Annotated in this window: 103 protein-coding genes and 5 tRNA genes (1 of these 108 only partly in view); 60 read left to right on the top strand and 48 right to left on the bottom strand. The window is 70.3% G+C overall.

Annotated features, from left to right (window positions below; all coding sequences use genetic code 11):
* Positions 1–288 precede the first annotated feature (288 nt).
* Positions 289–1,719: an MFS transporter gene (locus tag ACFYPA_RS12515; protein ID WP_389131444.1), complete on the top strand. Its 1,431-nt coding sequence runs from the start codon at positions 289–291 to the stop codon at positions 1,717–1,719.
* On the opposite strand, the gene ACFYPA_RS12510 is transcribed toward ACFYPA_RS12515, so the two are convergent.
* Positions 1,652–2,884: an MFS transporter gene (locus ACFYPA_RS12510; RefSeq protein WP_359081429.1), complete on the bottom strand. Its 1,233-nt coding sequence runs from the start codon at positions 2,882–2,884 to the stop codon at positions 1,652–1,654. The two genes, ACFYPA_RS12515 and ACFYPA_RS12510, sit on opposite strands and share 68 nt — an antisense overlap.
* A gap of 284 nt (positions 2,885–3,168) precedes the next feature.
* A complete protein-coding gene (locus tag ACFYPA_RS12505; protein ID WP_359081431.1) occupies positions 3,169–3,534 on the bottom strand; it encodes a signal peptidase I in 366 nt (121 codons plus the stop codon).
* Positions 3,535–3,917: 383 nt separating this feature from the next.
* Between ACFYPA_RS12505 and ACFYPA_RS12500 the strand changes: the two genes are divergently transcribed.
* A tRNA-Trp gene (locus ACFYPA_RS12500) sits at positions 3,918–3,992 on the top strand.
* 214 nt (positions 3,993–4,206) lie between these two features.
* On the opposite strand, the gene ACFYPA_RS12495 is transcribed toward ACFYPA_RS12500, so the two are convergent.
* Positions 4,207–5,163 carry a LysR family transcriptional regulator gene (locus ACFYPA_RS12495; RefSeq protein WP_389131439.1) on the bottom strand — a complete coding sequence of 319 codons (957 nt, stop codon included), beginning with the start codon at positions 5,161–5,163 and terminating at the stop codon, positions 4,207–4,209.
* Between the two features lie 275 nt (positions 5,164–5,438).
* Between ACFYPA_RS12495 and ACFYPA_RS12490 the strand changes: the two genes are divergently transcribed.
* Positions 5,439–6,056: a hypothetical protein gene (locus ACFYPA_RS12490; RefSeq protein WP_389131437.1), complete on the top strand. Its 618-nt coding sequence runs from the start codon at positions 5,439–5,441 to the stop codon at positions 6,054–6,056.
* A 112-nt stretch (positions 6,057–6,168) separates the two neighbouring features.
* Here the strand turns inward: ACFYPA_RS12490 and ACFYPA_RS12485 are convergent.
* Positions 6,169–6,243, bottom strand: a tRNA-Val gene (locus tag ACFYPA_RS12485).
* Between the two features lie 178 nt (positions 6,244–6,421).
* Between ACFYPA_RS12485 and ACFYPA_RS12480 the strand changes: the two genes are divergently transcribed.
* From ACFYPA_RS12480 to ACFYPA_RS12465, 4 genes are all read left to right on the top strand, one after another.
* Positions 6,422–7,210: a DUF4097 family beta strand repeat-containing protein gene (locus ACFYPA_RS12480; protein WP_389131434.1), complete on the top strand. Its 789-nt coding sequence runs from the start codon at positions 6,422–6,424 to the stop codon at positions 7,208–7,210.
* A 71-nt stretch (positions 7,211–7,281) separates the two neighbouring features.
* On the top strand, positions 7,282–8,721 hold the full coding sequence (locus ACFYPA_RS12475; protein ID WP_389131431.1) for a hypothetical protein: 1,440 nt from the start codon (positions 7,282–7,284) through the stop codon (positions 8,719–8,721).
* Positions 8,722–8,881: 160 nt separating this feature from the next.
* On the top strand, positions 8,882–9,481 hold the full coding sequence (locus tag ACFYPA_RS12470) for a DUF4383 domain-containing protein (protein ID WP_359081476.1): 600 nt from the start codon (positions 8,882–8,884) through the stop codon (positions 9,479–9,481).
* 9 nt (positions 9,482–9,490) lie between these two features.
* Entirely contained in the window at positions 9,491–9,709 is a 219-nt protein-coding gene (locus tag ACFYPA_RS12465; protein ID WP_326735985.1) for a zinc ribbon domain-containing protein, read from the top strand.
* 62 nt (positions 9,710–9,771) lie between these two features.
* Here the strand turns inward: ACFYPA_RS12465 and ACFYPA_RS12460 are convergent, their stop codons facing one another.
* The 4 genes from ACFYPA_RS12460 to ACFYPA_RS12445 all read right to left on the bottom strand — a co-directional run bounded on the left by ACFYPA_RS12460 (position 9,772) and on the right by ACFYPA_RS12445 (position 15,304).
* Entirely contained in the window at positions 9,772–10,431 is a 660-nt protein-coding gene (locus ACFYPA_RS12460; RefSeq protein ID WP_359317500.1) for a class I SAM-dependent methyltransferase, read from the bottom strand.
* Positions 10,432–10,566: 135 nt separating this feature from the next.
* Positions 10,567–11,436, bottom strand: a complete 870-nt coding sequence (locus ACFYPA_RS12455) for an HAD family hydrolase (RefSeq protein WP_359317503.1) — start codon at positions 11,434–11,436, stop codon at positions 10,567–10,569.
* Entirely contained in the window at positions 11,433–14,021 is a 2,589-nt protein-coding gene (locus ACFYPA_RS12450) for a phosphoribosyltransferase (RefSeq protein WP_359317505.1), read from the bottom strand. Before ACFYPA_RS12450 ends, ACFYPA_RS12455 begins: the two co-directional genes overlap by 4 nt.
* Positions 14,022–14,140: 119 nt before the next feature.
* On the bottom strand, positions 14,141–15,304 hold the full coding sequence (locus ACFYPA_RS12445) for an HpcH/HpaI aldolase/citrate lyase family protein (protein ID WP_359081484.1): 1,164 nt from the start codon (positions 15,302–15,304) through the stop codon (positions 14,141–14,143).
* A gap of 221 nt (positions 15,305–15,525) precedes the next feature.
* On the opposite strand from ACFYPA_RS12445, the gene ACFYPA_RS12440 reads away from it, so the two are divergent.
* A complete protein-coding gene (locus ACFYPA_RS12440) occupies positions 15,526–16,356 on the top strand; it encodes a TerD family protein (protein ID WP_359081486.1) in 831 nt (276 codons plus the stop codon).
* Positions 16,357–16,401: 45 nt separating this feature from the next.
* Here ACFYPA_RS12440 and ACFYPA_RS12435 read toward each other — a convergent pair whose 3' ends face one another.
* The 6 genes from ACFYPA_RS12435 to ACFYPA_RS12410 all read right to left on the bottom strand — a co-directional run bounded on the left by ACFYPA_RS12435 (position 16,402) and on the right by ACFYPA_RS12410 (position 21,041).
* On the bottom strand, positions 16,402–17,136 hold the full coding sequence (locus ACFYPA_RS12435) for a Tellurium resistance (RefSeq protein ID WP_359081487.1): 735 nt from the start codon (positions 17,134–17,136) through the stop codon (positions 16,402–16,404).
* 153 nt (positions 17,137–17,289) lie between these two features.
* The gene (locus ACFYPA_RS12430) at positions 17,290–18,423 is read right to left on the bottom strand and encodes a DUF475 domain-containing protein (protein ID WP_359081488.1); all 1,134 of its coding nucleotides are present in this window, start codon (positions 18,421–18,423) and stop codon (positions 17,290–17,292) included.
* A gap of 70 nt (positions 18,424–18,493) precedes the next feature.
* Positions 18,494–19,069 (bottom strand): TerD family protein, encoded by a 576-nt coding sequence (locus ACFYPA_RS12425; protein WP_148017459.1) that lies wholly within the window; start codon positions 19,067–19,069, stop codon positions 18,494–18,496.
* Between the two features lie 153 nt (positions 19,070–19,222).
* Entirely contained in the window at positions 19,223–19,798 is a 576-nt protein-coding gene (locus ACFYPA_RS12420) for a TerD family protein (RefSeq protein WP_266930369.1), read from the bottom strand.
* Positions 19,799–19,948: 150 nt separating this feature from the next.
* Positions 19,949–20,407: a peroxiredoxin gene (locus tag ACFYPA_RS12415; RefSeq protein WP_148017458.1), complete on the bottom strand. Its 459-nt coding sequence runs from the start codon at positions 20,405–20,407 to the stop codon at positions 19,949–19,951.
* A gap of 196 nt (positions 20,408–20,603) precedes the next feature.
* The gene (locus tag ACFYPA_RS12410; protein ID WP_359081491.1) at positions 20,604–21,041 is read right to left on the bottom strand and encodes a DUF3052 domain-containing protein; all 438 of its coding nucleotides are present in this window, start codon (positions 21,039–21,041) and stop codon (positions 20,604–20,606) included.
* Between the two features lie 517 nt (positions 21,042–21,558).
* Here ACFYPA_RS12410 and aceE point away from each other — a divergent pair.
* On the top strand, positions 21,559–24,300 hold the full coding sequence (gene aceE, locus ACFYPA_RS12405; protein ID WP_359081493.1) for a pyruvate dehydrogenase (acetyl-transferring), homodimeric type: 2,742 nt from the start codon (positions 21,559–21,561) through the stop codon (positions 24,298–24,300).
* Between the two features lie 63 nt (positions 24,301–24,363).
* Here aceE and ACFYPA_RS12400 read toward each other — a convergent pair whose 3' ends face one another.
* Entirely contained in the window at positions 24,364–24,726 is a 363-nt protein-coding gene (locus ACFYPA_RS12400; RefSeq protein WP_359081495.1) for a peptidase inhibitor family I36 protein, read from the bottom strand.
* A gap of 182 nt (positions 24,727–24,908) precedes the next feature.
* Positions 24,909–26,396: an MFS transporter gene (locus ACFYPA_RS12395; RefSeq protein ID WP_389131728.1), complete on the bottom strand. Its 1,488-nt coding sequence runs from the start codon at positions 26,394–26,396 to the stop codon at positions 24,909–24,911.
* A gap of 239 nt (positions 26,397–26,635) precedes the next feature.
* Between ACFYPA_RS12395 and ACFYPA_RS12390 the strand changes: the two genes are divergently transcribed.
* The 7 genes from ACFYPA_RS12390 to ACFYPA_RS12360 all read left to right on the top strand — a co-directional run bounded on the left by ACFYPA_RS12390 (position 26,636) and on the right by ACFYPA_RS12360 (position 34,627).
* Complete coding sequence (locus tag ACFYPA_RS12390) at positions 26,636–27,316, top strand: TetR family transcriptional regulator (protein ID WP_359081499.1); 681 nt, start codon at positions 26,636–26,638, stop codon at positions 27,314–27,316.
* A gap of 251 nt (positions 27,317–27,567) precedes the next feature.
* Positions 27,568–28,779: an alpha/beta hydrolase gene (locus ACFYPA_RS12385; RefSeq protein WP_359081501.1), complete on the top strand. Its 1,212-nt coding sequence runs from the start codon at positions 27,568–27,570 to the stop codon at positions 28,777–28,779.
* A 116-nt stretch (positions 28,780–28,895) separates the two neighbouring features.
* On the top strand, positions 28,896–29,843 hold the full coding sequence (locus ACFYPA_RS12380; protein ID WP_389131422.1) for a DUF4429 domain-containing protein: 948 nt from the start codon (positions 28,896–28,898) through the stop codon (positions 29,841–29,843).
* 169 nt (positions 29,844–30,012) lie between these two features.
* A complete protein-coding gene (locus ACFYPA_RS12375) occupies positions 30,013–31,404 on the top strand; it encodes a sensor histidine kinase (RefSeq protein WP_359350957.1) in 1,392 nt (463 codons plus the stop codon).
* On the top strand, positions 31,401–32,099 hold the full coding sequence (locus tag ACFYPA_RS12370; RefSeq protein WP_359081507.1) for a response regulator transcription factor: 699 nt from the start codon (positions 31,401–31,403) through the stop codon (positions 32,097–32,099). The genes ACFYPA_RS12375 and ACFYPA_RS12370 overlap by 4 nt, the downstream gene beginning before the upstream one ends.
* 261 nt (positions 32,100–32,360) lie before the next feature.
* Positions 32,361–33,422 carry an alpha/beta hydrolase gene (locus tag ACFYPA_RS12365; protein WP_359317522.1) on the top strand — a complete coding sequence of 354 codons (1,062 nt, stop codon included), beginning with the start codon at positions 32,361–32,363 and terminating at the stop codon, positions 33,420–33,422.
* Positions 33,419–34,627, top strand: coding sequence for an acyltransferase (locus ACFYPA_RS12360; RefSeq protein WP_359350963.1), 1,209 nt, complete (start codon positions 33,419–33,421; stop codon positions 34,625–34,627). The genes ACFYPA_RS12365 and ACFYPA_RS12360 overlap by 4 nt, the downstream gene beginning before the upstream one ends.
* A 24-nt stretch (positions 34,628–34,651) precedes the next feature.
* Here the strand turns inward: ACFYPA_RS12360 and ACFYPA_RS12355 are convergent, their stop codons facing one another.
* On the bottom strand, positions 34,652–35,668 hold the full coding sequence (locus ACFYPA_RS12355) for an aldo/keto reductase (RefSeq protein WP_389131417.1): 1,017 nt from the start codon (positions 35,666–35,668) through the stop codon (positions 34,652–34,654).
* Positions 35,668–36,135 carry a MerR family transcriptional regulator gene (locus ACFYPA_RS12350; protein ID WP_359081513.1) on the bottom strand — a complete coding sequence of 156 codons (468 nt, stop codon included), beginning with the start codon at positions 36,133–36,135 and terminating at the stop codon, positions 35,668–35,670. The genes ACFYPA_RS12355 and ACFYPA_RS12350 overlap by 1 nt, the downstream gene beginning before the upstream one ends.
* Before the next feature lie 149 nt (positions 36,136–36,284).
* On the opposite strand from ACFYPA_RS12350, the gene ACFYPA_RS12345 reads away from it, so the two are divergent.
* Positions 36,285–36,824 (top strand): helix-turn-helix domain-containing protein, encoded by a 540-nt coding sequence (locus ACFYPA_RS12345; protein ID WP_359081514.1) that lies wholly within the window; start codon positions 36,285–36,287, stop codon positions 36,822–36,824.
* Positions 36,825–36,844: 20 nt separating this feature from the next.
* Positions 36,845–38,137, top strand: a complete 1,293-nt coding sequence (locus ACFYPA_RS12340) for an MFS transporter (protein ID WP_389131725.1) — start codon at positions 36,845–36,847, stop codon at positions 38,135–38,137.
* Positions 38,138–38,264: 127 nt separating this feature from the next.
* Here ACFYPA_RS12340 and ACFYPA_RS12335 read toward each other — a convergent pair whose 3' ends face one another.
* Positions 38,265–38,600, bottom strand: coding sequence for an EthD domain-containing protein (locus ACFYPA_RS12335; protein ID WP_359081516.1), 336 nt, complete (start codon positions 38,598–38,600; stop codon positions 38,265–38,267).
* 148 nt (positions 38,601–38,748) lie between these two features.
* On the opposite strand from ACFYPA_RS12335, the gene ACFYPA_RS12330 reads away from it, so the two are divergent.
* Complete coding sequence (locus tag ACFYPA_RS12330) at positions 38,749–39,207, top strand: MerR family transcriptional regulator (RefSeq protein WP_359317533.1); 459 nt, start codon at positions 38,749–38,751, stop codon at positions 39,205–39,207.
* 336 nt (positions 39,208–39,543) lie between these two features.
* On the opposite strand, the gene ACFYPA_RS12325 is transcribed toward ACFYPA_RS12330, so the two are convergent.
* A complete protein-coding gene (locus ACFYPA_RS12325) occupies positions 39,544–39,945 on the bottom strand; it encodes a hypothetical protein (RefSeq protein WP_359081520.1) in 402 nt (133 codons plus the stop codon).
* Between the two features lie 165 nt (positions 39,946–40,110).
* Between ACFYPA_RS12325 and ACFYPA_RS12320 the strand changes: the two genes are divergently transcribed.
* Positions 40,111–40,926 (top strand): serine hydrolase domain-containing protein, encoded by an 816-nt coding sequence (locus ACFYPA_RS12320; protein WP_389131413.1) that lies wholly within the window; start codon positions 40,111–40,113, stop codon positions 40,924–40,926.
* Here the strand turns inward: ACFYPA_RS12320 and ACFYPA_RS12315 are convergent.
* The gene (locus ACFYPA_RS12315; RefSeq protein ID WP_359350979.1) at positions 40,892–41,356 is read right to left on the bottom strand and encodes an ATP-binding protein; all 465 of its coding nucleotides are present in this window, start codon (positions 41,354–41,356) and stop codon (positions 40,892–40,894) included. The genes ACFYPA_RS12320 and ACFYPA_RS12315 overlap by 35 nt on opposite strands.
* A gap of 83 nt (positions 41,357–41,439) precedes the next feature.
* Here ACFYPA_RS12315 and ACFYPA_RS12310 point away from each other — a divergent pair, with 83 nt between their 5' ends.
* From ACFYPA_RS12310 to ACFYPA_RS12295, 4 genes are all read left to right on the top strand, one after another.
* Positions 41,440–42,288, top strand: a complete 849-nt coding sequence (locus ACFYPA_RS12310; protein ID WP_359081525.1) for a helix-turn-helix transcriptional regulator — start codon at positions 41,440–41,442, stop codon at positions 42,286–42,288.
* Complete coding sequence (locus tag ACFYPA_RS12305) at positions 42,248–42,448, top strand: DUF397 domain-containing protein (RefSeq protein WP_359081526.1); 201 nt, start codon at positions 42,248–42,250, stop codon at positions 42,446–42,448. Before ACFYPA_RS12310 ends, ACFYPA_RS12305 begins: the two co-directional genes overlap by 41 nt.
* A gap of 81 nt (positions 42,449–42,529) precedes the next feature.
* Positions 42,530–43,177 (top strand): RNA polymerase sigma factor, encoded by a 648-nt coding sequence (locus ACFYPA_RS12300; protein WP_359350982.1) that lies wholly within the window; start codon positions 42,530–42,532, stop codon positions 43,175–43,177.
* Positions 43,178–43,254: 77 nt separating this feature from the next.
* A complete protein-coding gene (locus ACFYPA_RS12295) occupies positions 43,255–44,076 on the top strand; it encodes a hypothetical protein (protein ID WP_389131408.1) in 822 nt (273 codons plus the stop codon).
* Positions 44,077–44,334: 258 nt separating this feature from the next.
* On the opposite strand, the gene ACFYPA_RS12290 is transcribed toward ACFYPA_RS12295, so the two are convergent.
* Positions 44,335–46,380 (bottom strand): alkaline phosphatase family protein, encoded by a 2,046-nt coding sequence (locus ACFYPA_RS12290; protein WP_389131405.1) that lies wholly within the window; start codon positions 46,378–46,380, stop codon positions 44,335–44,337.
* A 232-nt stretch (positions 46,381–46,612) separates the two neighbouring features.
* Between ACFYPA_RS12290 and ACFYPA_RS12285 the strand changes: the two genes are divergently transcribed.
* On the top strand, positions 46,613–47,206 hold the full coding sequence (locus ACFYPA_RS12285) for a GNAT family N-acetyltransferase (RefSeq protein ID WP_389131403.1): 594 nt from the start codon (positions 46,613–46,615) through the stop codon (positions 47,204–47,206).
* A 10-nt stretch (positions 47,207–47,216) separates the two neighbouring features.
* Here ACFYPA_RS12285 and ACFYPA_RS12280 read toward each other — a convergent pair whose 3' ends face one another.
* A complete protein-coding gene (locus ACFYPA_RS12280) occupies positions 47,217–47,873 on the bottom strand; it encodes a pirin family protein (RefSeq protein WP_359350990.1) in 657 nt (218 codons plus the stop codon).
* 122 nt (positions 47,874–47,995) lie between these two features.
* Between ACFYPA_RS12280 and ACFYPA_RS12275 the strand changes: the two genes are divergently transcribed.
* The 5 genes from ACFYPA_RS12275 (at position 47,996) to fabF (ending at position 52,895) form a co-directional block, all read left to right on the top strand.
* Complete coding sequence (locus ACFYPA_RS12275; protein WP_359081536.1) at positions 47,996–49,195, top strand: helix-turn-helix domain-containing protein; 1,200 nt, start codon at positions 47,996–47,998, stop codon at positions 49,193–49,195.
* An 89-nt stretch (positions 49,196–49,284) separates the two neighbouring features.
* Positions 49,285–50,199 (top strand): ACP S-malonyltransferase, encoded by a 915-nt coding sequence (locus ACFYPA_RS12270; RefSeq protein WP_359081537.1) that lies wholly within the window; start codon positions 49,285–49,287, stop codon positions 50,197–50,199.
* Between the two features lie 13 nt (positions 50,200–50,212).
* Positions 50,213–51,244, top strand: coding sequence for a ketoacyl-ACP synthase III (locus ACFYPA_RS12265; protein ID WP_359081538.1), 1,032 nt, complete (start codon positions 50,213–50,215; stop codon positions 51,242–51,244).
* Positions 51,245–51,307: 63 nt separating this feature from the next.
* Positions 51,308–51,556 (top strand): acyl carrier protein, encoded by a 249-nt coding sequence (locus ACFYPA_RS12260; protein WP_359081540.1) that lies wholly within the window; start codon positions 51,308–51,310, stop codon positions 51,554–51,556.
* A 76-nt stretch (positions 51,557–51,632) separates the two neighbouring features.
* Complete coding sequence (gene fabF / locus ACFYPA_RS12255) at positions 51,633–52,895, top strand: beta-ketoacyl-ACP synthase II (RefSeq protein ID WP_219570351.1); 1,263 nt, start codon at positions 51,633–51,635, stop codon at positions 52,893–52,895.
* 225 nt (positions 52,896–53,120) lie between these two features.
* Here fabF and ACFYPA_RS12250 read toward each other — a convergent pair whose 3' ends face one another.
* Positions 53,121–53,615, bottom strand: coding sequence for a DUF3145 domain-containing protein (locus ACFYPA_RS12250; protein ID WP_359081542.1), 495 nt, complete (start codon positions 53,613–53,615; stop codon positions 53,121–53,123).
* A 359-nt stretch (positions 53,616–53,974) separates the two neighbouring features.
* Between ACFYPA_RS12250 and ACFYPA_RS12245 the strand changes: the two genes are divergently transcribed.
* From ACFYPA_RS12245 to ACFYPA_RS12235, 3 genes are all read left to right on the top strand, one after another.
* Positions 53,975–54,889 (top strand): SGNH/GDSL hydrolase family protein, encoded by a 915-nt coding sequence (locus tag ACFYPA_RS12245; protein ID WP_389131398.1) that lies wholly within the window; start codon positions 53,975–53,977, stop codon positions 54,887–54,889.
* A 25-nt stretch (positions 54,890–54,914) separates the two neighbouring features.
* On the top strand, positions 54,915–55,913 hold the full coding sequence (locus ACFYPA_RS12240) for an aldose epimerase family protein (RefSeq protein WP_389131395.1): 999 nt from the start codon (positions 54,915–54,917) through the stop codon (positions 55,911–55,913).
* A 136-nt stretch (positions 55,914–56,049) separates the two neighbouring features.
* On the top strand, positions 56,050–56,244 hold the full coding sequence (locus ACFYPA_RS12235) for a hypothetical protein (protein WP_389131393.1): 195 nt from the start codon (positions 56,050–56,052) through the stop codon (positions 56,242–56,244).
* On the opposite strand, the gene ACFYPA_RS12230 is transcribed toward ACFYPA_RS12235, so the two are convergent.
* From ACFYPA_RS12230 to ACFYPA_RS12200, 7 genes are all read right to left on the bottom strand, one after another.
* A complete protein-coding gene (locus ACFYPA_RS12230; RefSeq protein ID WP_359081550.1) occupies positions 56,245–57,015 on the bottom strand; it encodes an EI24 domain-containing protein in 771 nt (256 codons plus the stop codon).
* Between the two features lie 47 nt (positions 57,016–57,062).
* Positions 57,063–58,580, bottom strand: coding sequence for an alpha-N-arabinofuranosidase (locus ACFYPA_RS12225; RefSeq protein WP_389131391.1), 1,518 nt, complete (start codon positions 58,578–58,580; stop codon positions 57,063–57,065).
* 41 nt (positions 58,581–58,621) lie between these two features.
* Positions 58,622–59,491: a carbohydrate ABC transporter permease gene (locus ACFYPA_RS12220; RefSeq protein ID WP_359351010.1), complete on the bottom strand. Its 870-nt coding sequence runs from the start codon at positions 59,489–59,491 to the stop codon at positions 58,622–58,624.
* On the bottom strand, positions 59,488–60,429 hold the full coding sequence (locus ACFYPA_RS12215) for a carbohydrate ABC transporter permease (RefSeq protein WP_389131389.1): 942 nt from the start codon (positions 60,427–60,429) through the stop codon (positions 59,488–59,490). Before ACFYPA_RS12215 ends, ACFYPA_RS12220 begins: the two co-directional genes overlap by 4 nt.
* The gene (locus ACFYPA_RS12210; RefSeq protein ID WP_389131387.1) at positions 60,426–61,784 is read right to left on the bottom strand and encodes an extracellular solute-binding protein; all 1,359 of its coding nucleotides are present in this window, start codon (positions 61,782–61,784) and stop codon (positions 60,426–60,428) included. Before ACFYPA_RS12210 ends, ACFYPA_RS12215 begins: the two co-directional genes overlap by 4 nt.
* Positions 61,785–61,989: 205 nt before the next feature.
* Positions 61,990–62,418 (bottom strand): organic hydroperoxide resistance protein, encoded by a 429-nt coding sequence (locus ACFYPA_RS12205; RefSeq protein WP_359081559.1) that lies wholly within the window; start codon positions 62,416–62,418, stop codon positions 61,990–61,992.
* Positions 62,419–62,508: 90 nt separating this feature from the next.
* Complete coding sequence (locus tag ACFYPA_RS12200) at positions 62,509–63,528, bottom strand: NADP-dependent oxidoreductase (protein ID WP_359317580.1); 1,020 nt, start codon at positions 63,526–63,528, stop codon at positions 62,509–62,511.
* Between the two features lie 128 nt (positions 63,529–63,656).
* Here ACFYPA_RS12200 and ACFYPA_RS12195 point away from each other — a divergent pair, with 128 nt between their 5' ends.
* The 4 genes from ACFYPA_RS12195 (at position 63,657) to ACFYPA_RS12180 (ending at position 67,446) form a co-directional block, all read left to right on the top strand.
* Entirely contained in the window at positions 63,657–64,097 is a 441-nt protein-coding gene (locus ACFYPA_RS12195; RefSeq protein ID WP_359081562.1) for a MarR family transcriptional regulator, read from the top strand.
* Positions 64,094–64,660 (top strand): hypothetical protein, encoded by a 567-nt coding sequence (locus ACFYPA_RS12190; protein WP_389131384.1) that lies wholly within the window; start codon positions 64,094–64,096, stop codon positions 64,658–64,660. The genes ACFYPA_RS12195 and ACFYPA_RS12190 overlap by 4 nt, the downstream gene beginning before the upstream one ends.
* Positions 64,661–64,806: 146 nt before the next feature.
* Positions 64,807–65,844: a rod shape-determining protein gene (locus ACFYPA_RS12185; protein ID WP_359081566.1), complete on the top strand. Its 1,038-nt coding sequence runs from the start codon at positions 64,807–64,809 to the stop codon at positions 65,842–65,844.
* 18 nt (positions 65,845–65,862) lie between these two features.
* Complete coding sequence (locus tag ACFYPA_RS12180; protein ID WP_389131382.1) at positions 65,863–67,446, top strand: GAF domain-containing protein; 1,584 nt, start codon at positions 65,863–65,865, stop codon at positions 67,444–67,446.
* Here ACFYPA_RS12180 and ACFYPA_RS12175 read toward each other — a convergent pair.
* On the bottom strand, positions 67,424–67,855 hold the full coding sequence (locus tag ACFYPA_RS12175; protein WP_359081570.1) for an Lrp/AsnC family transcriptional regulator: 432 nt from the start codon (positions 67,853–67,855) through the stop codon (positions 67,424–67,426). The genes ACFYPA_RS12180 and ACFYPA_RS12175 overlap by 23 nt on opposite strands.
* 133 nt (positions 67,856–67,988) lie before the next feature.
* Here ACFYPA_RS12175 and ACFYPA_RS12170 point away from each other — a divergent pair, with 133 nt between their 5' ends.
* From ACFYPA_RS12170 to ACFYPA_RS12155, 4 genes are all read left to right on the top strand, one after another.
* A complete protein-coding gene (locus ACFYPA_RS12170) occupies positions 67,989–69,203 on the top strand; it encodes an MFS transporter (RefSeq protein ID WP_359081572.1) in 1,215 nt (404 codons plus the stop codon).
* 44 nt (positions 69,204–69,247) lie between these two features.
* Positions 69,248–70,741, top strand: a complete 1,494-nt coding sequence (locus tag ACFYPA_RS12165) for an acyl-CoA synthetase (RefSeq protein ID WP_389131722.1) — start codon at positions 69,248–69,250, stop codon at positions 70,739–70,741.
* Positions 70,734–72,083 carry a carboxyl transferase domain-containing protein gene (locus ACFYPA_RS12160; RefSeq protein ID WP_389131379.1) on the top strand — a complete coding sequence of 450 codons (1,350 nt, stop codon included), beginning with the start codon at positions 70,734–70,736 and terminating at the stop codon, positions 72,081–72,083. Before ACFYPA_RS12165 ends, ACFYPA_RS12160 begins: the two co-directional genes overlap by 8 nt.
* 79 nt (positions 72,084–72,162) lie before the next feature.
* Complete coding sequence (locus tag ACFYPA_RS12155) at positions 72,163–72,957, top strand: VOC family protein (protein WP_359081577.1); 795 nt, start codon at positions 72,163–72,165, stop codon at positions 72,955–72,957.
* 12 nt (positions 72,958–72,969) lie between these two features.
* Here the strand turns inward: ACFYPA_RS12155 and ACFYPA_RS12150 are convergent, their stop codons facing one another.
* Together ACFYPA_RS12150 and ACFYPA_RS12145 are read right to left on the bottom strand one after the other, a co-directional pair.
* Positions 72,970–74,262 carry an MFS transporter gene (locus tag ACFYPA_RS12150; protein WP_389131377.1) on the bottom strand — a complete coding sequence of 431 codons (1,293 nt, stop codon included), beginning with the start codon at positions 74,260–74,262 and terminating at the stop codon, positions 72,970–72,972.
* 110 nt (positions 74,263–74,372) lie between these two features.
* On the bottom strand, positions 74,373–75,425 hold the full coding sequence (locus ACFYPA_RS12145) for a zinc-binding dehydrogenase (protein ID WP_389131375.1): 1,053 nt from the start codon (positions 75,423–75,425) through the stop codon (positions 74,373–74,375).
* Between the two features lie 110 nt (positions 75,426–75,535).
* On the opposite strand from ACFYPA_RS12145, the gene ACFYPA_RS12140 reads away from it, so the two are divergent.
* Entirely contained in the window at positions 75,536–76,093 is a 558-nt protein-coding gene (locus tag ACFYPA_RS12140) for a TetR/AcrR family transcriptional regulator (RefSeq protein ID WP_359081580.1), read from the top strand.
* 73 nt (positions 76,094–76,166) lie between these two features.
* Here ACFYPA_RS12140 and ACFYPA_RS12135 read toward each other — a convergent pair whose 3' ends face one another.
* Positions 76,167–77,051 carry an enoyl-CoA hydratase/isomerase family protein gene (locus ACFYPA_RS12135; RefSeq protein ID WP_389131720.1) on the bottom strand — a complete coding sequence of 295 codons (885 nt, stop codon included), beginning with the start codon at positions 77,049–77,051 and terminating at the stop codon, positions 76,167–76,169.
* Positions 77,052–77,173: 122 nt separating this feature from the next.
* Between ACFYPA_RS12135 and ACFYPA_RS12130 the strand changes: the two genes are divergently transcribed.
* On the top strand, positions 77,174–77,557 hold the full coding sequence (locus ACFYPA_RS12130) for a helix-turn-helix domain-containing protein (protein WP_359317595.1): 384 nt from the start codon (positions 77,174–77,176) through the stop codon (positions 77,555–77,557).
* A gap of 32 nt (positions 77,558–77,589) precedes the next feature.
* On the opposite strand, the gene ACFYPA_RS12125 is transcribed toward ACFYPA_RS12130, so the two are convergent.
* Together ACFYPA_RS12125 and ACFYPA_RS12120 are read right to left on the bottom strand one after the other, a co-directional pair.
* Positions 77,590–78,867 carry an FAD-dependent monooxygenase gene (locus tag ACFYPA_RS12125; protein ID WP_389131372.1) on the bottom strand — a complete coding sequence of 426 codons (1,278 nt, stop codon included), beginning with the start codon at positions 78,865–78,867 and terminating at the stop codon, positions 77,590–77,592.
* Positions 78,864–80,261 carry an MFS transporter gene (locus tag ACFYPA_RS12120; RefSeq protein ID WP_389131369.1) on the bottom strand — a complete coding sequence of 466 codons (1,398 nt, stop codon included), beginning with the start codon at positions 80,259–80,261 and terminating at the stop codon, positions 78,864–78,866. Before ACFYPA_RS12120 ends, ACFYPA_RS12125 begins: the two co-directional genes overlap by 4 nt.
* A 630-nt stretch (positions 80,262–80,891) precedes the next feature.
* On the opposite strand from ACFYPA_RS12120, the gene ACFYPA_RS12115 reads away from it, so the two are divergent.
* From ACFYPA_RS12115 to ACFYPA_RS12100, 4 genes are all read left to right on the top strand, one after another.
* Complete coding sequence (locus ACFYPA_RS12115) at positions 80,892–81,158, top strand: GlsB/YeaQ/YmgE family stress response membrane protein (RefSeq protein WP_359081587.1); 267 nt, start codon at positions 80,892–80,894, stop codon at positions 81,156–81,158.
* Positions 81,159–81,310: 152 nt separating this feature from the next.
* The gene (locus ACFYPA_RS12110; RefSeq protein ID WP_359081589.1) at positions 81,311–82,834 is read left to right on the top strand and encodes a catalase; all 1,524 of its coding nucleotides are present in this window, start codon (positions 81,311–81,313) and stop codon (positions 82,832–82,834) included.
* Positions 82,835–83,406: 572 nt separating this feature from the next.
* A complete protein-coding gene (locus ACFYPA_RS12105) occupies positions 83,407–83,799 on the top strand; it encodes a hypothetical protein (protein WP_359081591.1) in 393 nt (130 codons plus the stop codon).
* Between the two features lie 1,558 nt (positions 83,800–85,357).
* Positions 85,358–85,507: a hypothetical protein gene (locus ACFYPA_RS12100; protein ID WP_389131365.1), complete on the top strand. Its 150-nt coding sequence runs from the start codon at positions 85,358–85,360 to the stop codon at positions 85,505–85,507.
* 682 nt (positions 85,508–86,189) lie between these two features.
* On the opposite strand, the gene ACFYPA_RS12095 is transcribed toward ACFYPA_RS12100, so the two are convergent.
* The 3 genes from ACFYPA_RS12095 to ACFYPA_RS12085 form a co-directional block, all read right to left on the bottom strand.
* Positions 86,190–87,404: a PP2C family protein-serine/threonine phosphatase gene (locus tag ACFYPA_RS12095; protein WP_359081594.1), complete on the bottom strand. Its 1,215-nt coding sequence runs from the start codon at positions 87,402–87,404 to the stop codon at positions 86,190–86,192.
* Positions 87,405–88,110: 706 nt separating this feature from the next.
* The gene (locus tag ACFYPA_RS12090; protein WP_145801666.1) at positions 88,111–88,314 is read right to left on the bottom strand and encodes a cold-shock protein; all 204 of its coding nucleotides are present in this window, start codon (positions 88,312–88,314) and stop codon (positions 88,111–88,113) included.
* A 537-nt stretch (positions 88,315–88,851) separates the two neighbouring features.
* Entirely contained in the window at positions 88,852–89,991 is a 1,140-nt protein-coding gene (locus ACFYPA_RS12085; RefSeq protein ID WP_359081668.1) for a helix-turn-helix domain-containing protein, read from the bottom strand.
* Between the two features lie 86 nt (positions 89,992–90,077).
* Here ACFYPA_RS12085 and ACFYPA_RS12080 point away from each other — a divergent pair, with 86 nt between their 5' ends.
* The 6 genes from ACFYPA_RS12080 to ACFYPA_RS12055 all read left to right on the top strand — a co-directional run bounded on the left by ACFYPA_RS12080 (position 90,078) and on the right by ACFYPA_RS12055 (position 98,140).
* Positions 90,078–91,136, top strand: a complete 1,059-nt coding sequence (locus ACFYPA_RS12080) for a ferredoxin reductase (RefSeq protein WP_359081596.1) — start codon at positions 90,078–90,080, stop codon at positions 91,134–91,136.
* A 7-nt stretch (positions 91,137–91,143) separates the two neighbouring features.
* The gene (locus ACFYPA_RS12075; protein ID WP_359081598.1) at positions 91,144–92,262 is read left to right on the top strand and encodes an acyl-CoA desaturase; all 1,119 of its coding nucleotides are present in this window, start codon (positions 91,144–91,146) and stop codon (positions 92,260–92,262) included.
* A gap of 1,097 nt (positions 92,263–93,359) precedes the next feature.
* On the top strand, positions 93,360–94,814 hold the full coding sequence (locus tag ACFYPA_RS12070; RefSeq protein WP_359317613.1) for a carboxylesterase family protein: 1,455 nt from the start codon (positions 93,360–93,362) through the stop codon (positions 94,812–94,814).
* 57 nt (positions 94,815–94,871) lie between these two features.
* On the top strand, positions 94,872–95,930 hold the full coding sequence (locus ACFYPA_RS12065) for an alcohol dehydrogenase catalytic domain-containing protein (RefSeq protein ID WP_359081617.1): 1,059 nt from the start codon (positions 94,872–94,874) through the stop codon (positions 95,928–95,930).
* Between the two features lie 353 nt (positions 95,931–96,283).
* The gene (locus ACFYPA_RS12060; protein WP_359081619.1) at positions 96,284–96,904 is read left to right on the top strand and encodes a TetR family transcriptional regulator; all 621 of its coding nucleotides are present in this window, start codon (positions 96,284–96,286) and stop codon (positions 96,902–96,904) included.
* Positions 96,905–97,156: 252 nt separating this feature from the next.
* On the top strand, positions 97,157–98,140 hold the full coding sequence (locus ACFYPA_RS12055) for an aldo/keto reductase (RefSeq protein WP_359081620.1): 984 nt from the start codon (positions 97,157–97,159) through the stop codon (positions 98,138–98,140).
* Positions 98,141–98,210: 70 nt separating this feature from the next.
* Here ACFYPA_RS12055 and ACFYPA_RS12050 read toward each other — a convergent pair whose 3' ends face one another.
* Positions 98,211–99,038, bottom strand: a complete 828-nt coding sequence (locus tag ACFYPA_RS12050) for an AraC family transcriptional regulator (RefSeq protein ID WP_359317616.1) — start codon at positions 99,036–99,038, stop codon at positions 98,211–98,213.
* A gap of 193 nt (positions 99,039–99,231) precedes the next feature.
* On the opposite strand from ACFYPA_RS12050, the gene ACFYPA_RS12045 reads away from it, so the two are divergent.
* From ACFYPA_RS12045 to ACFYPA_RS12035, 3 genes are all read left to right on the top strand, one after another.
* Complete coding sequence (locus ACFYPA_RS12045; protein ID WP_356350225.1) at positions 99,232–99,627, top strand: MmcQ/YjbR family DNA-binding protein; 396 nt, start codon at positions 99,232–99,234, stop codon at positions 99,625–99,627.
* Positions 99,624–99,992, top strand: coding sequence for an MmcQ/YjbR family DNA-binding protein (locus tag ACFYPA_RS12040; protein WP_359317620.1), 369 nt, complete (start codon positions 99,624–99,626; stop codon positions 99,990–99,992). The genes ACFYPA_RS12045 and ACFYPA_RS12040 overlap by 4 nt, the downstream gene beginning before the upstream one ends.
* A 95-nt stretch (positions 99,993–100,087) precedes the next feature.
* Positions 100,088–101,401: a replication-associated recombination protein A gene (locus ACFYPA_RS12035; RefSeq protein ID WP_359081627.1), complete on the top strand. Its 1,314-nt coding sequence runs from the start codon at positions 100,088–100,090 to the stop codon at positions 101,399–101,401.
* Between the two features lie 272 nt (positions 101,402–101,673).
* Here ACFYPA_RS12035 and ACFYPA_RS12030 read toward each other — a convergent pair.
* The 3 genes from ACFYPA_RS12030 to ACFYPA_RS12020 form a co-directional block, all read right to left on the bottom strand.
* Positions 101,674–101,747, bottom strand: a tRNA-Ile gene (locus ACFYPA_RS12030).
* A gap of 244 nt (positions 101,748–101,991) precedes the next feature.
* A tRNA-Asn gene (locus ACFYPA_RS12025) sits at positions 101,992–102,064 on the bottom strand.
* Positions 102,065–102,069: 5 nt separating this feature from the next.
* Positions 102,070–102,142: transfer RNA gene (locus tag ACFYPA_RS12020), tRNA-Asn, on the bottom strand.
* 181 nt (positions 102,143–102,323) lie between these two features.
* Between ACFYPA_RS12020 and ACFYPA_RS12015 the strand changes: the two genes are divergently transcribed.
* From ACFYPA_RS12015 to ACFYPA_RS12000, 4 genes are all read left to right on the top strand, one after another.
* A complete protein-coding gene (locus tag ACFYPA_RS12015) occupies positions 102,324–102,623 on the top strand; it encodes a YtxH domain-containing protein (protein ID WP_359081628.1) in 300 nt (99 codons plus the stop codon).
* 66 nt (positions 102,624–102,689) lie between these two features.
* A complete protein-coding gene (locus ACFYPA_RS12010; RefSeq protein WP_359081629.1) occupies positions 102,690–104,135 on the top strand; it encodes an FGGY family carbohydrate kinase in 1,446 nt (481 codons plus the stop codon).
* A 200-nt stretch (positions 104,136–104,335) separates the two neighbouring features.
* On the top strand, positions 104,336–106,069 hold the full coding sequence (locus ACFYPA_RS12005) for an ABC transporter ATP-binding protein (protein WP_359081631.1): 1,734 nt from the start codon (positions 104,336–104,338) through the stop codon (positions 106,067–106,069).
* A complete protein-coding gene (locus ACFYPA_RS12000) occupies positions 106,069–108,000 on the top strand; it encodes an ABC transporter ATP-binding protein (RefSeq protein WP_359081633.1) in 1,932 nt (643 codons plus the stop codon). Before ACFYPA_RS12005 ends, ACFYPA_RS12000 begins: the two co-directional genes overlap by 1 nt.
* A gap of 28 nt (positions 108,001–108,028) precedes the next feature.
* On the opposite strand, the gene ACFYPA_RS11995 is transcribed toward ACFYPA_RS12000, so the two are convergent.
* The 4 genes from ACFYPA_RS11995 to ACFYPA_RS11980 form a co-directional block, all read right to left on the bottom strand.
* Positions 108,029–109,132 (bottom strand): RNA polymerase sigma factor, encoded by a 1,104-nt coding sequence (locus tag ACFYPA_RS11995; protein WP_389131355.1) that lies wholly within the window; start codon positions 109,130–109,132, stop codon positions 108,029–108,031.
* 197 nt (positions 109,133–109,329) lie between these two features.
* Positions 109,330–111,237, bottom strand: a complete 1,908-nt coding sequence (gene dnaG / locus ACFYPA_RS11990; RefSeq protein WP_359081637.1) for a DNA primase — start codon at positions 111,235–111,237, stop codon at positions 109,330–109,332.
* Between the two features lie 404 nt (positions 111,238–111,641).
* On the bottom strand, positions 111,642–112,901 hold the full coding sequence (locus ACFYPA_RS11985; RefSeq protein WP_359317623.1) for an FAD-dependent oxidoreductase: 1,260 nt from the start codon (positions 112,899–112,901) through the stop codon (positions 111,642–111,644).
* A gap of 156 nt (positions 112,902–113,057) precedes the next feature.
* Positions 113,058–113,681 carry the 3' end of a deoxyguanosinetriphosphate triphosphohydrolase gene (locus ACFYPA_RS11980; RefSeq protein WP_359081641.1) on the bottom strand. It continues 705 nt past the right edge of the window, so only the last 624 of its 1,329 coding nucleotides appear in the window; its start codon lies beyond the right edge, outside the window; the stop codon is at positions 113,058–113,060.

Below are 113,681 nucleotides of genomic sequence, written 5' to 3'. Positions count from 1 at the left end.
CCCTGCCCGACGCCCCGGCGACTACCCTGCGACCACCGCATGATCCCTCGGACAGGAGTAAGGATGCCCGGTCGCCCGAGCACGCGCTGACGTCGTAGGTCGTGATCGACCCGTCATCGCGTGCCGCCCCTGTTCCGCGGCGCCGCGAGCCCTCTCGCCCGAACCGCCGGTGCGCTTCCCCGTGCCCGGCCGGTGAGCGTTGTCCTCCGCAGTTCAAGGGGTCTCTGTGCAACCGATGCCGTACACCCGAACGTTCCGCACCACCCCCGTCCGCGCGCGGGGCACGCGATGACGGCGGCCGGCAACCGCCGGACGCAGGCTACGCCGAGTCTGTGGCGGGACGCCGACTTCCGCAGGCTCTGGGTGGGTCAGACCGCGTCCCAGTTCGGGGCGCAGGCCACGCAGGTGGTCCTGCCGCTGATCGCCGTGGTGTCGCTCAACGCGAGCCCGGGTCAACTCGGCGTACTGCGTGCGGTGGAGCAGGCGCCGATCCTGCTGCTCTCACTCTTCGCGGGGGCGTGGGTGGACCGCCGACGCGCCCGCACGGTGATGGTGCTGGCGGACTGCGGGCGGGCCCTGGCGCTGGGGGTGATCCCCGCCGCGTATCTGCTCGGTGTCCTCGGACTTCCCGTGCTGCTCGTGGTCGCGCTGCTCGTCGGCGTACTGAGCGTGTTCTTCGACGTGGCGTACCAGGCCTCGCTCGTACGCCTGGTGGCACGCGACCGGCTGCTGCGGGGCAACAGCGCGCTGGAGGGCAGCAGATCGGCTGCGCAGATGGGCGGCCCGGCACTCGGTGGCGCGCTGGTTTCGCTGTTCTCGGGTCCGGTCGCCGTCGTCACCGGTGCGTTGTTCTTCGCGCTGTCGTCCGTGTCGATCCGGCGGATCCGCGGGCACGAGCCGGTCCCCGAGCGCGGCGACGGCCCGGTGCGTATCCGGCGGCAGATCCAGGAGGGTCTGATGTTCGTGGCGGGTGACGCCTCGTTGCGGGCGGTGGCGGTGTCGTCGGCCCTCTTCCAGTTCTGGTTCGCCGCGCTGATGACCCTCTATCTGCTGTACCTCCCGCGCGGACTGCACCTGTCGGGCACGGCCGTCGGCCTGGCGCTCGCCGCGATGGGCCCGGGCGCGGTCGTGGGGTCGCTGCTGGCGGCGAGAGCTCCGGGGCGGTTCGGGTACGGCAGGGTGCTGGTGTTCTCGGCGGTGGTCGCGGACGGCGTGATGCTGTGCGTACCGGCGCAGCGCGGCTCGACGGCCGTCACGCTCACCGTGCTCCTCTGCGTCAACTTCCTCTTCGGCACGTTCGGCCAGTTGGTCAACGTCACGATGATGGCCGTGCGCCAGGCCCTCACCCCCGTACGGATACAGGGCCGGGTGGTCGCGACCATCAACGTCGCCGGTATGGGCCTGACCCCGGTCGGTTCCCTGCTGGGCGGCTTCCTGGCGGGCCGCTGGGGGCTGCGTACGAGTCTCCTGGTGACCGCCGCGGCCCTCGCCCTGTCCCCGCTGTTCATGGCGTTCTCCCCGCTGGCCCGCCTGGGCAGAGAACTCCCGCACGCAGGGCGGCCGGGCCCGCCGGCACCGGGTCGGCAACGCTTGTACGACTCCGGAGCCCCGAAACGAGCGGCCGACCAACATCCGCTCCCCACAGCGGAGTTCAGCCCAGGCGGCGCATCCGGTACACGTCGCGCACGCACGCGTTGGCCAGGGTGGCGAGGAGAATGATCGCCGAGCACACCAGGAGGATCTGCCGACTGCTCCAGTGCGCCGAAGCGACCGCTGCCAGGAGGTACGCGGCCGGGATGGCGAAGCGCTCGCCGACGGCGTTGAACGCGCTGAGCCGCCCCAACTCCTCGTCGGGCACCTGCTGCTGCATGATCGTGGACCAGGAGACGATCGCCACGTCCAGACCGATTCCGGCGACGACGGCGGCGCCCAGCACCCACGGCAGCGACAGCCCCAGCCCGAGGGCGGCCAACGGCAGCATCATGCCCCCACTGGTCACCACGCAGACCAGCATCAGCCGTCGCGGCTTCCAGGCGAGGCAGACGAGCGTCCCGGCCAGCAGCCCGGCGGCGAAGGCGCCCTGCACCAGCCCCCAGGAGCGGGCGCCGGAGTAGTCGTGTTCGGCCACGAGGGGCCCGAGCAACTGGAATCCGGCCAGCCAGGCCGCGACCACGGCGGTCCCGGCTGCGGTGTAGCTCCAGAGCCAGCTCCGGGAACGGAATCCTGCCCAGCCGGTACGGAGATCGGCCAGGGGACCGACGCCGGAGGCTACGGCCCCGGCGAGCCGCAGCCCGAGCAGGAGGAGGGCGGCGACGCCGAACGTGGCCGCGTCCCAGCCGAGCGCCCAGGCGGGCCCGGTGAACGAGACGACGAACCCGCCGACGACCGGGCCGATCACCTTGACCGCGTTGCCGGGCACCCGGACGAGCGCGTTCGCCTGCTGGAGCCGCTCCTTCGGCACGAGCCGGCTCGCGATCCCCTGAGCGGCGGGCGCGGTGAAGGCGGCCGCGACTCCGGAGAGGCAGGCGCAGACGCTGATCGCGAAGGTCGTCGCCGTCCCGGTCGCGACCAGTACGGCGACGGCCGCCTGGGCGGCACCGGCTCCGAGGTTGCCGACAAAGAGGATGCGGCTGCGGGACATCCGGTCCGCCAGCACGCCGCCCATGAGGAGGAAGACCAGGGTCGGCACGGTGTTCGCGGTCAGCACGATCCCGAGCGCCCCGGCTCCCCCGCCCTGCCCGATCACGGCGAACGCCAGCGCCACCGGAGCCATGGCCGACCCGGTGGCCGAAACAAGATGAGCCAGCAGGAACCGCCGGAAGGCGGGGATCCGCAGGGGGGACGCGGCGGGGTCCGCCCCGCGTTCACGCTGGTCGACGGTCATCGCTCAGTGCCCTCCCAGGTGTCGCACGGGGTTCGGCTCGGGCCGTCCCGAAGCGGTGGGACACCGAACGATCGCGCCTTCGCCCCCGAGGCATCCGCACAGGCTAAGGGCACTGCCGCGGGCGGTGACACGCGATATCCCGCCACAGGCGTCGCCCGCGAGCGGTCACCGGCGGACCGGCCGGCCACCCGACCCGCTCAGGCCGGAAGGCGCCCACGGCCGTCTGCTCGGCGTGCGGGGCCGGGTTCGTCCACCTGCCGACCACACCCCGCGCCCCCTCGGGGCTACTCCGGAACCGCGTACCCGGGCACGGACGGCCATCGGACCGTCAGCACCACCGATTCCTCTTCCGCGACCCAGGAGTGGTCGACCCCGCGCCCCCACACCACGTAGTCACCCTGCTCCTCCAGAAGGACGCTGCGGCCGGGGAGTTCGACGCGGAACCGGCCACTGATCAGAACCAGGAGCGCGGTGCGGTGCTCGCCCTTCACCCATTGCCGGCGTGCGTCCCCAGGAGGGTGAACACCCCACTTGATCTCTACGTCCTCACTGTGGCGCGGGTCGCCCTCGTCCTTGAAGTGCCCGAGGAGCCATCCCCGGTCCAGTGCCGCATCCTTGCCCGCCTTGCCCACATACACGCTGTCGTTCACGAGGCCGGAGATTAGCAGCCGGTCCGGAGGGCCCACAGGCCCGGGGCGTTTCCGTTCCGGGCGCGTCTCAGCCGGTCGACGTTCCGGCCGGGAGCGTGACCTCCTCACGGCGCGGGCCCGGCGCACGGGGAGTCAGATGTCAGGTGTCGATGCAGGTGAGCGCGGTCGGCGCGTTCAGCAGACTCCAGCCCGTACAACGCCCCACGGCTGGATGGCCTGCGCTTCACCGTTCGCGTCGGCACGTTGGCGAGCGCCATCCCGCCGACGCGCACCTGGCCACACTCGGGCCGCCGCGCGCCCTCCGATGCGCCGATCGACCGTAGGGCCGTTCATGCCGCCTGGAACATGCCTGAGCGGGAGCCACTGGCATGATGGGACGGGGCGGAGCCGTAGCGCAGAGGTCGTCGCGCGCGGTCTCCAAAACCGCGAGGACGCCGGTTCGAATCCGGCCGGTTCCGCCTTCTCGTCGTATCCGGCCACCACGTGAGTAGCGGGGGCAGGACAATGCCCCTCTCTCGGGAAACAGCCGCACAGAGACCGCGCCCGGCCCCATCCCGCACTCAGAGAAGCCCGGTCGAATCCGGCATCAACGACTTCCAAGCGAGCTGCCTGGACGTGGAGTTGAGGAACTCACAGACGTAGGCCGACAGCCGCCGACGCCGATGCGACGAGTCACACATCCGCCCCCGCCCCCGGCCCCGGCGACGCCGGCCGGGTGTCCGGCGTCCAGCGCGTCCCCGACGGTCGAAGGCCTCCGTCCAGGAACAACTCGCGCAGGGTCAGCGCCGCCGGCAGCGGGGTGGCGGGTAGCGCGACGTGCAGGGTTCGCCGTAGGGACGGATCGGTGAGGCGGGCCAGCACCAGCCCCTCCGGAACCGCCCAAGCGGCCAGCGACGGGACCAGCGCGACGCCGAGGCCCGCGGCCACGTAACCGAACTTTCCCGTCCACTCCGCGATCCGGACGATCTTCCTTGGGGCGAAGCCCGCCCGCGCGCAGGCGTCGGCGAGCATCGTGGGGCGGTCCCCGTACGCGTCCTGCAGCCAGTCCTCGTCGCGTAGTTCGAGCAGGTCGATCACCTCGGCTCCGGCCAGGTGATGCTCCCGGGGGAGGGCGACGAGCAGCTCGTCCTCACACAGTGGTGTCGTGACGACTCCTTCGGCAGAGGGCAGCCCGGAGGGGTAGCCGCTGACCACGGCAAGGTCCAGCGCTCCGTCCGCGAGCCGGGCCGTCAGCGTGCCGCTGCGGCCTTCGACCGCGATGACCTCGACATCCGGCCGGGCTTGCCGGAATGCCCGCAAGACAGCGGGAACCAAAGCGATGTTGGCGGTGGGGAACGCCCCTACGTGCAGCAACCCACCGTGCCCCCTGTGCAGTTCGGCCAACTCCTGTTCCGCATGGGCCAGGCGGTCGAGGACGTCCACGGCGTGCCGGTACAGGGCGCGGCCCGCCGGGTTCAGCCGTACGCCTCTCGGAAGCCTCTCGAAGAGTGGGCCGCCCGCTTCCTGCTCCAGCGACGCGATGCGCCGGGAGACCGCCGACTGCGTGTAGTTGAGACTGACCGCCGCCTTGGTGAAAGACCCTGCCCCGGCCACGGTCACCAGCAGCCGCAGCGCCTCGATGTCGAACACGAGCCACCCCTCCGTCCCGCGCGACCCATTCGTCTATCGCATGGCTCCCATACGATCCAGTCGCTGGTGGAATGTATCGCCTCGCCCTAGCGTCGGTGGGGCGGCCATGCACCGGCCGCTCCGATCACTGCGGGGGGCCTGTTTTCCCCATCCGGACGAGGGGAAGTGCCGTGGCACGAAGAACCCAGCAGCTCAGGTGGGCGAGGAGTATGTGGGGGCGCGAGTGCCACTCCCCGAGCCCGACTGCTCACCGCCCTGACCCTCAGGGCCCGGTGATGAACCGGCCGAAGCGTATCCGCGTATCGGTGCTGCTCACGGCCGTCACGGCTGTGCTGCTCAGCGCCTGTACGGGAGCCGGCTCCGACCAGGCCAAAGGCCCCGCCACACCGAGCACCCCATCGACCCCGTCTGCGACCTCGTCTCCGACCCCGTCCCCGTCCCCGACTGCGGCGCCCACTCCGACCACCGCCGCCGAGATCGCTGAGGCCGTCAACAGTTGGTATCTGTACGGAGGCGAGACGGCGATGGTCAGTTTGATCAAGGAAGCTGTGAAGGCGCAAGCAGGCCGCCCCCGTGGCGATCTGGAGCTGGTGATAGTGGACTTCACCGGTCTCACGGAGGCGATCAGCACAGCTCGGCTGTTCAGCGCCCTCCCCGACCCCAAGACCCAAACAGCCTGGTCGGCCGCCATCGATCACCTCGACGAGGGTGCGCACCAGGTGCTGGGTTCGGCACCGGAGAACAGCCTGATCCAGTCACCCGAGGAGGGCGGACAGGCGGCGCGGGGGTGGCACACGTTCGACGAAGGAATCAAGAGCCTCAAGGCTGCTCAGGCGCGGCTCAACCACACCTTCGGCCTGAAGCCGTCTCCGGACCCGTGGAAAGCGAGGTAGCCCAGGGCACCCCTGTCCGGCGGACCACCGCCGGGCCTCGGTGACGGCGCCGACCGGAGTGAGGAACCACCGTCAACGCCCCCGCAGCGGCTTGCTGCGGGGGCGTTCTGGTTGGTGGGCGCGGACGGTTTCGAACCGCCGACATCTGCTTTGTAAGAGCAGCGCTCTACCCCTGAGCTACGCACCCGTGGATGAGGCAACAGGTTACATGGCTCGCGCCGCGCGTCGACAATCGGTTGGCCGGGCGATGGCGATACGGGGGATACCCCCACCCCCAAGACGGTAGCCGTCCACATCGTCCCCCGGGCGGGCGCTGCATACGGTGGAGGCACATCCGCAGCGTCAGCCAGGGGGACTCGACCGCTATGACCACCCGCACCCGCATCCGTAGCCGTGCCCGCACCAACGCCCTCGTGATCTCCGGGGGCGCCGTTCTGCTCGTCGGCATGCTCAGTGGGTGTGGGAGTACGGACGTGGAGGACGCTCCCGCCGAGCACAAGTCGTTCGCGTACAGCGGGAAGGCGCTGACCATCGACGCGGAGAACTCGACCGTGGACGTCGTGCCCGCCGATGTGGAGGAGATCGAGGTGACCCGGAAGGTCGATGGGTGGGCCGTGCTCGGGAGTGGGCCGGACCCCGTGTGGAAGCTGGAGGGCGACACGCTGACGCTTCGGGTGAAGTGTGAGGCGCTGATCAGTGACTGCGGCTCGCATCATCAGGTGAAGGTGCCTCGGGGGCTCGCCCTGACCGTGGATGCGGACAACGGGAAGGTCACCGCGTCCGGGTTCGGTACGCCGCTCAAGCTGTTCTCCGACAACGGCGGGGTCGTCGTGCGGGATGTCACCGGGCCGCTGGAGCTGAAGAGCGACAACGGCTCCGTGCGCGGCGAGCGGGTCTCGGCGTCGTCCGTGGTGGTCCGGTCGGACAACGGTTCGGTGAAGCTCGACTTCGACCGCGTCCCCGATCTCGTGGACACCGTCAGTGACAACGGGCGCATCACCATCGACCTGCCGGCGGGCAGGAGCCGGTACGCGGTGTCCGCGTCGGCCGACAACGGGCACGTCTCCGTGGACGTGCCCCGCAGCGACGACAGTCCGTATGCGGTGAAGGCGCACAGTGACAACGGGGAAGTCACGGTGCGAACCGCGAACTAACGGGCCCGTGTGTTCGTCATTACCTGGTGGGAGAATGTACCGGGCAGGGCGAAACAGCACGGGAGAGGGATGTGACGGCGACACACGCGAAGCCGCAGGCGAGAGCGGGTGGGAGTTCCGCCGTCAGTGATGTCTCCGTCAGCCGGTACGGCCGCGGCAGTCGCGGCGGACCCGGTCGCGGTCGTGGCGTGCGTGATGTTCTTCTGCTGATGCTGCTGCCCGTGCCGTTGCTCGCCGCGGCTGTGCCCGCCGCTTTCGCCGGGGGTGGTACGCGGCGCTGGTTCGGCGGGCGCGGGGAAGGGCAGCGGGCCGAGGCCCAGGCCGCGAAGGACGCCGCCGCCGAGGCCTTCTACGAGCTCGACACCGCCCAGCGCGATCTGCAGATCTCCATCGAGACCATCACGGCCGTGGACAGTTCCCCGGCCGCCCGGAAGGTCGTCGATGACTTCGCCGCTCTGGGGCGGCGCATCGACGAGGCCAGCAACACCTACATCACGGCCGTCGACGCGCACGACCTCGACCGGGATGATCTCGAGCCCGCGGTCGCCTCCCGGGCCAAGGCCGAGCTTTCCTCCGCCAAGGACGAGCTCGTACGTGTCAAGGGCGAGCTGGACCGGTTCGCGGCCGGGCTCGGCCCGCTGCTGGGGACCGCCGAGACGCAGCTCGCCCGGCTCGCACCCGCCGTGGAGCGGGCGCGACAGGCGCTCCTTTCCGCGAGCAATGCTCTCGATGCGGTGCGGGCGTCCGGACTGCGGGCGGACGATCTCGCCGCGCGGCTCGCCGCCCTCGCCCCCGAGCTGACGAAGCTCAACCAGGGCGCCGGCCGCCACGGCGTCCCCGAGACCCTCCAGCGCGCCGATCAGGTGCTGCGCGATGCCGAGGCCGTCCGTGCCGAGGCGGCGCAGTTGCCCGAGCGGGCTGCGGAGATCGACAAGCGCCTGGTGACGCTGCGTACGCGGGCCCAGGCGCTGACGACCCGGTCGGCCTCCGTCGAGCCCGTGCTCAGCGAGCTGCGGCGACGTTTCTCGGCGGCCTGCTGGCAGGATCTCCAGCCGGTTCCCGAGCAGGCGGCCGTCAATGTGCGCCAGGCCGAGGAGAAGCTCAAGGAGGCCGCGAAGGCGCGTGACGAGCAGCGCTGGGCGGACGCCACCTCGCGGCTGAGTACGGTACGGGCCCTGCTCAACGCCACGGACGAGGCGGTATCCGCGGCGGGTGACCGGTTGCGGCGACTGGACGCCGTCGCCAAGGACCCGCAGCAGGAGATCCAGCGCACCCGGTTCGCGATCCGCGACGCCCAGCGCCTCGCCATGGCCGGGCGCCACACACCCGAGCCGCGCCACGCCCAGCCGCTCGACGACGCGGTGGCCCGGCTCGACCAGGCCGTCACCGCACTCGACGGGCGCCATCCCGACTACTGGCACTTCCTGACCGTGACGGAGGGCGTACGGCAGACCGCCGCACGCGTCGTCTCCGAGATCCGTGAGGAGCGCGGCGCCGGCGCGGGTCCTTGATGACCGGCTCGGGTCCTTGATGACCGGTCGGGTCTTTGATGACCGGCGCGGGTCCTTGATGACCGGCGCCGGGCCGTGATGGCCGGCGCGGGCGGGGCGTGCCCCTGACGTGCGGAGGCCCCGGTACGGCGGGATCCTGGTGGTACGTGAAGGAGGCCCCATGGCCACACATGTACTGCCAACCCCTTCGGGTCGCGCCCGACGGACCGCCGCACACCGCAAGGCGCGCCTGCTGGATGAGCATCTGCCCGTGGACCACCGCCTCAGCCGCGTCTACCGGATCGGCGCCGGCGTGATGGGGCTGGTGCTGCTCGTCTTCGGCGTCCTCGGGCTGATCGACAAGGTCGGCTTCTTCGACACCGGCGGAGACACCGTCGCGGGCCTCAGCACCAACGGCGCGCTCAGCGTCCTGTCGATCTGTGTCGGGCTGCTGCTGTTCATCGGGATGGTCATCGGCGGCAACATCGCCTCGACGCTCAACATGGTGCTGGGCATCGCCTTCATCGTCAGCGGCTTCGTCAATCTCGCCCTGCTGGACACCGGGCTCAACTTCCTCGCGTTCCAGATCCAGAACGTGCTCTTCAGCTTCGTCGTCGGGCTGATGCTGATGTTCTTCGGGATGTACGGACGGGTCAGCGGCGGGCTCCCCCATGACAACCCCTACTGGCGGGCGCGCCATCCCGAAGAGGTCGAGCGTGAGGAGCGGCTCGCGCGGCGGCGGACGATCGGGGAGATGCCCGTCGCGCGGCCCGGCCGCTAGCCTGGGGGCATGCCTCGTTACGAGTACCGCTGCCGCTCCTGCGGAGACACCTTCGAGCTCAGCCGTCCGATGGCCGAGTCCTCGGCCCCCGCCTCCTGCCCCGCCGGGCACGAGGACACCGTGAAGCTCCTCTCCGCCGTCGCCGTGGGCGGCTCGGCCGGTTCCGCTCCCGCCCCCTCGGCCGGTGGCGGCGGCGGGGGCTGCTGCGGTGGGGGATGCTGCGGCTGAGCCGACAAGGCCCCGATCCCCGGCCCCCGATCCCGGCGCGCCCGGCGCCCGCAAGGCTGCTGCTAACGCTTGCGGGACAGCGTCAGTCCGTCCGACACCGTGAGCATCACGCTGTCCATCCTGGGGTCGGCGGACACGTGGTTGTTGAACTCCTGGATGGCCGCCGCTCCGCCGGTCGCCCGCGGGTCCGTCACGCCGCCGTGGAAGAGCACGTTGTCCGTGGTGATGAGGCCGCCCTGGCGCATCCGGGGCACCAGTTCCTCCCAGTACGCGATGTAGTTCCCCTTGTCCGCGTCCAGGTAGGCGAAGTCGATGTGCGGCTCCGCGGGCATGGCCCGCAGGGTGTCGAGGGCCGGTGCGATCCGCAGGTCGATCCGGTCGGCGACGCCTGCCTTCGTCCAGGCCTCCCTGCCGTAGGCGGTCCACTCCTCCGAGACGTCGCACGCGATCAGCCGTCCGCCGGCGGGCAGTGCCTGGGCCATCGCCAGGGCGGAGAACCCGGTGAAGGTCCCGACCTCCACGATGTGCCGGGCCCCGGTGAGCCGTACGAGGAAGGCGAGCAGCGGTCCCTGCTCCTCGGCCGACTGCATGCCGGCGTGGTCGGGAAGCCTGGCGTACGTGGTCTCCACGAGTTCGCGCTGCACCTCGTCCAGGGGCGGGTTGTGCGCCAGCATGTACGCGTACAGCTCGTCCGTGATCTTGGTTTCGTTGCCCTTGGTCATCGCGCCGCTCCCCGCTCGCCCGAGTGCTCCGCCGACGGGCGGACGCGGTGACTTTAGTCGCCGGGCGGGGCCGGTTCGAGCGATTTCGGCGGCGCGTCGAGGGGCGGCCCGCGGTCGTCGCGGGCCGCCCTCGGCTCAGGCCGCCCGACGCGGGTCCGTCGCGTCGAGGAAGCGTCGCAGGATCTCCTCGCCCGCGGCCACCCCGTTCTCCGCGGTCGCCTCCACGTGCGGGGCGCTCCAGCCCGCGTCGGCCAGTTCACCGTGGCCGGGGCGCCATCCCCGGTCGGCGGCGAGCAGCAGGTCGGCGTCGAGGAGGGAGTCACCGGCGGCCAGGGTGAGCGTGGCGCCGGTGCGGCGGGCGACCTCGCGCATGGCCGCGCTCTTGGTGAGCGGGCGCGGTACGGCGTAGATCTTGCGGCCCTGGAGCGAGACGGTCCAGCCGCGCGGCTCCGCCCATGCGGCGAGTTCCTTCGTCCAGTCGGCCGGCAGCAGGGCCCGGTCGACGACGAGGTAGGCGAAGAGGTCCTCGGCCACCCGTTCCTTGAGCAGCCAGGCGGGGTCGGCGGCGGAGACGAGGTGGGCGCGGACCTCGTCGAGCGAGGCGCACTCCTCGGCCAGCCTGCCGGCCACGGTGCGCCGCCAGTCGCGGTCGGAGACGCCGTCCACCAGGATGTGCCCGCCGTTGGCGCAGATCGCGAACCGGGCGGCGGGGCCCGGGAGATGGATGCGGTGGTACTGCTCGCGGGTGCGGGTCGTCGTCGGTACGAAGACCGTGGACGGGGAGCGGGTCAGCTCCTCCAGCAGGGCCGCGGCCGCCTCCGTGACGTACGAGAGGGGCTTCTTGTCGTACACCTCGACGCAGAGGAGGCGGGGAGCATCGGCGTCCGGCATCAAGAGGTTGAGAGCCGCCGCGGAGTAGATGAGGGTGCGGTCGAGGTCGCTGGCGACCAGCGTCCGGGAGGCGGGGACGAGGCTGCCGGCCGTCTGTTTCCGGGGGGTGCTCACTTGGTCTCCACCGCCTTGCCGTCCGCGCCGGTGGCCCCGCGCGTGTACTTCGGGTGGATCAGCCCGACGCAGGTGTACGGGAGTTCGTCGACCTCCTCGACCGGGACGCCGCGCTGCTGGGCGAGCAGCCTGATGTGTTCGAGGTCGGCGCCGGCGCCGCGCTTGGCGAGGATCTTCCAGGGGACGCGGCGCAGCAGGACGCGGGTGGTCTCGCCGACGCCCGGCTTGACCAGGTTCACGTCGTGGATGCCGTATTCCTCGCTGATGCGCTCCACCGCGGCCCAGCCCTCCCACGTCGGGGCGCGGTCGGCGACGAGCAGTTCCTTGACCTCGGCGTCCACGGCGGTGGCGACGTCGCCGAACCGGTCGGTGACGGTGTCGAGGAAGTGGCCGGAGACGTCGGATCCGGCGAGCTCCCGGTAGAACTTCGCGCCGTGGAAGTCGTCGGGTCCGACGAGGTCGGCGCGCAGGACCGTACGGGAGATCAGCCCGGACACGGTGGAGTTGAGGCAGGCCGAGGGGATCAGGAAGTCCTCGCGGGTGCCGTAGGTGCGGACGCAGCCGCCCGGGTCGGCCAGGACGGCGATCTCCGGGTTGAAGCCCTCTGTCCCGTCGGAGGCCTCGAACCCGGCGATCGCGGCGGCCAGTTCGCGGGTGATGGCGCCCTTGCCGGTCCAGCCGTCGACGAAGACGACGTCGGCCGGGTTGTGGTGGGCGGCCAGCCAGCGCAGCGCGTTGGCGTCGATGCCGCGGCCGCGCACGATCGAGACGGCGTAGTGCGGCAGGTCGGCACCGTGCCGCAGGCGCGCCCAGCGGCGCATCAGTACGCCGACGGGGGTGCCGGCCCGGGCGAGCGAGACGAGCACGGGGCGGGGGCCGCGCTCGGCGAGGACCGTCTCGGTGACCGTGCCGACGGCGCGGGCGATGCGGGCGGCCGACAGGTCCAGGGCCGCCTTGAACAGGTCCTGGTACTCCTCGGACGGCTGGTACTCGACCGGCAGCGACTCGGCGTAGTGCGCGCCACCGCTCTGTATCGCCTCCTCGCGCTCCTCGGTCGGGGCCTCCAGCGGGGTGTCCGACAGGTCCTGGAGCAGCCAGCCGACCTCGTCCGGCGCGTAGGAGGAGAAGGCGGGGCCGCGGAGGGGCTCGGGCAGCATGGAGGGCTCTTCCTGCGGGTGGGGCCGGTGGGGGGCGTACGAGGGTGACGGCTCGGCGGCGGTGGCCCCGGGCGGTACGTACGAGGGGACGACCGCCAGCAGCACGTGCCCGGTGTGCTGGGCGAGCTGCCGGACCAGGCCGCGCTGGCCGTGCAGGACGTCGGTGTCGGCGGTGGAGTCGACGACGAGGACGACGGCGTCGAAGTCGCCGCCCGCGACGTTGTACGCGTAGCGGTCGCCCGGGCCGTCGGCCGGGGCGTCGTGGGCGGGGAAGACCAGCCGGGTGCGTATCGCGTAGCCGGGGTCGTCCACGGCGAGGACCGGGGAGCGGGTCGTGGTCGAGTAGCGGACCTCGGCGCCGATGCGTTCCTCCAGGGCGGTGCCGAGGCGCAGGGGCGCGTACATCAGCTCCTCGAAGCCGAGGACCAGGACGCGGCGCGGCTGCTCGCCCAGCGCCTGAGCGATGCGGTCCGCCATGGCGGGGAGCGCTGGTTCCAGGAGGGCGCGGTGTGCGGGGGTGAAGCCGTGCCGGCCGCCGTCGGGCACTCCGGCGGGCCACCGGAGGTCGATCCGGGTGTGGGGGCGGGGAAGGGCGCGCCGCGGGTCGGCCGCTCCCCCGGTCTCCTGCGCACGGGGCTCCGCGGCCGCCTGGGCCGCCTCCTGCTCGGCGACCAGGGCCTGCCCCTTCTCCAGGACACCTTCCGGAAGGCGGACCGTGCCCGCGTTCCTCGCCACCAGGTCGACCCGGGCGCCGATCTCCTCGGCGAACTCCGCGAGCCGCCCCTGGTCGGCCGGTGAGCGCATGTCGACGAGGGCCACGATGACGTACCGCTTGCGGGGGTAGCGCTCGTGCAGGGCGCGGATGGTGTTGAGCACGGTGTTGCCGGTGGAGAACTCGTCGTCCACGAGCACGAGGGCCGCGTCCCTGGAGTTGTCCGCGCCCCCCGACAGCAGGTCCGGGTCCTCCGGCAGCAGCAGGTGCGAGGTGGCGTGCGAATGCGACTCCTCGAAGCCGCCCGCCGACGCCACGCCCTCGACGGGGCGTCGCGTCGAGTGGAGGTAGGGCGCCGATCCGAGGCCGTCGGCGACGGCGTGCCCCAGGCCGGTGGCCGTCTCCGCGTAGCCGAGCACGACCGCGTGCCGCGCCCCGCTCTCGCCGAGCAGCTTGCGCACCCGGCGACCGAGTTCGACACCGGCGCCGTACACGACCGAGGGGCGCTGCGGCACGTGCTTGCCGAGGACGTTGGACACGAGCAGATGCGCCCGCTTGGGGTTGCGCCGCAGGGCGAGGCCCAGCAGCTCACGGAGCTCCCCGTCGCCCGCCAGCTCGACGCCCAGCCGCTCCGCGACCCAACTACCCGACCACACCACGTTCGCCGTTTCCTTCCGTTGGCCCGTCACGCACCCCGTTCGCCGGGGCCCGTCCATCAAGCATCACGCGCACCCGTAAACCGGGGCCCGCCCGTCAAGCATCACGCGCACCCCGTTCGCCGGGGCCCGTACGTTCAAGCATCACGCGCCCGCGCCCGCGCTCGCGGGCGCACCGCTCACTCCGCGAGGCTCGCCGCCAGCAGGTCCACGAAGCCGACGTCCGCCTTCGCCACGCCGAAGACCTCGGCCCTGCGCAGCGTGCGTTCCGCCCAGGCGCGGTGCGGCTTCACCTCGTTCATCTTGTTCGTGTACGACGAGCGCAGCACCCCGCCGCCGTCCCGGTCCGGCCGCGCGATGTCCTGCGCGTCGCTGAACTCCTCGTGGCTGACCACGGACAGTGCGTGCACGGGGGCGACGTGAGACGGGTGGATGCAGGTCTTGCCGAGCAGGCCGTTGGCCCGGTCGAGCTCGATCTCCCGCAGCAGTCCGTCCAGGTCGTGCTCGATCAGGGCCGTACGCAGTTCCTCCACCCGGCCCGCCAGGAAGGGGCTGCGGCGCAGCTGTGGCTTGAACATGCGCTCCTGGAGCCTGAAGTACTCCCAGACGGGCCCGGTGATCGTGAAGCCCGTCCCGTCCGCCCGGCCCAGCACGTTGACCACGTCGGCGATCACGTTGCTGACGATCCGGACGTCGTACGCCGTCATGTCGGGCGCGCGGCGCAGTCCGTAGGCCGAGCAGAAGTCGGTGACGCCGAGCCGCAGCGCGAGCACCCGGTCGCGGTAGGTGTCGACGGTGTCGGCGATCTTCCGGAGCGACTCCTGGCGCGTCTCCAGGTGCAGCAGCTCGGGGGATTCGAGCACGGGCATGGCGAAGAGCCGCCGGCCGGCGGCGGACTCGGCCTTGGTGAGCGCTTCCATGAACGGGACGCCACGCTCTTGCGTGAACTTGGGAAGTACAAAACCGGACAACAGTTGGACGGATGCGCCGAGCCGGCGCGCGAGGTCGGTGATCTGGTGCGGTTCGCGGACGCGGATGAAGAGCAGCGGCAGCTCGTCGCCACGTCCCGCGAGGTCGGCGAACTGCCTGACCAGGTTCTCCTCGGCGGCCGGCACCTCGGAGTCGTCGATCGAATCCTCCAGGCACAACACCATGGAGACGACTCCGCGACGCGCCTGTTTGATGACGTCGTCGGCGAGCCGGGGCCGGGTGGCGGGGCTGTAGAGCGTGGCGCCCAGGGCGACCGCGAGGACGGGGGCCGGTGAGTCGGCGTCGAAGTCGCACGGTTCCCGGAAGAACAGATCGCCCCTCGCGGCTGGTGCGATATGCCCGAAATGACGCATGCGATTCCCCCTGTACTACTTGGTCGGCCGGACAACGTGTGGCCGGTAATAGTACGTACGGACGGGTGTCGGCAGTTCCCTGCGCACTTGAATTCCGGGTAACTCGTCCATTTAGCGCTGCTTCCGAAGGGCGCGGAGGGGCTCGTTCCGACATTCCCGCGACACACGGCTTGCGACCCCCGCGTTGTCCGCACGGGCAGCCAGCAGGCAGGATGACCGGCATGACGCACGCGATGGTGAAAGGCTCGAACGTCCCCCTCGACGCCATGGCCGTACGGGCCGTGCTGCGCTGGACCCCGGGCGCCGGGGTCCCCGACGTGGACGCCTCGGCCCTGCTGCTCGGCTCGGGCGGCCGCGTGCGCTCCGACGAGGACTTCGTCTTCTACAACCAGCCCCGCCACCCCTCCGGCCTGGTACGACGACTGCCGAAGCGAAGCCTTCCCGAGGGCCTGACGGACACCATCGAGGCCGACCTGAACGCACTCGACCCCTCGGTCGACCAGGTCGTCGTCGCCGCGTCCTCCGACGGGGCCGCTTTCGAGCACGTGCGCGATCTGCGCATCCTGCTGTACGACGCCGCGGTGGCCGGCGGCGAGCCGCTCGCCGTCTTCGACGTGCGGCCGGAGACGGGCCAGGAAACCGCGATCATCTGCGGCGAGCTGTACCGGCGCGGCGATGGCTGGAAATTCCGGGCCGTGGGGCAGGGGTACCCGACCGGCCTCATCGGTCTCGCGACCGCCTTCGGCATCTCGGTGGACGAGTCGGAGGCCGCCGCCGAGCCCGGCCCGACGCCGCCCGCCCCCGCGTTCCCGCCCGCGCCGGTGCCCGACCCCGACGCCCAGGCCACGGTCCAGCACCAGCAGCCCGCGTACGGCTATCCGCAGCCCGCTGCGGTCCCCGCGGCGCCCGCCCCGGCCGCCGCCTACGGCTACCCCCAGCCGGCGTCCGCACAGCCCGCGTACGGCTATCCGCAGCCCGCCGCCGCGGCAGCGCACGCGCCCGACCCGAACTTCGTCCTGCCGCCGCAGGGGCCGCAGTTCATACGGCCCTGACCCGGCACATCTCGACACGGGCGGGCGGGTCTGCCGACACGCGCCCTACGCGCGCGTCTTGTAGCCGCGTCCCCACTGCATGCCGTACCCGTACAGCCGGTCCAGCTCCGACTGGAAGCCGTACACGAACTTGACCTCGCGCCGCACGATCAGCTCGCCCTTGACGTTCTCCAGCGTGAAGACGGCACACGAGCGGGCCTGCGGGGCCCGTTCCTCCAGATCGATCTCGATGCGCGGCCCGTTGCCCGGGTAGAGCGTCACCTTCGCGTGCGTGCGGTCGAAGGCCGGGGTCTGGTCGTAGATGTAGACGAAGAACAGCATCCGCTTGATCTGGTCGCGCTGATCGAGATTGACGTAGACGGTCTCCCCGGACGCCGAACCGAAGCGGTCGTCGCCGCTGAGTTTGATGTACGGCGGACCGTTCAGATCACCGAGCAGACTGCCGAGCGGCTGCACCACGCCCTTGCTGCCGTCCGCCAGCTCGTACATGCACCCCAGGTCCAGGTCGACGTTGGCCACGCCCTGGGTGTGCGCCTGGACCACATCGGGCTGGAAGAGCTTCAGCGGTCGCAGCAGCCGGCCACTCTGCCGTGACCGGCCCTCGATGTCGGACGTACGCATCTGCCAGGACAGGTTGACCCGGAGATTGCCGGTCAACGCGCCCTGCTTGGTCAGCGAGACCGTGGCGTGCCGCCGGGAGAGCACGATGGAATTGGTGGCCGCGCTCCCCGACTCGAACTGTGCTTCCCGCCCCGGCCACAGGCTGTCCCAGAACGCCATCCCGAACCCCCACACATCTCGGCCCCACCGGTCGCACGCGGCACGTGCGACGCACGCACCGCTGCGGGGCGGCTCCGGGCCGGCTCCGGGTGTTCCCCGAAGCCGTTGCCGTACGAGCCGCCCCGCAGAGAGCGTTCCTCAATCCCTACCGGGTCACACCCCGGCGGAGACTTCCGTACTGCCTTCGCCTCCCGCGGCCTCGATCGCCTTGTTGCGCCGGACCGAGGACCAGAAGGACCAGCCGATCAGGATGATGCCGACGGAACCGGTGATGAGCTCGTGGATCTCGTACTGGATCGTGACGAGCAGGATGACGGCCAGGGCGCCGATCGCGTAGTGCGCGCCGTGCTCCAGGTAGACGTAGTCATCCAGGGTGCCCTGGCGGACCAGGTAGACCGTGAGCGAACGGACGTACATGGCGCCGATACCGAGACCCAGGGCCATCAGCACGATCTCGTTGGTGATCGCGAAGGCGCCGATGACGCCGTCGAACGAGAAGGACGCGTCGAGCACTTCCAGGTAGAGGAACATGAAGAACGCGGCCTTGCCGGAGAGGGCGACCGCGGAGATCTTCTTGCCCGACCGCTTGGCCTCTTCCTCGGCCTCGTGTTCGCGTTCCTCCTCCTCCTCGAGCTTGTTCTCGAAGAAGCCGGAGAGACCACCGACGATGAGGTACGTGATCAGACCCGCGATACCCGCGAGCATGACCGTCTCGGCCTTGTCCGCGTGTCCGCCGCCGTGCTGGTGCGCCGAGCCGGCGAACGTCAGGGCGGAGATCAGCAGGACGATCAGCGCGATGCAGACCGACAGCATGTCGACCTTGCCGAGCTTGGCGAGCGGGCGCTCGATCCAGCGCAGCCACTGGATGTCACGCTCCTCGAAGATGAAGTCGAGGAAGATCATGAGCAGGAACATGCCACCGAACGCGGCGATCGCCGGGTGGGCGTCGGTGACCAGTTCCTTGTATCGGTCCGGGTCGTTGAAGGAAAGATCGATTGCCTCGATCGGTCCCAGCTTGGCGGTGATGGCCACGATCACGACGGGGAACACCAGCCGCATACCGAAGACCGCGATGAGCACACCCACCGTGAGGAAGATCTTCTGCCAGAAGGCACTCATCTTCTTCAGGATTCCGGCGTTGATCACCGCGTTGTCGAAGGACAGCGAGATCTCCAGGACGGAAAGGATCGCCACCACTCCGAAGGCTTCCCACCCCCCGTAGAACCACGCTGCGACCAGACCGATCGCGGTAATCGCGAACGACCAGCCGAAGGTTTTCAGAACCACTGGCTACCCCATCATGTATGTAACGGGTCTCCCCCGAAGAGCACGGGGCTCCCCCGCGCCGTGCGCGGCTTTACGAAACGTTGACCCCGAAGTCTAGAGCGATGCCCCGCAGCCCCGACGCGTACCCCTGCCCCACTGCACGGAACTTCCACTCGCCGTTGTAGCGGTAGAGCTCACCGAAGATCATCGCGGTCTCCGTGGAGGCGTCCTCGCTGAGGTCGTAACGCGCGAGTTCCTGGCCGTCGGCCTGGTTGACCACGCGGATGAAAGCATTACTGACCTGGCCGAACGTCTGCCCGCGATTGTCGGCCTCATGGATGGAGACCGGAAAAACGATCTTGTCGCAATGGGCCGGCACCTCGTTGAGGTTCACGATGACCGACTCGTCGTCGCCTTCACCCTCACCCGTGAGGTTGTCACCGGTGTGCTCGACGGAGCCGTCGGGGCTCGTGAGGTTGTTGTAGAACACGAACCATTCGTCGCCGAGCACCCGGCCCGACTGGCACAGCAGGGCGCTGGCGTCGAGGTCGAAGTCCGCCCCCGTCGTGGATCGTGCGTCCCAGCCGAGGCCGATGAGCACCTGGGTGAGATTGGGTGCGGCCTTGGAGAGGGAGACATTGCCTCCCTTGGCGAGCGTGACGCCCATGGTGTGTCCTCCCCGAGTCGATGAACCGTTGATGAACCCTTGAAGCGGTGAAGCGGTGGATCCGTCTGCTGAGCGCGTCCGGCGCCGCACAGGGTGCGGCGCCGGACGGGACATGCTGAAGGCCTGTCCGGGGCCGCGGCCCCGGACAGCTTGCTAGACGTTGACGCCGAAGTCCTGCGCGATGCCGCGCAGACCCGAGGCGTAGCCCTGCCCGATGGCGCGGAACTTCCACTCCGCACCGTTGCGGTACAGCTCGCCGAAGACCATGGCGGTCTCCGTCGAGGCGTCCTCACTGAGGTCGTAACGCGCGAGCTCGGTGTTGTCCGCCTGGTTGACCACGCGGATGTACGCGTTGCGCACCTGGCCGAAGCTCTGCTGGCGGGACTCGGCCTCGTAGATCGAGACCGGGAAGACGATCTTGTCGACGTCGGCCGGGACGCCGGCCAGGTTGACCTTGACGACCTCGTCGTCGCCCTCGCCCTCACCGGTGAGGTTGTCACCGGTGTGCTCGACGGATCCGTCGGGGCTCTTGAGGTTGTTGAAGAAGACGAAGTTGCCGTCGTTGCCGACCTTGCCCTCGGCGTTCGTCAACAGGGCGCTGGCGTCGAGGTCGAAGTCTCCGCCGGTGGTGGTACGAGCGTCCCAGCCCAGACCCACGATGACCGCGGTCAGGTTGGGCGCGGCCTTGGTCAGCGAGACGTTGCCGCCCTTGCTGAGGCTGACTCCCACGAGTCCTCCCATTGGTTTCTTTGGGGGCCGGCCGGTGCCGGCGCCTCCACGTCGTGTTGGCATCCGATCAACGAGTGGATCCTAGTGACCGGTTCCCGGCCAAAACAGGCTTTTGGCCGGGGGTCGCCCCGAGATCCACCCGATTCCGGATCAGAGGGCGCCGAGCGCCTTGATGTACTCGTTGAGGTCGCGCGCGTCGGGCAGGCCGTTGACGACCGTCCAGCGCACCACGCCCTCCTTGTCGATGATGAAGGTTCCGCGCACCGCGCAGCCCTTGTCCTCGTCGAAGACGCCGTACGCGCGCGAGGTCTCGCCGTGCGGCCAGAAGTCCGAGACGAGCGGGTACTCGAGGCCCTCCTGCTCGGCGAAGACGCGCAGGGTGTGGATGGAGTCGTTGGAGACGGCGATCAGCTGGGTGTCGTCGTTCTCGAAGGTGGGCAGCTCGTCGCGGAGCGCGCAGAGCTCGCCCGTGCAGACGCCGGTGAAGGCGAACGGATAGAACAGCAGCACCACGTTCTTCTCACCGCGGAAGTCGGAGAGCTTCACGGTCCGGCCGTGGTTGTCCTTCAGCTCGAAATCCGGGGCCTTGGTGCCGACCTCGATCGCCATGAAACGCGTCCCTTCGCTACGTCGCCGGGCTGGGCTGTCCGGGTGACTCCCACCCTACGCAGAGGCGCCGGGCGGCCGTGCGGCACCCGTGGAAGGTTCCCGCTGACGTGCGGCGGCGTGCGAGTGCCCGCGGGGGAATGTACGAAGGCCCCGGACGGCGTGACGCCGTCGGGGGCCTTCAAGGGGGGAGTGCGATTCAGCGCTTGGTCCTGGCCGCCTTCGGCGTGACCAGACGGCTGCCCGTCCAGTCCTTGCCCGCACTGATGCTCTTGGTCTGGGCGAGACCGGCTGTCTGGGCAGCCTCGTTGATGTCGCTCGGCTCGACGTATCCGTCACGGCCGGTCTTCGGCGTCATCAGCCAGACCGTACCGCCGTCCTCGAGCAGACCAATGGCATCCACCAGCGCGTCCGTAAGGTCGCCGTCCTCGTCACGGAACCAGAGCAGGACGACGTCTGCGACGTCGTCGTACTCCTCATCGACGAGTTCCTGGCCGGTAGTGGCCTCAATGCCCTCACGGAGCTCCAGCTCGACGTCGTCGTCGTAGCCGATCTCCTGGACCACCTGTCCGGGCTCGAACCCCAGGCGTGCTGCCGGGTTGGTTCGCTCCTCCGCGTGGTCCGCGGTCGCGCTCACGGGTTGCCTCCTGATCATGTTTCGGAAAATGCTGCAGCCACGCGCGTGCGCGGGGCGTTGGCCGTAGTCCACACGGGAGTGGCGGATCGCGCAAGTACCCAGCGTACGAGACCGCCTAAACGGTGACGTTTCCTGTCACGTCACCGCACTGTCGGCGGGCCCTCCGCGGGAGCCGGCGCTGCCGTCCACACCCTTTACGTCCTTGAACAGCTTATGCGGTATCGGTCCGGCAAACGGATTCGAACAGCATTCGGCAACGTATGCACCCCTTGGGCGTATGGTTGCGGTTTGGCCCGACCCATCCTGCCCGATGCCTCCCGACCGGTCGGATACCCACTCCGGCGCGGCTCGTGCGCCCGTCCGGGACACGGGTTCGCAACACCGGTGGTTACCTCGCGGTAGAGATGACGTTTGCGCCCTCGCGGTACACGATGGGATGGCGTACGCGCAGACACACCGGGGGGACGCCTCCCGTGACCAGGCCCCGTAGAGCAGCACCGAACAGCGAAGGAACAGCGTGGCTTCCGGATCCGATCGCAACCCGATCATCATTGGCGGCCTTCCGAGTCAGGTCCCGGATTTTGATCCCGAAGAGACCCAGGAATGGCTCGACTCCCTCGACGCCGCCGTCGACGAGCGAGGCCGTGAGCGGGCCCGCTACCTCATGCTCCGGCTCATCGAGCGCGCGCGCGAGAAGCGTGTCGCCGTGCCAGAGATGCGCAGCACGGACTACGTGAACACGATCGCCACGAAGGACGAACCGTTCTTCCCCGGCGACGAGGAGATCGAGCGCAAGGTCCTCAACGCGACCCGCTGGAACGCGGCGGTGATGGTGTCGCGCGCGCAGCGTCCGGGGATCGGCGTGGGCGGTCACATCGCCACGTTCGCCTCCTCCGCCTCGCTGTACGACGTGGGCTTCAACCACTTCTTCCGCGGCAAGGACGACGGCCGCGGCGGCGACCAGATCTTCTTCCAGGGGCACGCCTCCCCCGGGATCTACGCCCGCGCCTTCCTGCTGGACCGGCTGAGCGAGGCGCAGCTCGACGCGTTCCGCCAGGAGAAGTCGAAGGCGCCGAACGGCCTGTCCAGCTATCCGCACCCGCGGCTGATGCCGGACTTCTGGGAGTTCCCGACCGTGTCGATGGGCCTCGGCCCGCTCGGCGCGATCTACCAGGCGCGGATGAACCGCTACATGGAGGCGCGCGGCATCGCCGACACCTCCGACTCGCACGTGTGGGCGTACCTCGGTGACGGCGAGATGGACGAGCCGGAGTCGCTCGGCCAGCTCTCCATCGCCGCCCGCGAGGGCCTGGACAACCTGACCTTCGTCGTCAACTGCAACCTGCAGCGCCTGGACGGCCCGGTGCGCGGCAACGGCAAGGTCATCCAGGAGCTGGAGTCGCAGTTCCGCGGCGCCGGGTGGAACGTCATCAAGCTGGTCTGGGACCGCTCCTGGGACCCGCTGCTGGCGCAGGACCGCACGGGCATCCTCGTCAACAAGCTGAACACGACGCCGGACGGCCAGTTCCAGACGTACGCCACCGAAACGGGTGCGTACATCCGTGAGCACTTCTTCGGTGACGATCCGCGGCTGCGCGAGATGGTCAAGGACATGTCCGACCAGCAGATCCTGCACCTCGGGCGTGGCGGTCACGACCACAAGAAGGTCTACGCGGCGTACGCGGCGGCCAAGGCCCACAAGGGCCAGCCGACGGTGATCCTGGCGCAGACGGTCAAGGGCTGGACGCTGGGGCCGAACTTCGAGGGGCGCAACGCGACCCACCAGATGAAGAAGCTCACAGCCGAGGACCTCAAGCGCTTCCGGGACCGGCTGCACATCCCGATCGCGGACGCCCAGCTGGAGGACGGCAACCCGCCGTACTACCACCCGGGCCGTGACTCGGAGGAGATCCAGTACATGCACGACCGCCGCAAGGGTCTGGGCGGTTACGTCCCGACGCGTGTGGTGCGGGCGAAGCCGCTGGAGCTGCCCGGGGACAAGGCATACGCACCCGCGAAGAAGGGTTCGGGCCAGCAGTCGATCGCCACGACCATGGCGTTCGTCCGCATCCTGAAGGAACTCATGCGGGACAAGGAGATCGGCAAGCGTTTCGTGCTGATCGCGCCCGACGAGTACCGCACCTTCGGCATGGACGCGTTCTTCCCGAGCGCGAAGATCTACAACCCGCTCGGCCAGCAGTACGAGTCGGTGGACCGCGATCTGCTGCTCGCGTACAAGGAGTCGCCGACCGGGCAGATGCTGCACGACGGCATCTCCGAGGCGGGCTGCACGGCCTCGCTGATCGCCGCGGGTTCGGCGTACGCCACGCACGGCGAGCCGCTGATCCCGGTGTACGTCTTCTACTCGATGTTCGGGTTCCAGCGCACGGGTGACCAGTTCTGGCAGATGGCCGACCAGCTCGCGCGCGGCTTCGTGCTGGGCGCGACGGCCGGCCGTACGACGCTGACCGGTGAGGGCCTCCAGCACGCGGACGGGCACTCGCAGCTGCTCGCGTCGACGAACCCGGGCTGTGTCGCGTACGACCCGGCCTTCGGGTTCGAGATCGCGCACATCGTCGAGGACGGTCTGCGCAGGATGTACGGCGGGACCCCCGAGGAGAACGAGGACGTCTTCTACTACCTCACCGTCTACAACGAGCCGATCCAGCACCCGGCCGAGCCCGCCGACGTGGACGCCGAGGGCATCCTGAAGGGCGTGTACCGCTACAGCAGCGGCGAGAAGGGCGAGATCCCGGCCCAGATCATGGCGTCCGGCGTGGCGGTCCCCTGGGCGGTGGAGGCGCAGCGCATCCTCGCCGAGGAGTGGAACGTGCGGGCGGACGTCTGGTCGGCGACGTCCTGGAACGAGCTGCGGCGCGAGGCCGTGGACGTGGAGCGGTACAACCTGCTGCACCCGGAGGAGGAGCAGCGCGTCCCGTACGTGACGCGCAAGCTGTCCGGGGCTCAGGGTCCGTTCGTGGCGGTCTCCGACTGGATGCGGTCCGTCCCGGACCAGATCGCCCGCTGGGTGCCCGGTGCGTACCAGTCGCTGGGCGCGGACGGTTTCGGCTTCGCGGACACGCGTGGTGCGGCCCGCCGGTTCTTCCACATCGACGCGCAGTCGATCGTCCTGGCGGTGCTCACCGAGCTCGCGAAGGACGGCAAGGTGGACCGTTCGGTGCTGAAGACGGCGGTCGACCGTTACGACCTGCTGGACGTGGCCTCGGCGGACCCGGGCGCGGCCGGCGGCGACGCGTAGGGACACGGACGCGGGGCGGCGGGGCCCGAAGGGGTCCGGCCGCCCCGCGCTGCTGTGTGCGGGTCAGTTCTCCCAGATCTTGAAGGCCCGTACCTGGTACGGGGAGCGCGGGGTCCAGGTGCCGCCGCCCGGGTAGGTCTCGAACTCGCCGGTCTCGCCGCACTCCGCCGACTGGTAGGTGGTGACGGGCCGGCCCGTCAGGTTGGCCAGCGACTGGACGGTGGCGCCGGCCTTGAGCGGCACGCAGCTCTCGATGTCGATGGTGGACAGCTCGTGGACCTGGCGGGCGCCGGTGAAGTCGGGCCGGGCCCAGAGGCAGAGCTGGCCGGTCCGGCAGTCCCCGAGCCCGCCGGGCGCGGCGTGGACCGGTGCCTGCGGGACCAGGGCGGTGGCGGCCAGGGCGGCCGCGACCATGGTGGTACGCATGTGATGAACCCCCGTGCTGATGTGGATCTTCCTCGTCCACCCTGAGCTGCGGAGCAGCGGATCGGGAAGGGGCCGGGGGCGCGACCACCCTGATAGGCGACAGCCCCGCCGGAACGTTCCGGCGGGGCTGTCGTGCGTGCTGTGTTGACGCCGTGAGGCGTCCACGAGCCGGCTGGGGCCGGTCAGATGTGACCGACGCCGGCGCCGGCCTCGGCGTTCTCGCCGCGCTTGGTCAGCATGGCGACCAGTGCGGCGATCACCGCGACGATGCCGGCGACCATGAACGCCGTGCTCATGCCCGAGACGAACGTGTCGTGGGCGACGTTCACGATCTTGCCGGCGACCTCCGGCGGGGTCCCCTCGGCGACCGGCGGCATGCCGACCTTGATGGCGGAGGACGCCTGGTCGAGCTGCTCGGGCGACATGGGCGGAAGCTTCGCCTCCGTCCAGTTGCCGGGGAGCACGGAGTCGACCCGGGCTGCCATGATCGCGCCCAGCACCGCCGTACCGAGGCTGCCGCCGACCTGCATGGCGGCCTGCTGGAGACCGCCGGCGACACCGGAGAGCTCCATCGGGGCGTTGCCCACGATGACCTCGGTGGCGCCGACCATGACCGGCGCGAGACCGAGGCCGAGCAGGGCGAACCAGATCGACATGGTGACGGTGCCGGTGCCGACGGTCAGCTGGGACATGCCGAACATCGCGACCGCGGTGCACACCATGCCGCCGACGAGCGGAACCCGAGGGCCGAACTTGGTGATCATGGCGCCCGCGACCGGCGAGGCGACGATCATCATCGCGGTCAGCGGCAGCAGGTGCAGACCGCTGTCGACGGGGCTCAGACCGTGCACGTTCTGGAGGTAGAAGGTGACGAAGAACAGGCCGCCCATGAAGCCGAAGGCCATGAGCACCATCAGGATCGTGCCCGCGGACAGCGGCACGGACCGGAACATCGCCAGCGGGATCAGCGGTTCCCTGACGCGCTGCTGGACGAGGGCGAACCCGACGAACAGCGCGACGGCGGCCACCAGGAAGCCGATCGTCTTGGGGTCGCCCCAGCCCCACTCCGCGCCCTTGATGAGCGCCCAGATCAGGCAGAACATCGCGCTCGACAGCAGCACGATGCCGCCGATGTCGAAGGAACGCGGGGCGTTCTCGGCGCGGTGGTCCTTGAGGATCATCACACCCATGACGAGGGCGATCACGCCGACCGGCACGTTGATGAAGAAGACGGACTGCCAGCTGACGTGCTCGACGAGCACGCCGCCCAGGATCGGGCCGCCGGCGGTCGAGGCGCCGATGACCATGCCCCAGATGCCGATCGCCATGTTCAGCTTCTCGGCCGGGAAGGTGGCGCGCAGCAGACCGAGCGCGGCCGGCATCAACAGGGCGCCGAAGAGGCCCTGCAGTACGCGGAACGTGATCACCAGGACCACGCTGCTGGAGAAGCCGATGGCTCCCGACGCCAGGGCGAAGCCGATGACGCCGATGAGGAAGGTCTGCCGGTGGCCGAACCGGTCACCGAGCTTGCCCGCGGTGATCAGGGAGACGGCGAGCGCGAGCATGTAGCCGTTGGTGATCCACTGGACGTCGGCGAGCGAGGCGCCGAGGTCCTTCTGGATCGCCGGGTTGGCGATCGCGACGATCGTGCCGTCGAGCGCGACCATCATCACGCCGATGGCCACGGAGAAGAGCGTCAGCCAGGGGTGGCCGCGCAGACCCTGGGCGGGTGGGGTGCCGAGGGGGTCCTGGGGTTGCCGCGACGCCTTCTCGACGGTGGTCTGACTAGTCATACCCGGAGATTAGTGTCAGTCGCTGACAGTTGACAAACCAATTCACAAGTCGGTAACTGTCACGTAGCTCACAGGTAGGCTGAGCTGGACAAAGCAGGGAAAAGAGGGCCAGTTCAGTGAGCGACGGGCAGCGAGCCACATGCCGGCCGGCCGGGCTGCGCGAACGCAAGAAGCGACGCACCCGGGACGCCCTGATCCGCACCGCCCTCGACCTCTTCACCACCCAGGGCTACGAGGAGACCACCGTCGACGAGATCGCCGACGCCGTCGAGGTCTCCCAGCGCACCTTCTTCCGCTACTTCGCGGGCAAGGAGTCGGTCGCCTTCGCCGTCCAGGACATGGTGGAGTCGCGCTTCATCCTCGAACTGCGTCAACGTCCCGCCACCGAAGCTCCTTTCGAGGCCATGCGCCGCGCGGTTCTGTGCGCCTGGGACAGTATCGGAGAGGCGATCGAGGCCATCATCCCGGTCGAACTCCACCTGCGGACGTACCGGATGATCGAATCGACCCCCTCCCTGCTCGCCGCCCACATGCGGCGCGGCGTCGCCATGGAGGAGCAGATCGCCGGGCTGATCGCCGAGCGCGAGGGCCTGGACGTGGCACGGGACCCCCGGCCGCGCGTCGCCGTCGCCGCGTTCTGCGGGGTGATGCGGGTGACCGGACAGCTCTGGGGACGGGGCTACGACGGCAGCATGGACTCGCTGCGGACGCTGACCGAGAGCTATCTGGACCAGTTGGGGCCGGCCCTCGCCGAGGACTGGCCAGTGCACCGGGCCGGCGCGGCGCACCCCAACTGAGGTGGTGTGCACCGGGCGCTGCGCACCTCGACCGAGGTGGTGTGCCGCACGCCTCACGGGTGCGGCATGACCGACATCACAACAGGTGCGCCAGGAAGCCCCGATGCGGCACTCCAGTGACTCCCGGCGCGGCGGAGCGTGCCGCAAGGCCGTACGCAGCGTGAGGAAATCGGCGTTTCATTCCTCATGCGCGGGTGATGTGTGTCACCCACTTAACGACGCCTTATGCGCGTCTCCTAATGTGTGCCGAAGTGACTTCCTTCGACTCCTCCCCCACGCTCACCGCCTGGCGCGCTCTTCTCGCCATCGCGGTCGTGTTCGTGATGCTGGCGACCACCGGTTGGACCGCCGTGCGTCACCAACAGTCCGACGCGCCGCGCACCGTTGCCCTCGCCGCCTGGGCCAAGGGATCGATAGCGGGGCGCGCGCTCCCCGCGGCCGATGCGCCTCCGTACAAGCTGGCGCACTTCTTCGCGGCGCTCACGGACACGCAGCAGGCCGGCCTGGCCCGCGAGTACCCCCTCGTGGTGGGGAACCTGAACGGCGCCCCGGTCGCCCTCCGGTACCAGGCCAACCGGCTGGCGCTCACCCAGGCGCACACGGCCGAGGAGACGCGGGTGCACGACCCGAGACTCTCCCCCGACGGCCGCGCCGACGCGCAGCACCGGGTGGAGCGCTTCCGCTCGATGCTCGCCGAGGGCCGTCACTTCCTCTCGTTCGACCCGTCGGGCCGCGGCCACGCCGCCGAGGTGTTCGGCGACCTCGACCGCGCCGAGCGCGTGTCGGTCGTCGTCCCGGGCGTCGACACGAACCTGCTGACGCTGGAACGTACCGGGAGCAAGACGAACGCCGCCCCCGTCGGCATGGCGAAGTCGCTGTACGCGGCCGAGCACTCCGCGCATCCCGGCGTGCGGACCGCGGTGATCGCCTGGGCGGACTACACCGCACCGGCCGGCATCGGCATGGACGCGGCCCTGGGCAACCTCGCCGAGCGCGGCGCGGTCCGGCTCGACGCACTCGTCAAGTCGCTCCCGGGTGCCGCACCCGTCTCGTTGTTCTGCCACAGCTACGGCTCCGTCCTGTGCGGCGTCGCCGCGGACGAGCTCCCCGGCCGGGTGACGGACATCGCGGTCGCGGGGAGCCCCGGCATGCGGGTCGACAACGCGGGCCAGCTGCACACCCGGGCCAACGTGTGGGCGATGCGGGACCACGACGACTGGATCGCGGACGTGCCGAACCTGGAGTTCGGCGGCCTCGGCCACGGGGCCGACCCGGTCGATCCGGACTTCGGCGCGCGGATCGCGTCGGCGGGCGACGCGATCGGTCACAGCGGCTACTTCGAACCGGGAACCGAGAGCCTCGGCAACTTCGCCGCGATCGGTGCGGGCGCCTACGCCTCCGTGACCTGTGCCGGTTCCGACAGCGGCTGCCACGAGCAGATTTCCGGCCATGGGACGGCCTGACGGGCGTAAAGAAGGACGCGAACGGGTCCGACGCGCGTAGAGAACCGCGACCGGCCAGGAATTGCGAGAGCCTCCGAGGGGGGACGAGCGGGCAAGTGCCGCATACGATGAAGCACATGGGTGATGTGCTGGCCGGAATTCGTGCCACCTGGGAGTTCGACACCGACTCCGTGCTCATCCGCTTCGAACGGGGTATCCGTACGCCGAGGCTCCTCCAGAGCCTCCGTGAGCGCCGCGTCCCGCATGCGGCGCTGTCGTCGGTGACGCTGACCCCGGGCAAGCGGGGCACGGTGGTGCTGCGTGCGGTCCCCAGACCCGGTGCCGATCCACTGCTGGAGGCGGCGGCCGGGCAGCTGAAGGACGGCTGCGATCCGTACCGCCTGGTCCTGCCCGCCGAACGCGAGACGCTCGCCGAGTACTACGCGGACGAGCTGCGCGCGCGGCTCGGCCCCGAGGCGGACGAACCCGCCGACCGGTTCCTGGTCGCGGCGCCCGAGGCCCCGATGCGCTTCAAGGCGTACGACGGCCGGGCCAGCTTCGACGGGGACAGGATCTCCTTCCGGTGGTTCTGGACGGGCGCCTCCTCGGAGAAGTGGAAGGCGGGGGACCAGACGTTCCCGGTCACCGAACTGAGCGGGGTCGAATGGCGCTCGCCCGAGGCCTTCGAGGGCTATCTGCGGCTGGTGCCGCGCGGGCCTGCGTCCATGGCTCCGGCCACCGGTCCGGCAGCCGCCGGACCGGGTGCGGGTCTGCTGACGAGCACCGCCCCGAACGCCCAGTCGATGGCCGAGCCCCCCGCCCGGGCGGATCAGGATCCGGCCGCGGTGATCTTCGGCCTCGGCTACGGCCCGGTCCACGAGTCGCTGCCCTTCGCCGCGGCGGTGCTGGAGTCGGTCCGCAGGAAACAGTCCACACCGGTCGTGGCCGCACTGGTGGGCGCGGGGCGGCGGGATCCGGCGGACATCGCGGAGCGGATCCGCCACCTCGGGGAGCTGCACCAGGCGGGTCTGGTGACGGACGAGGAGTTCAGCGCGAAGAAGGCCCAGCTGCTGGCCGAGCTGTAACGGTCGGTAACGGGGATGGGCGAGGACGGTCACCCCAGTACCAAGCGGGGGCTGTCACCTCAGCACGAGCGGGGCGCGGGTCATACCTCGGTACGAGAACGGCCGCGGCGGAAACCGGAACCCCGGTATGACGCCGACGGGCGGCTTCGCTGCCTACCCTGATCAGGCCATGCCCACATCCTCCCCGCACCCGTCATCGCCGCCGCCCGCTCCCCCGCACCCGCCGGCGGACGGCCTGCTGAGCGCCGCCCTGCGCAATCTGCGCGAGACCGGTCACGCGCTGTCCCACCCCTCGCATCCCCCGACACCACTCCTGGCCGACGCGCCGAAGCAGTGGCAGCGGCTGCTGCCGTACGCCGCCGTCCTGGCCCTCGTCGCCATCTTCGTCCCGGTCACGATCACCGTCCTGACCCACCAGTACGGCCTGAACGGCGGTGTCGCCGGAGCGCTCGCCGTCGCCCAGGCCGCGCCCCTGCTGATGCTGGCGCACCGCCCGTTGCAGGCCTGGTGGATCATCTTCCCGGCCCAGATCCTGGGCGCGGTCGTGCTGCTCGGGCAGGAAGGCGGGCAGGACGGCGCCTGGCCGTGGACTCCCCCCGGCCTCGTCGGCTACCTCTTCCTGCTCCTGGCGCTGGGCCTGCGCGAGCGTCGGCAGACCCTCGTCGGCGTCTGGCTGGCGACCGGCGCCGCGGGGCTCGTCCTGTACCTGGTCTCCCCCCATCGCGGCACCGACAACTCGCTCCTGGTGTTTATCCTCGGCGCCGTGGTGCTGGTGGTCGGCGCGACGGTACGGGAGCGGGGCGACGCCCAGCGCCGGCTCGCCGAGCAGGAGACCATCAGCGAGGCCGAGCGGGCGCAGCGGACGCTGCTGGAGGAGCGGACCAGGATCGCCCGCGAGCTCCACGACGTGGTCGCGCACCACATGTCGGTGATCACGGTCCAGGCCGACTCCGCCCCGTACCGGCTGGAGGGGCTGTCGGACGAGGCGCGCGAGGAGTTCGACGCGATCGCCGCGAGCGCGCGCGAGTCCCTCACGGAGATGCGGCGGCTGCTGGTCGTGCTGCGCAGCGAGGGCACGGAAGGTGAGCGGGCACCGCAGCCGGGGCTCGACCGGGTGCAGCAGCTGGTGGAGGCGACGGTACGGTCCGGGCTGCCGGCCGAACTGTCGCTGCCCGCCGGACTGACGGGCGTCCCGCCGGCCGTGGACCTGTCCGCGTACCGGATCGTGCAGGAGGCCCTGGCGAACGTGGTCCGGCACGCGCCGGGGGCCCGGACCCGGGTGTCGGTCAGTTCCGACGGTGAGCATCTGACGGTGCTGGTCGTCAACGACGCCCCGGAGCACACGGGTTCGTCGCGCGCCCCGCGTACGCCGGTGGAGACGACGGGGACGGGACACGGCCTGATCGGGATGCGCGAACGCGTACGGTTGACCGGCGGAACGCTGGACACCGGGCCGCTGCCGGACGGCGGCTTCCGGGTGGCCGCGCGGCTCCCCCTGCCACCGGCCGCACCACCGTCGGCCATCGCTTCCGCCCCGCCCCTGAATCCGGAGGACTCGTGACCATCCGTGTGATCATCGTCGACGACCAGGCCATGGTGCGGGCGGGATTCGCGGCACTGCTGGCGGCACAGACCGACATCGACGTGGTCGGTGAGGCCCCGGACGGCCGCCAGGGCGTCGAGGTCAGCCGGCACACCCATCCGGACGTGGTCCTGATGGATGTGCGCATGCCCGAGATGGACGGGCTGGCGGCGGCCCGCGAGCTGCTGAACCCGCCGGTGGGCGTGGTGCACGTGCCGAAGGTGCTGATGCTCACCACCTTCGACGTGGATGACTACGTGTACGAGGCGCTGCGCGCCGGCGCCTCCGGCTTCCTGCTGAAGGACGCCCCTCCGGCGGACCTGATCTCGGCGGTCCGGGTGGTGGCGTCCGGTGACGCGCTGCTGGCTCCGTCCGTGACGCGGCGCCTGATCGCGGACTTCGCCCGGCAAAGGCCGTCGGGGGCCACCCGCAGCGGGCCCGCGCTGCGGCTGAACGGGCTGACCCCGCGCGAGACGGAGGTGCTGGAGCTGATAGCCCGAGGCCTCTCGAACCAGGAGATCGCGGGCCACCTGGTGCTGGCGGAGCAGACGGTGAAGACCCACATCGGGCGGGTGCTGGCCAAGCTGGACCTGCGCGACCGCGCCCAGGCGGTGATCTTCGCGTACGAGGCGGGGCTGGTGGTGCCGGGCACACCCGGCCCGTCCGGCGTGTGAGGACATCTTTTCGAGCCCGCCGGCGCTTGAGGGCATCTTCTGAGCCCGTCCGGCCCTTGAAGACTCTGGTCGAGCCCGTCCGCGATCGAGGACGAAGCGGCAGCCGGACGACCCCGACAAGGCCCCGTACACCCCCTACCCCGGTATCACCCCGCACTTGGCCCCCCGGTGTGACGCCACCGTCCCCACCCTCTTCCTACCTTCCTCTCCGACGCGCCGAACGGCGTGCGGGAGCCGGTTCAGCCGGAGATGGAGGGTCGGATGCGCCGCTATGCGAGGACCTTGGTCGCGGTCGCCCTGGCGACCACCATCGTGTCAGGGACCGCCGGCTGGGCGTCGGGCAACGCCCAGCAGGCGCTGACGGGCCCGCCTCCCGGCACCGCCGCCTGGCGGTCGGATCACGTGCTGGGGCGGGAGCTGCCCGATCCGGAGCGGGACACGCCCGCCCAAGTGGCGCGGTTCTTCGCAGGGTTGGGCGAGAAGGACCAGAAGTCCCTCGTCGCACGGCATCCACTGGTCGTCGGCAACCTCGACGGCGCTCCCGTCGAACTCCGCTACCGGGCCAACGCCCTGGCCCTGAAGGCCGATCACGACCCCCGGTACGCGAGCCTCGCGGCGGACCCGCACCGCCGGATCCTCGCGTTCGACCCGCGCGGCCGCGGCCAGGTCGCCGAGGTCTTCGGGGACTTGACCACGGCGGACCGGGTGTCCGTGGTGGTGCCGGGTTCGGACATCGACGCCGGGACCTTCGACCGTGTGAGCGATGTGTACGGGACGCCGGCGGGCATGGCCAAGTCGCTGTACGCCGAGACAGGTTCGGGCAGCGCGGTGATCGCCTGGGCCGGGTACACCACCCCCGTCGGCGTCGGTGTGGACGCCGCGACCGGCTCGCTCGCGGAGGCCGGCGCGGACCGCCTGACCCGGTTCACGGACGGCCTCGCCGCCACCGGCGCGCCCGCGCCCACGGTGTTCTGCCACAGCTACGGCTCCGTCGTCTGCGGCCTCGCCGCGCCCCGGCTGCACGTCGGTGACCTGGTCGTCCTCGGCTCGCCCGGGATGCGCGCGGACGACGTCGACGGCCTGCACACCGAGGCCCGGGTGTGGGCCGCCAAGGACCCCGACGACTGGATCGACAACGTCCCGAACGTCGAGTTCGCGGGGCTCGGCCACGGCGCCGACCCGACGTCCCCGGAGTTCGGCGCCCGCCGGGTGCCCGCCGGTGACGCCCACGGCCACACCGGCTACTTCGCGCCCGGCACCGAGTCCCTGCACGCCTTCGCCGCGATCGCGGACGGCACCTACGGGGACGGGGACATCCGATGAGCCTGCACGCCCTCGCCTCCCGTATCGACTCCCGTACCCCCGCCCACCGCGACCGCGCCCTCGACGGTCTGCGCGCCCTGGCCCTGCTCGCCGTACCCACCGGGCACTGGCTGCTCGGCGGATTCCGGCTCGACGGCGGCGGGGCGCTGCACAACGCCAGTCCGCTCTCGGCCTTCGGCGCACTCGCCCCGTTCAGCTGGGTGCTCCAGATGCTGGGTGTCTTCTTCCTGGTCGGCGGGTACGCCTCGGTGCTCTCGTACCGCCGGAGGAAGTCCACGACGGGGGCCTGGCTGCGCGGCCGCATGGCCCGCCTCGGCCGGCCCGTGCTCGGGGTGACGGCCGTCTGGGCGGCGATGATCCCGGTGCTGCACGCGCTCGGGGTGCCGGGCGACACGCTGCGGACCGGGTCGACGCTGGTGATCCAGCCGCTCTGGTTCGTCGGGGTGTACGCGGTGGTCACCGCGCTGACGCCGTACTGCATCAGCATGGCGCGGAGACTCGGCGGCTGGGCCGCGGCCCCGCTGCTCGGCGCGGTCGCCGTGGTCGACCTGCTGCGTTACGGGCCGCTCGGTGACGCCGTGCCCTCCTGGCTGAGCATGCTCAACATCGTTCCCGGCTGGCTCTTCGCGTACCAGCTCGGCGTCTCCTGGGGCGAGGGCCGGATCGGGAAGCGGGGCGCCCGTTTGCTGCTCGTCGGCGGTGGCGTGCTGTTCGCCGTCCTGCTGCTGCTCTTCCACTACCCGGCGTCGATGGTCGGGGTGCCCGGAGAGGCGCGCACCAACTCGCACCCGCCGTCGCTGCTGGTCCTCGCCCTGGGCGCCGCGCAGAGCGGCGCGGCGATCCTCCTGCGGCGGCGGATCGGCCGGCTGCTGCGCAGGCCGCTGGTGTGGGCGCCGGTCGTCGTGATCAACCTGTCGGCGATGACGATCCTGTGCTGGCACCAGACGGCGATGCTCGCCGCGGCGGTCCCGGCGTCCTTCGCGGGCGCGGTGCCCGGACTGACGACAGGGCCGGACACGCTCGGCTGGATCCTGGCCAGGCTGGCGTGGATGCCGGTGTTCGCGGGGCTGCTGGTGCTGATCGCGCGGTACGCGCGCAGGTTCGAGGCGCCGTGGAAGGCGGGCACCCGCGCCGCGAACGCCCGGCGCGCGCTGGCGGGGGTGCTCGCGGCGGGGTTCGCGGTCTTCGCGCTGGGGCTGGCGTGAGGCGAAAACCCGCGGACGTGGTCGCTACTCGCGCACCGTGGCCGTGCTGCTCATGTCCGGGTAGCGGTCGCCCGCCACCTGGCCGGCGATGGGCTCCAGCAGCGCCAGCTCCTCGGCGGACAGCGTGAGCCGTGTCGCGCCGAGGTTCTCCAGCAGTCGGCCGCTCTTGCGCGTACCGGGGATCGGCACCACGGCGAGCCCGTGCACCTGAGCCCGCTGGTGCACCCAGGCGAGCGCCACCTGGGCCGCGGTCGCCCCGTGTGCGGCGGCGATCTTGTGGACCGGCTCCAGCAGGGCGGCGTTCGCCTTCGCGTTGTCGCCGTTGAAGCGCGGCTGGAACTGCCGGAAGTCGTTCTTCGCCAGCTCCTTGCCCGCGTCGGCGAACGCCCCGGTCAGGAACCCCCGGCCGAGCGGCGAGTACGGCACGAGGGTCACGCCCAGCTCCACGGCGGCGGCCACAGCGCTGTGCTCGACGTCCCGGCTGAAGAGTGACCACTCGGACTGGAGGGCGGCGATCGGGTGCACGGCGTGCGCCTCACGCAGCTCCGCACCGGTCACCTCGCTCAGCCCCAGCTGCTTGACCTTGCCCTGCTCCACCAGCTCGGCCATCGCGCCGACGGACTCCGCGAGTGGTACGGACGGGTCGCGGCGGTGCATGTAGTAGAGGTCGATCACGTCGGTGTCCAGCCGTCGCAGGCTGTTCTCGACGGCCTGCCGGATGTAGGCCGGGTCGTTGTTGATGCCCCGGTAGTGCGGGTCGTCCTCGCGCCGCTCGATGGCGAACTTCGTGGCGAGGACGATCTCGTCCCGGTGCGCCCCGACGAAGGGCGCGATGAACTTCTCATTGGCCCCGACGCCATAGACGTCGGCGGTGTCGAACAGCGTGACACCCGCCGCGAGGGCCGTCTCCAGCGTTTCGCGTGCCGCGGCCTCGTCGGTGTCGCCGTAGAACTCGCTCATGCCCATGCAGCCGAGTCCCTGGACACCGACCTGCGGGCCGCCCTTGCCGAGCTCCACCGTCTCGATCTTGTTGTCACTCATCAGGCACTGGGCCTTTCCGGCACCCGGGGGGCGCCTGCGTAGAGATCGATCTTGTAGTCGAGGACGGCGAGGGTGTCCTGGAGCTCCGCGATCCGCGTCCTCACGTCGCGGCGGGTCGCCTCCAGCAGTTCCTTGCGCGCATCGAAGGTGTGCTCGCCCGCACGCACCAGCTCCGCGTAGCGGACCATGTCGGCGACCGGCATTCCGGTCAGCCGCAGCTTGCCGACGAAGGCGAGCCAGTCGAGGTCGGCGTTGGTGAAGCGGCGCTGTCCCGTGTGCGAGCGGTCGACGTGCGACATCAGCCCGATCCGCTCGTACCAGCGCAGCGTGTGGGCGCTCAGTCCGGTGAAGGCAGCCACCTCGCTGATGGTGTAGCGGTCCTGACCCTCGGGGCGCGGATGGGGCCGGGGGCCCGACGCGCAGGCATCCGTTCCCGTTGAAGTGGTCTCCGTCTCCGTCACCGTCATGTCCTCCACGCTAGAACCCTGGAGTGCACTCTAAGCAAGCGTTGCCGGATGCGAGTTTCGGCCACAACCGCGCAGGGCTCGGCGACCCGCCCCAGGGACAGCACGCAAACCTCTTGCGCAATGGTCAAGAAACGTTGACCATTGGGCGCATGCCTGCCGATGATCTCCCCGAGACGTTTCACGTCACCACTGACGAACAGCTGCGCGCGGTCTCCAATCTCACGCGCCACCGGATCATGTCCGTGCTCCGCTTCGAGCCGGCGACGATCACCCAGATCGCCGGGCGGGTGGGCCTGGCGAAGGGAAGTTCCAGCTATCACGTGCGGCTGCTCGAGCGGGCCGGCCTGGTCAAGGTGGTGCGGACCCGGAAGGTCCGGGGCGTCACAGAGCGGTACTACGCGATGGCCGCGCAGGCGATCGTGCTGCCGGACCCCGGGACCGGGCAGCCCGACATGCTGATGCGGCACGCGGTGGCGGACCTGGAGGCGGCGCCCGCCGATGGCGAGCGGCACGTCCGGATGGCGCATCTGCGGCTCACGGACGAGCAGTTCGCGGAACTGGGGGCGCGGCTGGACGCACTGGCCGACGAGTACCGGGAGCTGTCCGATCCGTCGCTGCCGGACGTGTCGCTGGCCTTCGCGCTGTTCCGCCCGGCGCCCCGCACGCAGGCAGCGGGTGACTCCAAGTGACCTCGGACGTCAAGGAAATGCTGCCGTCCGGGTTCGGACGGCTGTGGACCGCGCAGACGGTCTCCTCACTCGGTGACGGGGTGACGCACGCCGCGCTGCCGCTCCTCGCGCTGACGCTGACGCGGAATCCGATGGCGCTCGCGGTCGTCGCGGCCGCCGGGACCCTGCCGTGGCTGCTCTTCGGGGTGCTCGGCGGTGCGCTGGTGGACCGTTGGGACCGTCGGCGCACCATGTGGGTCGCGGACGCGGCACGCGCGGTGCTGCTCGTGTTACCGGCGGTGGCAGCCGCGCTCGACGTGCTGAGCATTCCCCTGCTCGCGGCCGTCGCCTTCCTGCTCGGCCTCGGCGGGCTCTTCTTCGACACGGCCGCCACGGCCTACCTGCCGGATCTGCTCGGCCGCACCCCCGCCCTCCTGGAGCGCGCCAACTCCCGTCTGCGCGGCGCCCAGACGGCCGCGTCCGGCTTCGCGGGGCCACCTCTGGGCAGTGCGCTGCTCGCGCTCGGGCGGGCGGTTCCGCTGCTGGCCGACGCGGTGTCGTTCGCACTCTCCGCACTGCTCGTACGATCGCTGCCCGCCGCACCCCGTCCCCTGCCGGAGGCCCGCGAGTCCCTTCTCCGGCAGGCCCGGGCCGGAGCCTCGTACGTCTTCCGGGACCGGCTGCTGCTCGGACTCGCTCTGCGTCCGGCAGTCGGGAACGTCGCCTTCCTCGCCGTGGAGACCGTGCTCGCCCTCTTCGCGCACGACCGCCTCGGCATCCACACCTTCGGCTTCGGCCTGCTCCTCACGGCGGAGGCCGCGGGCGGCCTGCTCGGCGCGGGCATCGCCTCCTTCCTCGGCCGACGACTCGGCACCGGCACCGCGCTGACCTGCACGGCCGCAGTGGAGGGGCTAGCCGTCCTCGGCCTTGCCGCCGCCCCGAACCCGTACGTGGCCGGGCTCGCGCTCGCCGTCTGCGGGGCGGGCATGGGCGCCACGATGGTGCTCGCCCCCTCCCTCCGGCAGGCGATCGTCCCCGCCCACCTGATGGGCCGGGTCGCCTCCACCTCCCGCATGCTCGCCATGTGCGCGGCCCCGTTCGGCGCCTTCCTCGGCGGCTGGCTGGCCACCACGTACGACATACGCACCCCGCTCTACGCCGCCGCCGGCCTCCTCCTCACCATGACCGCCGTCACGGCGACCATGACCAGCAACCGCCGAGTCGAAGCGGCGCTGCGTGGCGCCGCCTCGGACGCCTCGGACGCCTCGGTCGGCGGTCCGGGCCACCGGGAATCCGAGGATCTCGCTCGGGAGGCCGCACGTGGGCTGTCGTAGCGCCTTCGCGGAGACCGGCACGAACCTGGAGCAGAGCTCCGCCCTGCTCCACGAAGGCGGACGCCTGGCCGTGCTGCGGTGAACGGCGCCCACAACTCTCGACAAGATCTTGTGGGAGCTCCAAGGGCTAGATCACCACTCGTTCTTCAGTGACCATCACCGCCACCGAAGTCACGTCGATGAACGCGCCTTCGTCCGGATTCACCAACTCCTTGTAATTCTTGGACGCGAAGAAAGCGTCGTGATCCGCCCAGCTTTCAAACCAGATCTCGGTGAGTCCGTCATAGGGCGGAGCCGGGTACCCTTCCGCGGATGTCGGATGGGAGACGGTGTACCTCTTCACGTACTGCCGCGCTTCCGGAATGGATGTGAACAACGGGGCGTGGCGGTCCCGGTGATGCTCGACGAATTCCCTGAAGGTTATCCCCTCGACACGATTGATCATGAAAACGAACTTGATCACGAGCTTTTCCTTTCGTTCCTTCGCGTATACGAGAGGCCTGCGGCCGAATATCCCGTTAGCGGGTCGCCGGCCATGGCGTTAACCTAAACGCTCACATCGATGTCAAGGGCAAGTCGCTGTGACTCAGTGCACGCGGGGAGGGGTTGAGATGCGGATCGGTGAACTGTCCGCCCGGACGGGAGCAAGCCGTCGATCGCTGCGCTACTACGAGCAGCAGGGTTTGCTGGTCAGTACACGCTCCCCCAGCGGCCAGCGCTGCTACGACGACGCGCACGTCCAGCGGGTGGCGCTCATTCAGGTCTTCCTGGCCGCCGGAATGTCCAGCAGAACCATCGCCCGGTTGGTCCCCTGCATGACGCAGCCCACCACGGGAAGAGCCCGGAAAGCACTGACGGCAATGGACGAGGAGCGAACCCGCCTTTCCTCCACCATTGACAGCTTGGCCGCCGCCAGAGAAGCACTTGATCATTTGATTGACGTCAATCAGCGATTTCTGGCGCACGTGGCAGATGACTCGGCATCGGACGCTTCTCCGTTGCGATGCTCCTCCACAGCTCGCGCCCAAGAGATCTCCCTGGCGGACATCTTCCGCGATCCGCCGGGCTGAGGTCTGTGCAAGTGGTCGCCGGTGGGCATCAGGGTGCCGAGCGCCAGTATCGGTCCCGAGATGGTCGACGATCCGGAAGTTCGGTCGGCAGTAAGCCACGCCTAAGGGCTGTCCCGTAATCCCTGGTGGATCAGCGCGCGGCGTCAGATGCGGTGCATCGCAAGGCGGAGGGGCGTCCGCATACTGGATGTATTCGGGCGTTCCGACAACGGAGGGGGTCCCCCCGTGCCGTTGAGGCTACGGGGGAGAGGTGCCGTAGCTGTCGTCGTGCGCCCGCCAGGGATTACGGGACAGCCCTTGGATCGCCCCACTGGCTGCCCAACGGTGGCCCGTCCTTCAGTTGCCGCTCAGCGGCGATCCCCATGTGGGATCGTGTCGCGCTCTTCCCGTCAGGTTCCTGAGCAGGTGCTCCGCCATGCTGGAGGCTGTGTCCTGCGGCGCTCCGACCGAGGTCAGGGCGGCGCTGAGCCTTGCCGGCGCGGCCTCCGGCACGTCCGGGTCGGTGAGGAGCGGAAGGACCAGCAGGAGGCGGGCGGCCGCTTCCTCGACGCCGAGGACCGCGGGGGACGGGGTATCGGCGATGCGGGCGCCGTCATCGCCGAACCACTCCGGAACAGGACGCGCGCCACTCGCCCCATCACCGCACACCGCCAGTAAGAAGTTCGACCAGAAGCCCGGCCGAGCCAGCAGCGATTCCCCTGCGACCAGCGGGCCGTCGTCATATCTATCGATCAGCACCCCCGGATCCTGCCACCAGCCACTGATGCGGTGGTCCGATCCAGGGTGGGTCCGGAGGCGTCGTCCCGTTGCGGGAACAGGCCTTACGACTGGTGCGCGACAGCGAGCGGGGCCCCGACGCCTGCGATCCCTTTCCTCGCGCACCAGGTCGTTAGTCTCGTAGGTATGCAAAGCCTGGCGATGATCGAGAACTGGCCCGTCCCCACCGCGGCGGCGGCCGTCGTACGAGCGGACGGGACCGTCGTCGGTACGCACGGCCCGACCGCGCACCGCTTCCCGCTCGCCTCCGTCACCAAGCCGCTCGCCGCGTACGCGGCGCTGGTGGCGTACGAGGAGGGCGCGGTCGAGCTGGACGAACCGGCGGGCCCCGAGGGCTCCACGGTCCGACACCTGCTCGCCCACACCAGCGGTCTCGCGTTCGACGAGCACCGGGTCATGGCCCCGCCCGGCACCCGACGGCTGTACTCCAACGCGGGCTTCGAGGTCCTCGGCGACCACATCGCGAAGGTCACCGACATCCCGTTCCCGGAGTACCTGCGCCAGGCAGTGCTGGAGCCCCTGGGGATGACCGCGACGACACTGGACGGCTCGCCCGCCAAGGACGGCGTCTCGACCGTCGACGACCTGGCGCGGTTCGCGGCGGAGGTCCAGGCCCCCCGACTCCTCGACCCGCGCACGGTGCTGGAGGCTCAGACCGTCGTCCACCCCGGCCTGAAGGGCGTCCTGCCCGGCTACGGCCACCAGAACCCCAACGACTGGGGCCTCGGCTTCGAGATCCGGGACCACAAGTCGCCGCACTGGACCGGTGGTTCCTCCTCCCCTGCGACCTTCGGCCACTTCGGCCAGTCGGGCACGTTCCTGTGGATCGACCCCGTCGCGGGGGCGGCCTGCGTGGCGCTCACCGACCGGCCCTTCGGGCCGTGGGCGGCCGAGGTGTGGCCGGCATTCACGGACGCGGTGCTGGCGGAGTTGACGGCGTAACCGCCGGGTCGGCGGCCAGGCACTCGAACCACACCGCCTTGCCGCCGCCGTCGGGCCGCGCCTCCACGCCCCACTTGTCCGTGACGGCCTCGACCAGGAGCAGCCCCCGCCCTCCCTCGTCGAGCACATCTCCGTCGACCATGAGCGGCAACAGCGGGCAGGCGTCCGCCACCTCGACGCGCACGCCCTCGCCACCCGGGAGCCGGAAGACGAAGGTCTGGCAGCGACGGCCGGGCACATGCCGGACGACGTTGGCGATCAGCTCGGTGAGCGCGAGCTCCGCCGCGTCGGCGACCTCCGCCATGCCCCACCCGTTGAGGTAGAGCCGCAGGATGCGCCGCAGATGCCGGGCCGAGTGCTCACCCATGGCGAAGTCGGCGCGGTAGACGGGCTCTTCGGCCTCGGTCCGGGGAGTAGTAACGTGATTCATGTCACCATCGTGCGACCAGGCGACTACTCTCGGCTACGTACCGAAACGAACGCCGCGAGGCGTTGCACACCGGAGGTCCCGCCGTGGCCAACGTCCAGTCACTCGATCCCAGCGCCTCCCCACTGGACTACTACGGCTGGGAACTGCGTCGCCTACGCGAAGCCGCCGGCCTGAACCAGGCCCAGTTGGGCGAGATCATCTTCTGTACGGGGTCGCTGATCGGCCAGATCGAGACGACGAGGAAGCTACCCACCCGCGACTTCTCCGAGCGCGTGGACGCCGCGCTGGGCACGGACGGGACGTTCTCCCGGCTCATGGGCCTGGTCCTGCGCAGCCAACTGCCGACCTGGTTCCAGCCGTACGCGGAGATGGAGGCGCGCGCCACGTACATCTCGACGTATCAGGCGCAGTTGGTCTACGGGCTGTTGCAGACGGAGGAGTACGCGCGGGCCATCCTGGCCACCGGGATGCCGGATGATCTGGACGGCCTGCTCGCCGCTCGGATGGAACGCCAGCGCATCTTGGTGCGCGAGCGGCCACCGCTGGCGTGGGCCGTTCTGGACGAAGCTGTCCTGCACCGGCCGATCGGCGGTCACGAGGTCATGCGCGCCCAACTCGTGCGGTTGTTGGAGTTCGCCGCCCACCGGTGGATGCGTGTCCAGGTGCTGCCTTTCTCAGCCGGTGAACACTCAAGCCTGGCTGGCTCGTTCACCGCGATGCGCTTCGATGACGCCCCGGACATCGTCTACACCGAAGACCTCGTCTCCGGCCATATGACCGCCAGCCCTGACACGGTCAGGGAAGGCTCGCTCCGATACGCTCACCTGCAAGCCGCCGCTCTCTCCGTGGAGGAATCGGCAGCTCTGATCGCCCGCGTGATGGAGGAGCGTTATGGAGACCGGCCCCGACCTGGAGAGCGCGCAGTGGCGTAAGTCCAGCTACAGCGGAAACACCGGCGGCGAGTGCGTCGAGGTGGCCACGGGGTGCGCCGCCTCCGTCCCCGTCCGCGACAGCAAGAACCCGGGTGGGCCCGTCCTCGTAGTCGGGGCCGATGCCTGGCAGGGCTTCGTGGACGGTCTCTGCGAGAAGTGATCTGACGGGGCACATAGGCCCTCGGCAGTACGAAGTTGGCTCAGCGGGAACCTCGGGCCAGTTGCCGGACACGTATAGGGCATGGAACTGAACGACGCTGATCCCGCCACACCGGTCGGAGGGATATCCGACCGGGAGCTGTGGGCGCGGGCCGTCGACGGCGACCGGGAGGCGTTCGGTCGGATCTTCGACCGGCACGGCAAGACCGTCTACAACCATCTGTTCCGGCGGACGGCCGACTGGTCCGAGGCTGAAGACCTCACGTCGACCGTGTTCCTGCATGCCTGGCGTCGGCGATCCGAGACGGTGCTGGACCGCGACTCGGCCCTGCCGTGGTTGCTGGGCATCGCCGACCACCTGCTGTCGAACACCAGGCGGCGGCTGAGACGGGCGGAGGCGTTGCTGCGTCGGCTCGTCTCGCATGACGAGTCCGTGGGCGACCACGCCGACCACGTCGTCGTCATGGTCGACGACGAGCGTCGCATGTCGGAGATCCACCGGGCACTGGCGCGGCTGCCGCGCCACGAGCGCGAGGTCGTCGAGCTCTGCGTGTGGTCGGGCCTGGATCAGCAGGCCGCCGCGGCAGCGCTGAAGGTGGCGGTGGGCACGGTGAAGTCCAGACTGCACCGGGCACGGCGGAGGCTGGGCGCCGACCTCGTCGGCGGGGCCACGGCTCGGGCGTCATTCGGTTCCAAGAACCCCGTCAACGCGAAGGAGGTCGCACGATGAATGACGCGCAGGGCATTCCTGCGGCTCCTTCCGATCGTGATCTGCCGAATCACCGGCGGACTCGTGAGGAGCTACTGATGAAGATCGATCCAGAGGACAACCGTGCTTCGCTGCAACGCAGGTGGGGTGTGCCGCTGGGTGTCGCCACGGGAGTTGCGGCGGTGAGCGTCGCGGCCGTGGCCGCCTTCGGTGGAGTGGGGGACGCCAAGCCGGTCCTCGCCGGCCCCGCCGGAAACCCGACGGGCGCCGCCGCGTCACCGAGTACGGGCCCCTCGCACGGCTCCACGTCGGGCGGAGCCGGCGATACGCCGTCCTCGTCTCCGGTGCCCTCCGCCCCGGACGCGTTCACCATCACCAGCGGGAGGACGACCCCGATCGACGCGGGGACCGTCACCAAGATCCTGTCCTCCTGCCTGGGTTCGGACGCGTCGCGGTACCACTCGGTGGTCGCGGTCCGCACTCCCCTCGCCGCCAAGGACTTGGACGGTGTGGTCGTCGCGGTGGACTCCGCCGGCCAGTACGTGCAGTGCGAGTCGAAGGGCGACAAGGGCAACAGCCCGGACTCCCCGCCCACGTTCATCAACAACCGGCTGTGGGGCACCGGTCACACGATCGCGTACTTCGACTCCCTCGGCACGGCCGTCGGCAAGGGGAAGTACCTCATGTTGGGCGCCGGACACTACGCGTCCAACGTTTCCAAGGTCGCCATCAGCTACGGCGACGACCCGAAGCAGTACCCGGCGGTCATGGCGGGCGGCGCGTTCGTCTACTCGGCAGCCCTGTCCGCCGACACCTCCGACCCGCACTATGCGGGCCCGAACGCCTACGTCCACGCCTACGACGCCTCCGGCAAGGAGATCTACAACCAGGCGAAGGACCCGCAGTTCTCCGACGAGTAGTAAGTCGGCCCTTTCGTCTGCTCCATGGGTGCCCCGGTGATGTGCCGGGGCGCCCATGAGCACGGCAACCACGTGCTCCACTTCGTCGTACACGTACCGTTTGCGACCGTGTTCGTGCCGACCACCGGCGCGGCGCCGGTCGCAAATCAGTCGTGATCGAGCCCGGTCGGTCTCGTTTCCGCACAACGGACATCGGCAAGGGCTGGACCGTCTACAACGCCCTTACCTGATCCGGGTCCGTCCGCTCCGTCCGTCTGCTCAGACCGTCGCCACCCGCCCCGCGTACCGCTGGGTCCAGCCGGTCCCGGTGTCGGCGGTGAGGACGACGTCGTAGTAGCCGTGCTCGGTGGGCCAGTGCACGACCGTGGAGTGGCCGCCGGGGACGGTGTACTTGCGGGTGCCGCCGACGTAGTCGTTGGCCTTCAGGGTGTAACGGAAGGGATGTTTTCCGTCGTTGCGCAGCCGGAGCCTGACCACGGCACGCCTGCCGGGGATCAGCTCTGATTCGACGCGCGGAATGCCGATGTGCTTCCTGCTCCTGCTCTCGCTCTCGCTCTCGGGGATCACCTGGCCGGCGAAGGAGCGCAGGAAGCCGTCGGGCCCGTAGACCGAGAAGGCGTACTTGCCGTCGGTCGCGTTCGTGTCCCAGGTGTACGAGCGAGGCGTCGCCGTGCCCACCGTGTACGGGGTGTTGGCGAACGGAAGGTACTGGTCGGGGAAGACCTGGAGGCTCACCGCCTTGCCCTCCGGGCCTCCGGCCAGCGTCATGGTGGCGGTCACCGTGCCGGCCGCGCGGTCCTCGGTGAAGGTGGCGTGCGGGTGGAAGGAGAGGCCGCGCGGCTTCATCCGGTCGCGCGGCGGCTTCGGCGGGGTGCCGGTGACCGGGTCGGCGATGACGACCGGGCCCGGGCGCGGGTGCGCGAAGTCGATCGCGCTGGTCAGGTCGCCGGCGATGGAGCGGCGCCAGTCGGTGATGTTCGGGCAGGTGAACGGCTTGCCCAGATGCGTGGCCCAGGTCTCCAGGAACTTCACCGTCGACGTGTGGTCGAACACCTCCGAGGCGACGTAACCGCCCCTCGTCCACGGCGAGACCAGCAGCATCGGCACCCGGGGGCCGAAACCGTACGGAGTGGTGCCCGAGTACTCACCGGGCGTGCCCTCCTCCGGGCGCGGGGGCAGGACGTGGTCGAACTTTCCGTCGTTCTCGTCGTAGGTGATGATCACCAGGGTGTGGTTCCAGATGTCCTCGTTGCCCTGGAGCGTCTGGAGCACCTTGTTCATGTAGCGCTCGCCGTGCACCGTGTCGAAGCCCGGGTGCTCGCTCCACGCGGCGGGCATCACCACCCAGGAGACCTCGGGCAGCGGGTGCTCGGCCCCCGGCTCGCAGGCCGCGATCAGGTCACGGAGCACCGCGTCGAGGTTCGCCTCGGAGTCGTCGTTGGGCGTGGTGGCGCCCTCGTAGACGAAGGAGTTGGCCTTCCAGATCCTGCCGGTGCCCGGGGCGAGGTCCGCCTCGTCCGCCGTACGGGGGTCGAAGGACGCGAAGCTGTTGGTGACGTTGCAGCCGTACTCGCCGACGAAGCCGTTCTGGAGGCTGCCGCCGACACCGTTGCCGCTGTTGTCGGAGTAGACCCGCCAGTCGATGCCGGCCTGCTGGAGCTGTTCGGGGACCGTGGTCCAGGTGCGGCTGTAGTTGTTCTGCTTGGCGTTGGTGGTCTCGCCGCCCGCCGCGCCCGTCATCAGGTAGTAGCGGTTCGGGATGGTCGGCCCGTGCAGCGAGCAGAAGTTCATGTCGCAGACGGTGTACTGGGATGCCAGGGAGTACATCCAGGGCATGTAGTCGGGGGTGTAGTACCACATGCAGTGATCGCCCTTGTCCTTCACCCAGGTGTCCCACCGCCCGCCGTTGGCACCGTAGAAGTTGTGCTTGTCGCTCCAGGTGGCGGTCGACACGGCGGGGGTCACGATGGCGCCGGTGGCGTCGCGTTGCTGGAATACGTTCGTGCCGTCCTGGAATCTCAGGACCTGCTTGTCGTCGTGGCCGCGTACGCCGCGCAGCTGACCGAGGTAGTGGTCGAACGAACGGTTCTCCTGCATGAGGATCACCACGTGCTTCAGATCGGACATGTCGCCGTTGAAGCCCTTCGGCAGGACGTATTCGGCCGCACTGGCCTGCGCCCCGCCGACCGCTTCGGCGACCGGGCCGGCCGCGATCGCGCCGAGCGTGACGGCGGCGGTCCGGAGCATCCGGCGCCGGGTGATGCGGATGTCGACACACGGGGACTCGATGGTGTGGAGAGTCATCAGGGGGACCTCTGGGGGGAGAGAGTGATTCAGGGGGCGAACGTCGGCGCGTGCCTGCGAAAACTAGGCCGCCGGGGCGAACGGCGGGCAAAGCATGGACGTACTCCTGAGACACCGGCAGAGATGATCCTTCGCCGTTCCGCCGGGTGGGGAACTCAGCGGGGCCAACATGCCAAGAGGGCGTGTCCATCCGGTAGTCGAAGGTCACGAATGGCCGATACTCTCCCCGGCCATGACCGACATAGTCCGTGCCACCGCCTCCGACGTCCCGGCGCTCGCTGCCGTTCTCGCCAGCGCCTACGCCGAGGACCCCGTCTGGTCGTGGCTGATGCCGCACGACCGGGACCGGCGGCTACGGCTCCTGTTCACCGCGCACCTCGCCCAGCAGGTTCCCGCCGGCCGGGTGTGGACCGACCCGGACCGCACGGTGGCGGCGGTCTGGGCGGAACCCGGGCAGTGGAAGCTCCCGATGAGCTACCTGCTGCGCAACGCGGGCACGCTGTTGCGGGCGGGGCGGGCACAACTGCCCAGGACCGGGATGCGGTTGCTCGCCCTGGAGCACCGGCATCCGGCCGGCCCCGCACACTGGTACGTCGAGTACATCGGCACCCACGCCGACGCGCGCGGTACGGGACGAGGCTCGCAGGTGCTGCGCGGGCTGCTGGAGCAGGCGGACGCGGACGGGCGGCGGCCGGTGTTCCTGGAGTCGAGCAACTCCCGCAATCTGACGTTCTACCGGCGGCACGGCTTCGCCGTGCACGAGGAGATGACGTTTCGGTCCGGGCCGCCCATGTGGTCGATGTGGCGGCGGGACGAGAGCCGGTAGTCCGGGCTGCTCAGTCCGGCAGTTCCCAGATCAGCACCTCGGACCGGCCGTCCGCGACCAGTTCCAGCCCCGCCTCCCCGGTGATCCGCGCCGCGTCACCCGCCGCCAGCCCCTCGTCGCCGAGCCGCACGTTCCCGGCCACCACGTGCGCGTACACCCGCGGTGCGTCCGGTACCGCCGTGCGCTCCCCCCCGGCCAGCCGGCGCACATGGAGCATCGCGCCGGCTTCCGGCAGGGCGTACGGGGTGGAGTCGGCGATGCCGGGGACGGTGGTGTACGTGGGGTCGCCGCCCGGCTCCAGGGGCGCCAGCCACATCTGGAGGAACGTCAGCGGCGTTGCGCCGTCGTTGCGTTCGACGTGGCGGACGCCGGACGCCGCACTGAGGTGCTGGACGTCCCCGGGCCGTACGACGGTGGCGTGACCGGCGGAGTCCCGGTGGGTCAGCTCGCCCTCCACGACCCAGGTGACGATCTCGGTGTGGCTGTGCGGGTGCTCCTCGAAGCCGGCGCCGGGGGCGAGGCGCTCCTCGTTGCAGGCCAGGATCGGGCCGAAGCGGAGGTTGTCGGGGTCGTAGAAGGTACCGAAGGAGAAGGAGTGCCGGGACTCGATGCCTGCTGCCCCGTCCCCACCCCTGAAGCGGTCGCCCGAGCGGTGTACGGAAATCACCCGCCCACGGTAGCCCGCCCGGGCCGGAAGGGGTCAGGCCGTGGCCGTATACCTCCCGCGGCACGACCCGCCACCCGCCCCGCCCCTTCGGGCACGCGTCCGGATAGGGCAGTCTTGTCCCCGTGCCCCGACCCGATCCTGAGCAGCCCGATACGAACGCCGCCCATCTCCATGCCGCGACCCTCAAACGGCTGGAGCAGTCCTCAGGCCGGCTGGCCGCCAACGCGATCGCCCGCATGGACGAGTCGCTGCCTTGGTACCGGGCGATGCCACCGGAGAACCGGTCGTGGATCGGCCTGGTGGCCCAGGCCGGTATCGCCGCGTTCACCGAGTGGTTCCGGCATCCGGAGACCCCGCAGGCCATCTCGACCGATGTCTTCGGTACGGCTCCGCGCGAGCTGACGCGGGCGATCACCCTGCGGCAGACCGTCGAGATGGTGCGGACGACCATCGAGGTCATGGAGGCGGCGATCGACGAAGTCGCCGCGCCCGGCGACGAGTCGGTGCTCCGCGAGGCGCTGCTCGTCTACGCGCGGGAGATCGCCTTCGCGACCGCCCAGGTCTATGCGCAGGCCGCCGAGGCCCGCGGCGCGTGGGACGCCCGCCTCGAATCGCTCGTGGTCAACGCGGTGCTGTCCGGGGAGGCCGACGAGGGCGCCGTGTCCCGGGCCGCCGCGCTCGGCTGGAACTCCCCCGAGCATGTGTGCGTGCTGCTCGGTACGGCCCCCGACGGGGACAGCGAGCTGACCGTGGAGGCGATCCGCCGGGCCGCCCGGCACGCCAAGCTCCAGGTCCTGACCGGGGTGCTGGGCAACCGCCTGGTCGTGATCGCCGGTGGCAGCGACAACCCGCTCCAGGTCGCGAAGGCGCTGATCGGCCCGTACGCGGCAGGGCCGGTCGTCGCCGGTCCCGTGGTGCCGGACCTGCTGGCGGCCACGCGGTCCGCGCAGGCGGCGGCCGCCGGGCTCAAGGCGTGCAGTGCCTGGCAGGACGCCCCGCGACCGGTCCTCTCGGACGATCTGCTGCCGGAACGAGCGATGGCGGGTGACCCTGCCGCGCGGGACCAGCTGGTGGAGGAGATCTACAGACCGCTCGAAGAAGCGGGTTCCGCTCTCCTGGAGACGCTGAGTGTGTATCTGGAACAGGCGAGCAGTCTCGAAGGCGCCGCCCGGATGCTCTTCGTCCACCCCAACACCGTGCGCTACCGGCTCCGACGTGTGACAGACGTCACCGGGTGGTCCCCGTCCGATGTCCGCTCGGCGTTCACCCTGCGGATCGCCCTGATCCTCGGGCGTCTGGCCGACAGGGATCTCCAGTCCTAGACTTTTGTCGGACATCAACAATTCCCCATACGGTTCTTCGTCCCTGTCCCCACGGGTGTTCCGGACCGTTCACAAGAGAGAGTGTGAGGGTGCTCGTACTCGTCGCTCCCGGCCAAGGCGCTCAGACGCCCGGCTTCCTGACTCCCTGGCTCGACCTCCCCGGTGCCACCGACCGCATCGCGGCCTGGTCCGACGCCATCGGGCTCGACCTTGCCCACTACGGCACGAAGGCCGACGCGGAGGAGATCCGTGACACCGCGGTGGCTCAGCCGCTGCTGGTCGCCGCCGGTCTGCTCTCCGCCGCCGCGCTCGACGCGTCACCGGGTGTCGTCGCAGGTCACAGCGTGGGTGAAATCACCGCAGCCGCTCTCGCCGGGGTCATCGGCGACGAGGCCGCGCTGCGTTTCGTACGGACCCGTGGGCTCGGCATGGCCGAGGCCGCCGCGGTCACCGAGACCGGCATGGCCGCCCTGCTCGGCGGTGACCCCGAGGTCACCGTCCCGCACCTGGAGAAGCTCGGTCTGACACCGGCGAACGTCAACGGCGGCGGCCAGATCGTCGCCGCCGGTACCGCCGCGCAGATCGCCGCGCTCACCGAGGACATGCCCGAGGGTGTGCGCCGGGTGGTCCCGCTCAAGGTCGCCGGCGCGTTCCACACGCACCACATGGCTCCCGCGGTCGAACGGCTCCGCGCGGCCGTCGGGGACCTGGACGTCTCCGACCCGGCCGTGACATATGTCTCGAACGCCGACGGGAAGACCGTCGCCACCGGCCGCGAGATCATCACGCGGCTGGTCGGCCAGGTCGCCAACCCGGTCCGCTGGGACCTGTGCATGGAGACGTTCCAGGCGCTGGGCGTCACCGCGCTCATCGAGGCCTGCCCCGGCGGCACGCTGACCGGTCTGGCCAAGCGCGCCCTGCCCGGCGTCAAGACGCTCGCGCTCAAGACCCCCGACGACCTCGACGCGGCCCGCGCGCTCATCGCTGAGCACGCGGGCGCCTAAGGAGCCCGAGAGCATGTCGAAGATCAAGCCCAGCAAGGGCGCCCCGTACGCACGGATCATGGGTGTCGGCGGCTACCGCCCGACCCGTGTCGTGCCCAACGAGGTGATCCTCGAGACGATCGACTCGTCCGACGAGTGGATCCGCTCCCGGTCCGGAATCGTCAGCCGCCACTGGGCGTCCGACCAGGAGACCGTGGCCGCGATGTCCGTCGAGGCGTCCGGCAAGGCCATCGCCGACGCCGGGATCACGCCGGAGCAGATCGGCGCGGTCATCGTCTCCACCGTCTCGCACTTCAAGCAGACCCCGGCCATCGCGACCGAGATCGCCCACAAGGTCGGCGCGGGCAAGCCCGCCGCCTTCGACATCTCGGCCGGCTGCGCGGGCTTCGGCTACGGCCTCACCCTCGCCAAGGGCATGATCGTCGAGGGCTCGGCCGAGTACGTGCTCGTCATCGGCGTGGAGCGGCTGAGCGACCTCACCGACCTGAGCGACCGCGCGACGGCGTTCCTGTTCGGCGACGGCGCCGGTGCGGTCATCGTCGGCCCCTCCGACGTACCCGCCATAGGCCCGACGGTCTGGGGCTCCGAGGGCGACAAGTCCGACACGATCAAGCAGACCGTGTCGTGGAACGACTACCACGTCGGCGACGTCACGAAGCTGCCCCTCAACGACCGCGGCGAGATCAAGTTCCCCGCCATCACGCAGGAGGGCCAGGCGGTCTTCCGCTGGGCCGTCTTCGAGATGGCGAAGGTCGCCCAGCAGGCGCTGGAGGCGGCCGGGATCGCCCCGGAAGACCTGGACGTCTTCATTCCGCACCAGGCCAACATGCGGATCATCGACTCGATGGTGAAGACACTGAAGCTGCCGGAGCACGTCACGGTCGCCCGTGACGTGGAGACCACCGGCAACACCTCCGCCGCCTCGATTCCGCTCGCAATGGAGCGGCTCCTGGCGACCGGTCAGGCGAAGAGCGGCGACACCGCGCTCGTCATCGGCTTCGGGGCGGGTCTCGTCTACGCCGCGACGGTCGTTACCCTCCCCTAGGCACACCGGGCGTTTTCGCCCGGACGCCCGAACCCAGCAGATATACACCGAAGGAGCGCCGACATGGCCGCCACGCAGGAAGAGATCGTCAAGGGTCTCGCCGAGATCGTCAACGAGATCGCCGGTATCCCGGTCGAGGACGTCGAGCTGGACAAGTCCTTCACCGACGACCTGGACGTCGACTCGCTGTCCATGGTCGAGGTCGTCGTCGCCGCCGAGGAGCGCTTCGACGTCAAGATCCCCGACGAGGACGTCAAGAACCTCAAGACGGTCGGCGACGCAGCCGACTACATCCTCAAGCACCAGGGCTGATCCCAGCCCGGCTGTGTCGCCACCCGGCGGTGGCGCCGCTGATTCACGACCCTCTACACGTGGAGAAGATTTTCCAGTGAGCTCGACCAATCGCACCGTGGTCGTCACCGGTATCGGCGCAACCACTCCGCTGGGTGGCGATTCCGCATCGACCTGGGAAGGTCTGATGGCCGGCCGTTCCGGCGTCAAGCCTCTCGAGGGAGAACGTTTCGCCGAACTGCCTGTCCGGATCGCGGCCCTCGCGGCCGTCGACCCGGGCGACGTCCTTCCCCGCCCGCTCGCCCGCAAGCTGGACCGCTCGGCGCAGTTCGCGCTGATCGCGGCCCGTGAGGCGTGGGCGGACGCGGGCTTCACCGGCCCCGCCGGTGAGGACGAGAAGATCCGCCCCGAGCGGCTGGGTTCGGTCATCGCCTCCGGCATCGGCGGCGTGATCACTCTGCTCGACCAGTACGACGTGCTGAAGGAGAAGGGCGTACGCCGCGTCTCCCCGCACACCGTGCCCATGCTCATGCCCAACGGCCCGGCCGCCAACGTGGGTATCGAGGTGAACGCCCAGGCGGGCGTCCACACCCCGGTCTCCGCCTGTGCGTCGGGCGCCGAGGCCATCGGCTACGCCGTCGAGATGATCCGCACCGGCCGTGCCGACGTGGTCCTCGCCGGTGGCACCGAGGCGGCGATCCACCCGCTGCCGATCGCCGCGTTCGCCAACATGATGGCGATGTCCAAGAGCAACGACGAGCCCGAGAAGGCCTCGCGTCCGTACGACACGGGCCGTGACGGCTTCGTCCTCGGCGAGGGCGCCGGTGTCGTCGTCCTGGAGTCCGCGGAGCACGCCGCCGCGCGCGGCGCCCGGGTCTACTGCGAGGTCCTGGGCCAGGGGCTGTCCGCGGACGCCCACCACATCGCCCAGCCCGAACCGACCGGGCGCGGTATCGCCACGGCAATGCAGAACCTGCTGGACCAGACGGACCTCAAGCCGTCCGAGGTCGTGCACCTCAACGCGCACGCGACGTCGACGCCGCAGGGTGACATCGCGGAGCTGAAGGCACTGCGCAAGGTTCTGGGCGATGACCTGGACCACGTCGCGATCTCGGCGACGAAGTCGATGACGGGTCACCTGCTCGGTGGCGCGGGCGGGATCGAGACCGTGGCGACGGTGCTGGCCCTGCACCACCGGATGGCGCCGCCGACCATCAACGTCGAGCACCTCGACGAGGCGGTCGAGGCGGACATCGTGCGGGACGCTCCGCGAGCGCTGCCGGAGGGGCCGATCGCAGCGATCAACAACTCGTTCGGGTTCGGCGGCCACAACGTGGTGCTGGCGTTCCGTAGCGTGTGACCTTTCCCGCTGAACGCGTGAAGCCCGCTTCCCCCGGTGAGGGGTGGCGGGCTTCACGCGTGCGCGGGCCCTTTCGGGGGCGCTGCCCCCGCACCCCCACTTCTCAATCGCCGGAGGGGCTTGAGGAGATGGCCTGATCGCCCGGCGAAAAGTCGGCCCCGCCGGCGTCTGAGGCGCGGGGTCCGGGACGGGGCGCCGGTCGGCCCTCAGCCCTGGCCGGGGAGGTCACACCACCTGGTGCAGCCACCGCACCGGCGCGCCCTCGCCCGCGTGGCGGAAGGATTCCAGTTCGTCGTCCCACGGCTTGCCCAGGAGCTTGGCGATCTCGCCCTCCAGGTCCGTCTCCCCGCTCAGCGACCGCGCCAGCGCGGCCCGCAGCCGGTCCTCGGGGACCAGGATGTCGCCGTGCATGCCGGTGACGGCGTGGAAGATGCCGAGCCCGGGCGTGGAGCTGTAGCGCTCGCCCTCCGCGGTCGGCGAGGGTTCCGCCGTCACCTCGAAGCGCAACAGGTCCCAGCCGCGCAGCGCCGAGGCAAGCTTCGACGCCGTGCCCGGGCGGGCCTGCCAGGAGAATTCGGAACGCCAGGTGCCGGGTGCGGCCGGCTGTCTGATCCAGTCGAGCTGGACCCGCACGCCGAGTACGCCCCCCACCGCCCATTCCACATGGGGGCAGAGCGCGCGCGGGGCTGAGTGGACGTACAGGACTCCACGTGTCGTCACCGGGACCTCCAGTGTGGGACGAGGTTCGCCTTCCCCAGCGGCCTCGCGCCCGTACCACCTCATGTCGGCCGACTTCCCGAAGCCGCCGTCAGTAAACAGCATCGGGGGGTGATGTCCGCAGAAGGGAGGGTATGTGACGTGATGTGATGTTCGAGAGCCACCCGAGTGGAGCCGGGCGGCCGGAGGAGCCACTGGTTCGACGGGGAAAAGCTACCGTGCGGCGGCGTCCGAGGTGTGACGTACCGTCGGTCCCGGGCCCATGATTCGCTCAGCATTCACCCGGCAGGGCGCGCGGGCCCGCCGACCGGTGCCGCACGGGTGTGCCGGAGGCATGGGACAGGACTGGAGGGGACGAGGAGATGCCGGATCGCTCCGTACGGCACCGCTCGCGGACCGCACTGGCCGCGCTGACGGCTGTGACGTTCCTCGGCACGGCCGTCCTGACGGGCTGTGACTCCGGGCCCGAGGGGACGACGAAGGGCGCCAAGGCCGATCAGGACCGGCGGCCGGCGGCCGCACCGGTCTGGGACCGCAGCCCGGAGTCGGTCGCCGCGGTGGGGGACTCCATCACGCGCGGCTTCGACGCCTGTTCGGTGCTGGCCGACTGCCCCGAGGTCTCCTGGGCGACGGGCACGGACCGCACGGTGCGCAGTCTGGCGGTACGCCTCCTCGGCGCCTCGGGCGCGGCCACCCGCAGCTGGAACCACGCCGAGACGGGGGCCAGGATCGCCCAGTTGCCGGAGCAGATGGCGCTGGCCGCGAAGGAGGACCCGGAGCTGGTGACGGTGATGATCGGCGCCAATGACGCCTGCCGGGACTCGGTGCGGGTCATGACGCCGGTGGCGGACTTCCGGACGTCGTTCGAGGCGTCCATGCGTCAGCTGCGCGGCGCGGCGCCGAAGGCGCAGGTGTACGTGTCGAGCGTGCCGGACCTCAAGCGGCTCTGGTCGACGGGCCGCGGCAATCAGCTCGGCAAGCAGATCTGGAAGCTGGGCATCTGCAAGTCGATGCTGGGTGACGCGGACAATCTGGGCGCCGCGGCGGTGGCCCGGCGCACGGCGGTGCAGGACCGCGTCGTCGCGTACAACGAGGTGCTGCGCGAGGTGTGCGCCAAGGACCGGCGCTGCCGTTACGACGGCGGGGCGGTGTTCGACTACCCGTTCACCGGCAAGCAGCTCAGCCAGTGGGACTGGTTCCACCCGGGGCGCAACGGGCAGGCCCGGCTGGCCGAGATCGCCTACCGCAACGTCACGGCGGCCCGGCCTCCCGCGTAGGCGGGTCAGGCTAGAGTTTCCGATCATGGACACGGGTTCGAGCACGGTGATGCGCACGGAACACTTCGGCACCCTCGGGGACGGCACCGCCGTGGACCGCTGGACGCTGGAACGCGGTGGCGCGCGGGTGCGGGTGCTGACGTACGGCGCCGTCGTGCAGTCCGTCGAGGTGCCGGACCGGGACGGGGTGCGGGCCGGCGTGGCGCTCGGGCTGCCGGACCTCGCCTCGTACCAGCGGTACACCGGGCCTTACTTCGGCGCCCTGGTGGGGCGGTACGCCAACCGGATCGGCGGGGCCTGTTTCGTCCTCGACGGGACGACCCACCACGTCACGCGCAACGAGGGCCGCAACCACGTGCACGGCGGGGCCGTCGGCTTCGACAAGCGCGTGTGGGACGCCCGTGAGATCGCGGACGGGGTGGAGCTGTCCCTGGTCTCGGCGGACGGCGAGGAGGGCTTCCCGGGGCGCCTGGAGCTGTCGGTGGCGTACACGCTGGACGAGGACGGGGCGCTGCGGATCGCGTACCGGGCGACGACGGACGCGCCGACCGTACTGAACCTCACGAACCACACGTACTGGAACCTGGCGGGCGCCGACACCGGCAGCGCGCTGGGCCAGCGGCTGCGGATCGCGTCGGGGCGGATCACCCCGGCGGACGCGGAGTCCCTGCCGACGGGTGAGTTCCTTCCGGTGGACGGGACCCGGTTCGACTTCCGTGAGCCGCGGCCGGTCTCCAAGGAGTACGACCACAACTTCGTGCTGGACGAGGGCGTGACGGGTCCGGTCGCCGAGCTGTACGACGAGGTCTCGGGGCGCGTGCTGACCGTCACGACGACGGAGCCGGGGATGCAGTTGTACACGGCGGACCACTTCGACGGGCGGCCGTTCGGCCCGTGCGCCGGGATCGCCCTGGAGACCCAGCACTTCCCGGACTCGCCGAACCGGCCGGAGTTCCCGAGCACGGTGCTGCGGCCGGGCGAGGAGTACGTGTCGACGACGGTGTACGGCTTCTCGGTGCGCTGAGGCTGGGACCGGTGCGGCTCGGCTGACCTGCGGGAACACCGCGTACAAGATCGCTGAGGTCCACCTGCGGGTGATTCCGGATGATCTACGCGCGTCCGCGTAATGCGTCCCGTTCCGCGCCCCCCAGGGTGGCCGCATGACTTCCAAGCCCGCCGGATCTTCCTCCGGCCCGCCCTTACGCCGCACCCTCATCGCCGGTGCCGCCGCGCTCGCCACCACCGCTTCGGTCCCCGCCGCCCCCGGCTCCGACTGGGACGCCTGCCTGGATGCCGCCCGCGCCATCCTCGTATGCGGCGAGCAGGGCAGGTCGCTGAAGGCGCGCGGAAGCTGATCAGGGGCGCGGGGGCGGTGCCGTCCCCGCGCTCTCCTCTCCCGTCAGGTCGCGCGCCAGCAGGGTCGCCCCCGCCACGGCTCCCGGCATCAGGAACACGGCGACGAGCGGGACCAGGAAGGCGAGCCCCAGCGGGACGCCGAAGCCGAGGACGATCATCCGGCGGCCCCGCAGCAGGACGAGCCGGTCCTTCAGCACCATGCCGCGGCGCTGGAGCGCGACGGAGGTGAGTTCCTCGGCCAGGAAGTACCCCGTGACGCAGAACCCGATGAGCGGGACGACCGTCTGGCCGGCGACCGGGACGAAGCCGAGGGCGAAGAGCAGGACGGCGTACAGCGCGACGCGCACCAGGATGCGCACGCTGTCGCGTGCGGAGATCCACAGCTCCCGCCAGAGCGGCAGCCCGGACTCGGGGACCTTGCCGCCCTCGGCACGGTCCACCTCCTCGGAGAGCGACTCGTAGAAGGGCTGCCCGACGAGCAGGGTCACGGCCGTGAACGTGATGACGGCGAGGAGGAGGCCGAAGGCGAAGACCAGCACGGTCAGGGTGGTGCGGAGCAGGCCGAGCCAGGGCGAGGACCAGTCGTCGGCGAACGGGGTCGCCCAGTCCGCCAGGTCGTCGGCCCCGTAGCCGAGGCCGACGAGGGCGCCCGCGTACAGGACCAGGGTGATCAGGCCGGGCAGCAGTCCGATGCCGAACCACCTGCCGTGCCGGAAGACCCAGCGCTGTCCCTTGATCAGATGGCTGAGGCCCGCCCCGAGATCACGCATGGCGTCAGCGTAACGGGGGCGGGCGGCGGGCCCTTCGGCGCGTACGGTCAGAGCAGGCGGATCACGTTCCAGGACATCGGCTCCAGCGTGGCCCGCAGCACTCCCCCGTCGAGCACCGTGCCCTTCGCCGGGTGCGGAGCGACCCGCCCGGGCTCGGCGAGGGTGTTGCGGGCGTCCGGGTCCGCGTCGGCGAGGACCTGGTGTTCGGCGATCTCCGTCAGGTCGAAGCCGTGCAGGGCGACTTCGAGCGGGAGCGCCGTGTCCTGGCCGCGGTTGACGGCGAAGACGGTGACCGCGCCGGTCTCCGGGTCGCGGACGGCGGTGGCGTGCAGCAGGTCCGTGTCGCCGTACTTGGCCGTGGGGTACGTGGGCGAGTCGACCCGTACGTCCAGGACCTGGCCCCGGCCGTGCCGGGCGGCCTGGGCGAACGGGAAGAACGTGGTCTGCCGCCAGGCCGGTCCGCCGGGCTCGGTCATGATCGGGGCGATCACGTTGACCAGCTGGGCCAGGCAGGCCACGGTCACCCGGTCGGCATGGCGCAGCAGGGCGATGAGCAGGGTGCCGAAGACGACGGCGTCGGTGACCGAGTAGTTGTCCTCCAGGAGGCGGGGCGCCTCGGGCCAGTCGAGGGGGTTCTGCTCCGCGTCCTGCTGGCTGCGGGCCATGTACCAGACGTTCCACTCGTCGAAGGAGAGGTTGATCTTCTTCGTGGACTTCAGCCGCGCCCCGACGTGGTCGCAGGTGGCGACGACGTCCTCGATGAAGGACTCCATGTCCACGGCGGAGGCCAGGAACGAGTCGCGGTCGCCGCCGACCTCCTCGTAGTAGGCGTGCAGCGAGACGTAGTCGACGAGGTCGTAGGTCTCGGCGAGGACGGTCGCCTCCCAGGCGGCGAACGTGGACATGGACCTGCCCGAGGAGCCGCAGGCGACGAGTTCGACGGACGGGTCGATCTGCCGCATGGCGCGGGCCGTCTCGGCCGCGATCCGGCCGTACTCCTCGGCGGTCTTGTGGCCGGTCTGCCAGGGGCCGTCCATCTCGTTGCCCAGGCACCACAGCTTGATACCGAAGGGGTCCTTGTCACCGTGCGCGATGCGGCGGTCGGAGAGTTCGGTGCCGGCCGGGTGGTTGGCGTACTCCTGGAGATCGATGGCCTCCTGGACGCCGCGTGTGCCGAGGTTCACGGCCATCATGGGCTCGGCCTGCGGGCCGATCTTCTTGCAGAAGGCGATGAACTCGGAGAGCCCGAAGCGGTTCGTCTCGGTGGAGCGCCAGGCGAGGTCGAGGCGGCGCGGCCGCTCCTCGGCGGGGCCGACACTGTCCTCCCACCGGTAGCCGGAGACGAAGTTGCCGCCGGGGTAGCGGATGGCGGTGACGCCGAGTTCGCGGATCAGTTCCAGGACGTCGGCCCGCAGGCCGGCTTCGTCGGCGGAGGAGTGGCCGGGCTCGTACATGCCGTCGTAGACGCAGCGGCCGAGGTGCTCCACGAACGAGCCGAAGAGGCGGGGGTCGACATCGCCGACGGTGAAGGCCGGGTCGAGGGTGAAGCGGGCGGTGCGGGTCATGACTTCCTTCGGGGTGGTGTCGGTACGTGTCTCGGTACGGGTCACTGGCCGGCCAGGCCGGTGTGGGCGACGCCGCTGACGATCTGGCGCTGGAAGAAGACGAAGACGACGATCAGCGGCAGCCCGGCCATGAGCCCGCCGGCCATGAGCTGGGCCCACTGGATTCCGTAGGAGTTCATGACGGTCGCGATGCCGTTCGGCATGGTCATCAGGTCGGGGTTGTTGGTCACCATGTACGGCCACAGGAAATTGTTCCAGGAGGCGATGAAGGTGAAGATGCCGACCGCCGAGAGGGAGGGGCGGGACAGCGGCACGATGAGGGTGAAGAACACCCGCCAGCGGCCCGCGCCGTCGATGTGGGCGGCCTCTTCCAGCTCCCTCGGGATGCTCTGGAAGAACTTGTAGAGGATGTAGACCATCGCGGCGGGCGCGCACTGCGGCAGGATCATGCCCCAGTAGGTGTCGACCATGCCCATCTGCTGGACCGTGGTGAACAGCGGGACGCCGAGGACGGCGGGCGAGACCATCAGGCCCGCCATCACCACCCCCATCAGGAACGCCTTGCCCCTGAACTCGGTGCGGGCGAAACCGTATCCGGCCAGTGCGCTCACGAGCAGCACCACCGCGGTCACACACACCGAGACGACGAGCGAGTTCACGAACCAGTTGGTGATGTTGCCGGTCTCGAAGAGGGCCTTCCACGCCTGGCCCGTCCAGTCCTCCGGCAGCCAGTGCGTCGGCACCTCGACGGCCTCGGTCTCCGACTTGAGGGAGGTGAACAGGGCCCAGGCGAGCGGCGCCAGGAAGACGGCCGAGACGGCGACGCCGATGAGGGTGAGCACGATCTGGCTCGGCGTCCAGGGCGTGCGCGTACGGGACTTGACGCGTGTCTGGGCGGTGTCGGTGGTCATCGGCCGGCCTCCTCACGGTTGCGCAGCAGCCACATCCGCGCGAGGGCGACGGCCGCGATGATCACGAAGAAGATGATGGAGATGGCGGAGGCGTAGCCCACGCGGTAGCTGGTGAAGCCCTCTTCGAGCGTGTACTGCACGAAGGTGCGGGTCGCCCCCTCCGGGCCGGGGCCGAAGTCCTGCATCACGACGGCCTGGTCGAAGACCTGGAGCGAGGCGAGGATCTGCAGCGCGATCACGAGACCCGTGATGTTGCGCAGCAGGGGCAGGGTGATGCGGACCATGCGGTGCCAGGCGTTCGCGCCGTCCAGCTCGGCGGCCTCGTAGAGGTGGGCGGGGATGCCCTGGAGCGCGGCGAGGTAGAGCAGGAAGCTGAAGCCGACCGTCCACCACAGGGTGGTGATGACGACGGCGAGCATGGCGTAGGACTTGTCGGTCAGCCATGGAGTGTCGACGCCGAAGACGTGGTTGACCATGCCCGTACCGGGGTTGAACAGCCACTGCCACAGGTTCGCGGCGACGGTCGAGGGCAGCAGGAACGGGATGAAGAAGCACAGCCGCCACAGCCACTTGGCGCGCTCTATGTGGTGGGCGAGCATCGCGAGGAGGAAGGCGAGCACCGTGATGCAGGGCACGACGAGCAGCGTGAAGTAGGCGCTGTGCCCGAGCGCGTCCCACATCAACTGGTCGTGCAGGGCCTCGCGGTAGTTGTCGAGGCCGATGAAGCCCGCGCCGTCGCCGGAGATGTTGGCGTCCGTGAAGCTGAGGTAGACGCCGCGCAGGAGCGGCCAGATCACGAAGAGCGCGAACAGGACGAGGAACGGGGCGACGAACCACGCCCCGTGCTGCAGGCCCTGCTTGCGGCGGACCGTGACGCTCTCGGTGGCGGTCCTCGCCCGGGTCGGCGCGAGGACGGTCTGCGGGCTGGTCGTGGTCATGCGACCGCACCTCCCTGCGCCGCTGTTCTGCCGTCCATGGGGTTCTTCATGGCGAGGAGTTCGGCGAGCGTGCTCCTCATGCGCCGGGCGGCGGCCTCCGGTCCGGCGGAGCCGAGCATGGAGGACGCGGCGATCGGCCCGACGCGCTGGGCGAGGATGCCGGTGGAGCCCGCGAACCACACCTTCGGCTCGGTGGCCTGGTGGTCCATGGCCGAGGCGTACTCGTTCTGCGGTGCGAGCTTCTTGTACGCGGCCGTGGACAGCGTCGGCGTGTAGGCGGGGATGTGGCCGCCGGCGGCCCACTGCTGTGCGTGTTTGACGACGTACGCGGCGAGTTGGTGGGCGGCCTCGTTGGCGTCGCCGCCGCGGCCGGACTGGTGCGGAAGGACGAAGGAGTGCGATTCGGCGTGGGTGGCCTGCTTGCCGAAGACGGGCGGCAGCGGCGTCGCGCCGTACTCGATCTTCGCCCCGGAGAACACCGGCACCGACCAGTTGCCCTCCCAGCAGAACGGGGAGCCGTTGAGGAACTGTTCGGCTCCGGCGCCGCCGGCGTAGTCCGGGTTGGAGTACCCGTCGGTGATGTGCCGGCGCATGAACTCCAGGACCTGGGTGGCCTTGTCGGTGTCGAAGGTGACGTCGGAGTTGGAGGCGTCGAACCAGGTGCCGCCGAGCTGGGTGTAGAAGGCGACGAAGAACCACCACTGGAAGTTCTGGTCGTTGGCCCACAGACCGATCGTCTGCAGCCCCTTCTTCGTGGCCTTCTTCGCCTCTTTGAGTACGTCGAACCACTCGTCGGTGGACGTGACCGGCACGATCCGTCCGTCGTCGCCGAGCAGGCCGGCCTTCGCCAGTACGTCCTTGCGGTAGAAGCAGAGCTGGACGTGGATGTCGAGCGGGAGGGCGTAGAGCGTGCCGTCGATGACGGCGCGCTTCCACAGCGCGGGGTTGAAGTCGGCTTCCTTCACGCCGTACTTGGCGAGCAGGCCGACGTCCCAGGGGTCCAGGAGGCGGCCGGGCGAGAACCCGGTGACGCGGCCCAGGTGCATGACGCCGAGGTCCGGTGCGCGGCTACCGGCCGCCGCCATGGCGAGCTTGGTGTAGAAGGGGCTGCCCCACTGGAGGGTGGAGTCCTTCACGTCGATGCCGGGGTGCTCCTCACGGAAGGCGTCGAGCATCGCGATCATGTTGTAGCCGTCGCCGCCGCTGAAGAGGTTCCAGTAGCGGACGCGGGTGGCGGCATTCGACGCGAGGGCGTCCGCACCGCTTCCCAGCGCCGCGAAGCCGAAGCTGCCGGCGACGGCCGCGCCGCCCAGCCCTGTGATCAGTTGCCTGCGATTCAGGCCAGGTCGTCCCATGCCCGCCCTTACTGTTCGACATACCGAATGCTGCCCGTAACTTCGAACGGACCGTAAAATCGAAGCGCTTGCGCGTCAATGGGTCGCGCAAGAATTCCGAACAATGTCCGGCATCTCGAACGTAATGAGAACGGGGGGAGGGGAAACGCTGAGGGCCGCACCCTCGTGGGTGCGGCCCTCAGCTGTGTACGTCCGGTTCCGGCGGTCAGACGACCGACAGCGCCACCTTGATGTTGCCGCGCGTGGCGTTCGAGTACGGGCAGACCTGGTGCGCCTTCTCGATCAGCGCCTGCGCGGTCGCCGGGTCGACGTTCGGGATGGTCGCGGTGATCGCGACCTCCAGGCCGAAGCCGCCGGCCTCGGTCTTGCCGATGGAGACCGCGGCGGTGACCGTGGAGCCGGTGATGTCGGCCTTCTCCTGGCGTGCCACCACGCCCAGCGCGCCCTGGAAGCAGGCACTGTAACCGGCCGCGAAGAGCTGCTCCGGGTTGGTGCCCGCACCGCTGCCGCCCATTTCCTTCGGCGGGTTGACGACGACGTCGAGCTTGCCGTCGTCCGAGGAGACCCGGCCGTCTCGGCCGTTCTCCGCGGTGGCGACCGCGGTGTACGCGACGGCTATGTCCTGAATGCTCATGCTTGAGGATTCCTCCTGCTGATGCGCCGCGACTCGCGCCCACGATCGCGACGGCCTGGGACGAGCCTAGCGGGTGCCCGGAGCGGCGGTTCAGCCGAGGGAGACGATCATCTTTCCGGTGTTCTCGCCGCGGAGCAGACCGAGGAACGCGTCGAAGCCGTTCTCGATGCCCTCGACGACCGTCTCGCGGTACTTCAGCTCGCCGGAGGACAGCCAGCCGGCCACTTCCTGGACGAACTGCTCCTGGAGATCCGTGTGATCGTTGACGAGCATGCCCTGAAGGCGGAGCCGCTTGCCGATGACGAGGGCGAGGTTGCGCGGGCCGGGAGTCGGCTCGGTCGCGTTGTACTGGGCGATCATGCCGCAGATGGTCGCGCGACCGTGCACGTTGAACGAGGAGATCGCCGCTTCGAGGTGCTCGCCGCCGACGTTGTCGAAGTAGACGTCGATGCCGTCGGGGGCCGCCGCACGCAGCTGCTCCCCCACGGGGCCGTTCTTGTAGTTGAAGGCGGCGTCGAAGCCGTACTCCTCGACGAGGAGCTTGACCTTCTCGTCGGAACCGGCGGAGCCGATTACGCGCGAGGCGCCCTTGAGCTTCGCCATCTGGCCGACCTGGCTGCCGACCGCACCGGCGGCGCCGGAGACGAAGACCGCGTCGCCCTCCTTGAAGGAGGCCACGTCGAACAGGCCCGCGTAGGCGGTGAGCCCGGTCATGCCCAGCACGCCGAGGTAGGCGGAGAGCGGGGCCAGGGAGGCGTCGACCTTCACCGCGTGCTTGGCGGGGACCTCGGCGTACTCGCGCCAGCCGAGGCCGTGCAGGACGTGGTCCCCGACCGCGAAGCCCTCGGCGTTGGACGCGACGACCTCGCCGACCGCGCCACCCTCCATGGGGTGATCCAGCTTGAACGGCGGGGTGTACGACTTCACGTCGTTCATCCGGCCGCGCATGTACGGGTCGACCGAGAAGTGCAGGTTGCGGACGAGAACCCGGCCCTCGGCGGGAGCGGCGACGGGAGCCTCACGCAGCGCGAAGTCCTCGGCCTTCGGCCAGCCGTGCGGACGGGCTACGAGATGCCATTCACGGCTGGACGTGGGAAGAGCTGCAGACATGGGCTCGGTGTCTCCTCGTTGTCTGGGGGATACGGAAAGCCGTCACGGGAGCGAAAAAGCTTCATGACGTGAAACAACCATGCGCCTGGATATTTCACCTTGTCAAGTAACCGGCTATCCTGGGTGCCATGGCCACCACCCGTACGGACCCACTCACCCTCGAAGTCGTCGAGCTGATCGGCGCGGTCGTGGCGCGCTACTACGAGGAGTACGAGCAGGCCGCGGCCGCCCACAGCCTCACCGGCGCCCAGGCCCGGGTCCTCGGGCTGCTCTCCCTGGACCCGCTGCCGATGCGCCGGATCGCCCAGAAGCTGAAGTGCGAACCGTCCAACGTGACCGGCATAGTCGACCGTCTGGAGGCACGCGGCCTCGTGGAGCGGCGGCCCGACCCGGCCGACCGGCGGGTGAAGCTGGCCGCCCCGACGGACAAGGGCGCCCGCACGGCCCGGGAGCTGCGCGACTCCCTCGACTTCGCCCGCGAGCCCCTGGCCGGCCTCTCCGACACGGACCGCGCGGTGCTGCGGGACCTGCTGCGCCGGATGCTGGGCGTGGAACCGTCGACGCCATGACCCCTGCCGCCCCCTCCGGCCCCCGCGAGTTCCAGCTCGTCCTGCTGCGGCGAATGGCCGACCACCAGCCCGGCCTCGTCGAGGACGCCCGGCACGAACTGAGTGCCACGCTCGCCGAGATGCGCGAGGCCAATCGCCGCTGGCAGGCCATGACGCGGGCGCCCCGGGGACGCGGTGCGCTGCGCCGCTACCGTTCGGTGCTCGGCGAGCCCGAGTCCTCCCTGCGCCGCAAGGTCGGCGATCTGGCGTGCGACGCGCTGTTCTGGCCGGTGCCGCTCTGGCCGGACCTGCGGTTCGAGGTGATGGTGGCGCCGGGCGGCGCGGTGTGGAACGAATGGCTGGTCCGGGCCCCGGGCGCCGCCGCCCCCGCGCTCGGTCACGCCGAGGAGCTGCGGCCCTGGTCGTGCACCGTGAACGAGGTGGCCCGGGCCTTCGCGCCGGCCCGTCCGATGGAGGGCAGCGCGCCGACCCGCTGGGCCCTCGCGATCACCGACCCGGCCACCGGCGTCCCGTACGTCGCGGAGTTCACCTGGGGGCTGTTCCAGCGGCTGCTCCCCGGCTGACACCGGCGCGGCGGCGTTGTCGACACGCCGTCAGCACCGTCCCTCCTCCGGCGTACCCCAGCGCGCACGACGCCTCCGAACGGCGCACGATGCGAAGAGAACCGGCTGCCCGTCGGTCCCCCTCAACGCTCTCGGGAGAACCAGCCGTGACCGTCAGCCTTGAGCAATTGCGCCGTTGCCATGTCGCCGTCGACCTCGGGGCCGCCCGGACCCGGGTGTACGTCAAGGGGCTCGGGCTCGTCGTCGACGAGCCGAGCGCCGCCGCCGTGAACACCCGTACGGGCTCACTCATCGCCGTCGGCGTGCTCGCCGAGCAGATGACGGGCCGCACCCCTGACTACATCCGGGTGGTCCGCCCGGTCTCCGGCGGAACCGTCGTCGACATCGAGATGGCCCAGCGCATGCTGCGCCATCTGCTCGGCGAGAAACTCCGCCGCCAGCTCCGCCGCAAGCCGTGGCTGCGGGCAGCGGCCTCCACCCCGCACGACAGCGATCCGCTCGCCCAGCGCGCCACCGTCGAGACCCTGGTCGGCCTAGGGGCCCGCCGGGTCGAGCTCGTCGACACCCTGATCGCCGCGGCCGTCGGCTGCGGACTGCCGGTCGAACAGCCGACCGCCACGATGATCATGGTGTGCGGGGCCGCGACCACCCAGATCGCGGTGCTCTCGCTCGGCTCGATCGTGACCGCGGTGCGCCTCCCCGTCGGCGGCGACGCCATCGACCACGCGGTGATCCAGCACCTGCGCCAGTACCACGAACTGATGCTGCCCAGCCAGTCCGTGCGCCCCCTCCAACTGGCCCTCAGCGGCAACGGGCTGACCGCTGACGGCCCCTCCGTGACGGAGATCCACGGCCGTGACGTGGCGACCGGACTGGCCCGCTCCGTACACGTCGACACCGCCGCGGTGCGACAGGCGATCAACCGCCCGCTGACGACGGTCCTCGACGGCCTGGGCAAGGTCCTGCGCAACTGCCCGCCCGACCTGGTCGCCGACCTCGCCGACTGCGGGATCATGATGGTCGGCGGCAGCGCGCTGCTGCCCGGCCTGGACCAGATGCTGCGCGACGCCACCGGCATGCCGGTGCGCATCGCCGAGCGGCCCGACGTCTGCTCCGTGCTCGGCCTCGGCGCCATGCTGGAGGGCGAGATCAGCCCCATGGTCCTCGACCCGCTCGCCGGCTGACTCCCGCGGACACGGCCGATGACCGACGAACCGCGCGAGGAGCCGCCCGGCCGCCAGGTTCCCCGGTCACCGCGGCTGCTGATGCTGCTGGAGGCGGTGCTGCGGGTCGGCTCCGACCTCGAACTGCGCACCACCCTCCAGCAGATCATCGACACCGCCGCCGCGCTCACCGACGCCCGCTACGGCGCGCTCGGGGTCCTGGGCCCCGGGAGCGGCACGATCAGCGAGCTGTACGTCACCGGGATGAGCGAGGGCGAGCAGGAAGCCATCGGTGACCTCCCCGACGGGCACACGGGCCTGCTCGGCGCGCTCATCGAACAGCCCGATCCGGTGCGCTGCGACGACCTGACGACCGATCCGCGCTCCTGCGGCGTCCCGCCCGGCCACCCCGCGATGCAGTCGTTCCTCGGCTCCCCGATCCGCGTCCACCACCGGGTGTTCGGGAACATCTACCTGGCGCAGAAGCGCACCGGACACTTCTGCGACGCCGACATGACGCTGCTCCGGGTCCTCGCCACTCAGGCCGGCATCGCGATCGGCAACGCCCGGCTGTACGAGAGCGCCCGGCAGCGGGAGCGCTGGATCGAGGGCGCGGCCGCGGTCACCCACACCCTGCTGACCGGCGAGAACGCGTCCGACGCCCTGATGACCGTGGCCGAACGGGCCAGGATGCTCAGCGACGCGTCGGCCGGGGTGATCCTCCAGCCGAACGACGAGGGCGGCATGGAGATCGTCGTCGCGTCCACCCTGGAGGACCCGGCCGGTCTCGTGGGCACGGCGATCGCGCCCGGCTCCCCCGTCCTGGTCCAGCTGCTGGGCGGCGAGGCCGTCTTCATCGACGACTCGGCGACCGATCCGCGGATGACGACGCCGGTACGGTCCCGCTTCGGCCCCAGCATGATGCTGCCGCTGCAGAGCGGCGGGCGGCTCATCGGCACCCTCGCCCTGCCCCGGCGGCGCGGTGCCCGTCCGTACTCCGATGTGGAACGGCTGCTGGCGTCCCAGTTCGCCTCGCAGGCCGCGCTCGCCCTGGTCCTGGCGGACTCCCAGCACGACCGCGAACAGCTCGCGGTGTACGAGGACCGGGACCGGATCGCCCGCGATCTGCACGATCTCGTCGTCCAGCGGCTGTTCGCCACCGAGATGATGCTGGAGTCCACCCGCCGCCGGGCCACCGCCGGGGAGACGGACGAGCTGCTCGGCCGGGCCGTCGACGAGCTGGACTCCACCATCCAGGAGGTGCGGACCGCCATCTTCGCCCTCCAGCAGCCTCCGGCCGAGGCGCCCACCACCTTCCGCGGCCAGGTGTTGCGCGAGACCGGCGGCGCGGCCGCGGTGCTCGGTTTCCAGCCCTCGGCGCACTTCACCGGTGCGGTGGACGCGCTGGTGCGGGAGCCTGTGGGCGGTCAGCTGCTCGCCGCGCTGCGCGGGGCGCTGGCGGCCGCGCACCGACGGGCCGGGGTCTCGGCGATCGAGGTGGAGGTGGACGCCACGGCCGTGCTGCCCGACGGCCGCTCCGGGGTCCGGCTGGTGGTGGCGGACGACGGGCGCGAGCCGGACGGCTCACGCCCGCCGACCGTCATCTGGCAGGCGCCGCTCTGAGCGCGATCCTGGTGACGGAGTGGGCGACGCCCGCCTCGCGCTTGAGCCGGCGCAGCAGACCGTCCAGGGCCGCGGTGTCGGCCGCCGCGGCCCGTACGAGGTAGTCGTGCCCGCCCGTCACGTGCACCACTTCGGTGATGCCGGGGAGGGTCAGCACCGCCCGTTCGAACACCTCGTTGGTGGTGTCCGTCCGCAGGGTCACGTCGATGAACACGACGAGCCCGGTCCGGGTGTCGGCGGCGGGGTCGATGATCACGGTGAAGCCGCGGATGACGCCGTCCCGGCGCAGCCGGCGCACCCGGTCGGCGGCCGCGTTGGCGCTGAGTCCGACCCGGTTGCCCAGGTCGCGGTACGAGATCCGCGCGTCCTCCTGGAGGATGCCGAGGATTTCCCTGTCCAGACGGTCCATACCGCGATTGTCCCAGCTTCGGACGGAATGCGACCGCGGAGACGTCGGATCCCCTGTGCGGGCCGCTGTCGCGGCCTCCTCGTTCGGAGTAACCCGACGCGCTCATCACCCGCTCGCGCCCTTGACTGACTGTGTGGATACAGCAGCGAAGCAGTCACCGGCTCCGGCCGCCGAAAGAGCCTCCGGTTCCGCCTACCGCAACCTCGTCATGGCGACGATCGGCTTCGCGCTCACCTTCTGGGCCTGGAACCTGATCGCACCCATGTCCGCGGACTACAAGGACCGGCTCGGCCTGAGTTCGTTCCAGCAGTCCCTGCTGGTCGCCGTACCCGTGCTCGTCGGCTCACTGGGCCGCATCCCGGTGGGCGCGCTCACCGACAAGTACGGTGCGCGGCTGATGTTCCCGCTGATCTCGGCGCTCACCGTCGTGCCGGTGCTGCTGCTGATCCCGGCGCGGGACTCCTACGGCGCGATGCTGGCGGTGGGCTTCCTGCTCGGGCTCGGCGGAACGACGTTCGCGATCGGTATCCCGCTGGTCAACTCGTGGTTCCCCCCGGCCGACCGCGGCCTCGCGCTCGGTGTGTTCGGCATGGGCATGGGGGGCGTCGCGCTGTCCGGCTACTTCACCCCGCGGATCGCCAAGCACGGTGACAACCTGCCGTTCCTCGTGGTCGCCGTCGCGCTCGTGGTGTACGCGGCACTGGCGGCGGTGCTGGTCAACGACCGTCCGGGCCGCCAGGTGCCGACCGACACGCTGGCCCACCGGCTGGGCGCGGCGAGCCGGCTCCGGGTCACCTGGGAGCTGTCCGCGCTGTACGCGATCGGCTTCGGCGGCATCGTCGCGTTCGGCGTCTACCTGCCGACGTACCTGAAGACCTGGTACGAACTCTCGCCCACCGACGCCGGCACGAAGGCCGCCGGATTCGCCCTGGTCACGGTCATCTTCCGCCCGATCGGCGGATGGCTCTCGGACCGGATGCACCCGGCGGTCGTCACCTCCGCCGCCCTCGGCCTCGCCGCGCTGACGGCCATCGTCCAGGCCTTCGACCCGGACCTGACGCCCGGTGGCACCATCGCGCTGCTCTGCATGGCGGCCGGCCTCGGCACCGCGAGCGGCAGCGTCTTCGCCCTGGTCTCCCAGGTGACGCCCCAGGCGAAGGTGGGCAGCGTCACCGGCATCGTCGGCGCGATGGGCGGCCTCGGCGGCTTCGTGCCCCCGCTGGTGATGGGAGCGATCTACAGCGCGAAGGGCTCCTACTCGATCGGCTTCATGCTGCTGTCCGACCTGGCGCTGGCCGGGTGCGTCTACGCGTACGGGCGGATGCGGAACGTCCGGCGGGATGCCTGAGGGCGGGACGCGCATCGCGTCGGCGTTCTAGGGTTCGCAGGGTGATGCCACTTCTGCCCGCACTCCGGGACGCGTCGGCCCCCGCGGCCGCCCGCGAAGCCGTCCGTTTCGACGATGTCTCCCTGTCCTACGCACAGTTGGCCACCGCCGCGGATGCGATCGCGGTCCGGATCGCCGGGGCGGGCCGGGTCGCGGTATGGGCCACGCCCACCGCGCAGACCGTCGTCGCGGTGGTGGCCGCGCTGCGGGCGGGTGTCCCCGCCGTGCCACTGAACCCCAAGACGGGCGAACGGGAACTGGCGCACATCGTCGCCGACAGCGCACCGACGACGGTGCTGGCCTCGGCCGTCGACGTGCTGCCGCCCGCCCTGGCGGCCCTGGAACGGCTGGACGTGAGCACGGCGGGCCCGGTGACGGGCGAGGCCGTGACCACGGCGGCGGGCCCCGCGCCCACCGGTGCGGGCTTCCCCGAGCCGTCCCCCGAGTCCCCCGCCCTGATCGTGTACACCTCCGGCACCACCGGCCCGCCCAAGGGAGCCGTCCTGCCGCGCCGGGCGATCGCCGCCTCGCTGGACGCGCTGGAGGACGCCTGGCAGTGGACCGGGGACGACGTCCTCGTCCACGCCCTGCCGCTGTTCCACGTGCACGGGCTGATCCTGGGCATCCTCGGCCCGCTGCGCCGGGGCGGCTCGGTGCGCCACCTCGGCCGGTTCTCCGCCGAGGGCGTGTCCCGGGAGCTGGCCTCCGGCGGCACGATGCTGTTCGGGGTGCCGACGATGTACCACCGGCTGGCGGACGCGCTGGCGGACCCTTCCGCGCCGGACGGCCTCGCCAAGGCCCTGGCCGGTGCCCGGCTGCTGGTCTCCGGTTCGGCCGCGCTGCCCGTCCACGACCACGAACGGATCGCGGCCGCGACCGGCCGCCGGGTCATCGAGCGGTACGGCATGACGGAGACCCTGATGAACACGGGCGTACGGGCCGACGGTGAACCGCGCCCCGGCACGGTCGGCGCACCCCTGCGCGGTGTGGAACTCCGCCTGGTGGAGGAGGACGGCACCCCGCTCGCGGATGCCTCCTCCATCGGCGAGATCCAGGTGCGCGGCCCGAACCTGTTCACCGCGTACCTGAACCGCCCCGACGCCACGGCGGCGGCACTCACCGCCGACGGCTGGTTCCGCACCGGCGACATGGCCACGCTCGACCCGGACGGGTACGTACGGATCGTCGGCCGCAAGGCCACCGACCTGATCAAGAGCGGCGGTTACAAGATCGGCGCCGGCGAGATCGAGAACGCGCTCCTGGACCACCCGGGCGTCCGGGAGGCCGCCGTCACCGGTGAGCCTGACCCGGACCTGGGCGAGCGGGTCGTCGCGTGGGTCGTGCCCGCCGACCCCGCGTCCCCGCCCTCGGCCGCCGCACTGGCGGATCACGTCGCCGCCCAGCTCTCGCCGCACAAACGCCCGCGCACGGTCCGCTACCTGGACAAGCTGCCGCGCAACGACCTGGGCAAGATCATGAAGCGGTCCCTCCATGGCTGACCGGCTGACGGCCCGGGAGGCGATAGCCGCCCTCACCGCCGACTTCACCGAGTCCGCCGCACCCGCCGGGGACACCGCGGCCGACGGCCCGCTCGGCTGGTCCGGATACGCCGACTCGCGGGTCCGGGCCACCGCCCGGACCGGCGAGCAGGAGTCCGTCGTCCACGGCACCGCCACGGTCGGCGGCCTGCCCTGTGTCCTGATCTCCTTCGAGTTCGGCTTCCTCGGGGGCTCGCTCGGGCAGCGCACGGGCGACCGGCTGAAGGCGGCGTACGAGGAGGCCATGACCCGGCGGCTGCCCCTCGTCTCGCTCATCGCGACGGGCGGCAGCCGGATGCAGGAGGGCATGATCGCGCTGACTCAGCTGCACCGGGTGGCCCGCGCGTCGGCGCGGCTGCGCGCGGCCGGTCCGGCGCAGCTCGCGGTCCTGCGCGACCCGACGACCGGCGGCGGCTGGGCGACCCTGGGGGCGGGCGCCGATGTGATCCTGGCGCTGCCGGGGGCGCAGATCGGGTTCGCCGGTTCCCGGGTGCGGCCGGCGGACGCGGACCCCGTTGCCTACACCGCCGAGGGACAGCTGGCGGGCGGCCACATCGACGCGGTCGTCCCGCCCGGCGAGCTGCCGGCCGCCGTGGGCCACTGGCTCCGGCTGCTCGCCCACCGCGACACCCCGCCCGCGCCGGCCCCGGTCCCGGCGGCGCTCTCCTCGGCGGGGCTCCCCCGGACCGGCTGGGACGCGGTGCTCCGGGCCCGGTCCGCGTCCCGGCCGCACGCCCAGGCGTATCTGGACGCCTACTTCGACGTCCGGCTCGCCCTGAGCGGGGACCGCAGCGGCGGCACGGACCCGGGGCTGCTCTGCGGCTTCGGACTGCACGCGGAGGAGCCGGTCGCGTACGTCGCCCAGTGCGGCACGGCGACCCGCCCGGCCGGCTACCGCACCGCGGCCCGGGTGATCAGGCTGGCCGACCGGCTCGGGGTCCCGGTCCTCACCCTGGTCGACACCCCGGGCGCGGCCAATGACGCGGAGGCGGAGCGGGCCGGCGCGGGTGCGGCCATCGCCGACGCGTTCGCGGCGATCGCCGCGGCCCGGGTGCCCGTCACGACCCTGGTGATCGGCGAGGGCGGCTCGGGCGGGGCCCTGGCCCTCGCGGCGCCGGACCGCACCCATGTCACCGCGGACAGCTACTTCTCCGTCATCGCCCCGGAGCTCGCCGCGGCGATCCTGAAGCGTTCCCCGGACCAGGTGCACGCCACGGCCGACCAGTTGCGGCTGCGCCCGCAGGACCTGGTCGACCTCGGCGTCGCCCGCTCGGTCGTCGGGGCCGGCCCGGCGGACCACTGACCCGTGTCCGACGCGCAGGAGGAGCGAGAGGTCGCTAGCGTGGCAGAGGGGCTGTTGACACCTGAGGAGATGACCGGTCATGGCCGCAGAACCGGAAGGCACCCCGTGCTGGGCCGACGCGACGTTCGGCGACCTCGAAGGCGCGAAGCGCTTCTACGGTGAGGTGCTGGGCTGGACGTACGGCGACTCGCTGCCCGAGTTCGGCAATTACACGCAGGCCTACGTGGACGGCAAGGCGGTCGCCGCCCTGATGCCGCCCATGCCCGGCCAGGACGTACCCGCCGCCTGGTGCCTGTACCTCGCGTCGCCGGACGCGGCGGCCACCGCCAGGAAGGTCCGCGAGCACGGCGGCACGGTCCTGGTGGAGCCGATGCGGGTCAGCGAGTTCGGCACGATGGTGCTGGCCGCCGACCCGGGCGGAGCCGCCTTCGGGGTGTGGCAGGCGGGCACCCACGAGGGCTTCGGCGCGCGGGCGGTGCCCGGTGCCTACAGCTGGGCCGAGATCTTCACCCGGGAGCCGGAGAAGGCGGACGCCTTCTTCCCCGCGGTCTTCGGGTACGGGGTGAAGCGCATGGACGACGACGCGGTGGACTTCACGCTGTACGACCTGGGTGCCGACCCCGTACTCGGCCGGATGAAGATGACGGAGGACTTCCCGCCCGAGGTGCCGCCGCACCTGAACGTGTACTTCACGGTGGCGGACTGCGACGCGGCGGTCGAGAAGGCGAAGTCGCTCGGGGCGGAGCTCCGGTTCGGCCCGATGACGATGCCGTTCGGCCGGTTCGCCGCGCTGACCGACCCGCAGGGCGCCGCGTTCTCGCTGATCGACGGCACGACGACCGGTGGGGACATGCCCGAGCTCAAGGACGTCTGACGGCCCGCCGGATCACGCCTCGGGTTCGCGCGCGTCGTAGCGTGCGAACCCGGGCCATCGCAGCGCGAGCAGCACCACCGCGACCACACAGGCGATCCCGCCCCCGGTCATGGCGAGGCCCGGTGACGCCAGGTCGGCGACGGACCCGGCCATGAAGTCCCCGAGCCGCGGGCCGCCGGCCACCACCACGATGAACACGCCCTGGAGGCGGCCCCGCATCTCGTCGGGCACGGCCGCCTGGAGCATCGTGTTGCGGAAGACCATGGACGTGGTGTCCGCGGCACCGGCGAGCGCCAGGAAGATCAGCCCGAGCCAGAGCTGCCGGGTCAGCCCGAAGACGGCGATGGCCGTCCCCCAGCCCGCGACGGCGAGCAGCACCGCGAGCCCGTGCCGCCGGATCCGTCCGAGCCAGCCGGAGAACACCCCGCCCAGCAGCGCCCCGAGGGCCGGGGCGGCGACCAGCAGTCCGGTGGTCTTCGCGTCGCCCCCGTACCAGAGCCCGGCCACGACGGGGAACAGGGCGCGGGGGTGGGCGAGCACCATGGCGCACATGTCCGTGAAGAAGGTCATCCGCAGATTGGGCCGGGTCCCGAGGAACCGCAGCCCGTCCATGACGGAGGCACGCTTCTTCCCCCGGGCCTCCTCCTCGCCCCGTTCCGGCAGCATGGAGGGCAGCCGCCACATCGCGTACAGCGAGGCCGTGAAGGTGATCGCGTCGACTCCGTACGCGGCGCGGTAGCCCCACCAGCCGACGATGAGCCCGCCGAGCATCGGCCCGACGAGCATGCCCGTGGTGCTGGTGATGGAGTTCAGGGCGTTGGCGGCGGGCAGCTGTCCGGCCGGCAGCAGCCGGGCGATCATCGAGCTGCGGGCGGGTGAGTTGAGCGCGAAGCAGACGGCCTGGAGGGCGACGACCCCGTACAGCAGCCCGACCTGTTCCACCCCGGCCACCGTGACGGCCACCAGCCCCACCGACAGCAGGAACGATCCGAAGGCGCTGAACAGTCCGAGCTTGCGCCGGTCGAGGGTGTCGGCGACGGCACCGCCGTACAGTCCGAAGACGACCAGCGGCACGAGTGAGCAGAATCCGATGAGACCGACGGAGAAGGCCGAGCCGGTGAGGTCGTACACCTGGAGCGAGACGGCGAGCGACGTCATGCCCTGCCCGACCCAGGAGACCGTGTTCCCGAACCAGAGCCGCCGGTAGTCGGGAGAGGTCCGCAGCGGGGTCAGGTCGGCGAATATTCGGGTGCGGGGTTCCGGCCCGTCGGCTGCTTCCGTCGGTTCGGTCAGGGATTCGGTCACGGAGCATGATAGCGACCGGCCCGCGAGGAACGGATCACGCCCGGTGCCGCCGCAGCGGTCGCGATGCCGCCCTCCGCCCGGGTGACGACACGTGACTCCCGCAAGGACACTCAGGGACGCATGACGATCTTTCCCACGTGCTCCCTGCGGGCGAGTTCCTCCTGCGCCCGGGCGGCCTGCTCCAGGGGAAACGTCGCGGCGACGACGGGCTGGATCCCGCCCTGCCGAGCCAGGTCCATGAGGAGGCCGAAGTGCGTGGGCGTGTGCATCGCGGAGCCGATCACCTGTGCGTTGTGCAGGTAGAGCCGGCGCACGTCGAACGTCACGTCGTAGCCGCCGAGCGCGCCGGCGACGACCCACCGGCCGCCTTCGCGCAGCAGCGGCAGCCCGTCGCCCACCAGGTCCCCGGCGACGACGTCGAGTGCGACGTCGATGCCGTCCGGGGCAGCGGCACGGACCTGCTCGGCGACGTCCCCCGCCCGGTCGACGACCGCGTGGGCACCCGCCTCGCGCACGGCCTCGACTTTGGAGCCGCTGCTGACGGCGACCACCCGCGCACCGCGTTCACGGGCGATCTGCACCAGTGCGAGTCCGACGCCTCCGGACGCTCCCGAGACGAGGACGGTCTCCCCCTCCCGCAGCCGGCCCCGCTCGATCATCCCCAGGGCCGTGCCATAGGCGGTCGGCAGCGTCGCGAGTTGATCGTCCGTGAGGGGGGATTCGGTCACGTCGTGCACCCGCTCCGCCGGTGCGGTCACGTACTCGGCATAACCACCGTCGCGTTCGCTCCCCATCAGGCCCACCGGGTTCGCGTCCGGCCCCTCGGTGTCGTAGATCGCCGGGTCGACGACCACGCGGCGACCGACGAGGTTCTGGTCCCCGCCGGGGCCGACCGCCACGACACGGCCTGCCACGTCGGCACCCTGGATGCGCGGGAAGTCGATCGGTCCGCGCCAGCCCGACAGCGCCTCCGGGTCGCCGGGACGGCCGTAGGCACCCTCCCGGGTCCAGAGGTCGGTGTTGTTCAGCGCGACCGCTGCGACCCGGACCAGCACCTCCCCCGCCCGCGGTGCGGGCACGGCCACCTCTGTCGGTTCGAGGACCTCCGGCCCCCCGTGCTCCGCGATCCGCACGGCGCGCATGGTCTCGGACACACCCTTCATCTGGACCCTCTCCTAGGTATACTGATCGGTAAACATCTTCCACCGTACACCGATCAGTGAAGAGGCACCCGATGCGGGAAGCACAGCCCCTGTCACCTGCGGGGCAGCCCATGTCACCAGCGGGCCGCCGCATCGTGTCGGCAGCCGAGGAGCTGTTCTACAACCGGGGCATCACGGCGGTCGGCGTGGATCTGATCGCCGAGCACTCCGGCGTGACCAAGCGGACCCTGTACAACCAGTTCGGTTCGAAGGACCACCTCGTGGCGATCTACCTCGCCGAACGTGACCAGCGCTGGCGGTCACTCGTCCTCGCCGCCGTCGGCGCGTGCGACGACCCCGTCGAGAGGGTCACGGCCCCCTTCGAGGCCCTGCGCACCTGGAGTGGGAGCAACACCCGCGGATGCGCGTTCATCAACGCGCTGGCCGAACTCCCGGACCCCTCTCACCCCGCGCACCGCATCGCCGCGGAGCAGAAGCTCTGGCTGCTGAACCTGTTCGAGGAACTCGCCACCGCGGCGGGCCGCCCGGACCCCGCCCGCCTCGCCACCCAGCTCCTCACGCTGCACGAAGGCGCCCTCGCCACGCAGCCCCTCCCGCTCGACACCCTCTCCGCGAGCACCGACCTGGCACGCGCCCTGGCCCGAGCCTGCGCGTCGGACGCCGGTTGATCCCACCGGTCACCCGCCCACGCGCGCACAGCGCGGGGGTGCGGTATGACCGGGGACGGCCCGGGCCGAGCACTCACGTCGCCGACGCGCGCGCCTCCTGACCCGGGACGACGTCTACGGCCGCCTGTCCGGCCAGTCCCCTGAGCAGGCCCTCCAGATCGCGCTCGCCGTCGCGGGTCTGGGCACCGTGGGCCAGTCCGCCGCGGATCAGACGCCCGGCCGCGGGTGAGACGACCTGGCCCGCCCAGGCGTCGTGCTCTCGCAGGAGCCCCTCGGTCAGGTCCTCGGGGGCGAGGGCGCGCTTGGCAGCGGCGATCACACCCTCGGGCAGGGCGGCGATGTCGCGGGCGAGGCGATCGACGACGTCGTCGAGCTGGTCGGCAGGAACAGCCCGGTTGACCCAGCCGTAGCGCTCCGCGGTTTCGGCGTCGTACAGGTCGGCACCCAGCACCGCCTCCAGGGCGCGATTACGGCCGATCCGGCCGGCGAGGTACTGCGTGCCTCCTCCACCGGGAACGATGCCCATGAGAGCTTCCATCTGCCCGAGGCCGGCACGACCGATCGCCGCGAACGCCATGTCCGCGGCGGTGACGAACTCCGCCCCTCCGCCGCGCGCCGCCCCGGCCAGCTTGACGATGGTCACCTGGGGCTGGTGACGGAGCAACTCCCCCAGAGCCTGGAAGACGTTGACGCCGTCCGGAAGGCCGGTCGCGAGCTCCTCGAGGACGTCCGGCGTGTCGCCGATCGACATGTCGACGTGGGCGATGAAGAACTCCGGGTCGGCGCTGGCGAACACGATCACCCGAACCGAGAGGTCGTCCCGCAGCGCGGTCAGCAGGTGCCGGAGGTCGGCCATCAGAGTCGCGTCCAGGACGTTGACCGGTGGGTTGTCGAGGGTGACGTGGGCGATGCCGTCCTTGTGGCTCACCCGCAGGGTCGCGTAGGCGTCGTGGTTCATGAAGATCTCCGATGAGTACCTGTTATGCATCTAGGTTCCTGATGCATACTCACGGTGCGGCGGGGAGCGACCGGCGTCAATAACGCACTTTCGGCATCGCAAGGATCGCGGAGGATACCGACGTGGCCATCTCTGGACCCGGCGCGGGCGCCGGCACCGTCTACCGGTCCGACTGCCCCAGCCGCCCGATCCTCGACCAGATCGCAGACAAGTGGTCGATGATGGTGATGGCAGTCCTCGACGAGCCCACTCGGTTCAACGAGATCAAGCGTCGCCTCGAAGGCGTGACCCAGCGGGTCCTGACGCAGACCCTGCGCCGCCTGGAGCGCAACGGGATGGTCGTTCGCCGCGTGCTGCCGACCTCGCCGGTCGGGGTCGAGTACTCCCTCACCCCGCTCGGCGAGTCTCTGCGGGAGCCGTTCGGTCGGTTGTACGGCTGGACGGTCGACCACGCGGACGAGATCCGGGCGCGCCAGATGGCCTACGACCGACGGGTCCAGAGCTGAGAGGCCGTACCCGCCCAGGCCGTTCTCGGCCCTCATCGGGCACCGTCGTGCGGGTGGGAAGGGCTCCCGGGCGAAGTTGGTGCCGGTGGGCCCAGCGGGCCCGTGAAGTCGGGCAGGGTGAGGGCCGAGTGAGCCGGTCGCTTCTCCGCACGGGGAATCGCGGCGAGTGTGCGCAGTCTGGTGTCACGTTCTTCAAGACCCTGGGCGGTGGTCGGGAAAAGTGTGGCACCGCCCTTGCCGACCAGCGCCTGGTTCATGTTCACGAAGCCACGGGTGTGGTGTTCGTAGGCGGCGAAGCCGGAGGGGTGTTCCCGGTCGGCCAGGGAAGCCGCGAGCATGTACGCGCCGACGAGGGCGAGGCTGGTGCCCTGTCCCGTGAGGAACGAGGGCGCCCACGCGGCGTCGCCCACCAGGGCGACCCTGCCGTCGGACCAGCGGGGCACTCGGATCTGGCTGACCGCGTCGAAGAACAGGTCATCCGCATCCCGCATCGCGGCCAGCATGCCCGGTACCTCCCACCCCGCATCGGCGAAAACCGTCCCCAGCAGGGCGCGTTGGGCTTCCGGGTCGGGGAACGCCTCGTATGGCGGTCGCGGGTGGGCGAAGTTCAGGAAGGCGTGCACGTCGTCGTGGTGCCCCACGGCGTAGAGTGCCGCAGCCCTGCCCGGCGCGTTCCACATCACGGTCTCCCGGGAGAGCCCGAACGTATTGGGCATGGTGAACACGGCGAAGCAGTAGCCGAGGTACCGGTGGAACTGCTCTTCGGGCCCGAACAGCATCCGACGGGTGTGTGAGTGCAGACCGTCCGCGCCGAACACCATGTCGAACGTACGCGGGCTGCCTCTGCGGAAGGTGACGTCGATGCCGTGCTCGTGCTCGTCGAGGGCCTCGATGGAGTCGTTGAACAAGAACTCCACGTCGTCACGGGTCGCCGCGTAAAGAGCATCCGACAGATCCCCGCGCCGCACCTCCAGGTCATGCCCCGCGACGCCGCCGGTGACGGAGTGGGGATGGAGCGAGGCCACCTCGCCGCCGTCCGCGGCGAGGAAGGTGAGTCGGCGCAGGTCGATGTGTGCCTCCCGCAGCCGTGGCAGGATTCCCATCCGCCGGACGACTTCGAGTGCGGTGCCACGCACGTCGATGGGGTAGCCACCGCCCCGGAGTGCGGGGGCCTTCTCGACCACCGTGACCTCGAAGCCGATGCGGCGCAGCCAGAATGCCAGGGCCGGCCCGGCGATGCTGGCTCCGGAGATCAGGGCCTTGCGCTGCGGCACAGCCCGGCATGTCCTCAACTGGTTCGGGGGCGTCATGCTTTGACTCCTTTGCGCATGGTGCGGGCGACAAGCAGGGACAGGGCCGTGACGGTGCCTGCGATGACGAAGCCGGTGACGAAGGCCGATTCGTCCGGGACGTCGGATCCGGCCGGGGTCGCAGCGGTGAGGAGCGCGCCACTGGCCTGCACGCCGACGGCGAAGCCGATGACGCGGGTCACCAGGACCAGGCCGGTGGCGATGCCGGTGTCTCCCTGCTCGACGGAAGTGGCGGTGCCGGTCACCAGCGCCGTCACGCACAGCCCGTTGGCGAGCGCGATCAGCATCTTTCCGATGACGAGGTGCCAGACCTCGGTGTGCACGGCCGCCAGGGTGATCAGGGAGGAAGCCAGGATGACGATCCCGGCGACGACCACCGCACGCGAGCCGAAACGCCGTGCTCCGATCCCACCGAGCGGTCCGGCCAGGGACGCGGCGACGGCGCCGGGGAGCAGGAAGAGCCCGATCGTGGTGGCGTCGGCCCCGAAGCCGTAGGCGTCGTCGGTCACCGCGAACAGCTGCGGAACGAGGTAGACCGCCGCCGAGGTGCCGACGCAGATCATGAACGTCAGCACGCACGGCTTCCACACGTCGGGCCGGGACAGCATGCGCGGATCGACCATCGGCGACGCCACCCGGCGCTCCACGGCCGTCCATGCGATCACGAGGGCGGCCAGGAGCACGAGAAGGACTGCGAGCACGAGGGGCTGCGAGCCGAGGTCGGGCGCCATCGAGAGGACGAGCATCAGCGTGACCAGGATCCCGCTCAGGAGGGCCAGGCCCGGCCAGTCGGTCCCGGCGGCATCGGGCCGGCCCGGTCGGTCCTGCGGCATGGACCTGTTCACCAGGAGGGTGGCCGCGATCACGACGAGCGTGGGCAGCGCGAACATCCAGTGTCGGGACAGTCCTTCGGCCACGGGCCCGGCGGCCAGCGTGCCCACCATTCCGCCGCCGACGAACAGGCCGCTGACCACGCCGATGGCGACCTTGGACTCTTGCTCGGGGAGGTGTTCGCGCACCAGGATGAACGAGAGGGGCAGCGCGCCGACCATCGCCCCCTGGAGGATCTGGCCGACCAGTAGCACGGGGAGGTTCGGTGCCACGGCGGACACCAGGCCCCCGGCCGAGACCACCGCCATCAGCCGGATCAGGACCCGTTTACCGCCGTAGCGGTCGCCGAACCTGCCCGCCACCGGAGTGATGAGCGCGCCGGTGATCAGGAGCACGATGCTGAGCAGCGCCCCCTCGGCGGGGCTCATGTTCAGCTCGCGTTGCAGGAGCGGAAGCGTCGGCGTCACCACCGACTCCAAGGCGCCGGTCGCCACCGCCAGCATGCCGAGGGCCCCGACAGCAACCTTCCTGATGGGGACCGGCGGGGCCTGGGATGTGGTCATGAGCAGCCTCGTGCCGCGCGCGAGGGCGGGTTGCTGCTCGCGGGTGCCTGTACCGCGCCTGAGCCGGAGCCGTACGGCCACCGGACACCTCGCAGTTCGACGGCGATACCGGATGTGGCAGCCGGAGCCTCCGGCCGGAGTTCCACCTTCTGCCCCGTGCCGTTGCGTAACCTCATTTGCTACCCCTTCATGGTCGTCTCTGCCGACATGCGAGGGTGCGTGCTCGGCAGCGGACCAGGCGTCACACCGGGGAGCCAAGGTGGATGTACTACCGCGGTAGGGGGTGAGGCGGAGGAGGGGCGCCCCTGGGGCCGAGGTCCTTCGCTCGGGGCCGGCGAGCCGGGGATCAGGCCGGTGGCGGTACGGGGCGGGTCGCGGCCGGGCCCGACGCGGGCAGGGTACGGAGGGGCACCACACGCAGATGCGAGGGGCGCGGGTCGAGTGCGACGTCGCCCCGACGGCCGTCGGACCGCCCGCCCCCACCGTCCGGCGTAACGCGGGAAACGGAATGACGGGCCACGGAGTGACGGCCGAGGCCCCGCGCATGTGTGAGCTTCGGTTACGGGGATACCCGGAGGGTTCCTGGCGCCACGAGGGTGCCGGGCGTCGGCAACGTAAAGGAAGGTTCTCGTGAGCATCATCGCCTGGATCCTCATCGGCCTGTTCGCGGGGCTCATCGCCAAGGCGCTGACGCCCGGCAAGGACCCGGGGGGCTGCCTCGTCACGATCGTCATCGGCATCGTGGGCGGGCTGCTCGGCGGCTGGCTCGGCAAGGTGATCTTCGGGGTCGACTCGATCGACGGATTCTTCAGCCTGTCGACGTGGATCGCCGCCGTCATCGGCTCGGTGATCGTCCTGCTGGTCTACCGGCTGGTCACGGGACAGCGCTCCCGCTGACCCCGCCCCACGTCCTCGGGTGGTCCGCGCTGTCAACCCCTCGACGGGTCGATTCGACCATGTTTGCCTACATTGGCAGAGAGTCAGCAGGGAAGCCGCAGGAGAAGCCACCGCCGACGCGTCTACGGAAGACGAACAAGAGGAACGACGACATGACCGACACCACGCGCAAGCCGACCACCTCCGACTCCGGCGCCCCGGTGGAGAGCGACGAGCATTCGCTCACCGTCGGGCCGGGCGGGCCGATCCTGCTCCAGGACTCCTACCTGATCGAGCAGATGGCCCAGTTCAACCGCGAACGCATCCCCGAACGCCAACCGCACGCCAAGGGCAGCGGAGCCTTCGGGAAGTTCGAGGTGACCGCGGACGTCTCCGCGTACACGAAGGCCGCGCTGTTCCAGCCCGGCACCACGACCGACCTGGTCATCAGGTTCTCCACCGTCGCCGGGGAGCGTGGCAGCCCGGACACCTGGCGCGACCCGCGCGGTTTCGCGGTGAAGTTCTACACCAGCGAAGGCAACTACGACATGGTGGGCAACAACACCCCCGTGTTCTTCGTGAAGGACCCGATGAAGTTCCAGCACTTCATCCGGTCCCAGAAACGCCGGGCGGACAACAATCTCCGCGACCACGACATGCAGTGGGACTTCTGGACCCTCTCGCCCGAGTCGGCGCACCAGGTCACCTGGCTGATGGGCGACCGGGGCATCCCGCGGACCTGGCGCCACATGAACGGCTACACCTCGCACACGTACATGTGGATCAACGCGCAGGGCGAGCGGTTCTGGGTGAAGTACCACTTCAAGACCGACCAGGGCGTCGAGACGTTCACGCAGCACGAGGCCGACCAGATGGCCTCCGCGGACACGGACTACCACACACGTGATCTCTTCGAGCACATCCGCGACGGGGAGTACCCGAGCTGGACCCTCAAGGTCCAGGTCATGCCGTACGAGGACGCGAAGGACTACCGGTTCAATCCCTTCGACCTGACGAAGGTGTGGCCGCACGGCGACTACCCGCTGATCGAGGTCGGCCGGATGACGCTGGACCGCAACCCCACGGACAACCACGCCGAAATCGAGCAGGCGGCCTTCCAGCCGAACAACCTGGTCCCGGGCATCGGCCCGAGCCCGGACCGGATGCTGCTGGCCCGGCTGTTCAGCTACTCGGACGCGCACCGCCACCGCATCGGCGGCAACTACCAGCAGCTCCCCGTCAACGCCCCTGTCGCGCCGGTGCACACGTACTCCAAGGACGGGGCGATGGCGTACCGGAAGACCTCCGACCCGGTCTACGCCCCGAACTCCAAGGGTGGCCCGCAGGCCGACACGGAGCGCTACGGCTCCCCGCCGAGCTGGTACGCGGACGGCGACATCACCCGGGCCGCGTACGTCGACCACGCCGAGGACGACGATTGGGGCCAGGCGGGCACGATGGTCCGCGAGGTCCTGGACGACGCGGCGCGGAACCGGCTGGTGGACAACATCGTCGGCCACCTCCTCAACGGCGTGAGCGAACCGGTCCTCCAGCGGGCGTTCCAGTACTGGTCGAACGTCGACAGCACGCTCGGCAAGCGCGTCGAGCAGGGCGTCCGCGCGAAGGCCGGCGAGAAGGACCCGAAGGCTGGTGAGCAGGGCAACCCTGCCCGCTCGTCGATGCAGCACAAGGCCTGAGGCCCGACCGCCGACCGCCCGGAAGGGGGGTCGGCGGTCCGTCCCTTTCCCGGAAGGCTTCGGCGGCCCGTCCCTTTCCCGGAAGGGGTCGGCGGCCCGTCCCTTTCCCGGAAGGGGTCGGCGGCCCGTTCCTTTCACCGCTGGACCGAGCAGCGGATGAAGTCCCGCATGGCGTATCCGCAGCTCAGCCTTCCACCACTGCCCACCCGTGGTGGGCGCGGCCGACGCCGATTCCGACTCATCCCTTGCCTCTGTCAGTCACTCTCTGTGCCTGTCGGACTGCCCCCAAGGTCTCCCCGGGCCCCCGGGAGCCCCGTCAGCCTCTCCACGGACGCCCGCAACGCGTGCAGCGACAACCCGGCGTCGCGCCGAACTCGGGTGACCTTTCCGGCGCGGCCGTACTTCCCGTGGGCCACGTCCAGGACCAGCTCACCACCTAGCCCCACCGCCCGGTGTGCCGGCGCCTCCACCTGGACAGTGGTCATAGCCGGCCCGGCTCCCGCCTCGGATACCGTGTTGCTCTACGGGGTGCCATAACGGATGTGACGCCCCCCACCGGAGGTAGTCAGCGTATGAGTTCAAAACGCAGCAAGAATCCAGCCCTGCCCGTACTTGACGACGCATTCCGACTCGCGTCGGTCAAGGACGCCGAAGAGTCCACCCGTGACTTGGCCGCGCGGCTGGCCACCACCGAGCTGCGCCGCGCTTCCCACCCGGGCCGGGTCACCTGGGAGCCCATCGATCAGGCCGAGCCCGTACCGGTCCCGCCGAGTGTGGTCGACGGTGACGGGGACCTGTGGCTGCGGGACCGGGGCACTGGCACCTGGACCATGCCCGAGTTCAACCCGAAGGAGTTCCCGGCCCGCTGTGGCGAGGTTCTGACGTGGAACCAGCTTGCCCGCGAGTTCGGCCCACTGACCGCGCTGGCCGACGACCGCCGCATCGGCGGCGGCCGCCGGCGCTGACCGCGCAGCCTTCTGGGATGACCGCACCCCTGAAGCGCCCGTTACGGGGAGCTGGGAGCTTCAGCTCACCGTCGAGCTCGACGATGGCGGCGAGCAGGTGAGCGTGGTGGTGGCGTGCGACGGCCTCGATCAGCGTGGCGGACCCGACGCCACCCGATGGCCTCGGTGCGGCCGGCGTCGGTGGACCAGCCGAGTAGCGGTCTGCCTTCAGTTGCCGTGGTGAGCGCGCGGCCCAGCTCGCCGATCGATTGCTGCCAGTCGGCCAACTGCCCGAGCAGGCCACGCACCAGCTCGTCGACGGCGGCCGCCGGGCCGGGCGCCGAAGGCCCGCGCTTCGGTGGCGGCCTCGGCGAGGACGTCTTCGTGCAGCCCGAAAGAGTTGCCTGCTGTCAGCTGTACCTTCCTGGGGAACACGCGTGGGAGGGGCCCGGGTGCCACTTGGCACCCGGGCCCCGAAGGAACTGCTACACCATCAGCCGGCTTTCCTTGGCTACGCCGGCTCTGTGTCTCCGCATACCTACCGGGAAGAGGTCCGGGGGTTGCGGGGATCGCGGTTGCTTGACCGGAGACCACCTCACTCACGATGTCCTGCGGTACCCGGGCCCACATCGTTCACCCGGGCGATCCTGATGGCGCTCTGGCTCCTCCGTTCCTTCCCTCTGAACAAACTGCTTCCGTGCTCGTGGTGGCCTCTCACAGCGCCACACTCTTCGGCAGCCAGCCCCGTTGCCCGTCCTGCGTCTGCTCTGGCTTGGAACCCCACTGCCGAACCTCCCGGCACGCGCGCCGCAGTCTGACGCCATTTACCGAGGGACCACTGGTACTGCGGACTGCACCTGCGGTACTGCTCACGGCGGCCCCTGAACTGCGGGCCGCCCGGTCCGGTCGTCAGTCCCGTCGCCGTCCTGCAACCGCTCTGGCTTCGGAACTCCACCACCGCACCGTCTTACTGGTGGCCTCTCACAGCGCCACACTCTTCGGCAGCCAGCCCCGTTGCCCGTCCTGCGTCTGCTCTGGCTTGGAACCCCACTGCCGAACCTCCCGGCACGCGCGCCGCAGTCTGACGCCATTTACCGAGGGACCACTGGTACTGCGGACTGCACCTGCGGTACTGCTCACGGCGGCCCCTCAACTGCGGGCCGCCCGGTCCGGTCGTCAGTCCCGTCGCCGTCCTGCAACCACTCTGGCTTCGGAACTCCACCACCGCACCGAACTGCACTTATCTGTACTGCTTCCCGGCAGTTCATCTCTGCCGGGCCCTGCGCGATCTCTTGGCTACGGACAAGACACTAACCTCAGCAACGCCCACATGTCTACTCCCGCCACGACAGGTTTTCTGTGCGGGCTGCCAGCGAAGAACTGTGGCCCACGCTCACGGCACAAGGCGGTACAACCGATCACACGTGGGGTGTACGCGTAGGAACAGCACGACGATCAGCATTCCCTCAACACCCTTCGTGCCCGCCCTGGTCCAGGGCAACAGCGCAGCCGACACCAGCCAGGCCCGCCAGGCCGCCCGCGCCCTCACCATCGCCTCACCCCCGCGCCCGGCCCGGACATGGCGGACACCCTCGTCCTGGTGGTCTCCGAACTCGTCGCCAACGCCCTGCGCCACGGCGGCGGCCACTACACCCTGCAACTGGCCGCCGGCGCTGAGGCCTCTCGGCCTCACATGATCAACCCCGGGCAGATCCCAATCGTGCAATGACCTCGACTACCCACACCCGAAACGAATGTCTGCTTCACGCGCGATAGGTTTCCGTGCAGTGCTCCTGCGCCTGGTAGGCGGCGGCGGTGCAGCACGACACGGACAGGGCAGAAGAGCGACATACGACCCGATGGCTCCCCGCCCATCCCGGGAACGGACAGCTGCGATGTGTCCGGTCCCTTGGACAAGGTGGCCACGCAGACCGCGACCCGCGCTTCGGTCAGAGCACGGGCCGTGCGCGGGAGAGGTCATGGCCGACATCCACCGGGCTCTGGACCGGCGCCCGGGGCGCTGCGGTAGCCGTCGCACGCATCGACCCGGAACAGGGCCAGGTCCACTTTTGCGGGCTCGGCAACGTCTCCGGTGCGATCGTGACCTCCGCGTCCAAGAGCAACCTGCTGTCACTGCCCGGGATCGCAGGACACCAAATCCGTACTCCGCGCACCGCCACCCACCCGTTACCCCCGGCAGCGCTCTGATCCTGCACTCCGACGGCCTGGCCGAGCGCTGGGGCCACGGCGATCTCCCCGACACCTGTCGGCACTGCCCGACCGTGATCGCAGGTCGCCTCCTGCGTACCGCCAGTAAGTATCACGACGATGCCTGCGTCATCGCCGCCGCGGGGCTGTACTGAACGGGGGATCACACGCCGCCCCGGGAGGCATCGCCGGCCGGCCCTCCCCTAGATTTCCGGTGCTGAGGCGTCGGTGAGGTCGGCGCCGGTGGCGGCGTCGCGTCGGGAGTGGTGCAGGCCGTGCCAGTCCAGGCACATGACCGTCGCGTCGTCCTCCAGGTGGCCGTTGGCGGCCTCGACGATCGCCCCGATGAGGGTGCGGGCGGCCTCTCGGGGGTGCAGTTCACGGGTGCGGATGATCAGGCCGGACAGGTCCGCGGTGGTGGCGTTGCGCTCAAGCATGCCGTCGGTGAGCATCACGAGCCGGTCGCCCGGCCGCAGGTCCAGCGATTGCACCCGGTAGGTGTGTTCGGGCAGGACACCGAACGGCAGGTCGACCTTCGGGGCGATCTGTGTCACCTGTCCGTCGCGGATCCGCAGCGGCCAGGGGTGTCCGGCGTTGATGAACTCGCTGCTGCCGTCAAGCAGGCTGATCCGCAGAAGCTGACCGGTGACATAAGCGCTGCGGCCGTGCTCGCGCATCGCGAGGTCCGCCTGGTGGGCCTGCTCCAGGAGGTCCGCGCCCGCCCGCCGCGCCCGGCGCAGGGCGCCCACCACGAGGGTGGCCAGCAAGGCCGCTTCCACGTCGTGGCCCATGGCGTCGGTGACGGATATCTGGACGCTGTCCCGGTCGATGACGTAGTCGAACGTGTCGCCGCCGACGTGATCGGCCGGCTCCAGCGCCCCGGCGACCGCGAACTGCGCCGCCTCGCACGCCAATGAAGCCGGCAGCAGCCGGTGCTGGATCTCGGCGGCCAGGCTGAGTGGGGTGGTGCGCCGCCCCCACTGGTAGACGTCGGTGAAGGACCGGTTCGCGATCACGATGTAGGCCAGGGCGTGCGCCGTCTCGCCGATCTCCTGCATCACCTCCCTGCCCGGCACCGCGGGCAGGAACAGCTCGAGGAGCCCGATGGCGTCCCCGCGATTGGTCACCGGCGCGATGACCTGCACCAACTTCCCCGGGCCGAGGTCTTGCACGCTCGGTTGCTGGCTGCGGATCACGTCGTCGTACGTGGTATTCCGCAACGCGATCCGCCGGGCCGGCTCCGCGGTCTCCACACTTCCCGCTGCACCCAACCGCACCACCGAACTACCCGTGAAGTCCGTGATCAGAAAGGATACCGACGCCGCACCCAGACGCTCCTTCAAGATGCGCGCGACCACATCCAGGGACTCCACCGGCGCAGCCGCCTCCGCAGCCTCCAGCGTCCCCGCCAATGTCACGGCACCACCCCGGCTGCTGTCGGATGCGGCACGAGACGCCGACTGCGCCGTTCTGCCCGGCTCTCTTGTCGTCACGGGGCCTCCTGACCATTCGACCTGCAGGTTGCGTTCTGGAGGCCGAAACGACCGGTACCCGGTCCGGCCTCAAAGCGTTCGTATTCCATCACGGTCGCCTGCCCCAACCTTGAGGCCCGCACCCTTGTAGCCCACGGACGGCCGTCACGCCCTCGGCCAAGTGCTGTCCTGCCAGCCCTGGCGTATGAGGGCTGGCAGGACAGCCGAGGCATGCATACAGCTCCCGCTCGCCTCCCGGACGAGAGTGACCGGGACCACCCGGACCGCCCCTCCGCACGCGCATATGATGCGTCGCACACCGCGCGCCGACTACCATCCGTTACTCCCCGTACTCATCCGTCCCGCCGAGCCCCTCGGCCCGCGGCAGCGCGTGACGCGTACGGACCGCTGATGGCTCCCCACACAGTGTTGACCGGAGATCGCCGGGTAAGGCCAATGCGAAAAGCCGCCCACCCCCGGCTGGCATCGGGTGTGAGGCGGCTTTGCAGCGGTGCCGGTGGGGATGTTGCGCAGCGAGGGCCACGCGGGGCGCCGGGCGCTCGCTGGAGGCGGAGCGGCGGGCCTGTTGCGGGCGACAGGTAGGGCCCGCGACCTTGCGGTGCGGGCCCTACCTGGTGGTGCGCGTCAGCACTTAGGCGGGAACGATGTTCTCCGCCTGCGGGCCCTTCTGGCCCTGCGTGACGTCGAAGGAAACCTTCTGGCCCTCCTGGAGCTCACGGAACCCCTGGGCGGCGATGTTCGAGTAGTGGGCGAAGACGTCAGCGCCGCCACCGTCCTGCTCGATGAAGCCGAAGCCCTTTTCCGCGTTGAACCACTTCACGATGCCAGTAGCCATGTGTATCTCCTCAAGACAGGGGCAGAACCGAAAACCGCACTGTGCGGAGTCCGCGTCGCCGCGATGAGCCCATCCGGAGATGACCGGCCAAACAAAAAATGCACCCGCGGATAACGCCCGTCGAGTGCACACAAGTTCATGGGTACCACAACTGCAACTGCCCACAACGTAGCACGAGCACCCGCCCCCGTGCCGGATCTCGGTAGCGATACCGGGCACCCCCGCCTACAACTGACCAGCCCCAACACTGCCTGGAGCAGTTACAGCCCGGCCCTCTCGGAGACGACTGGCGCCAGGCAAGGCCATCCCGTTCCACGAGGTCCTCACACCGCAACCGTCTGCATCAACGCCGCGACGTGGCCGAGCGCCTTCCGAGGGCATCGAAAGCGATCAGTGCTGCTCCAACCCCCTGCACTCCATCCGCCGGCGAACCCGCAGGCAAGACAGCGAAGTCCTGCCGGGTTACCAAAGCGCGGATGAACTACGCGATCTCAGACGTGGCAACCATCCTCCTCGCGGACGCGGTCGAGGAGCGCGTCAGCTGACCCGAAGGCCGACCGCAAGTGTCAGTTCAAGGACCCTGTGCGGCGACGCGAGTTCCGGAAACAGCTCCCGCAGCTGCGACATCCGGTACCGGACTGTCTGGGGATGGACGAACAACGCCGCCGCCACCTCGTCCCGCCTTCCCTGGTGGAGCAGCCACGCCCGCAACGTCTCCTCCAGCCGCCGTGCGGTCGCGGCAGGCAAGGTCCGCAACGGTGCGAGGGCTCGGGTACGCAGGTCTGCGAACGCGTCCCCGTCGGCGCTCAGCACCAGCTCGGGCAGGTGGTCCTCGGTGTCACGAATATCGGAGGAGAGGGAGCGCGCGCGTTTGGCTCGTGCGTACGAGGCGGACGCACAGGTCCATGGCCGGGCCGGGCCGGCCACGGCGGTGCGGTCGGTCAGCTGCCGCAAGAGATGTGATCGGTCGGCATCGGGGACGAGCAGCACACCGGTGGCGTCCGGCAGATCGTCGAGGACGAGGGTGCTCGGGTCGAGCGCGCGGTAGGTCGGCCGGGCCTGGGCGGCGGGCAGCAGGACCGCGGTCAGCGAAACCGGAGGCTGCCACCCGGCCAGTCGAACAGAGGCCAGCAACACGTCCGGGCTCGCGCCGGCGAGGAGGTCGCGGGCCAGGTGTTCCAGGTGGCGCTCGTGGGCCCTGCCCCGGGCGGCTAGTTCGTCGGCATGGCCCGCGGCGCTCGCGGCGGAGAGCTCGTCGATGTAGGCGAATGTCAGCTCGGCGAACTTGGCGACGTCGGCGGCGGGCAGACCTGCGGGTACGGCACCCGCTGCCAGGCATCGCCAGGCCACGCGGGCGCCGACGCGGTAGGCGCCGAGCAGGGCGTCCATCGAACGGCCGTCGCGCACCTCGCCGCGGCCCAGCTCGTAGGCTGCGTCACCGGCGTCGCCTCCAGTGGCGTTTCCGCTCGCAAGGTCCAGGTAGTGCCCCAGGGCGGTGCGGACGGCTCGGCGGATGGTTCCGCCCATGCGGCCGGAAAGAGCGTTGGCGTACGGAGGGACCTCGTCGATGATCGCCTGGACGACCTCGTCGGCGGTGGTCTTCAGCGCGGCCCGAAGTGCGGTGACCGTCGTCTCATTGAGGGCCAGTTCGCCGGCCCTCCGGATTGCATGACTCACCATTTGTTCCCTGCGAACAATTCAGCCGACCAGATTCACGTCCTGCGGACAGGACTTTACGCCCTCAGGCGCAGCAAGCTGGAGCCATGACGAGTGCAGCCCTCCGCAGCAGGGCGTGGAAACTGCTGGAGATGGTCACGACGCCGCTGCTGCCGTCGGACTATGTCGACCTGGTCAGCCCGCTGCGTGCGGGCGCTGACCTGCGTGGGCGCATCGAGGCCGTGCACCCCGAGACGGGTGACGCCGCGACTGTCGTGATCAGGCCGGGACGGGGCTGGCGCGGCCACACAGCCGGTCAGTACGTGCGGATCGGGGTCGACGTCGAGGGGGTGCGCCTGTGGCGTGCCTACTCCATCACCTCGCCGACCGACCGCCAGGACGGCCGCGTCACGATCACTGTGAAGGCGATCCCGGACGGCAAGGTCAGTAACCACCTGGTCCGCAGGGTGAAACCGGGCACGCTGATCCAGCTCGACCAGCCGGCCGGTGACTTCGTGCTGCCGGAGACCAAGCCCGCCAAGGTGCTCTACCTGACGGCCGGCAGCGGCATCACGCCGGTGATGGGCATGCTGCGCGACACGGGGCTCGCCGACGTCGTCATGGTCCACTCCGCGCCACGTCCGCAGGACGTGATCTTCCGCGACGAACTGCACGACCTGGTCGCGGCCAAGAAGCTGCGGCTCACCGAGGTGCACACCGACACGGACCGCATGCTCGACATCGCCCGTCTCGACGAACTCGTGCCCGACTGGGCCGAGCGCGAGACCTGGGCCTGCGGGCCCGCAGGCCTGCTCGACGCCGCCGAAGAGCACTGGACCGAGCACGGCGTCCAAGAGCGCCTGCACACCGAACGCTTCCGCCCCACCATCCTCGTCGCCCGCGACGGCGGCGGCGAGGTCACGTTCAGCACCACCGGAAAAACCGTCAGCGCGGACGGCGCCACGCCGTTGTTGGACGTCGGCGAGGAGGCCGGCGTGCTCATGCCCTCCGGGTGCCGCATGGGCATCTGCTTCGGCTGCGTCACGCCGCTCAAGGCGGGCGCCGTCCGCGACCTGCGCACCAGCGAGATCACCGAGGCCGAGCCGGGCGTCCTCATCCAGACCTGCGTGTCCGCCGCGGCGGGCCACTGCGACCTCGCACGATAGGAGCACCTTGACCGCCATCGACCCCACCGCCCACCTGACCGCGGAGCAGATCGAGGAGCTGGGCCGCGAGCTGGACGCGATCCGCGACGAGGTGATCGCCGGCCGCGGCGAGAAGGACGCCGCCTACATCCGCAAGGTCATCTCGGCGCAGCGCAAGCTCGAGCTGGTCAGCAGGGGCGTGCTGCTGTTCTCGATCTTCCCGCCCGCGTGGCTGCTCGGCACCGCCGGTCTGTCCGTGGCGAAGATCATGGACAACATGGAGATCGGCCACAACATCCTGCACGGCCAGTGGGACTGGATGCGGGACCCGAAGATCCACTCCACCACCTGGGAGTGGGATCACGTCTCACCTTCCGAGCAGTGGAAGCACTCGCACAACGAGCTGCACCACACGTACACCAACGTGATCGGCAAGGACAACGACCTCGGCTACGGCATCATGCGCGTCGACGAGGACCAGAAGTGGCACCCCTTCCACCTCGGCCAGCCACTGTGGAACTTCCTCAACGCCTGCTTCTTCGAGTACGGCATCGCAGCGTACGACCTGGAGCTCGGCAACAACCTCGGCAAGCGCAGCCGCAAAAGCCCGGAGTTCCGCGCACGGGCCAAGGCCGTGGGCCGGAAGATCCGCAAGCAGGTACTCAAGGACTACGTGATCCACCCGCTGCTGTCGGGCCCGTCATTCCTCACCACACTCGGCGCCACGTTCACCGCCAATCTGGTTCGCAACATCTGGTCCCACTCGGTGATCATGTGCGGGCACTTCCCCGAGGGCGTGCAGGTCTTCGAGCGCCAGTCGATCGAGGGAGAGACGCGCGGCCAGTGGTACCTGCGCCAGATGATGGGCTCGGCGAACATCAGCGGCAGCAAGGCCATGCACTTCATGACCGGCAACCTGTCACACCAGATCGAGCACCACCTGTTCCCGGACCTTCCGAGCAACCGGTACGCCGAGGTCGCGGTGAAGGTGCGCGCACTGTTCGACAAGTACGAACTGGAGTACGTCACCGGGCCGCTGCCCAAGCAGGTGCTCTCCGCGTGGCACAAGGTCTTCCGGCTCTCGTTGCCGAACAAGAGGCCCAAGGTCAAAGCGCCGGGCCACGAGCAGGAGCTCGTCGCAACCTGAGGGCCGTTGCTCTATCGATCTTGAGCGCGGTGTGATCGAAAGTGGTCTGGGCTGCCACTTGGACCGCGCCGCACGGCGATCCGAGCGGAGGGTGTAGGGCAGATCCAGGCCGCTGAGCCCGTCAACCCTGATGCCGTGGAACAGCGCGGCGGCGGAGGGCCCGTTCCCGAAGCCCCGTTCGCAGGTACCGCACTGGCGATTCCGCTGGGCGGCCACCCGCACGTGTTCGGCGCACTGGCAGCTGTTTCCGTGCTCGCTTCTGTAGCCGCACTCCGCGCGGCCCCAGAAAACCCGCCCCCGGTCGGTGACGGGGAAGTCGGACACCAGGGGGATCGAGATCGCATGCGGTTCCGGGCAGGGATGCTTCAGGCCAGCCGGAGAGCTGGCCACGTACAGAGGGGCGATCTCGATGAGGCAGAGGGTGAGGCATCTCGTTCTACGGCCGTGGGACCACTCTTGACCCTCCCACGGCTCGGAGACTTGAAAAGTCCAGGTCACAGCCACACGGGAAGCCCATCGACGCGCGAAGACGCACGTCCGCGACACCACCGTGAGGCGAACACCTCACGCAGATTGACCCCAGAAGACGCGGCGTTCGCCACACCGCCCCTGCAACTCGAACCGAACTGGCGCCTCCCGTGCGGCCGGCCCATCGACGCCTGCTGGCACAGCGAGAAGGGGCCGAGCAGCACCCGTTCTGTGAGCAGTCCGGAGCATTCGGTGCGACCCTGCGACCCTCGGCCACAGCTACTCTCCGTAAGGGCCAATGCGTCGGCATCCACGCCACGAGCCTCCTTTTCGGCCCCTGGAGCATCTCCGCCGGGCATGGGGCCGACCTCTGCGACCGGCGTGCGCGGGGTGGGACGGCCCGCGGGAAGCGGATCGATCCCCCTCCGATGTGGGACCGACCGGCTGGCGGAAGGAAGGCGTCACCACGCGAAAGAGAGGAGCGGCGAAGTGTCGCCTGGTGACCATCGGGTGACCGCTCTCCGCCGGGCGAGCTGTCGGATCCCAGGGAAGGATTGGAGAGCGTCACCGCAGCAACCATCTGCCGATACACCGCGCGAACCACTCGAACCGCGCCGGAAGGACACGTCATGACCGTCACCCCTCCCAAGGCCCCCACCACACCAGGGGTGCGGTCCTGGTGGGGAATCCCGTACGCCACCGCCGAACGGTATCGCCGCCCGGTAGTCGCGGACTTCCATCCGGACCTCCCCTACGACCGCAAGGGCGTCGTCTCCGTCCAGCCCGACAGCGGCGACTGGCTCGAAGCGGACAGCGGAATGGGCGAGGACTGCCTGAACCTGAACGTGTGGGCCCCCGAGCAGCCCGTCGGCAAGGCGCTGCCCGCCGGCAAGGCGCTCCCGGTGACCGTGTACATCCACGGCGGCGGATTCGAGTACGGCGCGAACACGCAGATCACCTCGAACGCCGCCGGTCTCGCCGCGACGGGGCGCGTGGTGGGCGTGTCGATCAACTACCGGCTCGGCGCCCTGGGCCCGCTCTCGCTCTCGCAGTACGGCGGGAAGCTCTCCGAGGCCAGCAACCTCTTCCTCCAGGACATCATCGCCGCGCTCACCTGGATCCAGCGGAACATCGCCCACTTCGGCGGAGACCCCGACAATGTCACCGTCTACGGTCACAGCGGCGGCGCCTACTCCTCCTTCGGACTGCTCGGCGCCTCCTCGGCCGACGGCCTGTACCGGCGCTTGGCCGGGTTCTCCGGCGGGCCCGCTCGCTCCGTCCCGGCCTGGTGGGCCGAGGAGCTCGCGGAGCGGTTCGTCACCGAGCTCGGTGTCGCGGACAACCCGGAGAAGCTGCTCGACCTCGACCCGCTCTCCCTGAGGGACGCTCTGCGCAAGGTCGCCCCGACGGACCTCGGAGTCCGCGGCGGGGTGGACAACAAGGCCACCGGCGTCGTCCTGGACATCGGGCAGCCCGGCGCGGTGGTGCACGCCCACCCCATGGACGTCCTCGCCTCGGGCGCGCACCGGAACGTCGACGTGCTGCTGAGCATGGCCAGCGACGACATGGGCTGGTGGGTGGCGAACGACCTCGACCGGTTCGATCCGGGCACCATCGACCGCGTCGTCGACGAGGTCGCGGGGTGGCGCATTTCCCGCTCCCGCGCCAAGAAGATCGTCGCTGCCTACGACCAGGGCGGCCGTACCCCGGCCGAGGTCCGCGCCGCCGTCATGGCGGACTACCTCTTCGCGATCCCCGCCGCCCGCGGCGCCCTGGCCCACGCCGCCGCCGGCGGCAACGCCCACCTCCTCCTGATCGGCCCCGCCGAAGGCGCGCCCGCCGTGCACGGCACCGAGATGTACGCCCTGGTCGGCCAGGAACAGCCGGGCCGCAGCGCGGACCAGGCGGGGCGTGACACCCGTATCCGCGACATCGTGCTCGACTTCGCCACCGGCGAGCACTCCCGCCTGTGGCCCGCCGTCACAGACAAGCCCACCTCGGAAACCGTCGGCAACTCTCCCTTCGAGGGCACCTCCCACTACCAGCAGGTCCTCGACCTGTGGGAGGGCATCGACCGCCCCTGACGGCCAACGGGCGATACGGAACCGCACCAGGGGGGTGATCAGAGTGAGGAACTCGGCATGAGCCAACCGACAGCAGCAGCCGGCGACACCGCACCGACGACCATGCGGGCCGTCGTCGTCACCCGCCCGGGCGGCCTGGACGCACTTCAGATCAAGGACGTGCCGGTGCCCGTCCGCAAGCCCGGCTGGGTGCGGATCAAAGTGAAGGCATTCGGCGTCAACGAGTCCGAAATCACCACTCGCAAAGGCGAGTCGGACGCGGATGTCACCTACCCGCGCGTCCCTGGCATCGAGGGCGTCGGCGTGGTCGATGAGGCCGATGAGGACAGCGGGCTGCGGCCGGGTCGGCAGGTGGCGACCATGATGGGCAACATGGGCCGCTCGTTCGACGGTTCGTACGCCCAGTACATGACCGTCCCCGCGGTGCAGGTCATCCCGTTCGAGACCAGTCTGCCGTGGGAGGTCGTCGGCGCGCTGCCGGAGATGTTCCAGACCGCCTACGGATCACTGACCCGTGGCCTGGACCTCAAGGCCGGGCAGACGCTGCTCATCCGCGGCGGCACCTCCACGGTCGGGCTGAGCGCGGCCACGATCGCGAAGGACCTCGGAGCGACTGTTCTGTCCACCACCCGCAGCCCGGACAGGGCCGGGGAACTGCGGGCCGCGGGCGTCGACCATCCCCTCGTCGACAACGGCACCCTCGCCGGCCAGGTACGCGAGCTGATGCCGGACGGCGTCGACGCGGCACTGGAACTGGTGGGCTGCTCGGTCCTTGCCGACACCCTCCGCACCGTCCGCCGCCACGGCACCGTGTGCTTCACCGGAGCCCTGGCGGGCCAGTGGACGATCCCCGACTTCAGCCCGTTCATGATCCCGGGCGGGGTACGGCTGACCTCCTACGGCGGTCAGGCCGCCGACCTCCCGGCCGACGTCCTCGCCCACCAGCTCCAGGCAATCGCCGAAGGACGCCTCAACGTCCCGGTCGCGAAGGTCTACCACGGCCTGGAACAGGTCCGTGACGCCCAGGCCGACCTCGAGTCCGGCACCACGCCGGGCAAGCACGTCGTCGTCCTGGACGACCGAGAACCCGGGGCCCTGAGAGACCCGGGCAGCTGAGAGACGACGACCAACCACCCGCGGCGTGCTGTGGCCTGCAACGGCCGGTCACAGCATCCGCAGGAGAGACCGGCACAGGAACTGACTCGGGCGTCGACAAGGCGGAGATCAGCGGGGCCCTCCTGGGGTGGGAGAAGTCCTTCGACGCAGGGTGGAGCGTCGGTCACAACCGCGGGGCTTGATCCACCGTTCGAAGGCGAAGGTCAGCTCGCCGGTGGAGCAGAAGCCGCCTCGGTCCAGGCGGCGGCACCTGAGCCCGGCGGGCTGTACGTCGCAGCACGACACCGGCCTGACCGCTGAGATCCGGCTGCAGGGCCGGCGAACCGAACGGTTTGGTCATCTATCGTGTCCGTATGCCTCGTTCCGCCGTCTCCCGTAAAACCTCGAACTCCTCCACCGCCGACACCCGGCAGCGGATCCTCGCTGCGGCAAAGGACGAGTTCGCCCGGTACGGCATCGCCGGCGCCCGAGTGGACCGCCTCGCCAAGCAGGCGCGGACCAGCAAGGAACGCGTCTACGCCTACTTCAGCAGCAAAGAGGCCCTCTACCACCACATCGCCGGGCACGAAACGGCCGCGCTCATCGAAGCCACTCGAATGGACCCGGCGGACCTGCCCGGCTACGCAGGCATCCTCTTCGACCACTTCACGGCCCACCCGGATCACTATCGGCTCATCGCCTGGGGGCGCCTCGAACTCGCCGACGGCGAAGCCGACAGCGACACGGTCGCCCCCCTGCGGACCACCATCACCGGCAAGTTGGAACAGCTACGCGACGCGCAGCGCGCCGGCCTGATCGATCCCGCCTGGGATCCGGTCGACGTGCTCGCGCTGATCAACCAGATCGCCACCACCTGGGCAGGCCAGCCGGAGATCGGCGCCGCCGCGGCCGAGCTGGCCGCGGACACCTCCGTCGGCGCACGCCGCGCAGCCCTGGTCACCGCCGTCGAGCACCTGTTCCCCCGCCCAGCCTGAGCCCCGGACCGCCGAACTCCGAGTAATCCGGGTCGCGCCTCAACACCGCTCAAGCAGACCCGCAAGCCGGGCACCACCGCCGAGGGTGAGCGCGGCGCAGGTGGCCGCCGCCATGGAGACGATCAGCGGCTGCGTGCCGCCCGCCTCTTGATGCTTCCTCGCCCCCCCCGACCAAACCGTTTGGTTTGACGCTGGGCAGTGGTCATCGTAGGCTTCAAACCGAACTGTTTGGTTTAACGTCAGGAGTCCCTCATGCAGCACAGGAACCTCGGCACCCAGGGCCTGACCGCCTCGGCGATCGGCTACGGCTCGATGGGCCTGACCATGGGCTACGGCCCCGGTGACGAGGGCGCGGGTATCGCCGCCATCCGCCGCGCCCACGACCTGGGCGTCACCTTCTTCGACACCGCCGAGCTCTACGGCTATGGCACCGGCTCCAACGAGATCCTGGTCGGCAAGGCGGTCAAGGACTTCCGCGACGAGGTGGTCCTGGCCACCAAGTTCGGCTTCGACCTGTCCGACCCGTCCCAGGGGTTCGGCCTCAACAGTCGCCCGGACAACATCCGCAAGGTCGCCGACAACAGCCTGCGCTACCTGGGCGTCGACCAGATCGACGTCTTCTACCAGCACCGGGTCGACCCGGACGTGCCGATCGAGGAGGTCGCGGGGACTGTGAAGGAGCTGATCGACGCGGGCAAGGTGAAGCACTTCGGCCTGAGCGAGGCGGGCCCGGAGACGATCCGCAAGGCGCACGCCGTCCAGCCGGTCTCGGTCCTGCAGACCGAGTACTCGCTCTTCGAGCGCGAAGTCGAGCAGCTCTTCCCGCTGCTCCATGAACTCGGCATCGGCTTCGTCCCCTATTCGCCCCTCGGCCGCGGCTTCATCACCGGTACCGCGAAGCCCGCGGGACAATACGACGCCACCGACATGCGCAACACCGACCCGCGCTGGCAGCCCGGCAACTTCGAGAAGAACGTGGACGCCGTGGACCGACTCGGCCGGCTGGCCACCGCCAAGGGCATCACCGTCTCCCAGCTCGCCCTGGCCTGGCTGCTCGCCCAGGGCGACCAGATCGTCCCGATCCCGGGCACCCGAAGCGCCGCCCGCATGGAAGAGAACGCCGACGCCGCCGACGTCGCCCTCACCGAGGCCGATCTCGCCGCGATCCGCGAGATCCTCCCGAACGGCGGATTCGGCGCCCGCTACACCGACGAGCACGCCCCCACCTGGGTCTGATCCCAGCACCGGCGGTCCTGCGAACCGGCCGACCGGTTCCGCCGCCTGACCATGCGGAGCCCGACCGCCGTCACGGGTGGGTCGTGGTGCCGCGAGCCGCGAAGGCGGCCGGGGTAAGACCGGTGCGGTCGCGGAAGAACCGGCCGAAGTTCGCGGCATCGGTGAAACCGAGATGGACGGCCACAGCGCGGGCGTCCCACCGGGCCCCTCCCAGCAGGCGCCTGGCTTCGAGCAGGCGCCGCTCGTCGATGAGCTCACGCACTCCCTTGCCGGTGGCTTCCCGGGCGGCGCGACTGAGGGTGCGGACCGAGCAGCCGAGCAGCTCGGCGTAGTCCGAGGCCCGGTGCAGTTCGCGGAAGTGCAGCTCAAGGGCGTCCGCGAACCGTCGGTAGGTGTCACCACGGTTCGTGCCGGTACTCGCGTCGGCGGGGGTGACCCCGGAGGCGTTGGCCAGGCGCAGCAGCAGCGCTTCGAGCAGGCTGCGCCGCAGGGCGTGGTGGACGCCGAGGGGGCGGCGTCCGAGCGCGCGGTGTTCGTCCAGGAGCTGGAGTGCCGTCTGCTGGAGCCAGGTGGAGTCGTCGGGGTGCGGGCTCAGCACGGCCGGGGCGGCATGCGCGGTGAGCGGGGTCAGCAGACGGGCGATATCGGGCCGCAGTACATCCGGTTCGAACAGGATGAACGGGCCGCGGGCCGGGCCGGGCGGGTGCCAGCACAGCGTGTGTCCGGGACGCACCCAGAGCCACTGGCCGGGGGCGACGGTCCGCGTGACGTGGTCGACGTCGTGCCGCAGCTGACCCTCGGTAACGGCGATGAGGTAGTGGAAGGTGGCGCGGCCGGGACGGGGCGGGCTCCACGGCCAGTCGTCGTGCTGGCTGAAGAAGTCCTCGACAGTACTCACTTCAAGGCCGTAGGGGGTGCCGACCGGGGGCTGGAAACCGTACAGCGGAACCGCGGCCGGCCCGACCTGTCCGCTCGGGCTGGGGTGTCTCTTGTCGACCATCACGTGTCCGCAGCCTACTGCCCTTTTTGTCGGCTTCGAGGGGAGGATGGGATGTGCCGCCGCGACCACCGCCCTGAGGAAGGCAACCCGCATGAACGGAACGACTCTGCACATGACCGCCGCCGACTGCGCCCAAGAGCTGCCCGGAGCCCAGCTGGAGCATCCCTTCGGCGACGACTGGGAGGTCTTCAAGGTGCGCGGCAAAGTGTTCATGCTGATGACCGAGGTCCCGGGGCGCCCCGTAGTGATCCTCAAGGCGGACCCTGGTGAGGCCCACGCCCTGAGGGAGCAGTACAGCCACATCACCCCCGGCTACCACATGAACAAGAAGCACTGGATCACGCTGGAGGGCGGGGACGGCGTCGACAAAAGGCTTGTCGGGGAGCTCGTCACCGACTCCTACCGGCTCGTGGTCGCTCACCTGCCCAGGGCCGAGCGACCTGTCGACCCGCACACCTACGGCAGCCGCACACGGGCAGCCCGGTGAGCGCGGCCGGTGATTGGCTCCAGGACATCGCCAGACAGGCAGCCCTCGCGCTGCCCGGGACGGACCACGGTTACCCGTTCACCGAGCACCTGGACGTGTACAAGGTCGCGGGCAAGGTGTTCCTGATCATCACCGACGACCCGGACGAACAGATCATCACGGTCAAGTGCGAAACCGAACACGCCCGCGCGCTCGTTCACGGCTATGCCTCGATCACACCGGGCCGCTACCTCGACAAACGCCATTGGGTCTCGCTCGGGCCGGGCCCAGGCATCACCGAGCGGCTGGTCACCGACGCGGTCGAGGATTCCTACCACATGGCCGTCGAGCGACTGCCCCGGCGCGATCGCCCCGCTGCCCGATGAGCGCCGCGAGCGGCTGACCTCCCGCCCACCGACAGGGGCCCGTTCAGGGACTCACGTACACACGTCTCCGCCTCCGCCCCAGACCAGAGAGACCGATGGAACCGACCGAACCGACCCTGCCGCTCTTCGATGAAGAGCCCACCCGGCCGCTCGCGGACCGCCTGCGTCCCACCCGGTTGGAAGACGTCGTCGGACAGGAACATCTCCTGTCCCCGGACGCCCCGCTGGGCCGCATGGTCGCCCAGCAGCGCCTCGGCTCCGCCATCCTGTGGGGCCCGCCCGGCGTCGGGAAGACGACCATCGCCCGACTCCTCGCGGACGGCTGCAACCTGGCCTTCGAACCGGTGTCGGCCACATTCTCCGGCGTGGCCGAACTGCGCAAGGTCTTCGCCGCCGCGCGCAGTCGGCGCACCATCGGCCAGGGCACCCTGCTGTTCGTAGACGAGATCCACCGCTTCAACCGCGCCCAGCAGGACAGCTTCCTGCCCTACGTCGAGGACGGCACGATCACCCTGATCGGCGCCACCACGGAGAACCCGAGCTTCGAACTCAACGGCGCCCTCCTGTCCCGCACCCAGGTCCTCGTCCTCAAACGCCTGGACGAAGCCGCCCTGTCCACTCTCCTCGACCGCGCCGAACAGCTCACCGGCCACGACCTTCCCCTTCACGATGACGCCCGCCGCGCCCTGATCGCCATGGCCGACGGCGACGGCCGCTACCTCCTCAACATGGCCGAGCAGCTCCAGGCCCTCCCGGGCCCCGGCACCCCGCTGGACACCGCCGCGCTCGCCCATCACATCCAGCAGCGTGCCCCGCTGTACGACAAGGCGCAGGACGGCCACTACAACCTGATCTCCGCGCTCCACAAGTCGATGCGCGGCTCCGACCCGGACGCGGCCCTGTACTGGCTCGCCCGCATGCTCGACGGCGGCGAGGACCCCCTGTTCGTGGCCCGCCGTCTGGTCCGCTTCGCGAGCGAGGACATCGGTATCGCCGACCCGCACGCCATCCAGCAGGCCCTCGCCGCCTGGGACGTGTACGAACGACTCGGCTCCCCCGAGGGCGAGCTGGCGATCGCCCAGGCCGTCCTCTACCTCGCCACGGCCCCCAAGTCCATCGCCGTCTACCGCGGCTTCAATGCCGCACACCGTGCCGCGCGCCGCACCGGCTCGCACATGCCGCCCGCCCACATCCTCAACGCCCCGACCCGGCTGATGAAGGACATCGGCTACGGCAAGGACTACCAGTACGACCCCGACACCACCGACGGCTTCTCCGGCGCCGACTACTTCCCCGACGACATGGACCGCGAGACGTACTACCAGCCCACGCACAACGGCTACGAAGCCCAGATCAGCGAACGGCTACGCCACTGGGCCACCCTGCGCGCTCGCCGACGCAGCGGCTGACGTGGATGGGCGGGCGGCGGACCCCGCGTGGGAGACATCCGTAGATACAGGACTCCGGCCGCCCCGTGGGTCCGAGACCTCAGCGTTCGCAGGCACGCATTGCGGTTGCGGGTCGGGCAACCACGGCCGCCCGCCCGACCTGCTCACCCCTACGGACAGAGAAATCCCGATCAGCCGCCGGTTCGGCGGCCACGAGGCGGGCGCACGCAGGCGGGTGAAGTGATGAAAACGCGTTTCCCCAGGTCAGAACGATTCTGCCTGGGGATGCTGGGTGGGGCGGGTGGGACTCGAACCCACGGCCGACGGATTATGAGTCCGCTGCTCTAACCGGCTGAGCTACCGCCCCTTTTCGGCGTGGCGCGTACACGTGTGCGCCCCGTCTGCCGCAGCATAGCCGGTCATACGATCGCTCGCTCCGGTTGCCCGGCTACTGATGACCATGAAGACCGCGCTGCTCGCTGCCCGGTTCCGGTTCGCGCGAAGTTGACGCGAAAGAGTCACACCGGCCCCGCCGGCATCACCGCGGCGGGCCCTCGCGGGCCGGTCCCGGGCACACGAAAAAGGACCCCGTGGGGTCCTCTTCCGTTCCGCTCCCCCGACTGGACTCGAACCAGTAACCCTCCGGTTAACAGCCGAATGCTCTGCCAATTGAGCTACAGGGGATCGCGCTCCCCCGACTGGACTCGAACCAGTAACCTGCCGGTTAACAGCCGGCTGCTCTGCCAATTGAGCTACAGGGGATTGCTGCGTTGCCTCGAACGTACCTGCCTGGCTGCTGCCGGGCGGCGCGCGTTCGCTGCGACACATACATTAGCGCAAGCAGGGGGGTGCTTTGCCAATCGGTATCGCCCGGGGTGATCTCGGGCGTCTGCGGGTAGGCGGGCAGCACACGTCGCACGGAGCGAAGGAAGGGTGGCAACCCATGCGGTACCGGCTCACGTTCATCGCCGGAATGGCCCTCGGATACGTACTCGGCACGCGTGCCGGGCGCGAGCGATACGAGCAGCTGAAGAAGTCCGCACGCCAGTTCGCCCAGAACCCGGCCGTGCGCAACACCTGTGAGTCGGCGGCCCACAGCGGCCGCGAGTTCGCGGGGAAGGCGTACCACGCGGTCGAGGACAAGGTCGGCGACAAGGTGCCTGCGTCCGTGGCGGACCGGGTGCGGTCGCTGCGCGGGCGCGGGGCGAACGGCGAGGACGACTGGGGGACGACCAACACCTGAGTCACCGTCGTCACGTCTGCCGCACCACCGGTCGGGAAACCTCCGGGGGTGCGGCAGAATCCATGTATGGGCATAGTCGCCGGCTTGGACAGTTCATCCGCCTTCACGCACATCGTGGTCTGCGATACGGACACGGGTGCCGTACTGCGTCAGGGATACGCCGCGCATCCCGTCGACGCGAAGGCCACCGAGGTCGATCCTCAGGCGTGGCTGCTCTCACTCGGTGAGGCCGCCACCGGCGGGCTGCTCGAAGGGGTGCAGGCCATCGGTGTGTCGGCGCAGCAGCACGGGCTCGTGCCGCTGGACCACCAGGGCAATCTCGTACGCCCCGCGCTGCTGGGCAACGACCGGCGGGCGCAGGTGGCCGCGGCCGATCTCATCGACGGGCTCGGTGGGCGGCAGGCCTGGGCCGAGGCGGTCGGTTCGGTGCCGCAGGCGGCGCAGCCCGTGTCGAAGCTGCGGTGGCTGGCGCGGACCGAGCCGGACATGGCGCAGCGGGTCGCCGCCGTGCTCCAGCCGCACGACTGGCTGGTGTGGCAGCTGCTGGGCCGGCCCGCCCGGCGGACCACCGACCGGGGGGCCGCCTCGGGTACGGGTTACTGGTCGGCGGGGAGCGAGTCGTACCGGCCGGATCTGGTGGAGCTCGCGCTCGGGCGCCAGGCGGCGCTGCCGGAGGTGCTCGGTCCGTCCGACGCGGCGGGGACGACGCCCGAGGGGCTGCTGATCTCGGCGGGTACGGGCGAGACGATGGCGGCGGCGTTCGGGCTCGGGGTCGCGGTCGGTGACGCGGTGGTGTCGCTGGGGGCGTCGGGTTCGGTGATGGCCGTGCACCACGAGGCGCTGGCCGACCCGACCGGGATGATCACGTCCTTCGCCGACGCCACCGGGATGCACCTGCCGGTGGTCCACACGTCGAACGCGGTACGCGCGCTGCGCGGCACCGCCGAGATGCTGGGACTGGACGGGCTGGAGGAGCTGTCGGCGCTGGCGCTGAAGTCGACGCCGGGCGCCTCGGGGCTCGTACTCCTGCCGTATCTGGAGGGTGAGCGCACCCCGGATCTGCCGCACACCGCCGGAACGCTGTGCGGGCTGCGGCGTGAGTCGATGAAGCCGGAGCATCTGGCGCGGGCGGCGTTCGAGGGAATGCTGTGCTCGCTGGCCGACGCGCTGGACGTGCTGCGCGGGCGCGGGGTGGAGGTGCGCCGGGTGTTCCTGCTGGGCGCCGCCGCCGAGTTGCCGGCCGTGCAGGGGCTGGCGCCCGCTCTGCTGGGCACGCAGGTGGTGGTGCCGCAGCCGGCGCAGTACGCGGCGCTGGGTGCGGCCCGGCAGGCGGCCTGGGCACTGGGTGTCTCCCAGGGGAAGCTGGACGGCCGCACTCCCCCGGCCTGGCGGGGTGCCGCGGCGCAGGTGCTGGAGCCCGGCGAGGAACTGCCGGTCGGGCAGGCGGTGCGTCAGCAGTACGTGGCGACGCGGGACCAGATCCACCCGGGGGCGTTCGACGCCGTGCGTTGAGGCGAGCGCGTTCGGTGATGCGTTCGGGCATCGGCGAGGTCCGGCGGGGGGCCGGTGAGGGCCCGGTGGGAGTCCGGACCGGGGAAATTGTGGACTCGGTCTGTTTTTTGACCTGGACTTGAATAAAAACGGTCGCTGTCCCGGTGGGTGGTACCCGAAAATGGGTCGACTCCCGACCTCGCCGACTCCGAGAGACACGCGTGCTCATAAAACTCCTGCGGGCCTATCTCGGTCCGTACAAGAAACCCATCGCGCTGCTGGTCGTCTTCCAGCTGCTGCAGACCTGCGCCACGCTCTATCTGCCCACCCTGAACGCGGACATCATCGACGACGGTGTCGTCAAGGGGGACACGGGCTACATCGTCCAGTACGGCGGCGTCATGATCGTCGTCAGCATCGCCCAGGTCGTCTGCAACATCGGGGCGGTCTACATCGGTGCCCGCACCGCGTCCGCGCTCGGCCGCGACATCCGTGCCTCGGTCTTCGACCGGGTGCAGTCGTTCTCCGCGCGTGAGGTCGGCCGGTTCGGTGCGCCCTCGCTCATCACCCGTACGACCAATGACGTGCAGCAGGTCCAGATGCTGGCCCTGATGACGTTCACGCTGATGGTGTCGGCGCCGATCATGTGCGTCGGCGGCATCATCATGGCGCTCGGCCAGGACGTGCCGCTGTCCGCGGTGCTGCTCGCGGTGGTGCCGGTCCTGGGCATCGCGGTGAGCCTGATCGTGCGGAGGATGCGCCCTCTCTTCCGGACGATGCAGGAGCGGCTCGACACGGTGAACCGGGTGCTGCGCGAGCAGATCACCGGCAACCGGGTCATCCGCGCCTTCGTGCGGGACGGCTACGAGGAGGAACGCTTCCGGGGCGCCAACACCGAGCTGACGGACGTGGCGCTGTCCACGGGCCGGTTGATGGCACTGATGTTCCCGACCGTGATGACGGTCGTGAACGTGTCGTCGATCGCCGTCGTCTGGTTCGGTGCGCACCGGATCGACAGCGGCGGAATGGAGATCGGCGCGCTGACCGCGTTCCTCTCCTACCTGATGCAGATCGTCATGTCGGTGATGATGGCCACCTTCATGTTCATGATGGTGCCGCGCGCCGAGGTCTGCGCCGAACGCATCCAGGAGGTCCTGGAGACCGATTCCTCCGTCGTGCCGCCGGTGAACCCGGTGCGGGAACTCACCGCCCAGGGGCATCTGGAGGTGCGCGGTGCGAACTTCCGCTACCCCGGTGCCGAGGAGCCGGTGCTGCGCTCGGTCGACCTGGTGGCGCGGGCCGGCGAGACGACCGCGATCATCGGGTCGACGGGCAGCGGGAAGTCGACGCTGCTCGGTCTCGTACCCCGGCTGTTCGACGTCACGGACGGCCAGGTGCTGGTCGACGGGACCGACGTACGGACGCTGGATCCGGTCCTGCTGGCGAAGACCGTGAGCCTGGTCCCGCAGAAGCCGTACCTGTTCTCCGGGACGGTCGCGACGAACCTGCGGTACGGGAACCCGGACGCCACCGACGAGGAACTGTGGCACGCGCTGGAGATCGCGCAGGCCAAGGAGTTCGTCGAGGCACTGGAGCACGGGCTCGACGCGCCGATCGCCCAGGGCGGCACCAACGTCTCCGGCGGGCAGCGGCAGCGGCTCTCGATCGCCCGGACGCTGGTGCAGCGGCCGGAGATCTACCTCTTCGACGACTCCTTCTCTGCGCTCGACTACGCCACGGACGCGGCGCTGCGCGCGGCGCTGCTGCGGGAGACCGAGGGGGCGACGGTGGTGATCGTCGCGCAGCGGGTGTCCACCATCCGCGACGCCGACCGCATCCTGGTGCTGGACGAGGGCCGCGTCGTCGGTTCCGGCAGCCACCACGAACTGATGGACGGCAATGAGACATACCGGGAGATCGTTCTCTCCCAGCTGACGGAAGCGGAGGCCGCGTAATGGCCGGGCCTGGCGGACGGATGATGGCGGGCGGGGCGCCGACCGAGCGGTCCATGGACTTCAAGGAGTCGTCGAAGCGGCTGCTGAGGCGCTTCGCGGCGGAGAAGACCACCCTGTACGTGATGCTGGTCGCGGTCGCGTTCAGCGTGGCGCTCTCGGTGGTCGGCCCGAAGATCCTCGGCAAGGCCACCGACCTGGTGTTCGCCGGTGTCGTCGGCCGGGGAATGGACGCGGGGACGACCAAGGAGCAGGCCGTCGAGGGCCTGCGAAAGAGCAACAGCGGTCTGGCCGACATGCTCTCCAAGGTGGACTTCACCCCGGGGCAGGGCATGGACTTCGACGCGATCGGCCGGGTGCTGCTCGTGGCACTGGCCGTGTACGTCGGAGCCGGGCTGCTCATGCTGGTGTCGACACGGCTGTCGATCAGGGTGATCAACCGGGTCGTCTTCCAGATGCGCGAGGACATCCAGACGAAGCTGTCGCGGCTGCCGCTGTCGTACTTCGACCAGCAGAAGCGCGGCGAGGTACTGAGCCGGGCGACGAACGACATCGACAACATCTCGCAGACGATGCAGCAGACGATGGGGCAGCTGATCAACTCACTGCTGACCATCGTCGGCGTGCTCGTGATGATGTTCTGGATCTCACCGCTGCTGGCGCTGGTCGCGCTGGTGACTGTGCCGCTGTCGGTGGTCGTGGCGACGAAGGTCGGCAAGCGCTCCCAGCCGCAGTTCGTCCAGCAGTGGAAGGTGACGGGCAAGCTCAACGCCCACATCGAGGAGATGTACACCGGGCACACCCTGGTGAAGGTCTTCGGGCGGCAGGACGAGTCGGCGCGGGACTTCGCCGAGCAGAACGACGCGCTGTACGAGGCCGGGTTCAAGGCGCAGTTCAACAGCGGGATCATGCAGCCGCTGATGATGTTCGTGTCGAACCTGAACTACGTACTGATCGCTGTCGTGGGTGGACTGCGGGTCGCCTCCGGCTCACTGTCGATCGGTGACGTGCAGGCCTTCATCCAGTACTCGCGGCAGTTCTCCATGCCGCTGACCCAGGTCGCCTCGATGGCGAACCTGGTGCAGTCCGGGGTGGCTTCGGCGGAGCGGATCTTCGAGCTGCTGGACGCCGAGGAGCAGGACGCCGACCCGGCGAAGGCCGAGGCGGAGTACCCCGCGGAGCTGCGCGGCAGCGTGTCCCTGGAGAACGTGTCGTTCCGCTACGACCCGGAGAAGCCGCTCATCGAGGACCTGTCGCTGAGCGTGGAGCCGGGTCACACGGTCGCGATCGTCGGGCCGACCGGCGCCGGCAAGACGACGCTGGTCAACCTGCTGATGCGGTTCTACGAGGTGACCGGGGGCCGGATCGCCCTGGACGGGGTCGACATCGCGAAGATGGCGCGCGACGACCTGCGCTCGGGGATCGGCATGGTCCTCCAGGACACCTGGCTGTTCGGCGGGACCATCGCGGAGAACATCGCCTACGGTGCCTCGGGGGACGTCACCCGGGAGCAGATCGAAGAGGCGGCGCGGGCGGCCCACGCCGACCGCTTCATCCGCACCCTGCCCGACGGCTACGACACGCGCATCGACGACGAGGGCTCGGGCGTCAGCGCGGGCGAGAAGCAGCTGATCACCATCGCGCGGGCGTTCCTGTCCGACCCGGTGATACTCGTCCTCGACGAGGCGACGAGCTCCGTCGACACCCGTACCGAGGTGCTGATCCAGAAGGCGATGGCGGGCCTCGCCCACGGTCGTACGAGCTTCGTGATCGCGCACCGGCTCTCCACCATCCGGGACGCCGACGTCATCCTGGTGATGGAGAACGGGTCGATCGTCGAGCAGGGCACGCACGACGGGCTGCTGAAGGCGCACGGCGCGTACGCCCGGCTGTACGCGGCGCAGTTCGCGCAGGCGGTCGCCGAGGTCGACTAGCGACTGCCCCCGCGGCTGCCTGGACCGTTCAGTCCAGGTAGCCGCGGAGCTGGTCGGCGAAGGCGTGGTCCCTGAGCTTGTTGAGGGTCTTCGACTCGATCTGGCGGATGCGCTCGCGGGTCACGCCGAAGATCCGCCCTATCTCCTCCAGCGTGCGCGGCCGGCCGTCGGCCAGCCCGTAGCGCAGCTGGACCACTTTGCGCTCGCGCTCGCCCAGGGTGGAGAGCACCGCCTCCAGGTGTTCGCGCAGCAGCAGGAACGCGGCGGACTCCACGGGGGACGCGGCGTCCCCGTCCTCGATGAGGTCGCCGAGCGAGACGTCGTCCTCCTCGCCGACCGGGGCGTGCAGCGAGATGGGTTCCTGGGCCAGGCGCAGGACCTCGCCGACCCGTTCCGGCGTCAGGTCGAGCTGGGCGGCGACCTCCTCGGGCGTCGGCTCGTAGCCGCGCTCCTGGAGCATCCGGCGCTGGACCCGGACGACGCGGTTGATCAGTTCGACGACGTGGACCGGAACCCTTATGGTCCGCGCCTGGTCGGCGAGGGCGCGGGACATGGCCTGACGGATCCACCAGGTCGCGTACGTCGAGAACTTGTAGCCGCGGGCGTAGTCGAACTTCTCGACCGCCCGGATCAGTCCGAGGTTCCCCTCCTGGACCAGGTCCAGCATCGTCAGGCCGCGGCCGACGTAGCGCTTGGCCACGGAGACGACGAGGCGGAGATTGGCCTCGATGAGGCGGCGCTTGGCCATCCGCCCCATGACGACGAGCCGGTCCAGATCGACGGCCAGGCGGGTGTCGGGGTCCGGGGTGCCGGCCAGGCGCTCCTCCGCGAAGAGGCCGGCTTCGACGCGGCGGGCCAGCTCCACCTCGTCGGCGGCGGTGAGGAGCGGGATGCGGCCGATCTCGCGCAGGTACTGGCGGAAGAGGTCGGACGACGGCCCGCCGGTCTCCGGGCGGCTGCGCGGCTCCGGGGGCTCGGGGAGCTCCGGCTCCTCCATGACGGTCTCGGGCGGGTCCTGCGGGGCGGGCGGAGGTGTCGGCGGGTCCGCCGCGGCCTCGGGGTGATGAGCGGCCCGGGATTGCGCGGGGATGGCCGGGACACGCTCGGTCGTGGTCACGGTCCGGGTCTGCACGGGGGCGACCTCCAGGTGATCGCTGCCGGATCGCGGGGATGGGAGGACCACCGTTCGGTGGGGACCGCGCTCCGATGACTCAGGCACCGCCACCCAGTGTGGGGTACGACACACAGCCGCCACGAGGGGCGTGCGGGGACTTTCTGAGTTCGTTCCGTGACCGGGTGATTACCGGGTCGAAGGCGGGCTCGGCCCCGTCAGAGCGCGTCGGCCCCGTGGTTGCGCAGGGACTGGGCGTACTGCTGGAGGACCCAGACCTCGTTCTGCGCGGCGGCCAGGTGGTCCGGGGCGACGTTGCTCCCGAGGCGCGTGAGGCTGCCCTGGACGTCGTTGATCCGGCGGTCGACGGCGCGCAGGCGGACCTTGACCAGGTGCTCGCCCGCGTACGCCTCGTCGATGGACTTGCCGTGGAAGACCTCGACCGCGAGCTCCGTGACCAGTTTGCGCACCGTGTCGTTCGGGGTCGCGTCGAGCACCTGCACGAGGTACTCGCGGGTTTCGGGGACGCCGCGTTCCGCTCCGCCCGCCTCCGCGATGCACTGGCGGACCGCCGCGTACGGCGGGGCGGTGAACTCGTCCACCCCGTAGGCGTCGAACGCCGGGGAGACCAGGGCGGGCTTCTGCAGGGCGAGCTTGAGCAGCTCGCGCTCGGTGCGGTGGGCCGGGCTGCGGAGGTTGAGCGCGGGGCCCGAGGGTGCGGCGGGCGGCGCCTGGATCTCCTGGCGCCGTGAGCCGCCGCGCGTGGACGGCGCGGAGCCCCGGTCGCCGCCCCGGCCGCGGGCCCACTGGGCGAGCTGGTTGACCCGGTGGACGACGTACTCCTGGTCCAGGATGCCGACGAAGCCGGCGAGCTGGACGGCGACCTCGCGCTGCACGCTCCCGGTCTTGATCCTGGCGACGACCTGGGCCGCCTCGTCGAGCGCGGCCGCGCGGCCCGCCGGGGTCTCCAGGTCGTAGCGGGCGACGATCTGGCGGAGCGCGAACTCGAAGAGCGGGGTGCGGGGCTCGACCAGGTCGCGGACGGCGTCGTCGCCCTTGGCCAGGCGCAGGTCGCACGGGTCCATGTTGTCCGGCGCGATCGCGATGTAGGTCTCGGCGGCGAACTTCTGGTCGTCCTCGAAGGCGCGCAGAGCGGCCTTCTGGCCGGCCGCGTCCCCGTCGAAGGTGAAGATCACCCGGGCGCTTCCGTTGTCCATCAGGAGGCGGCGCAGGATCTTGATGTGATCGCCGCCGAACGCCGTTCCACAGGTGGCGATGGCGGTGGTGACCCCGGCGAGGTGGCAGGCCATCACGTCCGTGTAGCCCTCGACGACGACGGCCCGGCTCGCCTTGGCGATGTCCTTCTTGGCCAGGTCGATTCCGTACAGCACCTGGGACTTCTTGTAGATCGCGGTCTCGGGGGTGTTCAGGTACTTCGGACCGTTGTCGTCGTCGCGCAGCTTGCGGGCCCCGAAGCCGACGACCTCGCCGGAGGTGTCGCTGATCGGCCACATCAGCCGGCCGCGGAAGCGGTCGATGGGGCCGCGCCTGCCGTCCTGGGAGAGGCCGGACGCGATCAGTTCCTTGTCGCTGAAGCCCTTGCCGCGCAGATAGCGGGTGAGGTGGTCCCAGCCGGCCGGGCTGTAGCCCACACCGAAGTGGGCGGCCGCCGCCTGGTCGAAACCGCGCTCGGCGAGGAACTTGCGGCCGATCTCGGCCTCGGGACCGTCGAGCTGCTCCACGTAGAACTGGGCTGCCGCCTTGTGCGCCTCGACCAGCCTGATGCGCTCGCCGCGCTGGTGGGAGGGGTTGTACCCGCCCTCCTCGTACCGCAGGGTGATGCCGGCCTTGGCGGCGAGCCGCTCGACGACCTCCGCGAACGTCAGATGGTCGATCTTCTGCACGAAGGCGATCGTGTCGCCGCCCTCCTGGCAGCCGAAACAGTGGAAGAGACCCTTGCTCGGGCTGACCTGGAAGGAGGGGGACTTCTCGTCGTGGAAGGGGCACAGGCCCTTGAGGTTTCCGCCGCCCGCGTTGCGCAGTTGGAGGTACTCGGAAACGACGGCGTCGATCGGGACCGCGTCCCGGACCGCCTTCACGTCGTCGTCATTGATCCTGCCTGCCACGAGTGAAGTCTACGGGTGGGGTACGACAGCCCACGCCCGGACGCGGGCCCGAGCCTCTGCCGCGGTCCTGGGTGCGGGGTCCCCGCGGGGCGCTGTTGTCCGGTGGGTGGGGGTGTGCCCCCACCCGGCCGCCCTGCGTCTGCGACAGTCGTCGGGCTGATCCGCAGACGCGAGGCGGCCGGGTTCGGGGGCGTGCAGGGGAGTCCCCGCAGGACGACGAACATCGACCCGGGTCCGCTGCGTACCCGCGGAACGTTCGTCGTCCGAGGAGACGCCCCGGAGGGACCCCGGACCCCCACCCGCCGAACACGGGCGCAGCCGGCGGGGCACCCGCACCAAGCCCCATGCTCTTAAGTGCTACGGGGGAGATGGAGGACAGAACCCGCACCCCGGAAGGCAGTCGCTCAGATCAGGGACTCCAAGGGCACGGACGGGTCGGCCAGGGCGTCCGGGTCGACCGGCTGGCCGGCCCTGATCAGTTCCTGCACGGTCTCCGTGACGTCCCACACGTTCACGTTCATCCCGGCAAGCACCTTGTGGTCCTTCAGCCAGAACGCGATGAACTCGCGCTTGCCCGCGTCGCCGCGGATCACGACCTGGTCGTAGCTGCCCGGGGGCGCCCAGCCCGAGTACTCGAGGCCGAGGTCGTACTGGTCGGAGAAGAAGTACGGCACCCGGTCGTAGCTGACGTCCTGGCCGAGCATGGCGCGGGCCGCCGCCGGGCCGCTGTTCAGCGCGTTGGCCCAGTGCTCCACCCGCAGCCGGCCGCCGAGCAGCGGATGGGCCGCGTTGGCCACGTCCCCGGCCGCGTAGATGTGCGGGTCGCTGGTGCGCAGCGAGGAGTCCACGGCGATGCCGCCGCCCTGCTCGCGCGGGGCGATCTCCAGGCCGGCGGCCTCGGCGAGGGCCGCGCGCGGGGCGGCGCCGATCGCGGCGAGGACGTCGTGGGCGAGGTGTTCCTCGCCGTCGTCGGTCCGGACCGCGAGGACCATGCCGTCCTGGCCGACGATCTCGGTGAGCCGGCCGCCGAAGTGGAAGCGGACGCCGTGGTCGCTGTGCAGGTCGGTGAAGATCTGGCCGAGCTCGGGGCCGATGACCCGGAGCAGCGGGGTCGCCTCCGGCTCGACGACGGTGACCTCGGCCCCGTATGCGCGGGCCGCCGCGGCGACCTCCAGGCCGATCCAGCCGGCCCCGGCGATCACCAGGTGGCCGTTGTCGCGGCCGAGCGCGGCCAGCACGTTGCGCAGCCGGTCGGCGTGGGCGAGGCGGCGCAGGTGGTGAACGCCCGCCAGGTCGGTGCCGGGGACGTCGAGGCGGCGCGGTTCGGCGCCGGTGGCCAGGAGCAGCTTGTCGTAGTGGATGACGGTGCCGTCGCCGAGCTCCACGGAACGGACTTCGCGGTTCAGCGTGGTGACGGGCTGGCCGAGGTGGAGCTCGACGTCGGCCCCCGCATACCAGGCGGTCTCGTGGACGAAGACGCTGTCGCGGTCCTCCTTTCCGCCCAGGTAGCCCTTGGACAGCGGCGGACGTTCGTACGGTTGGTCACGCTCATCGCCGATCAGGATGACCCGGCCGCTGAAACCCTCCGAACGGAGCGTCTCGGCTGCCTTCGCTCCGGCCAGTCCTCCGCCGACGATGACGAACGTCCGATGTGCGTCGACCACGTGATGCCTCCTCGGTGCTTGCTGCGCGGCGCCAACTGCGAGCGTCCCGCACGCAGCGTGATGGCGAAAGGGGGTGTGACCCGATCAGGTCACCCCCGGTGGTCATGTGCCAGTGTGCCGACCGGGGCCCGCACACCGGGAGCGTGGGGGTGTTCGTCAGTCCCGGCGTGCCGTGAGCGAGTGGTGCAGGGAGCGGGCCGAGGCGTCGGTGAGGGCGGCGATCTGGTCGACCAGGACCCGCTTGCGCACGCGGTCGTCGGGCGCCGCCTCGTACAGGGCGCGCAGCTGCGGCTCCAGGCCTTCCGGTGCCCGGGCGGTCAGGGCCGCGGCCAGCTCGGCGATGACGACCCGCTGGTCGGCGCGGATCACCTCCTGCTCGGCACGCTGCATGACGTAACGGTCGGCGACGGCCTTGAGCACCGCGCATTCGTTGCGCGCCTCACGGGGAACGACGAGCTCGGCCCCGTATCTGCCGAGGCGTCCGGTGCCGTACGCCTGCCGGGTGCCGCTTTCGGCGGCGAGGCAGAAGCGGCCGATCAGCTGGCTCGTGGCGTCCTTGAGCCGGGCCTGGGCGACGGCCGATCCGTCGTAGCCGTGCGGCCACCAGTCCTGGCCGATGAGCCGGTCCAGGGCGTCGGACAGTTCCTGGGGATCGGTGTCCGCGGGTACGTACCGTCCGATGGCGACGGCCCAGATCTCGCGCCGCTCCGGCTCGGCATGGAGGCAGTCGGTGTCGATGTGACCGGCGTGCAGCCCGTCCTCGAAGTCATGGACCGAGTA

Origin of the sequence: Streptomyces sp. NPDC005775 (assembly GCF_042871565.1) — a bacterium.
Classification (GTDB): domain Bacteria; phylum Actinomycetota; class Actinomycetes; order Streptomycetales; family Streptomycetaceae; genus Streptomyces.
Note: the sequence above shows the minus strand (reverse complement) of the source record. Positions and strands in the feature narration are given on the sequence as shown.

Bases quoted from the DNA above. Each gene is read 5' to 3' on its own strand.
- ACFYPA_RS12400 (WP_359081495.1), bottom strand. From the start codon at position 24,726: ATGCGTACCACCATGGTCGCGGCCGCCCTGGCCGCCACCGCCCTGGTC.
- ACFYPA_RS12435 (WP_359081487.1), bottom strand. From the start codon at position 17,136: ATGGCGTTCTGGGACAGCCTGTGGCCGGGGCGGGAAGCACAGTTCGAG.
- ACFYPA_RS12345 (WP_359081514.1), top strand. From the start codon at position 36,285: ATGCCTGCCGATGATCTCCCCGAGACGTTTCACGTCACCACTGACGAA.
- ACFYPA_RS12460 (WP_359317500.1), bottom strand. From the start codon at position 10,431: ATGACCAAGGGCAACGAAACCAAGATCACGGACGAGCTGTACGCGTAC.
- ACFYPA_RS12360 (WP_359350963.1), top strand. From the start codon at position 33,419: ATGAGCCTGCACGCCCTCGCCTCCCGTATCGACTCCCGTACCCCCGCC.
- ACFYPA_RS12045 (WP_356350225.1), top strand. From the start codon at position 99,232: ATGAACGGAACGACTCTGCACATGACCGCCGCCGACTGCGCCCAAGAG.
- ACFYPA_RS12300 (WP_359350982.1), top strand. From the start codon at position 42,530: ATGGAACTGAACGACGCTGATCCCGCCACACCGGTCGGAGGGATATCC.
- ACFYPA_RS12145 (WP_389131375.1), bottom strand. From the start codon at position 75,425: ATGAAGGGTGTGTCCGAGACCATGCGCGCCGTGCGGATCGCGGAGCAC.
- ACFYPA_RS12070 (WP_359317613.1), top strand. From the start codon at position 93,360: ATGACCGTCACCCCTCCCAAGGCCCCCACCACACCAGGGGTGCGGTCC.
- ACFYPA_RS12415 (WP_148017458.1), bottom strand. From the start codon at position 20,407: ATGGCGATCGAGGTCGGCACCAAGGCCCCGGATTTCGAGCTGAAGGAC.
- ACFYPA_RS12365 (WP_359317522.1), top strand. From the start codon at position 32,361: ATGCGCCGCTATGCGAGGACCTTGGTCGCGGTCGCCCTGGCGACCACC.
- ACFYPA_RS12445 (WP_359081484.1), bottom strand. From the start codon at position 15,304: ATGCGTCATTTCGGGCATATCGCACCAGCCGCGAGGGGCGATCTGTTC.
- ACFYPA_RS12100 (WP_389131365.1), top strand. From the start codon at position 85,358: ATGGCGGACACCCTCGTCCTGGTGGTCTCCGAACTCGTCGCCAACGCC.
- ACFYPA_RS12230 (WP_359081550.1), bottom strand. From the start codon at position 57,015: ATGCGTGATCTCGGGGCGGGCCTCAGCCATCTGATCAAGGGACAGCGC.
- ACFYPA_RS12260 (WP_359081540.1), top strand. From the start codon at position 51,308: ATGGCCGCCACGCAGGAAGAGATCGTCAAGGGTCTCGCCGAGATCGTC.
- ACFYPA_RS12265 (WP_359081538.1), top strand. From the start codon at position 50,213: ATGTCGAAGATCAAGCCCAGCAAGGGCGCCCCGTACGCACGGATCATG.
- ACFYPA_RS12355 (WP_389131417.1), bottom strand. From the start codon at position 35,668: ATGAGTGACAACAAGATCGAGACGGTGGAGCTCGGCAAGGGCGGCCCG.
- ACFYPA_RS12000 (WP_359081633.1), top strand. From the start codon at position 106,069: ATGGCCGGGCCTGGCGGACGGATGATGGCGGGCGGGGCGCCGACCGAG.
- ACFYPA_RS12120 (WP_389131369.1), bottom strand. From the start codon at position 80,261: ATGACCACATCCCAGGCCCCGCCGGTCCCCATCAGGAAGGTTGCTGTC.
- ACFYPA_RS12015 (WP_359081628.1), top strand. From the start codon at position 102,324: ATGCGGTACCGGCTCACGTTCATCGCCGGAATGGCCCTCGGATACGTA.
- ACFYPA_RS12330 (WP_359317533.1), top strand. From the start codon at position 38,749: ATGCGGATCGGTGAACTGTCCGCCCGGACGGGAGCAAGCCGTCGATCG.
- ACFYPA_RS12010 (WP_359081629.1), top strand. From the start codon at position 102,690: ATGGGCATAGTCGCCGGCTTGGACAGTTCATCCGCCTTCACGCACATC.
- ACFYPA_RS12285 (WP_389131403.1), top strand. From the start codon at position 46,613: ATGACCGACATAGTCCGTGCCACCGCCTCCGACGTCCCGGCGCTCGCT.
- ACFYPA_RS12320 (WP_389131413.1), top strand. From the start codon at position 40,111: ATGCAAAGCCTGGCGATGATCGAGAACTGGCCCGTCCCCACCGCGGCG.
- ACFYPA_RS12225 (WP_389131391.1), bottom strand. From the start codon at position 58,580: ATGACCCGCACCGCCCGCTTCACCCTCGACCCGGCCTTCACCGTCGGC.
- ACFYPA_RS12245 (WP_389131398.1), top strand. From the start codon at position 53,975: ATGCCGGATCGCTCCGTACGGCACCGCTCGCGGACCGCACTGGCCGCG.
- ACFYPA_RS12470 (WP_359081476.1), top strand. From the start codon at position 8,882: ATGGCCACACATGTACTGCCAACCCCTTCGGGTCGCGCCCGACGGACC.
- ACFYPA_RS12450 (WP_359317505.1), bottom strand. From the start codon at position 14,021: ATGGACGGGCCCCGGCGAACGGGGTGCGTGACGGGCCAACGGAAGGAA.
- ACFYPA_RS12235 (WP_389131393.1), top strand. From the start codon at position 56,050: ATGACTTCCAAGCCCGCCGGATCTTCCTCCGGCCCGCCCTTACGCCGC.
- ACFYPA_RS12480 (WP_389131434.1), top strand. From the start codon at position 6,422: ATGACCACCCGCACCCGCATCCGTAGCCGTGCCCGCACCAACGCCCTC.
- ACFYPA_RS12440 (WP_359081486.1), top strand. From the start codon at position 15,526: ATGACGCACGCGATGGTGAAAGGCTCGAACGTCCCCCTCGACGCCATG.
- ACFYPA_RS12065 (WP_359081617.1), top strand. From the start codon at position 94,872: ATGAGCCAACCGACAGCAGCAGCCGGCGACACCGCACCGACGACCATG.
- ACFYPA_RS12110 (WP_359081589.1), top strand. From the start codon at position 81,311: ATGACCGACACCACGCGCAAGCCGACCACCTCCGACTCCGGCGCCCCG.
- ACFYPA_RS12220 (WP_359351010.1), bottom strand. From the start codon at position 59,491: ATGACCACCGACACCGCCCAGACACGCGTCAAGTCCCGTACGCGCACG.
- ACFYPA_RS12035 (WP_359081627.1), top strand. From the start codon at position 100,088: ATGGAACCGACCGAACCGACCCTGCCGCTCTTCGATGAAGAGCCCACC.
- ACFYPA_RS12375 (WP_359350957.1), top strand. From the start codon at position 30,013: ATGCCCACATCCTCCCCGCACCCGTCATCGCCGCCGCCCGCTCCCCCG.
- ACFYPA_RS12395 (WP_389131728.1), bottom strand. From the start codon at position 26,396: ATGATGGTCGCGCTCGACGGCACGATCGTCGCGATCGCCAACCCGGCG.
- ACFYPA_RS12195 (WP_359081562.1), top strand. From the start codon at position 63,657: ATGGCCACCACCCGTACGGACCCACTCACCCTCGAAGTCGTCGAGCTG.
- ACFYPA_RS12465 (WP_326735985.1), top strand. From the start codon at position 9,491: ATGCCTCGTTACGAGTACCGCTGCCGCTCCTGCGGAGACACCTTCGAG.
- ACFYPA_RS12515 (WP_389131444.1), top strand. From the start codon at position 289: ATGACGGCGGCCGGCAACCGCCGGACGCAGGCTACGCCGAGTCTGTGG.
- ACFYPA_RS12190 (WP_389131384.1), top strand. From the start codon at position 64,094: ATGACCCCTGCCGCCCCCTCCGGCCCCCGCGAGTTCCAGCTCGTCCTG.
- ACFYPA_RS12210 (WP_389131387.1), bottom strand. From the start codon at position 61,784: ATGGGACGACCTGGCCTGAATCGCAGGCAACTGATCACAGGGCTGGGC.
- ACFYPA_RS12125 (WP_389131372.1), bottom strand. From the start codon at position 78,867: ATGACGCCCCCGAACCAGTTGAGGACATGCCGGGCTGTGCCGCAGCGC.
- ACFYPA_RS12155 (WP_359081577.1), top strand. From the start codon at position 72,163: ATGGCCGCAGAACCGGAAGGCACCCCGTGCTGGGCCGACGCGACGTTC.
- ACFYPA_RS12140 (WP_359081580.1), top strand. From the start codon at position 75,536: ATGTCACCAGCGGGCCGCCGCATCGTGTCGGCAGCCGAGGAGCTGTTC.
- ACFYPA_RS12425 (WP_148017459.1), bottom strand. From the start codon at position 19,069: ATGGGCGTCACGCTCGCCAAGGGAGGCAATGTCTCCCTCTCCAAGGCC.
- ACFYPA_RS12090 (WP_145801666.1), bottom strand. From the start codon at position 88,314: ATGGCTACTGGCATCGTGAAGTGGTTCAACGCGGAAAAGGGCTTCGGC.
- ACFYPA_RS12055 (WP_359081620.1), top strand. From the start codon at position 97,157: ATGCAGCACAGGAACCTCGGCACCCAGGGCCTGACCGCCTCGGCGATC.
- ACFYPA_RS12315 (WP_359350979.1), bottom strand. From the start codon at position 41,356: ATGAATCACGTTACTACTCCCCGGACCGAGGCCGAAGAGCCCGTCTAC.
- ACFYPA_RS12165 (WP_389131722.1), top strand. From the start codon at position 69,248: ATGCCACTTCTGCCCGCACTCCGGGACGCGTCGGCCCCCGCGGCCGCC.
- ACFYPA_RS12380 (WP_389131422.1), top strand. From the start codon at position 28,896: ATGGGTGATGTGCTGGCCGGAATTCGTGCCACCTGGGAGTTCGACACC.
- ACFYPA_RS12080 (WP_359081596.1), top strand. From the start codon at position 90,078: ATGACGAGTGCAGCCCTCCGCAGCAGGGCGTGGAAACTGCTGGAGATG.
- ACFYPA_RS12215 (WP_389131389.1), bottom strand. From the start codon at position 60,429: ATGACCACGACCAGCCCGCAGACCGTCCTCGCGCCGACCCGGGCGAGG.
- ACFYPA_RS12510 (WP_359081429.1), bottom strand. From the start codon at position 2,884: ATGACCGTCGACCAGCGTGAACGCGGGGCGGACCCCGCCGCGTCCCCC.
- ACFYPA_RS12180 (WP_389131382.1), top strand. From the start codon at position 65,863: ATGACCGACGAACCGCGCGAGGAGCCGCCCGGCCGCCAGGTTCCCCGG.
- ACFYPA_RS12490 (WP_389131437.1), top strand. From the start codon at position 5,439: ATGAACCGGCCGAAGCGTATCCGCGTATCGGTGCTGCTCACGGCCGTC.
- ACFYPA_RS12350 (WP_359081513.1), bottom strand. From the start codon at position 36,135: ATGACGGTGACGGAGACGGAGACCACTTCAACGGGAACGGATGCCTGC.
- ACFYPA_RS12205 (WP_359081559.1), bottom strand. From the start codon at position 62,418: ATGAGCATTCAGGACATAGCCGTCGCGTACACCGCGGTCGCCACCGCG.
- ACFYPA_RS12240 (WP_389131395.1), top strand. From the start codon at position 54,915: ATGGACACGGGTTCGAGCACGGTGATGCGCACGGAACACTTCGGCACC.
- ACFYPA_RS12060 (WP_359081619.1), top strand. From the start codon at position 96,284: ATGCCTCGTTCCGCCGTCTCCCGTAAAACCTCGAACTCCTCCACCGCC.
- ACFYPA_RS12305 (WP_359081526.1), top strand. From the start codon at position 42,248: ATGGAGACCGGCCCCGACCTGGAGAGCGCGCAGTGGCGTAAGTCCAGC.
- ACFYPA_RS12160 (WP_389131379.1), top strand. From the start codon at position 70,734: ATGGCTGACCGGCTGACGGCCCGGGAGGCGATAGCCGCCCTCACCGCC.
- ACFYPA_RS12290 (WP_389131405.1), bottom strand. From the start codon at position 46,380: ATGACTCTCCACACCATCGAGTCCCCGTGTGTCGACATCCGCATCACC.
- ACFYPA_RS12295 (WP_389131408.1), top strand. From the start codon at position 43,255: ATGAAGATCGATCCAGAGGACAACCGTGCTTCGCTGCAACGCAGGTGG.
- ACFYPA_RS12175 (WP_359081570.1), bottom strand. From the start codon at position 67,855: ATGGACCGTCTGGACAGGGAAATCCTCGGCATCCTCCAGGAGGACGCG.
- ACFYPA_RS12200 (WP_359317580.1), bottom strand. From the start codon at position 63,528: ATGTCTGCAGCTCTTCCCACGTCCAGCCGTGAATGGCATCTCGTAGCC.
- ACFYPA_RS12135 (WP_389131720.1), bottom strand. From the start codon at position 77,051: ATGAACCACGACGCCTACGCGACCCTGCGGGTGAGCCACAAGGACGGC.
- ACFYPA_RS12105 (WP_359081591.1), top strand. From the start codon at position 83,407: ATGAGTTCAAAACGCAGCAAGAATCCAGCCCTGCCCGTACTTGACGAC.